Raw genomic sequence first — 115343 nt, forward strand, 5'->3', positions numbered from 1 at the left:
TCGACGTGATGCTGCCGGGCCGCAGCGGCTTCGAGATCTGCGAGGCGATCCGGGCGCGCGACCGCGAACAGGCGATCATCCTGCTCACCGCGAGAGCCGCCGACGACGACGCGATCCGCGGCCTCGCGCTCGGCGCCGACGACTACGTGACCAAGCCGTTCTCCGTCGCGCAGCTCGTGCTGCGCGTGCAGGCGGTGCTGCGCCGCAGCGGCGCGTTCGCGCGGCTCGACGACGCGATCCGCCTCGACGGCGGCGCGGTGATCGACACGCGCAACCTCAGCCTGCGTGACGGCGACGCCGAAGTGCGCTTCACGCGGCGGGAGGTCGACGTGCTGCAATACCTCGCCGGTCACGGCGAACGGCCGGTGTCGCGCGAGGAACTATTGCACAAGGTGTGGGGCTACGCGCGCGACAGCGGCATCGAAACCCGCACGGTCGACATCCACATCGCGCGGCTGCGCCGCAAGATCGAGGCCGATCCGAAACAGCCGCGGCGCCTCGTCACCGTGCGCGGCGGCGGCTATCGGCTCGTGACCGAATCTTCATGACCGGTCGCGCGGCGGACACGGGCTTCACGCGGACGCGCCTGCGCGCCGTCGTCGCCGCGTTGTTCTTCGCGCTCGCCGTGCCGGTCGTCGTGCTCGTGGCGCAGGCGCAGCGGCAGATGCGCTTCGAGGCGTTCGACACGTACCGCCGCATGGCCGACGAACTCGCGCGGCGCATCGACGCGTCGCTCGCCCGCGCGATCGACGAAGAGCAGTCGCGCGGCTACGACGACTACGGCTACGCGCTCGGCGGCTTGACGTCGAACGCGACGCGCCTGTCGCCGCTCGCGCGTTTTCCGGCCGCGTCGGCGCTGCCGGGCGTCGCGGGCTACTACCAGATCGACGCGGACGGCCGGTTCTCGACGCCGTGGCTGCCGGCCGGCGACGCGGCGGCGTGGGGGCTCGCGGCCGACGACGTGCGCGACCGCGTCGCCGCGCGCGACGGGCTCGTCGACGTGCTCGCCCGTCACGGCCTCGTCGACGTCGCGCGCACGCCGCTCGCGCAGGCCGCGTTCGACCAGCTCAACACGCCGGCGCAGCAGCAGGCGCTGTCGAACAAGCTCGGTCGCGTCGACGAGCTGCCGCTCGCGCAGAACTTCCCCGCGCCGGCGACGCCGCAGGCCGCGGTCAAACGCGCCGCGCGTCCGGCGTCGACGACCGGCGGCCTGTTCGACAGCGAAGTCGATCCGTTCGAGTTCGCGCTGCTCGACGACGACTACGGCGTGCTGTACCGCAAGGCGTGGCGCGACGGCCGCCGCACGATCCAGGGCGCGCTCGTGCGCCGCGCCGCGTTCGTCGACGCGGCGTTCGCGGCGCCGTTTCTCGACACGGCGCTGGCGCAGGCCGGCGACATGGCGGTCGCGTGGCACGGCGACGTCATCCGCGTCGTCGGCGCGAGCGGCGCGTCCGACGCCGCCACGCTCACCGGCGAGCTGCTGCTGCAGACGCGATTGTCCGCGCCGTTCGACGGATTTGGGCTCGTGTGGAACGTGCGCGAACTGCCGGCCGGGCCCGGCGCGCGCGTCGTCGCCGTCGCGAGCGCATCGACGCTCGCGGTGCTCGTCGTCGCGTGCCTGCTCTTGTATCGCGCGGGCCTGCGCCAGATCGCGCTGGTGCGGCAGCAGCGCGATTTCGTCGCGGCCGTCAGCCACGAGTTGAAGACGCCGCTGACGTCGGTGCGCATGTACGCCGAAATCCTGCGCGAAGGCTGGGCGAGCGACGAGAAGAAGCGCGAGTACTACGACTTCATCTGCGACGAAAGCGAACGCCTGTCGCGCCTCGTCGCGAACGTGCTGGCGCTCGCGCGGCTCGAACGCAGCGAGTTCGCGCTCGAACGCAAGCCGCATCGCGCCGAAACGCTGATCGACCTCGTACGCTCCAAGGTGCAGCGGCAGATCGACGAGGCCGGTTTCGCGGTGCGCTACGACGTCGATCCGGCGTGCGCCGCGCGCACGGTGAACGTCGACGCCGACGCGTTCGTGCAGATGTCGATCAACCTCGTCGACAACGCGCTGAAGTTCGCGCGGCACGCGGCGCGGCGCGAGATCGCGATCGGCGTCGCGCCGCACGGCGCCGCTTCGCTGCGGTTCTTCGTGCGCGACTACGGTCCCGGCGTGGCGCCGTCGCAGCGTCGGCGGATTTTCGAGCTGTTCGCGCGCGGCGACGACGCGCAGGCGCTGCCGGGCACCGGCATCGGCCTGGCGCTCGTGCAGCGTCTCGCGCGGGCGATGGACGGCGAGGTGGATGTGATCGCACGCGAACCCGGCGCGGAGTTCGGCGTCACGTTGCCGGCGGCCGACGTCTCATCGGGTGCGTGAGAGGTCGCGTAACGTCGCGACACTGACAATCGTCTGCCTCGCCGAACCGGAACTCGTCCACCCACGGGAGAACGCGCCATGCCGCTGCAGCCGCATCTCGAACGTTGCAGAAAATACCTCGACCGCTGTCGCTTTCATCCGGAGGAAAAACGCATCCTCGCGATCGGCGACTCGTGGCTGTCGCTGCCGGGCAACCTGTGGCCCGGCAAGAACGTCGTGGAGCTCCTCAAGGACCGCGAGTGGACCGCCTCGCACGGCGCGCGGCCGATGAACGTGCTGAGCTTTGCGCATCCCGGCAAGGAGCTCAAGCACATGGCGCGCGACATCGACCTGCACCAGGGCCTGGCGTTCCTGCAGGATCTCGGCGACCGCCGCCGCATCGAGTATCGCTTCGAGGCCGTCATCGTCACCGGCGGCGGCAACGACATCCTGCCGTTTCCCGATCGCTACATCGGCGGGCCTCACGGCACCGGGGCGATCCTCGAAGGTCCGCTGTCCGCGGCGATGGACGACATCACCGCGTCGTGGCGCGACCTGCTCAAGCTCGTCGCGCCGTGGGAATGTCCGGTCATCGCGCACGGCTACGGCCCGGTGACGCCGACGCGCAAGAGCGGCGACATCATCATTCCGTTCCTGGGCATCGGGCCGTGGGTCGGCAAGTACCTGCTCGACGAACTAGGGCTGACCGTCGCGCGCGGCAAGGAACTGATCGGCGCCGTGATCGATCGCCTGAACGCGACGATGGACGCGATCGACGGGCTGACGTGGTTCGACGCGCGCGCCGTCGTCGACGCGATCGCGCCGGCCGACTGGCACGACGAAATCCACTTTTTCGAGCCGGGCTGGAAAAAGCTGACCGAGCGCTGGCTCGAAGCGATCGACGCGGCGATCGGCCGTGCGCCGGTCTCGGCCGTCGCGACCGCGCGCCGCGCGGGACGCCGCAAGGCGGTCGACCTGACGCCGCAGTTCAAGGCGCTGAGGCCGTTCACGCGCGACGCGGTGAACGAGGCGCTCGCGCGCGACGAAGCCGCGCCGAAACGCGCGGGGAAGCGCGCCGTCGCGAAGAAGGCCGTCGCGAAGAAAGCCGCCGCGAAGAAGCCTGTCGCGAAGAAGGCCGCGACGAAGAAGGCGAAGCCGCGGCGCTAGCGGTTCCCGGCATCGACCGCGTCGCGTATTCTCGTCCGGGCGCCGCCCGGCGCGGATACGCAATGTGGAATAGGGAACAACGATGCCGCGCCAGTACAACGCAGGGGGAAGGGCGACGCCCGGCGGCGGTCCAGGCGAACGGCAGCCGCCCGGGCGTCAGAGCCTGCGCCAGCGCTTCGGCGCGCTGCGCAATCTGCCGCCGTTCCTGAAGCTCGTCTGGGCGACGAGCCCGACGCTCGCGTTCGCCACGTGCGCGCTGCGGCTCGTGCGCGCGCTGCTGCCGGTCGCGACGCTGTTCGTCGGCAAGCTGATCGTCGACGAGGTCGTGGCGCTCGCGCAGGCGCATCACGCCTACGCGGACGCGCGCGCGTGGCTCGCCAGCGGCGTGCTGACGAAGCTGTGGTGGCTGCTCGGCGCCGAACTCGGCCTCGCCGTGCTCGCCGACGTGCTCGGCCGTGTCGTGTCGCTGATCGATTCGCTGTTGTCCGAGCGCTACACGAACGCGATCAGCGTGCGCCTGATGCAGCACGCGGCGACGCTCGATCTGGAAGACTTCGAGGACAGCGAACTGCAGGACCGCCTCGAACGCGCGCGGCGCCAGACGATGGGCCGCACGACATTGCTGTCGCAGGTACTCGGGCAGGCGCAGGACGTCGTCACGGTCGCGAGCTTCGCGATCGGACTCGTCGCCTACGCGCCGTGGCTGATCGCGCTGCTCGTCGTCGCGCTCGTGCCCGCGTTCGTCGGCGAGGCGCATTTCAATGCGCAGAGCTACACGCTGAACTACACGTGGACGCCCGAGCGGCGCGAACTCGACTACGTACGCCAGACCGGCGCGAGCGTCGAGACCGCGAAAGAGGTCAAGATCTTCGGCCTCAACGATTTCTTGATCCGTCGCTACCGCGAACTCGCCGATGCGTTCTACCGCGCGAACCGGCGTCTTGCGATCAGGCGCGCGGGCTGGGGCGGCCTGCTCACGGCGATCGGTACGGTCGGCTACTACGTCGCGTACGCGTTTCTCGCGTGGCGCACCGTGCGCGGCGATTTCAGCATCGGCGACCTGACGTTTCTCGCCGGTTCGTTCCGCCGGCTGCGCAACCTGCTCGAGGCGCTGCTCGGCAGCTTCTCGCAGGTGGCGGGACAGGCGCTGTACCTCGACGATCTGTTTTCGTTCTTCCGGATCGAGCCGGAGATCCGCTCGCCGGCGAATCCGCGGCCGTTCCCGCAGCCGATCGTTGCCGGCCTCGTCTTCGAGAACGTCGGTTTTCGCTACGAGGGCGCCGAGCGCTGGGCCGTGCGGCATCTGGATCTTGCGCTCGCCGCCGGCGAGGTGATCGCGCTCGTCGGCGAGAACGGCGCCGGCAAGACGACGCTGGTGAAACTGCTCGCGCGATTGTACGACCCCGACGAAGGCCGCATCCTGCTCGACGGCCACGACCTGCGCGAATACGACCTCGCCGAACTGCGCGCGAACATCGGCGTGATCTTCCAGGACTTCGTGCGCTATCACCTGTCGGCGGCCGAGAACATCGCCGTCGGCCGCATCGACGCGCGCGACGATCGCGCCCGCATCGAAGCCGCCGCGCGGCGCAGCCTCGCCGACGAAGTGATCGGCCGCCTGCCGAAAGGCTACGACCAGCAGCTCGGCAAGCGTTTTCGCAGCGGCGTCGATCTTTCCGGCGGCGAATGGCAGAAGGTCGCGATCGCGCGCGCGTACATGCGCGACGCCCAGCTCCTGATCCTCGACGAACCCACCGCGGCGCTCGATGCGCGTTCCGAATACGACGTGTTCCAGCGCTTCAAGGAACTGTCGGAAGGCAAGACCGCCGTGCTGATCTCGCACCGCTTCTCGACCGTGCGCATGGCCGATCGCATCCTCGTGCTCGACGCGGGGCGCATCGTCGAATCCGGCACGCACGCGCAACTCGTCGCGGCCGGCGGCACCTACGCGGAGCTGTTCGAACTGCAGGCGGCGGGCTATCGCTGACGCGCCCGGTCGGGCGCGTCAGCGACGGTGGTCAGAACGTCACGCTCCAGCTGTCGATTTTGCCGACGTCCTGGTTCGCGTTGTCGTTCACGCGCAGTTTCCACGTGCCGTTGAGCGCCTCGCTCGAGAGGTTCAGCGTCACCGTCTTGTTGATGTTGTCGGTGCCGCCGCCGGTGCGGTTGTGGAGGTTGTACAGCGAGCCGTCGGGCGCGACGAGGTCGACTTTCAGGTCGCCGATATACGTGTGCACGATCGCGATCGACACCTGAGCGTTCGTCGGCGCGTTGCCGGTGCGGCCCGACACCGCGATCGGACTTTCGACCGTCGCGTTGTCGTTGATCGCGTAGTCGGCGGTATTCGTATACGTCTGTACGCCGCTCGCCGTCACGGTGACGCTGCGGCTCGTCGCGTTCGTCGCGCCGTCGTCGTCGGTGACGGTGAGCCCGACCGTGTACGTGCCGGCCGCGGCGTAGGTCTTCGCGGGATTCGTCGCGGTCGACGTCGTGCCGTCGCCGAACGTCCATGCGCGCGAAGCGATCGTGCCGTCGCTGTCGGTCGACGTGTCGGTGAACGTGGCCGTGAGCGCGTTCGTCGCGACCGAGAAGTTCGCGGTCGGCGGCAGGTTCGCCGGCGGCGTGCCCTTGTTGCAGGTGCCGCTGAACGTGTCGGTGAACGTGCCGCCGGCGCGCGGCACGAAGTCGCCGGTGTAGCCGGTCGCGGTCAGCGTGAGCTTGAGCACGCCCCAGGTATTGGCGTTGCTCTTTTCGAGCAGCGGATGCGTGCCGGAGAGGCCGTAGAACGCGCGACCGCCGGTGCCGACGAGCACCTGCCGGATGCCGTCGCTCGCGGCGGCCTGGCTCGGATTCATCTTGCCGTAGCGCTGGTAGTTGTGGTCGTGGCCGACGAGCACGAGATCGGCCTTCGCGGCGTACAGCGCATCCCAGAACGGCTTGACCTGGCTGTAGCCGGAGTAGTTGCCGCGGCTGACGAGCGGGTGGTGGAAATAGGCCGCCGTGCACGGCTTCGTGTTCGCCGCGAGATCGGCCTTGAGCCAGTTCACCTGCGTCGTGGCGACGGTGCCGCCGGACATCGTATTGAGCGCGATGAAATGCCAGTCGCCGACGTCCCAGCTGTAGTAGCCCTTGCTGCGGTCGCCGGCCGGGCCGGTCTGCACGCCCACGCCGTTGAAGTAGTCGAAGTAGCCGCTCGCGTTCGTCGTGTTGTAGTCGTGATTGCCGGGGCTCGGGCTCGTCAGCGCCTTGAACCGGCCCCACGTCGGCGCGTAGCGGTTGTTGTACTCGGCCAGCGTGCCGTTCGAGTATGCGTTGTCGCCGGCCGTGAACACGGCGGTAGGGTTGATGTTGACGATGAGATCCGACGTGCCCGCGCACGCGTTGCCGCTCGAATCGCAGATGTCGCCGGCGCCGGCGACGACGACCGTCGACTCGGCCAGCGGCAGCGTCCCCGCTTCGTAGCCGTCGATCGCATAGCGGCTGTCGCGGTCGCCGAAATACGGATAGATGTCGACGCAGTCGCCGCGCAGCGCGCGCATGTGGAACGCGCGGTCGTTCCATTGCCGGCCTTCGAACGTGTAGCTGTCGCCTTGCGAACTCGTGACGACGAGCGAATCGTAGCCGTCGAGCACGAGTTCCTTGAACCCGAGGCGTATCCACTGCGCGCCGGGTTCGCACACGCGCGTCGGCGGCGCGGCGCGCAGCGGCATGGCGGGCTCCTCGACGCGTTTGCGCACGGCGGTGTCTTCGGCGAGCTGCACCACGCGTTCCTTCGCCGCCGCGGCTCCGGCCGCGAGCGTCAGCACTGCAACTGCGATCGCGCGACGCACGCGCGAACCTTCCGAACGGACCGTCATCGTCATCTCCCTGGCTAGCGGTGGCTTGCGAAAGAAACTGCAGAACTGCAACGGGCTGCCGTACGCTCCCTCCCCGGAGCGAGTCGCTTGACGATCCGTCGGCAGCGGCGCGTATCATCGGGATGCCGCGCCGGACGAACCGTGGCCGCTGTCACAAGCCGGCGGTCCGCGTGCGGGCAAAGCGCGATTCTGTACTTCGATATATTGCCGTTTTTAGACAACGGCGCGCGCTCGGGGCGTGCGCCAATCGAAAGGATCGATCCAAACGATGATCAATCGTCAACGCCGTCGGGTACTCGCCGGCATGGCGACGGCTGCCGCTGCGCTGGCCGCCGCCATGGCGTGGCGCCGCCGCGCGCCCGCGGCGCCGGGCGCGGTCGACGCGTCGCCGGTGCCGCCGCCGCCCGAGCGTTTCGCGCGCGCGCTGCGCGTGCCCGGCCGCGACGGGCTCATGGCCGAGCTGGCGTTGAACGCACCGCTGACGGTGCATGCGCGCGACGCCGCGTTCGCGATGTTCGACGGCGCGCCGACGCGCGTGTGGCATTACGCCGCGTCGATCGGCGATCGCGCGCCGGCCAATCCGCTGCTGCGCGCGCGCCGCGGCGACACGCTCGACGTGCGCCTCGTCAACGACCTCGCCGAAGCGACGACGATCCATTGGCACGGTCTCGCCGTCGACGAGGCGAACGACGGCAGCGGCCTGCACCCGGTCGCACCGGGCGGCGAGGCGCGGTATCGCTACACGATCGACAATCGCGCGGCGCTGTACTGGTATCACGCGCATCCGCACGGCCGCACCGGCCGGCAGCTGCAGTTCGGCCTCGCCGGACCGCTGCTCGTCGAGGACGACGAGGAACGCGCGCTGCGTGATCGTCTGGGCCTCGCCTGGGGCGAGCGCGACCTGCCGCTGTTCATCGCCGACAAGCAGGTCGGCGACGACAACGCGATCGTCTACAAGGACGGCGCCGACGACTGGATCGGCAACCGCGTGCTGGTGAACTTCACGCCCGAGCCGCATCTGGACGTCGTACCCGGGCTGTACCGCCTGCGCATCGCGAACGCGTCGAACGCGCGCATGCTGCGCCTCGCGTTCGCGGCCGGGGACGGTCTGCTGCCGTTTCGTCTGATCGGCACCGACGGCGGCCTGCTCGCGCAGCCGTGGCTCGTCGACGACGTCTTCGTCGCGCCGGCGCAGCGCGTCGACGTGCTCGTCGACTTCGGCACGCGCGCCGCGGCGTCGGGCGCGGGCGAGCGCGTGCTGCTGCGCAGCCTCGCGTACGTTGCGATGGAGAACGAGGACGAATCCGGCGCGTTCGCGCGCGATCCGATGGGCGATCATCCGGGCGCCGCCGCGATGGGCGAGGCGATCGACCTGATGGAATTTCGTATCGGCGGCGCGCGTCCGCCGCGCGTCGACGTGCCCGCGCGGCTGTGCGCGTTGCCGCCGCCCCCGGCCGTCGACGGCTGGCCGGTGCGCGCGTTCCGTCTGCGCATGGACGCCGAAGGCCGCTGGTTCATCAACGACTGGAACTTCCACGACACCGGGCACGAGCCGGTGTTCGCGGTGAGGCGCGGCACGCGCGAGGTGTGGGAGATCCGCAACAGCATGACGAGCATGCCGCATCCGATCCATCTGCACGGTTTCGCGTTCCGCGTCGTGTCGCGCAGCATCAGCCCGCCGGACGTGCGCGCGCGCAGCGTCGATGCGAACGGGCTCGGGCCGCAGGATCTCGGCGTCGGCGACACCGTGGCGGTCTGGCCCGGCGAAATCGTGCGCATCGCGCTCGACTTCTCGCAGCCGTTCGCCGGCACGCAGCGCTACATGTTGCATTGTCACAATCTGGAGCACGAGGACATGGGAATGATGCTGACGTTCGCGGTGGTCGACGCATGAGTGCGCGCGGCCTGGTCGTCGCCGTCGCGGCGCTGCTCGCGGCGGGATGCGGTTCGCGGGACGGCAAGGCCGTGCCGGGCGCGCCGATCGCGCTCGACACCGATCGCGCGAAAGAGAGCTACGTGGTTGGGCTCGACATCGGCCGGTCGCTCGGCTCGGTCGGCGACGACGTCGACATCGAGGTGGTGATCGCGGCGGTGCGCACGGTGCACGCGCGCGGCAAGCCGCTGCTCGACGACGCGCAGGCCGACGCCGTGCGCACGGCGCTGACGCGCCGCCTGCGCGATCGGCGCGCGGCGGCGCAGACCGCGCTCGCGGCGAAGAACCGCGGCGAGAGCCAGGCGTTCTTCGCGCGCAACGCGAACGCGCCGGGCGTCGTCGCGACGGCGTCGGGCCTGCAGTACCAGGTGCTGCGGCAAGGGCAGGGCGCGTCGCCGAACGGCGACGACACGGTGCGCGTGAATTACGTCGGCGCGCGGCTCGACGGCGCCGAATTCGAAAGCACGTATGCGACGGATCATCCGGCCGAGTTCGCGCTCGGCAAGGTGATGCCGGGGCTGCGCGAAGCGCTGTCGCACATGGCGGTCGGCGGCAGGCACCGCGTCTGGATACCCGCGGCGCTCGCCTACGGCGACCGCGGCGTGCCGGGTCAGATCGAGCCGGACGCGGCGCTCGTGTACGACATCGAGCTGCTGGAGATCGCGCAGCCCTGAGTCGGCAGTCGCAGTGCACGCTCGGACTCGCGGCGGGGTGTCGTCCACGTGCGCGATATCGTGTGTATCTCGCATGAACGAGCGTTTGAAAACGCGGTGACCGATTGGCGCCGAAGGACTAGCATTCCGTTCAAGGGGGAGTCATGGACCGAAGGAGTGTTCCCCCGTGCCAAGCAACAAAGTAAAAACGTATCGTAGTATCGCCGCACGTACGCTCGCCGCCGCCGTCGTCGCCGCGCTTGCCGCCACGTCGCACGATGCCGCCGCGAGCGCGTTTCAGCTCAAGGAAAACAGCGTCAAGGGACTCGGTCGCGCGTTCGCCGGTTCCGGTGCCGCGCCCGACGACGCCGCCGTCGTCGTCAACAATCCCGCCGCGATGAGCGAAGTCGACCGCGCGCTGTTCCAGGCCGACGTCACCGCGATCCAGTTCAGCACCGAGTTCAGCGGCGGCGGCACCGACGCGGCCGGCCGCCCGCTCACCGGCGGCGACGGCGGCAACGGCGGCGTGACCAAGCCCGTGCCGGCGCTGTACTACATCACGCCGGTGGCCGACCGCTGGCGCCTCGGCCTCGCGATCACCGCGCCGTTCGGCTTCGAGACCGAATACGACGCGGGCTGGGTCGGCCGCTACAGCGCGTACAAGTCGATGTTCCAGACCGTCGACCTGACGCTGTCGGCCTCGTTCGCCGCGACCGACTCGCTGTCGATCGGCGCGAGCGTCGTCGCGCAGCATACGAAGGCCGAACTGACGCAGGCGATCGACTTCGGCGCGATTCTCGCGGGCGCCGGCGCGCCCGTGCTGCCGCAGTCGCTCGACGGCCGCGGTCGCGTCGAAGGCGACGACTGGGGCTACGGCTGGGGCGTCGGCATCCTGTGGAAGCCGACCGACGCCGACCGCTTCGGCCTCAACTTCCATTCGCAGGTGGTGCACAAGCTCTCCGGCACCGGTTCGTTCCAGGTGCCGGCCGCGGTCAGCGCGATCAATCCGGCGCTCGGCAGCACGGTGTTTTCGACGACGCCGGGCGTCGCGGGCTTCACCACGCCGGCGAACGCGACGGCGAGCTGGTGGCATACGCTCAACGATCGCGTGAGTTTCGGCGCCGACGTGGGCTATACGCGCTGGTCGACGTTCAAGAACCTCGTCGTCGACTACGCCAATCCGGCGCAGCCCAACACGGTCGAACATTTCGACTGGGAAGACACGTGGTTCGGTTCGATCGGCATGGAATACCGCCTCGACACCGCGTGGACGTTGCGCGGCGGCCTCGCGGTCGACGGTTCGCCGACGCAGCTCGAAACGCGCTCGCCGCGCGTGCCGGACGGCACGCGGCGCTGGGTGTCGGTCGGCGTCGGCTACACCGCGAGCGAAAACACGGCGATCGACTTCGGCTATGCGCACCTGTTCGTCAACGACGCGAACGTCGCGACGGCGACGGCGACCGGCAATCGCCTGGCCGGCACGTTCGACAACAGCGGCAACTTGCTCGGCGTGTCGGCGCAGTTCAAGTTCTGACGATGCTTGAAAACCCTCTCCCCCGACCGTGTCGGGGGAGAGGGTAGGGTGAGGGGGCGACGCCGGACTCTGCGTCGCGCTCGACGAAGTGCGACGCGTTTCCCCTCACCCCGGCCCTCCCCCCAAGCGAGCTAGGGGGAGAGGGAGTGCGGCGTCGCACGAACGGTTACTTTTCAACGCCCGACCTCACACAGGCATGCAACTCTCGCGCACCACAAGCTCGACCGCCGCGATCGTACGCTGCGGTTCCGGCGCCGTGCCCTCGACGCGCGCGAGCACGAGTTGCGCGGCCTGCCGGCCGCGTGCGCGCGGATCGGCTGCGATCGTCGTCAGCGGCGGCGCGGCGAGTATCGCCTCGGGAATGTCGTCGAAGCCGGTGACCGCGAAGTCGCGACCGGGATGCCGGCCGCGCCGCACGAGGCCGAGCATGAGGCCGAGCGCGACCGCGTCGTTGTAGCAGACCGCCGCGGTGGGCGCGGGTTCGCGCGCGAACAACAGGCCGGTGCGCGCGGCGGCGTCCATGCGTGTCGGCGCCGATTCGATCAGCCAGTCGTCGTCGACGGCGATGCCGACGTTGCGCAGCGCGTCGGCGTAGCCGGCGCGGCGTTCGCGGCACGAGCTCGAGTCGGCATGGCCGCCGAAGAACGCGATGCGCCGATGGCCGAGCGCGAGCAGGTGCTCGGTCGCCAGGTGCGCGCCGCGGCGATTGTCGAGGCCGAGAAAATCCCAGGGCGAGCCGGCGAGTTCGCGGTTGAACACGAGCACCGGCGTGCGCGGTCCGACGGCGCGCGCGAGCGCCGCGGCGTCGCTGCCTTCGGCCGGCGACAGGATGATCGCGGCCGGATCGTGCTCGATCAGCGAGCCGACCACCGCGAGCTGGCGCTCGGGCGATTCGCCCGTGCTGCCGAGCAGCGTCACGTAGCCGGCCGCGGCGAGCGCCTCGTCGACGCCGGCGGCGAACTCGGCGAAGAACGGGTTCGACAGGTCGTTGACGACGAGCGCGACGCTCGACGACACGCGCCGGCGCAGGTTCGCCGCCGCGCGGTTGTAGACGTAGCCGAGCCGCGCCATCTCCGCTTCGACGCGCGCGCGCGTGTCGACGTGCACGAGCGGACTGCCGCGCAGCACGAGCGAAACGGTCGCGCGCGAGACGCCGGCGGCGCGCGCGACGTCGTTGAGCGTCAGGCGGCCGGTGGAATTCTTGCGTAAGTTCAAAAGTAAAGTCCCGATGGCTGCGCGCCGCGCCCGATCGCGGCGGCGCACGATGTTAGCGCAATGCGAAGGAAAACCGATGGGGCTTGCGGCGTTCGCGCCGGCGATTTATAACGATCTAAATTCGTCGTAGCGAGTACGCACATGATCGCAGGCACTTTCCGCGCCGCGTCGCCGCGCGCGTTTTTCGGTTTCGTCGCCGGCTGCGCGCTGGCGTCGGTCGCCGGCGCGGTGGCGGCCGTCACGCCGGCGGAGCGCGGCGAGGCCGCGGTCGCGGCCGTCGATCCTTTCATCGGCACGGGCGGCGAGGGGCATACGTTTCCCGGCGCGGTCGTGCCGTTCGGCATGGTGCAGCTGTCGCCCGACACGCAGTTGAAAACCCGCAAGGAAGGCTACGGCTGGGCCGCCGGCTACCGTTACGACGATCGCACGATCTTCGGTTTTTCACATACGCATTTTTCCGGGACGGGGCACTCCGACCTCGGCGATTTCCTCGTCATGCCGACGACCGGCGACGTCAGGCTCGAACCGGGCGACGCGGCCGTGCCGGGCAGCGGCTATCACTCGCGCTTCGATCACGCTACCGAGCAGGCGCAGCCGGGCTACTACGCGGTGACGCTCGACGACTACGGCGTGCGCGCCGAACTCACGGCGAGCGCGCGCGTCGGCTGGCATCGCTACGCGTTTCCCGAGGGCAAGCCCGCGCACGTGACGCTCGATCTGCGGCCGAGCATGTACGACTATCCCGGCAAGGTGTCGTGGGCGCGACTGCGCGTGCGCGCGGACGGCACGATCACCGGCATGCGCGAAACGCGCGGCTGGGCGCCGGGCCGGCAGTTGTACTTCGCGCTGCGATTCTCGCAGCCGCTCGCCGGCCACGCGCTGCACAACACCGAGAAAGACGTGCCGTACAAGGGTTTCGCGCCGCCGGCCGCGAACGCGCCGGAACTGCGCGCGCAGATCGAAGGCCGCCAGCTCGTCGGCGTGTTCGACTTCGCGTCGAAGGGCGCGCCGCTCGTCGCGAAGCTCGCGATATCGCCGGTGGACGAGGATGGCGCGATCGCCAACCTCGACCGCGAGGCGCCGGGCTGGGATTTCGACGCGGTGCGCACGGCCGCGCGCGCGCAGTGGGCGCAGGCGCTCGGCGTGTTCGAAGTCGCGGCGCCCGACGCCACGCGCAAGGCGTTCTTCACCGCGCTGTACCACACGATGATGGGGCCGAGCCTGTTCATGGACGCCGACGGCCGCTACCGCGGCCCGGACAACGCCGTGCACGCGGCCGACGGTTTTACGAACTATTCCACGTTTTCACTGTGGGACACGTACCGCGCGCTGCACCCGCTCCTGACGCTGATCCAGCCGCCGCAGCGCACGAACGACTTCGTGCGCTCGCTGCTCGCGGCGCGCCGCCACAGCGCCTACGGCATCCTGCCGGTGTGGGCGTTCCACGGCCTGGAAACGTGGTGCATGATCGGCTACCACGCGGTGCCGGTGATCGCCGACGCGTACATGAAGGGCATCCGCGACTACCCGCTCGACGAGGCGCTGGCCGCGATGGTCGCGAGCGCGACGTACGCGCCGTACGGCGGTCTCGAAAGCTATATGAAGCTCGGCTACGTCGCGATCGACCGCGAAGGCGAGGCGGCGTCCAAGACGCTCGAATACGCGTTCGACGACTGGACGATCGCGCAGGTCGCCCGCGACATGGGCAAGCGCGACGTCGCCAGGCGGTTCGACGAGCGCGCCGGCAACTGGCGCCACGCGTTCGACGCGAAGACGGGCTTCATGCGCGCGCGCAAGTCCGACGGCAGGTTCCGCGAACCGTTCGACCCGACCGCGAGCGGCTACGGCACCGACTACACCGAGGGCAACGCGTGGCAATACTCGTGGTACGTGCCGCACGACGTGCATGGCCTGATCAAGGCGCTCGGCGGCGACGGCAAGCTCGTGGCGAAGCTCGACGCGGTGTTCGACGCGAAGGTCGACCCGAAACTGTTCGAACACATGGAAGACATCACCGGCCTCATCGGCTGGTACGCGCACGGCAACGAGCCGAGCCACCACGTGGCGTACCTGTACGACTACGCCGGCCAGCCGTGGCGCACGCAGGAGCGGCTCAAGCAGATCGTCGACAGCCAGTATCACGCGCGGCCCGACGGGCTCGCCGGCAACGACGATCTCGGCCAGATGTCGGCGTGGTACGCGTTCACGACGCTCGGCTTCTATCCGGTCGCGCCGGCGAGCAACGAATACGCGATCGGCCGGCCGTTCGTCGAGCGCGCGACCTTGCACCTGCCGAACGGCAAGACGTTCACGGTGCGCGCATCGCCGCTCGACGACGCGCATCCCTACGTCGGATCGGTGACGTTGAACGGCAAGCCGCTGGCGACCAGCGCGCTGCGCCACGAGGACATCGTCGCCGGCGGCGAACTCGCGTTCACGATGCAAGCGCAGCCGAACAAGGCGTGGGCGACGTCGCGCGACGCGCGGCCAGGGCGCCGGATCGGGCTGTGACCCTCGCGGCGGACTCTGCGCTGACGAACCGGAACGGGTCGTCGCCCGGCTTGATGCCTGACGCAAGTTATATTTTTCCATTTTAGTATCCGGCGCGCTGCCGCCTTGCGCGCCCGGTGTCGCGCGCGCGAAAAGATATAAATGGAATATGCATGAGATCGGCGGGCGCGGAGCGGCGCCGAAAAGAAAGCCGCCTGGGTAGGGCAGGCGGCTTGTAAGCCGGCCGACCGACGTTGGAGGACGGGGGCGGGCGGCGCGCAGATTACGCGGCGCGTGTTGCAGTTCGACGACGGCCGCGCGACAGGCGCGTGAGGCCGCGCGGCGTACGCGCCGCTGCGTCCGGCGGCGGACCGCAACAACGCCGCGCGATTTGTGGCGGTCGCATGACGGCCGATTTCGAGTCGTCGCAAAGGTCTCGGCGGGTACGCAAAGTGTCCGCGTCGTGCGGCGGTCGCCCGACTGCAATAATTCGGTAACCCCACGGCAATACGCTTCGCGCGATTTTTGTCTGCCCAAGGGGCCACGCAATGAAAACGCAGGTACGCAGCATCCTTGCTCTCGCCGTCGCGGCGGCCATCGCGCCGGCGGCGCACGCCGAGATCGCGATCGACGTCATCAACGGCAGCGAAATCAGCCTCGAAGGGCTGATGCAGGCTGACGGCAACTGGTATCACAACGACCGCGCCGACCTGAACGCCGCGAGCCCGCCGGGCCGCGACGGCGCCGACACCGAATTCGACATGCGCCGCTCGGAAGTGATCCTGAAGGGCAAGGGCGGCCGCTTCGACTGGACGCTCGGCTTCGACGGCAAGGCCAACAAGTGGCTCGACGCGAACATCAAGTGGAAGCTCGGCACGAACTACGTGATGGCCGGCCAGTACAAGCAGCCGAACAGCCTGGAAGAGCTGACCAGCACGCGCCACAACGATTTCATCTCCAAGGCGATGGTGACGAACCTGTTCGGCGTCGCGCGCCGCACCGGCGTCGCCTACGGCGACGACAAGACCAACTGGGGCTACAACATCAGCTACTTCGGCCGCGAGCTGACCCGCAATCTCGCGCAGGGTCCGGGTTTCGGCGGTCGCGTGTACTGGGCGCCGGTGCTGCAGCCGGGCAACGTGTTCCACCTCGGTCTTTCCGCGGTCGACTTCGACGCCGACCAGGTCGGCGCGCCGGACAGCTCGCGCCTGCGCGTGCGTCCCGACGCCGACCTCGCCACGACGCGCCTCATCGACACCGGCAACATCGCGAACGCCGACCGTCAGCGCACCTTCGGCGTCGAAGCGGCGTGGATCGGCGGACCGTTCAAGGTGCAGAGCGAATACATGCGCTCGCGCGTGAGCCGCACCACGAGCGCGCCGGACTTCACCGGCGACAGCTGGTACGTCTACGGCGTGTGGAACCTGACCGGCGAAACCTGGGGCTACAAGGCCGGCCTGCCGACGACGAACCTGCCGGACGAACCGTCGTCGGGCATGTGGCAGCTCGGCGTGCGCTACGACGCGACCGATCTCAACGACGGCGTGATCAAGGGCGGCGAAGAAAAGAACGTGACGCTCGGCGTGAACTGGTACTACCGCTCGAACTTCAAGTTCATGCTGAACTACGTGAAGATCAACAGCGACAAGTACCTCGCGAGCGCCGGCCGCGAAGTCAGCGACGATCCGAGCATCGTCGAGGCGCGCGCGCAGTTCTACTGGTAAGCGACGGACGCAGGGACTGCGACCAAAAGGCCGGGGCGACCCGGCCTTTTTCATGAGACCTGAAGCCGGGGCCGATCCCGATTTTTCCGGGGTCGCAGGAATCGGAGTGCCGTGCGAGCCCGCCCGCGCGATGCTGGCGCCGTCTTCAACGGAGCCGATCATGCATACCGATATCCGACACGCGCCCGGCGAATACGTCGACGTCAACGGCACGCGCCTGTGGGTCGAGCGCGAAGGCGCCGGCGATCCGCTGGTGCTGCTCGCCGGCGGCCCGGCGAATTCGCACGTGACGTTTCATCCGGTCTTCTCGCAACTCGCCGATGCCTGCGAGGTCGTCTACTACGACTATCGCGGTCGCGGACGCAGCGACAAGCCCGACGATCCGCGCGCGATCACGTTCGACGGCGACGTCGCCGATCTCGAAGGCCTGCGCCGCGCGCTCGGCTTCGAACGCATGCACCTGTACGGATTCTCGTACGGCGGGCTCGTCGCGCAGGCCTACGCGCTCGCGCATCCCGGGCGCGTGTCGCGGCTCGTGCTCGCCAATACGCTGTACAGCGCGTCGATGTGGCAGGCCAATCACGACAACATCAACGCCGAACTCCAACGCCAGTTTCCCGAAGTGTGGGAGCGCATTCTCGCGCTGCGGGCGCAGGGGCATCGCTCGTCGAGTCCCGACATGCAGGCGCTGTTCGCCGTGCACGGGCCGCTGACGCGCTGGTACGACGCGAGCCGCGCCGCGACGCTGCCGACCGAGCCCGGGTCGCCGGACAAGACGCTGTACTTCGCGTTCGTCGGCGACGACATCGATTTCGAACCCGGCGGCGAAGTGGCGAAACTGCCGGATTTCCGGCCGCGCCTGGCGGAGCTTGCGATGCCCGTGCTGATTCTCGCCGGCCGCTACGATCGCGCGCTGTATCCGAAGCTGCAGCTCGATTTCAAACGATACTGCCCGCAGGCGCGCTTCGTGATGCTCGAAAAGAGCGGCACGTTCGGCCACTTCGAGGAGCCCGAAACGGTGATGCCGCTGTTGCGCGAGTTTCTCGCGTAGCGGCGCTGCGACCGCGCGTCGCACGACGCCGGCGCCGCGTCGTGAGTAAAGTAGCGCCATGACCGACCTTTCTTCAGGCCTGTTGCGCACGCTCGCGGTGCTGCGCTGGTGGGCCGTCGCCGGCCAGGCGCTGACGGTGGCGCTCGTCGTGCACGCTTGGGGCCTGCCGCTCGCCGCCGCGCCCTTGTGGGGCGGCATCGCCGCGCTCGCGGCGTTCAATGCGTGGGCGTCGTACCGCGCGGCGACGAGCGTCGCGGCGAGCCATGGCGAAGTGCTCGCGCACGTCGCGGTCGACGTCGTCGTGCTCGCCTGGATGATCGGCTGGAGCGGCGGCGCGATGAATCCGTTCGCCTCGCTGTTTCTGCTGCCGATCGCGTTCGCCGCGGTCGCGCTGCCGCCGCGCCGGGTCGGCGCGACCGTCGCGCTGTGCGGGGCCGGCTACGCGCTGTCGGCCGCGTTCGGCGTGCCGCTGCCGCACGCGCACGGCCTGCTCGGCGATTCGCTCGACCTGCACCTGTGGGGCATGGCCGTGACGTTCGTGCTGTCGGCCGCGGTCGTGGTGTACTTTTTGACGCGCCTCGCCGCCGCGCTGCGGCAGCGCGAGCGCGAGCTGGCGCGCCTGCGCGAGCAGTTCGCGCGCAACGAGGGCATCGTCGCGCTCGCGACGCACGCGGCGTCGGTGGCGCACGAGCTGAACACGCCGCTCGGCAGCCTCACGCTGATGCTCGAGGACCAGCTCGCCGACGCGCCGCCCGGCAGCGCGCAGCGCGACGACGTGCTGCTGATGGCAACGCTCGTCAACGCGTGCCGCGACCGCGTGCGCGAGCTGGCGGCGCCGGCGGACCTCGCGACCGACGCGCGTCCGCTGGCCGAGCGGCTCGACACGATCGTCGAGCGCTGGCGGCTGCTGCGGCCGGCCGTGCGGCTCAATCGCAGCGGCGTCGTCGCCGACGGCGCGGTCGAACTCGACGCGGGTTTCGGCCACCTCCTGCAGGCGCTGCTCAACAACGCCGCGGACGCGAGCGCGAGCGCGGCGTCGATGCAGGTCGACCTGCACCTGGAAAGCGCCGGCTCGCAGCTCACCGGCGCGGTGCGCGACTACGGGCCGGGCTTCGAGACGGCCGAACCGCTCCTGCCCGGCACGCTGTTTCGCACGACCAAGCCCGACGGCCTCGGCGTCGGTCTAGCGCTGTCGCACGCGACGATCGAACGCCTGGGCGGCGAGCTGTCGATGGAGGCGGCCGACGGCGGCGGCGTCGTCGTGCGTTTTCGCCTGCCGCTGAAGGAAGACGCATGAACGGACTTTTGATCGACGACGACGAGGTCTACGCGCGCGTGCTCCAGCGATCGCTCGAGCGGCGCGGCCTCGCGCTGCGCGTGGCGCACAACGCGCACGACGCGCTCGACCTCGCGCAGGCGTCGCCGCCGGATTTCGCGTTGGTCGATCTGAAGCTCGGCGGCGAATCGGGCCTGAACCTGATCGCGCCGCTGCGCGCGCTGCGCGCCGACATGCGCATCATCCTCGTGACCGGCTACGCGAGCGTCGCGACCGCGGTCGAGGCGATCAAGCGCGGCGCCGACAACTACCTGCCGAAACCGGTCACCGCGGCGGCGCTGCTGCGCGCGCTGCATGACGAGGCCCCGCTCGAGGAAGCCGAGACGATGACGCCGCTCTCCCGCCTGGAATGGGAGCACATCCAGCAGGCGATGCAGGCGTGCGACGGCAACGTGTCGGCCGCCGCGCGCCTGCTCGGCATGCATCGCCGCTCGCTGCAGCGCAAGCTCGCCAAGCGCCCGGGGCCCGAGCGCCGGCTCGGCGAAGCCGACGCCTGACCCCGGCGGTTCTCAGCGATCCGCGAGCGGCGGCAGCGCGGTCGGTTTCGGATCGAACCAGCCCGTGAAATGCGCGACGAACGCGTCGAGGCACGCGGTGTCGTCGGCGTCGGATTTCAGGCACCGGATCTGCCCGCTGCGCGTGGCGGCGTCCCACGCCTCTTTGAACTGCGCCTGGCCGCGCGCCTCGGCGAGCAGCAGCGCGTCGAGCGCGGGCTTGGTCATCGAGATGCCGTAGTCGGTCGCGGCGACTTCGGATTCCGACAGCGCCGCGCCGCGCGGCGTTTCCTCGATGAACTCGGCGATGCCGTAGCGCACGTGCAGCACGTAGCCCTGCGCGCCGAAACCCTGATTGCCTTCGACCGGAAACCAGAAGCCGAACGTCTTGTCGATCGCCTGCTTCGCCGTGATCTCGGCGCGCAGCCGCATCGTCAGCGAGTTGACCCAGCTGCCGGCCGGCAGCGCGCCGATCACGCCCGGCGCGACGAGGCCGCCCTTGATGTCGCTCGGCAGCGGCAGTCCCTGCAGTTCGTGCGCGGCGGTAATGTAGAAATTGCGCCAATTGGGATTGAGTTCCGGTTCGGCGAGGCCGAGGAACGCGCGCGCCTTGAGTGCTTGCGCGGTCTTGAGCGCCGGCGACGACGGCGCCGCGTCGGGCGCCGACGGATCGGCGTACGCGCGCACGACGATCGTCGCGAGTTCGGCGGCCCATTCGTACTGCGCGACCGATTCGGCTTCCTTGCCGGCGGCCTTGAGCGCGTCGGCTTCGGCGAGCGCGTCGGCCGACGCGCGGTTGACCGCCGCGTCGCCGCAGATCATCGCGCCGTTCGCACCCTTGTCCGGCACGCACATCAGCGCGAGCGTCTTCTGTGCGAGCCGCTTCGGCGGCGTCGGCCGCAGCGCGACCGGATCGGCCTGGTACCAGCCGACCGAACCGACGTAGATCTCGCGCACCGCCTGCACGACCGAACCGTAGAACGGGCGCAGGTAGTCGCGCGGATTGACGCAGTCCTGCTTCGGCGGCACCGCCTGGTGCGGCGGCACGACCGGCGTCGCGCCTTCGGGACAGCGGTTCGCGCGCACCTTCGCGTTCTTGATCGGGCGCACCTCGTCGAGATTGCCCATGAGGTAGTCGTGCTGGCCGGCGGTGAGATAGATGTCTTCGACGAGCGGCGCCAGCTCGTTCATCGTGTAACCCTTGTTCATCCAGCGGATCGTCTGGTCGTGCGTGAACTGGATGGCGTCGCGGAAGTTCTTGAGCAGGCGCTGGATGTTCGCCGCCTCGCACAGCGGCGGGCCGTGGCTCGGCAGCATGCACCACGCGTCGAACTGCCGCAGCCGGTCGACGCTCCGGAACCAGTTCGTCGGATCGCGATACGCGGTACCGCGCAGGCTGTAGAGATTCGGAAACGACGGACCCTGGATCACCTCGGCCGACTGCAACAGGCCGGGACCGCTCCAGTCGTCGTCGGCCGGCGGATCGCCCTTGCGGTTGCGCCGGTCGGGCAGGAACACCGCGAGTTCGTCGTTCGTTTCGCTCGGCACGTAGACGAGCTGCATCTGCACGCCGGCCGCGATCACCTTGAGTTCGTCGCTGAAGGTGCGCGAGGGCATGCGGTAGCTGCCGTTGACGAGCACCTTCTTGCCGTCGACCTCGATCACCGCGCCTTTCTCGGCCGGTCCGATGCCGCTGTTGACGTGGTTGCGCGGAATGAAGCTGCCGTACATGTACGACGAACGCGCGTCGATGATCGTGCCGGTGACGAGCGCGGTCGTGCCGACGCCGTCGTTGATCTTCGCCTGGCCGATCACGGCGACGCAGTCGCGCGCGTCGGTCGCCGTGTCGAACAGCGTGTCGGCGCCGGCGACGTTCGGATCGGCGACGGGGCAGGGCGGCCGGTCGGCCGCGCCGAGCCAGCCCCAGACGCCGAACGTGTGGTCGATGTGGTTGTGCGTGTAGATCACCGCGCGCAGCGGCAATCGACATGCCGCGGGCACCGGCTGGCCGAATTCGTACGCGGGGCAGCGCGGCAGCACGCCCTGTTCGCGAAACGCGCGGACCGTGCGGTGCGTGACCTCGGGATTGCCGAGCGTGTCGATCACGATCAGCTCGCGATTGCCATTCGCGTCGCGGTTCGGGCCTTTGATCAGAATCGTGTTCGCAAGGTCGAATCCGACCGCGCTGTACACCTCGTAGCGCAGGTCGGCGGGGTAGCGCGGCAGCGGGTAGTGCTCTTTGGCCAGATCGTAGATTTTCGCCGGCGAGAACCAGTTGGAGTGCTGCGCCAGCAGCGTGTTGGCCGGCACGATGCCGACGTCGGGCGCGGGGCGCGGCTTGTCCGACGGTGCGGCGAACGCGGGCGGGCCGGCGGCAAAAACGCCGATGAGCAGGGCGGCAAGACGGAGTCGAAGGCGCATCGGAACCTCGGCGCGACAGGGCGGGAGCCCGCACGATAGGAGCGCTTCGGGTAAATGTCTACAAAGATCATTGGTCGCGAAAATAAAAAAACGGCGGCCGGAAAACACGATCGTTCCGGCCGCCGGTTTGCGCTTGCTTTCGATTCGGGGCTCGCGTCGCCGCCGGACCTTACGCCGTCTGCGTCGCCGCGACGCGACCCTTGAGGATGAATCCGCAGCGCCGCATGCCGGCCTTGAGGAGCGACGCGTATGAGGCCTTGTTGTGGATGTTGCAGCGCGCGGCCGGCACGCGGCCGGCGAGATAGCACTGCTTTTTGACTTCCTGCAGCAGATAGCTGCCGAGGCCGCCGCCGCGCGCGTCGGGATCGACCTCCGTGTGCAGGTCGGCGAACGGTTCGTTGTAGTGCGTGGCGAAGCCGCCGGTCGCGATGACCTTGCCCCGGCGTTCGAGCACGTAGTCGCCGACCGGTTCACCGTGGTGTTCGAACACGGCGTCGCCGTCGCGGCGCCGGCGGAACGCGACGCCGGGATGGGCGAGGTCGGTCGCCGCGTCGTCCTCGAACAGCATCACCTGCGCGTTGATGTCGTGCGCGAACTCGTACAGCATCGAGGCGAGCAGCGGTTCGTTGCTCTGGCATTCGACATGCGCGGGCTGCGCGGTTTCCAGAAGCTCGAGAAACAGCGGCGCCATCGCGCGGCGCCAGCCCGGCAGCACGTAGAACTCGAATACGGTGTCGCGCGCGGCTGCCTCGCCGCCGTTGATCGAGCCGTAGCCGACCTCGGCGCCGTCGCAGCGCAGCAACCAGGTGTCGCTGTGCCCTCGTTCGTGCCAGGCGTGATAACGGATCTGGCAATTGGTTTCTTGCAGAAACTGCCGGCGCAATGAAGCAATCGCCTCGATGCCGGCTTTGACGGCCGTGATTTTCATGCTTGAGCCTGGACGATTGGCGGACCCCTCCCCCCATCGCACTGCTGTGCGACAGCGCCAGTTACCGAAAGCGCCGCCGTAGCGACGCTCCGGATATCGCCGACTGTTCCGCGTTTGGTCGTCCGCGGCAAGCATAAAAGCTTTGTCAATTCGTGAACAATTGAAACTCCGTGCGCTTGTGCAGGGACAATGTGTTGACTATGTGAAATTCCCGGTGCAACCGACCGGTTGGCTCGTGCTCAGAACCGAATGCGCGCGATGGTCTTCGTCACCGTGACGCCGTCGATCGTGTAGCGCAGTTGCGCCCGGCCCGCGGCGCCGTCGGTGCGTTTGAACACGATTTGCGCGTCGCCGACGATATTGGCCGAGCCGCTACCGGTGTCATACGGCTGCGCCGACCACGGCGAACCGCTGCTCGCGACGACTTTGCCCTGCCACGTCGTCGCATCGACCCAGCCGCCGCCCTGCAGCGTGTACCAGCGCGGCTGCCGGCTCGCATCGAACACGTACAGGGCGCCGAACAGCGCGCCGCCGAACGCCGACTGCTGCAGCGACAGGCCCCAGCCGCTCTCCGCGGGCGTCCACCACAGGCCCGAATAGTCGGCAACCGGGTGCGGCGTCGGCGGGTACTGCATCGTATGAACCAGCGGCTGCACGTCGAACGTCACTCGCTCGCCCGGTGTCGTCTCGGGTTTGCGCACGACTTCGACCGTGTAGCTGCCGGCCGGAAACGCGCCGAGCTGGATCTCGTACGGCTCCTCCGGCGGGTTCGGCGCGCAGATTGCGGCGATCTGGCGGCCGATCTCGACGCGGATCGTGCCGCCGGACGCGGTCACGGTCGTCGTCAGCGGATCGAACTCGCACGCCGAAAACGCGGTGACGAGGTGCACGCGCTCGAACGGTGCCGGCGACGCCGGTTCGACGCTCGCGGCAAACGCGGGCGCGGCGGCCAGCGACGCGGCAATCGCGACGAGTGTGTTCCTGGATTTGGCGACAATGGACGAACGCGGCATGACGGCTTCCTCGTGACGTATGGATCGGTGCACCCTCGCATCCAGCGACGGTACGGCAAGCCGCGGCGTCGCAGCCGTTCGTCGGATCGCATTCGGCGCTTCCGGTTTTCGCAGAATTTGCGCGCTCGCCCGCCGCGAGCGCGCCGCACCGACCGGCTACACTCGCGGTTGGTTCGACGAAAGAGCGCGACATGAACGACGGAAAGATCGTCCGCATCGGCGGCGCATCGGGATTCTGGGGCGACAGCGCCGTGGCGGCGCCGCAGCTCGTGCGGTCGGGCCGGATCGACTATCTCGTGTTCGACTATCTCGCCGAAACGACGATGGCGATCCTCGCCGGCGCGCGCGCCAAGGCGCCCGAACTCGGCTACGCGACCGACTTCGTCGACGTGGCGATGCGCGCGGTGCTCGCCGACGTCGTCGCGCGGGGCATCAAGGTCGTCAGCAACGCCGGCGGCGTCCATCCGCGTGCGTGCGCGGCGGCGCTCGCGGCGCTCGCGCGCGAGCTGGGCGTCGAGGTGCGTGTCGCGGTGGTCGAAGGCGACGACGTGTCCGCGCAACTGCCGGCGCTGCGCGCGGCCGGCCGCCGCGACCTGTTCAGCGGCGAGGCGTTGCCCGAACGCGTGCTCAGCGCGAATGCGTATCTCGGCGCGCTGCCGATCGCGCGCGCGCTGTCGGCCGGCGCCGACGTGGTGATCACCGGCCGCTGCGTCGACAGCGCGGTGACGCTCGGCCCGCTGATCCACGAATTCGGCTGGAATCTCGACGACTACGACCGCCTCGCGGGCGGCAGTCTCGCCGGCCACATCATCGAATGCGGCTGCCAGGCGACGGGCGGGCTGTTCACCGACTGGGAAAGCGTGCCCGACTGGCCGGCGATCGGCTATCCGATCGTCGAATGCGCCGCCGACGGCAGCTTCGTCGTGACCAAGCCGCCGGGCACCGGCGGCCTGATCGCGCGCGCGGCGGTCGCCGAACAGCTCGTGTACGAGATCGGAGATCCCGGCGCCTACGTGCTGCCCGACGTCGTCTGCGATTTTCGCGACGTGCGCATCGACGCGATCGACGCCGACCGCGTGCGTGTGAGCGGCGCGCGCGGCTTGCCGCCGCCGCCGACGTACAAGGTGTCGGCCACCGCGCCGGACGGCTGGCGCTGCGCAGGCACGCTCGTCGTGATCGGCATCGACGCGGCCGCCAAGGCGCGCCGCACCGGCGAGGCGATCCTCGCGCGCGTCCGCGCGCTCTTCGCGCAGGCCGGCATCGACGATTTCCGCGCGACGCATATCGAAGTGCTCGGCGCGGAGGCGATGTACGGGGCGAACGCGCGCGGCGCGTCGCGCGAGGTGATGCTGCGCGTCGTCGCCGACCACGCGCGCCGCGACGCGCTCGAACGCTTCGCGCGTGAGATCGCTCCGGCCGTGACGTCGTGGGCGCCGGGCACGACGAGCCCGGCCGGCGGGCGGCCGTCGGTGACGCCCGTGATCCGGCAGTTCGCGTTCGCGCTGGAAAAGAACGCGGTCGTGCCGTCGTTCGAATTCGACGGCGAACGCAACGGCGTGGCGGTGCCGCCGGGCGGCGAGCGCGGCGTCGCGCGCCCGCTCGCGAGCGAGCCTCCGGCGTTCGACGACGCCGGCGAGGCGACGGTCGAGGTGCCGCTGGTCAGGCTCGCCTGGGCGCGCAGCGGCGACAAAGGGGATTTGTCCAATATCGGCGTGATCGCGCGCCGATCCGAATGGATGGGCCTGATCTGGCGCGAAGTGACGCCGGCGAAGGTCAAGGCGTATTTCGCGCACCTCGTGCGCGGCGACGTCGAGCGCTGGTATCTGCCGGGCATCGCCGCGATGAATCTCGTGCTGCACGGCGCGCTCGACGGCGGCGGCCCGGCGTCGCATCGCATGGACCCGCTCGGCAAGGCGATGGGGCAGATGCTGCTGGATATGCCGGTGGCGGTGCCGAGGTCGATCGCCGACGCTTTGTAGGCGGAGCAGGCCGCGCCATTGAAAATCGGACTCCCTCTCCTCCGCGCTTGCGCGGGGAGAGGGGCGGGGAGAGGGGGCGGCGCTTGGCTCTGCCTCGCTCTCGACGAAGTGCGACGCGTCGCCCCCTCACCCCAGCCCTCTCCCCCAAGCGAGCTTGGGGGAGAGGGAGCGACATCGCCGCGAGTGAAACAATGAGACGCGTTTCAACACTGCAACGCAACTCGCGACTGCGCTAAACGACACGGTCACAATCGCCGCCTACCGTGCGCGCCTTCCGACGTCCGTTCGAGACGTCGACAAGGACCGTACGCATGACCGCCACTTCCCGTCGCGACTTTCTGCGCGCGCTGGCCGCTACCGCCGGCGCCGCCGGCGTCGGCAGCATCCTGCCCGGCGTCATCCGCGACGCGCTCGCGGTGCCCGCCGCGCGCGTCACCGGCACGATCGCCGACGTCGAGCACGTCGTCATCCTGATGCAGGAAAACCGCTCGTTCGATCACTACTTCGGCACGCTGCGCGGCGTTCGCGGCTTCGACGATCCGCGTCCGATCGCGCTGCCGGGCGGTGCCAGCGTGTGGCAGCAGCCCAAAGCGTCGTCGGGCTACGTCATGCCGTTCCGGCTCGATACCGAATCGACCGGCGCGCAGTGCATGCACGACATCGACCACAGCTGGAAGGGCACGCACGACCGCTGGCGCGGCTTCGACCGCTGGGTGCGCGAGAAGGGCGCGATGTGCATGGGGCACTTCACGCGCCGCGACCTCGAGTTCTATTACGCGCTCGCCGACGCGTTCACCGTGTGCGACGCGTATTTCTGCTCCGTGCACGGGCCGACGAACCCGAACCGCATGCATTTGTTCACCGGCACGAGCGGCCTGGGCGTGTACCGTTCCGGCAACTTCTGCGTCAACAACGTCGACGACGGCAACTGGACCGGCGACGCGTCGCGCGACAACCCGGCGTTCGACGCGTTCGACTGGACGACCTACGCCGAGCGCCTGCAGAACGCCGGCGTGAACTGGCGCGTGTACCAGGAGTACGACAACTACGGCGACAACTCGCTCGCGTACTACCGCGCGTTCCGCGGCCTCGATCCGGCATCGCCGCTGTACCGGCGCGCGCGCGCGATCGTGCCGGGTTCGACGCAGGCGAACGCGTACACCGCGCGCGGCGAGCATCTCGTCGCCGAGTTCGCGCGCGACGTCGCGAACGGTACTTTGCCGCAGGTGTCGTGGATCGTGCCGTCGTACATCATGTCCGAGCACCCCGAAGCCGCGCCGTCGTACGGCGAGGCGCTGTCGGCGCAGCTGCTCGCCGCGCTCGCGGCGAATCCGGCGGTGTGGTCCAAGACGGTGTTCATCATCACCTACGACGAGAACGGCGGCTTCTTCGACCACATCCCGTCGCACGTGCCGCCGCTGACGTCGGCGCTCGGCCGCTCGACGGTCGCGACGAACACCGAGAACTACGGCGGCGTGCCGGTGGGTCTCGGCATCCGCGTGCCGACGCTCGTCGTGTCGCCGTGGAGCAAGGGCGGCTTCGTCAACTCGCAGGTGTTCGATCACACCTCGGTGCTGCGCTTCCTCGAAGCGCGTTTCGGCGTCGCCGAACCGAACATCGGCGCGTGGCGCCGCGCGGTGACGGGCGACCTGACGAGCTGCTTCGACTTCGCCGCGCCCGACGGCGCGTGGCCGATCCTGCCCGACACGAGCCAGTACATCGCGAACACCGATCTGTCGTGCCAGCTCGGCGCACCGACCGCGCCGGCCGAGCCCGCGCTGCCGACGCAGGAAGCCGGTCTGCGTCCGGCGCGGGCGCTGCCGTACGAGATCACCGTCAACGGCCGCGTGGACGCCGCGACCGGGCGCTACTGGCTCGATTTCGTCAACGACGGCGCGGCCGGCATCGGCCTCAACGTCTACGCGGCGAACCGCACCGACGGACCGTGGTACTACACGCTGGAAACCGCGACGGAGCTGTCGGACTACTGGAGCGCGCGCAGCGTCACGAGCGGCGTCTACGATCTGGCCGTGCACGGGCCGAACGGTTTTCTGCGCGAGTTCGGGGGCAGCGTCGAGGCGACCGCGAATCCCGAAGTCGTCGCGCTGTACGACACGATCGCGAACGCGCTCGTGCTGCGCCTGACGAACACCGGCAGCGCCGCGTGCGACGTGACGCTCGCCGCGAACCGCTATTCGAGCGCGCCGCCGCGGACGTTTGCGCTCGCCGCGGGCGGCAGCGCCGACGCGTTCGTCGACCTGTCGGCCTCGGGCCGCTGGTACGACCTCACGCTGACGTCGAACGCCGACGCGCAATGGCGCCGCCGGCTCGCGGGCCACATGGAAAACGGCGCGGCGAGCATCAGCGACCCGGCGATCGGCACGCGCAGCGACCGGTTGTTCGTCGACAGCTTCGAGGCCGCATGAGCTTTGTCAAGGATTGCACGATGAAACTTCTCTGCTTTTTCGCGGCGCTCGGCTGCGCCGCCGCCGCGAACGCCGGCACGCTGTCGCTCGACCGCGGCAGCTACGAGATCGGCGACACGATCACCGCGACTTACACGACCGACCAGCCGGGCGATCTGAACTGGCTCGGCGTCTACCGCCAGCCCGGCAACGGACCGGTGAACGGCGTCTACGTCGGACCGTCGATCGTCTGGACGTACGCGCCGACGGCGAGCGGCACGAAAACGCTCGCGACATCGACGCTGACGCCGGGCCGTCACGTCATGTATTTCCTGCTCAACGACGGCTACGTCTCGACCGCGACGCCGGTCGAGTTCGACGTGGTGCCGCGGCAGACCGATACGAGCCTCGCGTTTCTTGCCGGCGCGATCGCCGAACGCAACGCGCGCGTCGGCGACGCCTACGCCGGCAGCGTGCGCGGTGCGGCGCGCGCGCCGGCCGCGGCGACGCTGACGTACGCGAAAAACGGCGGACCCGCGTGGCTCGCGGTCGCCGCGAACGGCGACCTGTCGGGCACGCCGGGCGAGGCCGACATCGGCGACAACGCGTTCGCGCTGACGGTGTCCGACGGCACCGGCGCGAGCGCGTCGGCATCGCTCGCGATCCGGGTGCGCGCGGCCGGCGAGCCGGTCGTCGACACGTTGCGCGTCATGAGCTTCAACGCGTGGCAGGGCGGCAGCCGCGTCGACGCAGCGCGCGACAAGCAGCGCCGCATCGTGTTCGCGCAGAACGCCGACGTCGTCGGCATCCAGGAAGATGCGGGCACCGCGCAGGCGCTCGCGACCGCGCTCGGCTGGTCGCATCGCACGCTCGGCGGTCTCGCGATTCTCAGCCGCTATCCGATCGTCGGCGAGGCGCGCGCCGACTTCGGCGGCGGGCCGATCGCGCTCGGCGTGCGCGTGCGCGTCGCCGAGGCGCCGCCGCAGGAAATCGTCGTCTGGACGACGCAGCTCGCGTACAGCCCCTACGGCCCGTACGACGCGTGCTTCGGCGGCTACCAGGCGGCCGATCTCGTGCGGCGCGAAAACGAATCCGGCCGTGTCGCGGCGATCGACGCGACGCTCGCGGCGATGCAGCCGCAGATCGCCGACCGCGCGCTGACCGACGTCGTGCTGACCGGCGACTTCAACGCGCCGTCGCACCTCGACTGGACGGAAGCGACGAGCGCGCAGCACTGCAATGCCGGCGCGGTGGCGTGGCCGGCGACGCGCGCGGTCGAGAATGCGGGGCTCGCCGACACGTACCGCGCGGTGCATCCGGATGCGGCGGCGCAGGCGGGCAATACGTGGTCGCCGATCTATCCGCAGCACGGCGGCGCGAGCGGCAAGGACGAGCCGCAGGATCGCATCGACTATGTGTTCCACGCCGGCGACGACTGGCGCGCGGCGGCATCAGAAAGCGTCGTGATCGGCACGCCGGCGGCGTATCCGAACGTGGCGGCCAACGTGTGGCCGAGCGATCACGCGGCGGTGGTGACGACGTTCGACTATGTCGCGACGGGGGATGCGGTGTTCGTCGATGGATTCGAGGATGTGGCGCGGCTGGAAGAATAGCGGCTGCGGTCGGTTCGCTGCGTTCGTCGGCGGCGTTCGCGTGCACCGTATCATGCCGCCGTTCGTAGGGTTGTCGCTTCGGCGGAGGCTGGGGGCCAGTTTTTGATGTTGTTGTTGACGTTGACGGTCGCTTCGTCGTTGTTGTTTGGCTTTCGACAAAGCGTTTCGCCCGCCTGCCGGCGGGCGAGTCACTTTCTTCGACTGGCCGAAGAAAGTAACCAAAGAAGGCCACCCCAACTGCCGCGCCCCTCCGGGCATCCTGCCCTGCGGGGACCGCAAGCGCCCGGCGGGGTCCGCCGATGGTCCATCCTGGACCGCGGCGGACGACGCACATCCGTGTGCGTCCCCTGTCGGGCCTGATCACCGGGCACTTGCTCGCGGCAGATGGGGCCCCGGGGAAAGCGGGCGGCTTCCTGCCGCCAGAAGCAACGGCAACAGCAACAGCAACAGCAACGGCAACGGCAACGGCAACAAGAGCGGCGACGTTGGAGGCTGCGGCTTCGCTGTTTCTTCGCTTGTCATACCGGCGCAGGCCGGTATCCAGCTTCTAGGCTCGGTTTTCGCCGACACCGAAAAGCTGGATACCGGCCTTCGCCGGTATGACGGCGTTGTAGAAATGCCGCGCTTTGGCCGTTGCAGTTGCCGTTGCTTCTGGCGGCAGGAAGCCGCCCGCTCTACCCGGGGCCCCGTCGGTCGCGGCGAGATTGCGGAGGAAAAGCCCGCGCAGCGGGTGCGCGCAGGGATGCGCGCAGTTCGTTGACGGGCCATGGATGGCCCATCAACGAACCCCGGAGCGATCTCGCGGAGTTTGCGGGCATGGATGCCCGCAAACCGCGGCCGTCGGGGTGCCCTTGGAGGGTGCAGGGAGGGGTTGGGCAAGCAACCTCTCCTTGCTCGCTCGCGGCAGCGAGCGAAACGCTTTGTTCAACGCCAAGCAAAAGCTACAAAGCGACAAGAAAAAGCTGGACCCCAGCGTTCGCTGGGGTGACGAGCCAAGAGGGCGGGCGGCAGCGAGCGAAACGCTTTGTCCAAAGTCGGGCAAAAACTACAAAGAGACAGTCAAAAGCTGGACCCCAGCGTTCGCTGGGGTGACGAGCCAAGAGGGCGGGCGGCAGCGAGCGAAACGCTTTGTCCAAAGCCAGGCAAAAACTACAAAGCGACAGTCAAAAGCTGGACCCCAGCGTTCGCTGGGGTGACGAGCCAAGAGGGCGGGCGGCAGCGAGCGAAACGCTTTGTCCAAAGCCGGGCAAAAACTACAAAGCAACAGTCAAAAGCTGTACCCCGGCGTTCGCTGGGGTGACGAGCCAAGAGGGCGGGCGGCAGCGAGCGAAACGCTTTGTTCAAAGCCAAGCAAAAGCTACAAGGCGACAATCAAAGGCTGGATCCCAGCTTTCGCCGGGATGACCAGCCAAAAGACCGCGAGCCAGGAGCGCGAAGCGCCACCAGGAGAGTTACTGCATATTCCACCCATGACTGACGATCAACGACTGCCCCGTGAGCGCATTGCTCTGGAACCCCGCGAACAGCAGCGCGACTTCCGCGACGTCGGCCACGGTGGTGAACTCGCCGTCGACGGTTTCCTTGAGCATCACCTTCTTGATCACGTCGGCTTCCGACAGCCCCAGCGCCTGCGCCTGTTCCGGAATCTGCTTGTCGACGAGCGGCGTGCGCACGAAGCCCGGACAGATCACGTTCGCGCGGATGCCGTGCGGGCCGCCTTCCTTCGCCACCGTCTTGGCGAGGCCGATCAGCCCGTGCTTCGCCGTGACGTACGGCGCCTTGAGCACCGACGCTTCTTTCGAGTGCACCGATCCCATATAGATGATGCTGCCGCCGTTGCCGGCCTTCTTCATCTGTTTGATGCACGCGCGCGTCGTCAGGAATGCGCCGTCGAGATGGATCGCGAGCAGCTTCTTCCACTCGGCGTAGGTGAAGTCTTCCACCGGATGCACGATCTGGATGCCGGCGTTGGAGACGAGAATGTCGACCGTGCCGAACGCCTGCACGGTCGCGGCGACGGAGACGTCGACCTGCACTTCGTCCGTCACGTCGACCGCGACGCCGATCGCCTGGCCGCCGGCATGGCGGATTTCCGCGGCGGCGGCCTCGGCCGCGTCGATGTTGAGATCGGCGATCGCGATCTTCGCGCCCTCGCGCGCATAGCGCAGCGCGATGGCCTTGCCGATGCCGCTCGCGGCGCCGGTGACATAAGCGACTTTGTCTCGAAGTTGCATGGGGATCTTTCCTGTCTGGGAGGTGTCAGGGCTTGCGCGTCAGGTCGTACTGCGTGACGCCGTCGTCGAGTCCGCTCGACTTGAGCCACTCGGGGTGGTTGATCGTGTCGCACATGTCGCGCCTGCCGGCGTCCCAGTGCTCGCGCACCGACGTGCGCGAAAATTCGTAGTCCTTCGATTCGAGCTCGTAGGGCTTGTGCCGGTAGATCAGCTGCACGATGTCGACCGGCGCGCTCTTGAGCGCCGCGACCATCGCCTGTACGGCCGGCTGCTTGCGCGTGGCGGCCGGCAGGCCGGCGAGGATTTCGCGCAGCGCCTGGCGCTCGTTCGCGATCTGCGCCGCCTTGTCGCTGTTGTAGCGCGTGCGGCTCGAGTAAAGAATGTCCTTCTGCCGCTGCGCCACTTCGGCGAGATTGCGCGGCAAGAGGCCGCGCGCGGCGAAAAGATCGACCTGCAGCACGAGGAGGCTCCTGCCTTCGCGTGCGTCGAGCACGTACTGCAGCGGCGTGTTCGAGACGATGCCGCCGTCCCAGTACGCTTCGCCGTCGATCTCGACCGGGCCGAACGCCGGCGGCAACGCGCCCGACGCGAGGATGTGCTCGGGGCCGATGCGGCAGCGGTGATTGTCGAAGTATTCCGAGTTGCCGGTACGCACGTTCACCGCGCCGACCGACAGGCGCACGCGCTTGTCGTTGATGAGGTCGAAGTCGACCAGCGATTCGAGCGTGCGCTTGAGCGGGGCGTTGTCGTAGAACGACAGCGCGCGCGGATCGCCGTCGGGCCGCAGCCACGCCGGGGGCACGCGCGGTTCGTAGAAGCCCGGCACGCCGGCGAGGGCCGACCACATCGCGCTCAGCTGGTTGAACGCCAGGCGCGGCTTTTCCAGCGCCTCGCCGAGCCACCCGATCGCCGCGTGCAGCGACGGCGGCTGCAGATGCGAGGAGACGAGATCCCAGAACTCGCGCAGGCGCTCGACGCGCCGCTGCGGCGTGTTGCCGGCGATCAGCGCCGCGTTGATCGCGCCGATCGACACGCCGGCGACCCAGCCCGGCTGGTAGGCGGTCTTGTGCAGCTCCTCGTAGACGCCGGCCTGGTACGAGCCGAGCGCGCCGCCGCCCTGCAGGACGAGGGCGATGCCGTCGTAGTCGCGCGTGATGCTGGGGTGCTTCTTGGCGGTCATCGGGACGTTCTTCGGCGCTGACCGCGAGGGTAGTGACGCGGTGCAGCATTGTCGAGGGGCCGGCTGCCGGGCCGCCCTCGTACCAAAGGACGACTCGACAGCGGCCGGCGGTCGCCGGCGCGTATGGCCGAGTCCGCCGCGATGCCCGTACGAACCGCGCCCGAGCATCACCCTTTGCATACCGACTGGGCGGTACGTTGAAACGATCCATGTGCCTTTAAACCCGAATTTTCGGGGTCCACCGAATTTCACGGCACTTTCACAATGCCGGCAAGACTTTGCGGCATTGACGCAATTTCCACATTCGGAGAGTGCAGCATACAATTGGTTGAAGTATGTTCGTGTCGAGTTTGTTCGTCGTTTCACGTATCTATCGGGGGTTTTGTCCGAAAACCGGGGAGGAAGCTATGCGTTTTGCACGAGCAAGTGTTTTATTGGGGGCGATCGTCGCATCGGGGGCGGCGGTTGCGGGTACGCCGGGGTTCTGTAATTCGGCGGCGATCACGATCAACGATGCGGCCAATGCCAGTCCGTATCCGTCCGCCGTCACCGTGGTCGGTGCGCCGGGCAGCATCACGGGCGTCACGGTCAGTCTGAACGGCGTGACGCACGCGTTTCCCGACGACCTGAGCATCGTGCTCGTCGGGCCGACCGGCGCGGCGCTGCTGTTGCAGTCGGGCGCCGGCGACTCCGCATCGGCGCTGTCGGGCGTCAGCTACACGTTCGCCGATGCAGCGGCGGCGCAGCTGCCCGACCTCACCGGCTGGGCCCCCGGTTCGTACAAGCCGACCAGCTACTACGGCGGCGGCGACAATTTCCCGGCGCCGGGTCCGGGCGTGACGTACGGCAACCCGGGACCGGGCGGCGGCGGCACGGCGACGCTCGCCAGCGTCTACAACGGCACGAGCGCCAACGGCACCTGGAATCTCTACGCGGTCGACTTCGCGGCCGGCGACGCCGGACAGATCTCCGGCGGCTGGTGCATCGCGTTCACCGGCACGCCGGTGTCCCTGCAGCAGTTCACCGTCGAATGACCGGGAGAGACGACATGCGCACAATGATATTTTTCGCTGCGGTGACGTTCCTCGCCGCGTCGACGGCGCAAGCCGCCAAACCCGTGACCGAAGCCGACCCGGCGACGCCGTCCGTCGCCGCCTGGCGCACCTCGCAGCATCCCACGACGCCGCATCGCGCGGCGCCGGGTCCGCAGGGCGGGCCGGTGTCGTTCAGCAACGCCACCGCCATCACGATCACCGACTGTCCGAATCCGTGTCCCGCGTCGGGCCAGGCCGCGAGCCTGTATCCGTCGCCGATCGTGGTGTCGGGCGTCACCGGCGTCGTGCAGCGCGTTTCGGTCACGATCAACGGTTTCTCGCATGCGTTTCCGGCCGACACCGACTTCCTGCTCGTATCGCCGTCGGGCCGCAAATCGGTGCTGATGTCCGACTTCGGCGCCGGCAGCCCCGGCGTGTCGAACATCGACGTCACGATGGACGACTACGCCGCGCGGCCGATTCCGTCGACCGTCACCGGCAACACGGGCGTACCGTTCGTGACCGGCTCGTACCGGCCGGCCAACAGCGGTACGACCGACCTGTTTCCGGCACCCGCACCGGCGTCGCCGTATACCTACACGCTGTCGGCGTTCAACGGCGACGCGCCGAACGGCACGTGGAATCTCTACATCATCGACGACGCTAACCTCGACGGCGGCAGCATCAGCGGCGGCTGGACGATCACGTTCGACGACCGGCCGACGCCGCCGGCGGCGGGCGACATCCTGATCTCCGAGTTCCGCACGCGCGGCGCCGGCACCACGCCGCCGGGCTCGGACGGTTCGGCCGACGAGTTCATCGAGATCTACAACAATACCGATGCCTCGATCACGATCATCGACGCGATACCGGGCGCCGACCCGACCAGCCCGACGGGCGCCGGCTGGCGCTTCGCCGGTGCGCAGGGCGCGACCGAAACGACGTTCCTCGTGCTGCCGCAGACGCTGTCGACCGCGGGACCGATCGCGTTGCCGCCGCGCGGCTACTTCCTGGTCTCGACGCAGCCGACGACGCCGAGTCCGGCCGGCAATACGTACAGCCTCGCGACGTATCCGACCGGCACCGGCATCACGGCCAGCGGATCGGCGAACGTGTCGGTCAATCCGGCGTCGGCGACGGTCGGCTTCTTCCCGGACGACGTCGGCATCGCGGTGTTCTCGACCGCGGCGGCGGTAACGGCGAACCGGCTCGATTCGGTCGGCTACAGCTCGGTCACGAACGCCGACTACAAGGAAGGCACGGGCCTGTCGCCCGCGGCCGGCATCGTCACGGCGGGCCAGCATTCCTGGATCCGCAAGCCGTCGGGCAACCGTCTGCAGGATACCGGCGACAACGCGGCCGACTTCCAGCTCGTGTCGACGACCGGCGCGACGATCGACGGCGTGGCGTCGACGCTCGGCGCGCCGGGTCCGCAGCGCGGCCCGACGATGACGGCGTACACGACGACGAGCGCGCCGATCGTGCACACGGGCGACTTCGCGATGGCGATCATCGATCCGCTGCAACCGTCGACGAGCGCGCCGAACCAGGTGCGCGACCCGACGCCGGTGACGAACGGCAATCTCGGCACGCTGAAGATCCGCCGCATGTTCACCAACAACACCGGCCTGCCGGTGGTCGCGTTGCGCTACCGCGTGAGCAAGATTCCGACGCTGACCGGCGGCGCGGCGTCGCCGCAGGGCGACTACCGCGTGCTCAATTCGCCGACGCAGACGATCACGCTGACCGACACGACCTCGGTTACGGGACAGGCGCTCACGGTGCAGACGCCGGCCGCGCAGGCCGACGGCGGCGGTCTGAACACGTCGCTCGCCGAAGGCGTCGTCACGACGACGGCGCCGCTCGCCAACGGCGCGAGCACGGTCGTCGAGTTCAACCTCGGCGTGATGGTCGAAGGCTCGCCGCGCTTCCACGTCGCGGTCGAAGCGCTGACCGTTCCGCCGCAGTAACGGGTCGATCCCGGACCGGCGCCGCGGATTTCCCGCGGCGCCGTTTTTTTTGGATTTTTCAGTCGAGATACGCGGGAAACGCCGGCAGCGCCTTGAAGTCGGCCGGATCGTGCTGGATCACGACGCGCGCCTTCGTGCGCTTCGCGATCGCCTCGACGCGGTCCATCGACGCGAGCGTGTCGGCGCGGCTGTCGTTGAACGACGGCAGGCGGCGCTGCGCGCGGTTCTCGCGCGTGTGCCACAGGTCGCCCGCGAGGATCACCGTGCCGCTTTTCGCGAGCGTCAGCATCAGCACCTGATGGCCCGGCGTGTGACCCGGCGTCTTCAGGATCTTCACGCTGCCGTCGCCGAACACGTCGTAATCGCCGTCGACCGGTTTGGTCTTCGCGGTCTTGTAGGCGGCCAGCGTCGACGGATCGACGCCGAACGGCGGCGGCGTCTGCTCGGCCCAGTGCGTTTCCTTCGAATTCACGAGCCACGTCGCCGCGCCGAACAGGCCCGCGTTGCCCAGGTGATCGAAGTGAAAATGCGAGAAAGCGATAAAGTTCACATCGGCCGGAGAAATCTTGATTTCGGCGAGCTGGTCCGCCATCGTCTTCGAGATCGACAGGCGAATGCCGCTGGGGCTCTCGGCGGGCTTGTCCGCGAGCTTGTCGCCGAGGCCCGTATCCCAGACGAGTATGCCGTTCGGATGTTTCACGACGAAACAGGAAGCCGCGAGCGTCGCGGGCTTGCCGTCGTATTCGCCGGTGTCGGCGAAGATGCCGAAATCCTTGAACTGCACCGTGCCGCAGTCGAGCGCGTAAAGGCGCACGTCGGGTTTCGCAGCGGCGTGCGCGAGCGACGCGCCGGTGAAGAGCACAGCCGCGGCGACGGCGCCGCGCAGGGTGTTGGCGATCATGGTGTTCTCCGGTTGGGAAGCGCGATGCTACGCTGGCGGGGCGCGCGCAACGCTCGATCTCGAACGCGAAACGATCACGCGTCGGACGAACGCGCCTGGAACGATTGCGCGTCGAACATCTACGGCTGGCTGATGCGCGACGGCTCGATGCCGTAGCGATCGGCGAAGCGCCTGGCGAACGTCGACGCCGACGCGTAGCCCACGCGCCCCGCGACGCTTTTCACCGGCAACGGCGTCGTGATCAAGAGGTTCAGCGCGTGCGCGAGGCGCGCGTCGGCGACGATGTCGCGCAGCGACGCGCCTTCGTCGGCCAGCCGGCGGCGCAGCGTCGCGCCGCTGACGCCGAGGTCGGTCTCCAGCTGCGACGACGTCCAGTCGCGCGCCGGATGCGCATCGACCATCGCGCGGATGCGCTGCGCGAGCGTCGGCGCCGGCGGATGCAGTAGCGCCGAATGACCGCGCCGCGACAGCGCCAGCACGACGCCGACGAGCGCATAGCGCACGCCGAGCGGGTCGCCGCGCTCGACCGCGTCGCGCCATGCGAGGAGTTCGTCGGCATAGTCGCGCACCGCGAGCACGGCCGCCGCACGGCTCGGCGCGAGCGGCGGCTCGGGCAGCAGGCGCCGCGCCGCTTCCAGCACGTCGACCGGGAACAGCATCGCGACCGCCAGATACGGCCGTTCGGCATCGGGCGGCACGTTTTCGGTGTCGAAGCGGCAGCCGGTCGGCAGGAGCGCCATGTCGCCGGTGTGCACGAGCGTCCAGTCCGACTCGGCGCGCAGGCGCTTGTGGCCTTGCAGCGGCACGGCCAGCATCGGCTGGTCGACGGCGATCGACTTGACGAGATAGGCGTGCGTCGCGCGGATGTACAGCAGCGGTTGTTCGAGATCGGGACGCGCCAGTTCGGCGAGTTGCGCGATGAGCGGTGCGAGGTCTTTCGTCGGATCGAGCATGAGGGCAAGCATAGCGCGGCATCGCCGCGCCGCCGATGCGACTTCCGCCGCCTGTCGCTTCTCGCACGTCGCACCGCTGCGCTCGCGCAGGCACAATCGCCGGATTGTTTGTCGAAACGGAGCGTCACGCATGAGTCTCGTCAACGATATCGGCGCGGGCCTGGACGGTCTTGCGCAGCTGCGCGCGCTGATCGCGTCGGGCCGGCGGCCCGGCATCGCGGTGTCGCTCGATTTCAATCTCGTGGAGATCGACGCGGGCTTCGCGGTGTTCGAGGGCGTGCCCGGCGAGCACGCGTACAATCCGATCGGCACCGTGCACGGCGGCTACGCCGCGACGCTGCTCGATTCGGCCTGCGGCTGCGCGGTGCATTCGAAGCTCACGGCGACGCAGGCGTATACGACGCTGGAACTGAAGATCGCGTATCACAAGGCGATCCTCGCCGACACGGGCCTCTTGCGTGCGGAAGGCCGCATCGTCAGCATCGGCCGCCGCGCGGCGTTCGCCGAAGGGCGGATCGTCGACCGCGAGGGCAGGCTGTACGCGTCGGCGACGTCGACGCTGCTCGTGTTCGAACGCTAAGTACTATCGAGGGTTTTACTTGTGGACAATGCAAAACGTCGCGTCGTCGTCACCGGGCTCGGCACGGTCAGTCCCGTCGGCAACGACGTCGACACCGCGTGGCGCAACGTGCGCGACGCCGTCAGCGGCATCGGACCGATCACGCATTTCGACACCGCCGCCTACGCGACGAAGATCGCGGGGCAGGTGCGCGACTTCGACGCGACGCGCTACATGTCGGCGAAAGAAGTGCGTTTCACCGATCCTTTCATCCACTACGGCGTCGCGGCCGGACGCCAGGCGTTCGACGACGCCGGCCTCGCGGTCACGCCGGAAAACGCCGCGCGCATCGGCGTGGCGATCGGCTCGGGCATCGGCGGCATCGGCACGATGGAAACGACGTCGCTGCTGCTCGCCGAGCGCGGTCCGCGCCGCATCTCGCCGTTCTTCCTGCCGGGCAGCATGATCAACATGGCGTCGGGCTTCCTGTCGATCGGGCTCGGGCTCGAAGGCCCGAACCTGTGTACGACCACCGCGTGCAGCACCGCGACGCACAGCATCGGCCTCGCGCTGCGCACGATCCAGCACGGCGACGCCGACGTGATGATCGCCGGCGGATCGGAACACTCGACGACCGGCACCGCGATCGCCGGCTTCTGCTCGGCGCGCGCGATGTCCACGCGCAACGACGCGCCCGGCGAGGCGAGCCGGCCGTGGGACGCCGAACGCGACGGCTTCGTGCTGTCCGACGGCGCCGGCGCGCTGGTGCTCGAGGAGTACGAGCACGCGAAGGCGCGCGGCGCGAAGATCTACGCCGAACTCGCCGGCTTCGGCATGTCGAGCGACGCCTACCACGTGACCGCGCCCGAACCGAGCGGCGACGGCGCGCGCCGCAGCATGCGCAACGCGCTCGCCGACGCGGGCCTGAATCCCGCCGACGTCGGCTACGTCAACGCACACGCGACGTCGACGGAACTGGGCGACCGCGCCGAAGTGCAGGCGATCTACGCCGCGTTCGGCGAACACGCGCGGCGCCTCGCGGTGAGTTCGACGAAGTCGACGACCGGGCATCTGCTCGGCGCGGCCGGCGCGGTCGAGGCGATCTACAGCGTGCTGGCGCTGCATTACGGCGTGATACCGCCGACCGCGAACCTGCACGTGCCGGGCGAGGGCTGCGATCTCGACTTCGTGCCGCGGGTCGCGCGCGACGCGAAGCTCGTCGCGGCGATCTCGAACTCGTTCGGTTTCGGTGGCACGAACGGCACGCTCGCGTTCAAGAAGGTCTGAGCGCGGCGCCGTCCGCGCCGGCGCGTCGTCGCGCGTTCACGCCGCGCATTGCAAATCGCGGCGCGGTCGCGCTCGCCGCTCATGCAGGGCGCGGCGACGGCGTCGCCTCCCTGCCGAACTGTGCCGTTGCGCAACCGTTGCCGATGCGCGACGAACGGCGACGATGGCCGGCGTTGTCGCGCAGAGCCCGCTTCCCGGGCCGCTCGTTAAGAAAATGAACAATTGCTGTTGTCGTTTCGTTCGCTGGCATCGGCCTTGAACGACCCCTACCGACCGGGATCGGTGGGAGACGACGATGAAAGCCAGCGACGGTATGCAACGGGGAACGGTGCGGCGGATGCGCGATGCGGCGCTCTGCGCGTGTTTGATAGGCATGGCGGGCGCGGCGCTCGCCGAGTCCGCCGTGCGCCGCGTGTCGACGACGCCGCCCGTGCGCGGTGCGGCGCCCGCCGATGCGGAAGGGATGACCTGCGCGACGATACCGGACGACGGCTACGACGGCAGCCTCGGCTCGATGACGTGCGTCGACGTGCCCGGCGTGAACGCGACGGTCGAGCACGTCAAGCTGCACCTGGCGCTGCGGCATCGCTTCGCCGGCGACCTCGTGGTCAAGGTCGTCGACCCGGGCAATCGTGCGGTGACGGTGATGAGCCGGCCGGGCATGCCGGAAAGCGCCGACGACGGCTCGGGCTGCTGCGGCGCTCCGGCCGGATTGACGCAGACCTCGCCGGTCAGCTTCGCCGACGACGCGGCCGGACCGTCGGCCGAAGCGATGGGCGCGGGCTTGCGCGACGCCCAGGTCGTGTGTCGCGACGATCCGAACTGCGCGTTCGTACCGGCGGCGGGCGCGGCGGCGCCGGGCGGTCTGTCGACGTTCAACGGCGCGAACGGCGCGGGCACGTGGAAGGTGTGCGTCGGCGACGCCGAGAATCTCGAGACCGGCGGCCTGTGTTCGGCCGTGCTCGCGTTCAACCGTCTCGAAAGCGATCTGGCGCTGACCGCGACGTTTCCGAACGGCATGTCGGCCGACCAGCCGTACGTGCTCGCGTTCGACGCGGTCAACCGCGGGCCTAGCGCGCAGACGAACGTCTTCGTGAACGCGGTGCTGTCGTCGGGCCTGAGCTACGTGTCGGACGACTGCGGCGGCGTGCCGAGCGGCGAGGGCTGGCGCTGGAACGCCGGCGCGCTCGGCGTCGATGCGCACGCGCGCTGCAACGTCACGGTGCGCATGGCGCAGTCGGGCCAGTGCCGTTCGGTCAGCACGACCGCGGGCATCGCCGGCGACATCGCCGACCCGCAGCCGCAGAACAACGTCGCGGTCGCGCAGGAAGGCGATGCGAACCGCGTCGTCGATCCGGGCTACGAAGCGTCCGGACCGGCCGGCGGCGGCGCGTGGACGTCGACGTCGACGAACTTCGGCCACGTGTTCTGCGCGGTCGGTCGCTGCACCGACGTACCGACGCTCAACGCCTGGGACGGCGACTGGTGGGCGTGGTTCGGCGGCGTCGATCCGGTCATGCCGGGCGATGCGGCGTTGCCCGAAATCGGCACGGTCCGGCAGACGGTCGCGATTCCGGCCGGCGCGACGGCGCTCGCGTTCCGGCTGCGCGTGCCGAGCTGCAGCGGCAGCGCGTCGGACTTTCTCGCGCTCACCGTCGACGGCGTCGAGCGCTGGCGCGTCGACGCGAGCGACGCCACGCTGTGCGGCGGCACCGCGTACACACAGCAGACGGTCGACGTATCGGCGTTCGCCGACGACGCGAACCATGTCGTCGAGTTGCATGGCGAGCAGCGGGCGGCGGGCGGCGCGACGTCGTTCTTCGTCGACGACGTGCAACTCGTCGCGCCGGCGGTCTGCGGTCGCGGCGACAGCGTCTACCTCGACGGGTTCGAGGGCGCGACGCCGTAGCGATCGGGCGCGTCGGGCAGCGCGCCGCGGCGAGTCAGGCGACGGCCGCGGCGCAGCGGCGGGCGAGGTCGATGTCCTTGAACGCGGTCAGGCGCGGCAGCACGCTGCGCAAGAGCGCGCGGGCGGCGCGCTTTTCGCCGAGCCGCGCGCTGGCGATCACCAGGTGCGCGGCGATGAAGTCGCAGACCATCTGCGTCAGCGGCGTGTTGGATGCCGCGGCCTGGCCTTCGATCGCGCGCTCGAAACGATCCTTCGCGACGTCGTCGTGGCCGCGTTCGAGCGCGATCAGGCCCTCGGCGTAGTCGACGAACGTCTGCGCGAGCGCCGTGCGCGTGCGGCCGGCGATGCCGGCGAGCAGGCGCTGTGCCGCGTCCGCGTCGCGCCGGCGCCAGACGAGCGTGACCGCGTAGTCGATCGTTTCGGGCATGCCGCCGCCGGAGAGGCGCCACGCCTCTTCCTGGCAGCGCAGGGCGCCGGTCCAGTCGCGTGCGGCGAAGTGGATCGACGCGATGCGGCCGAGGTACACCTGCCGGGGTGCGACGGTCGCCTCGTAGTGCGCGACGCTCGCTAGCGCGGCGGCGAGATCGCCCTGCGCCGCCACCGCGGTCGCGTCGCGGATGTCGACGTCGAACCGCGGCGTCGGGGCCAGAAACCACCGCCGCCAGCGGCGAAAGAACGCGCATTGCCTGCGCACGTCGTCCCAGCGCGCCCACGCCGAAGCGTCGAGCAGCTTCTGGTACGCCAGCGACGGAACCGCCGCCCAGGCGGGAAACGCAAGGCCGATCGCCGCGAGCGCGAAGCTCGCCTGGTCGACGAGCGAATACGGCGCGCCGCCGGCGAGATTCCACAATGCCCACGCGAGCGGCGGCACCCAGGCGATCCAGTTGCCGATGTAGCAGGCGCGCACGAACGCGAAACCGTGCAGCGGATCGGTGAGCGCGGCGAGCTCTGCGTCGGCGCTGACCTCGGCCGGCGCCATGCCTTCGGCACGCAGCTGCGCAGGCAATATCTCGTCGGTGTGGAACACGATGTCGCGCAGCCCGCTTTGTTCGAGCCGGAACTTCGCGGCATCGAGACTCGCCGCGTCGATGCGGCCGGCGCGGCGCCCGCCGTCGTCGCCGGCGGCCGAGTAGAGGAACAGCGTCATCGCACTTCCCTGGCTGCGGATGCGCGGTTGTAGCACGGCTCGCCCGTGCATGGCACGCGGCGCTTGCCGTTCGCGGCCTTCATGTTTACAGTGTAAACATGAAGGCGCAGCCGACCACCGCGCAGGCGCTGCTCAAGGCCGCGCGCAAGCTGTTCGAAAAGCACGGCGCCGAGGCCGTGACGATGCGGCGCGTCGGAGATGCGGTCGGCGTCAGCGCGATGGCGATCTACCGGCACTATCCGAACCGGCAGGCGCTGCTCGACCGCATCGCGACCGAGGCGTTCGTCGATCTCGCCGCGCATCTCGCCGCCAAGGCGACGCAGACCGACCCGCTCGCGCGGCTGACGCAGCTCGCCGACCTGCATCTCGACTTCGCGCTCGCGCACCGCCGCCTGTACGACTACATGTTCTTCGCGCCGCGGCCGGGGGCGCGCAAATATCCGGACGATTTCCACGCGCGCGGTTCGCCGACCGCCAATCCGCTCGCCGATGCCGTCGCCGACGCGATGCGCGCGGGGCAGTTGCGCGACGACGACGTCTGGGCCGTGGCGTTCGCGCTGTCGACCCAGGCGCACGGCCTCGTCGCGCTGTATCTCGGCGGCCGTTTCGCGTTCACCCTGCCGCAATTTCGCGCGTTCTATCACGCCACGCTCGGGAGACTCATCGATGGACTCAAAGCCCGCTGACGCGCCGCTCGCGTTTGCGTTCGCCGCCTTCGCCGCGACCGCCGCCGGCGCGTACTTCGCCTATGCGCTGCAACCCGTGTGGTGGCTCGCCTGGCTCGCGCCGATCCCCGTATTCGCGTACGCGCTGCGCGCCGGCCGCGCGATGGCGTTTGCCGTCGCCGCGCTCGCGTTTCTCGCCGGCGCCGCGAGCTGGTGGCCGTTCCTGCACGGCCGCCTGCACGTTCCGGCGTTCGCGCTCGCCGCGGCGTTCGCGGTGCCGTCGCTGCTGTTCGGCGTCGCCGCGCTCGTGCTGCGCGCGTTCGCGCGGCGCGGATTCGTCGCCGCCGCGCCGTTCGCGGTCGCCTGCCTGTGGACCGCCGTGTCGTTCGTCGCCGCGTCGACGTCGGTCGACGGCACCGCCGGCAATCTCGCGTATTCGCAGATGGACTTCCTGCCGGCGATCCAGATCGCCGCGTTCGGCGGCATCCACGCGATCGGTTTTCTCGTGATGCTGTTCGCCGCGAGCATCGCCGTGGTCTTCGCACCGGTCGCGGCGAACGCGCGCCTGCGCGCATCGGCGATCGGCGTCGCCGTCGTCGCGCTGGCGCTCGCGGCCGGCGGCTGGCGGCTCGCCGACACGGTGGCGCCGACGTTGAAGGTCGCCGCGCTCGCGATCGACGACCCCGGCGCCGAGCTCGTGCCGAAGGCCGGTTCGCCGGCCGGGCAGGCGCTGGTTTCGCGCTACGTCGACGGCGTCGGTGCCGCGGCGAACGCCGGCGCGAAGCTCGTGCTGATTCCCGAGAACATCGCGACGGTCGACGACGCCGCGGCCCCGGCCTTCGAAACGGCGTTCCGCGACGCCGCGCGCGCGAACGCGGTCGACGTCGTCGTCGGCGCCGGCCGCGGCGCGACCGGCCCGGAACGCAACGTCGCCTACGTGTTCCGCGCCGGAGGCGACAAACCGGAAAGGTATACGAAGACGCATCTCGTGCCCGGCTTCGAAAAGCACTTCGCGCCGGGCGACGGCACGCCGCTCGTCGTCGACGATCCGGCCGCGCGCTGGGCCGTGTCGATCTGCAAGGATCTCGATTTTCCGCAGTACCAGCGCAAGTACGGCCTCGCGCGCGCGGGCCTTCTCGTCGTGCCGGCGTGGGATTTCGTCGACGACGCGTGGATGCACAATCGCATGGCCGTGCTGCGCGGCGTCGAGAACGGCTACGCGATGCTGCGCACGGCGCGCGACGGCCTGTTGACGGTCAGCGACGACCGCGGCCGCGTGCTCGCGAGCGTCGAGAGCGCATCGGCGCCGCTCGCGATGCTCGTCGCGACGGCGCCGGTCGCGCATCGTCCGACGTGGTACGCGCGGATCGGCGATGTATTCTCGTATGCCGCGATCGCCGTGTTCGTACTGCTGTGCGCGTTGCTCGCGCTCGACGCGCGCAAGCGCGCCGCCGGATCGATCTGACGTTTTGCGCCCGCTGCCGCTACCGACAGGAAAACATCGAAGTGGAAAACGCTGATATTGCCGCGGCGCTGGCGTCGCCGGATCTCGATACGCCGTGCCTCGTCCTCGACGTCGCGCGGCTCGACGCGAATCTCGCGCGCATGAACGCGATCGTCGCGCGCCTGGGCGTGGCGCTGCGCCCGCACGTGAAGACGGCCAAATGCACGCGCGTGGCGCGCCGGGCGTTCGGCGGCGGCACGGGGCCGATCACCGTGTCGACGTTGCGCGAAGCCGAGTATTTCTTCGCCGACGGTTTTCGCGATCTGCTGTACGCCGTGTCGATCGCGCCGGCGAAGCTTCCACGCGCCGCGAAGCTCGCGCGTGCCGGCGCGCGCATGGCGCTCGTCGTCGACGACGCCGGCAGCGCGCAGGCCGTCGCGAGCGCGGCCGTCGCCGAAGGCGCGGCGTTCGACGTGCTGATCGAGATCGACGCCGACGGCCACCGCGCGGGGCTCAAGCCCGGCGATCCGCGCATCGTCGAGATCGCGCGCGCGCTCGACGCGGCGCCGGGCGTGCGCTTCGCCGGCGTCATGACGCATGCCGGCGGTTCGTACGACCGCGTCGGCGCCGCCGCGCTGCGCGCGCATGCCGAGCGCGAACGCGATGCCGTCGTACAGGCGGCGGCGATGCTGCGCGACGCGGGGCTGCCGTGCGATACCGTCAGCGTCGGATCGACGCCGACGCTGACCTTCGCGCACGATCTCACCGGCGTGACCGAGGCGCGCGTCGGCGTGTACGTCTTCCACGATCTCGTGCAGAGCAACCTTGGCGTGTGCGGGCTCGACGCGATCGCGCTGTCGGTGCTCGCGACGGTGATCAGCCACAAGCGCGACACGGGCCGCGTGATCGTCGACGCCGGAGGGCTGGCGTTGTCGAAAGACCACGGCACCGCGAAGCACGCGATCGACTACGGCTACGGCCAGGTGTGCGCGCTCGACGGCACGCCGATCGCGGGTCTGCGCGTCGTCGAAGTGAACCAGGAGCACGGGCTGATCGCGGCGGCGGACGACGCGGGCGCGCAGGCGATGTTCGAACGCCTGCCGATCGGCGCGCGCGTGCGCGTGCTGCCGAACCATGCATGCATGACGGCAGCGGCCTACGACGCCTATCGGGTGATCGGAGAACGCGGCCTCGAGGTGTGGGAGCGCTGCAACGGCTGGTGACGCGAACGAGCCCGGGCGTGGCGTCGGCGTCCCGCGCTCGCCATGACGTTGTCGACCGTGTTGCCGGCGCCGTTCGTCAGCACCGCGTGGCGAGTGTCGGTGACGAACAGCAGCTTGCCGGCGTCGTCGCGCAAGCTCGCTGAAACGACGCAGGTGTGCCTCCGCGACAGCCGGCCGCCCGATGTTGACGATTCGCGCCGCCGTGATGCGACAGATGTCGTGAAGGTCGCGCGAAGATTCGCCGCGTCGCGTCACAGTACTGGCAGCGCCGATCCGCGCGGGAGGGCCGCATGAGCCGCGAGATACCGCCGATGTCGACCGATCAGGTCGCCGCGTTCGTCGCGCTGGTCGCGCACGGCAGCCTGCGCGCGGCGGCCGACGCGCTGCATCTGTCGGAGGAGGGGCTGCGCAACCGGCTGCTGACGCTCGAGGAGCGCCTGCGCGTGCCGCTGTACGAAAAATCGCGCGGCCGGCGCGGCGACGTGCGCCTGACGCCGCAGGGCCTGCGCTTTCACGCGAAGGCGCTGCGTTTTCTCGCGCATGCGCGCGAGCTGGCGGACCTGTTCGAACCGGCGCCGGCCACGGCCGAGATCCACGTCGCGGCGAGTCACTATCTCGCGTACTACCGTCTGATCGACATCGTCGCCGCGTTTCAGGCCGAGCACGCGCACGTCTCGGTGCGGCTGACCACGCGCAGCGAACGCGAGATTCCGCAGGCGTTCGGCCAGGACCCGCAACTCGCGTTCGGCATCTGCGCGCCGCAGGAATTTCCGGAAGGGTTGAAATACCGGCCGTGGTTTCGCACCGACTGGTACTGCGTCGCGCCACCCGGCCACGCGCTGCTGCGCGGCGACCGCGCGACGCTCGCCGAACTCGCGGGCGAACGCCTGATCCTGTTCGAACCCGGCTCGACCGGGCGCCAGCACGTGCTCGAAGCGTTCTACGCGCAAGGTCTCGCGCCGACGATCGCGCTCGAGGCGACGTCGACGACGGTGATCCTGCGCATGATCGAAGCGGGCCTCGGCGTCGGCATCGTGCCGCTGCTGCCTTCGGGCGCGGTGACCGCCGGACTCGCGGTCGCGGCGCTGCCGCTCGCCGACCCGATACGCCCGATCGAATCGGGCATCTTCAGCCGCGCCGAACCGCTCGACCCGACGGCACGGCGTTTCTGCGATTTCGTGCTCGCGCATTGACGCCGCGAGCCGTGACCCGGAATTTCGGGGACGTCGCGGCGCAAAACCTGCTACCGCGTGCGCATCGCGGCAACTAGTTTCCTTGACACCGCGCGTTCGCGCGGCACGACAAGGAGTCCGTCATGCTGCTTTTTCGGGGTTGTGCAAATCTTTGCGCGGCGCTCGCCGCGCTCGTCTTCGCCGACGTCGCGCACGCCGACGTGCGCGTCTGGCCGAGCTTCACCGGCATCGGCTGCACCGGCACGCTGCAGGCGTGCATCGACGCGTCGGCGGCCGGCGACACGGTCGTCATCGGTGCCGACGATCCGCTGTTTCCCGACGCGTACACCGCGATCGACGAATCGCTGACGATCGTTCGCGGCATCACGCTGCGCGCGGGCGACGGCATCGACGCGGCGTTCGCGCCGGGCCGCGGCATCCGCATCGTCTCGTCCGGCGCCGATCCGTTCGACGCGACGCTCGAACGCCTGCAGCTGCGGCGTGCGCGCATCTACGTCGATCACGGCAGCTCGTCCGCGGCGACGTACCTGCTCGATCGCGTGCGCATCCGCGACGCGGGCGACGGCGACGCGTGCGCGATCGATTTCAACGGCAGCGGCAGCGGCGATCCGCACTTCATCGCCGGCGACGGCGACCTCGGCTTCGAGCGGCCGCGCACGACGAGCAACGCGGCGATCTGCGCGTCGCACGCGAGCGGCAGCTGGCGCGTCGACGTGTTCCGCAACCGCATCGTCGCCGCGCGCGGCGCGCTGTTCGCCGGCATCTCGATCGGCGGGCCGGTCGGCGGCAACGTCGTGATCGACGCGAATCAGGTGCGCGGCATCGATCTCGTCCGCGGCATCACGGTCTCGCACGGCGCCGGCGCCGCGAGCACGATCCGCGTGCAGAACAATGCGATCGCCGGCCAGTCGATACCGGGCCTCGGCGCCGACGAATGGGCGATCCGCGCGGCCGTCGCCAACGCGGCCGTGTTCGTCGTGAACAACACGACGGCCTACAACGCGCGCGGCGTCGCCGTCGTCGCGGTCGGCGGCGGCAACTCAGGGCGCGTGGCGAACAATCTCGTCGCGTTCAACACCGCCAGCGGCCTGCTGATCGACGCCGCGGGCGTGACGAACGCGAACAATCTCGCGTTCGGCAACGGCGCCGACTTTTTCACGCCCGGGCCGGGCACCGTCGTCGCCGATCCGCTGCTGGGCGGTCGCGACGACCTGCGCACGCGCGCCGGTTCGCCCGCGCGCGGCGCCGGCAGCAACGCCGACGCGCCGGCGTTTCCGCTCGGACCCACGTTCGACGCCGACGGCGAACTGCGCATCGTCAACGGCACCGTCGACATCGGGGCGTTCGAGAAGAACGCCGACTACGCCGTCGTCGAACGCGCCGACGCGTCGAACACGAGCGGCAACGTCACGGCCATCACCTCGCTCGCGGGCCTGCTCGGCACGAACGAAGCGCTGCAGCTGACGCCGATCGCATCGCCCGGCGTCGCGAGCGCATCGCTGGCGGCGAACCTCGGCGTCTACCTGGAATCGACAGCGCCGGTCGCGTGGGCCGTGTTCGCCGAAAACCTCGGCGCGCTGCCGCTGACGCGCCGCTACGCCGTGCTCGCGGCGCTCGACGGCCGCGAGCGCTACGTGCACGCCACGACGCTCGCGAACGTCGTCAACACGTTCACGACGCTCGACCATCCCGATCTCAACGGGCGCCCGTTCGCGCTCGCGTTCGTCACGCACAACTGGAATCCCGACGGTGTCGGCGGCACGTATCACGACCATCGGCTCGGCCTCGCGTATGCCGGCGCGCGCTGGGCGATCGGCAACCAGGACCCGACCGACATGCCGGCCGGCCTCTCGTTCAACGTCGCGATCGCGCCGGCCGGTTCGCCGAACGCGTTCGTCGCCGGCGTCGGTGCGTCGTCGCGCGCGGCCGTGCCGGTGTCGCACCGCCTGCTCGACGGCAATCCGTGCGCGGCGCCCTCGGTCACGCGCAACAACGGCGCGAGCGGCGCGTCGAACGACGTCGCGTTCGCGCTGCGCTATCGCCGCGGCGGCCCGGGCGCGGCGGGCGGCTGGCAGATCGAAACGGTCGGCGTCGGCACGCCGGGCTTCACCGCCGGCACCGCGTTCAACGTGATGGTGCAGGGCGCGCAGGCGAACGCCTGCCGCGACGATCGTATCTTCGTCGACGGTTTCGACGGGGAGTAGGCGATTGTCGCGACGGCGGTACGACGGCGACGGCGCCGCGCGCGCTTCAAGGCTGACAGCCGCAGTCGCCGACGAGGCGCATCAGCCGGTTGCCGCGCGAGTTGCGATACTCGAACCGCATGCTCTTGATGTTGACGTCGCAGTTCGGCTCGTTGTCGGCGCAACGCGTATCGCGAACGATCGCGTTGGCGGTCAGCCGGTCGTTGTAGAACTCGTAGTAGTTCAGGTCGTCGGCGAACTCGGGCGGATTGAGTACCTCGGGCTTCTTCGTCGCCGTGCGCACGTCGAGCGTTCGCAATGCGCTGTTTTCATGAATGTATACCTTTTCTCTCGTGCGGTCCCACAGCAGCATCGGCGTGCCGAACTGCCGGGCTTCGACCTGCGGTTCGGTCCAGAAACGGCAAGGGCACACCGCGCCGGTGCGCTCGACTTCGGAGGCCGTCAGCGGTTCGAGCACCGGCCCGAAAAGTTCGGAAGGAAGGTCGCTGAAGATACCTGGCCTGTCCTCTTTTGCGTCTTTTCGCGCGTCGAGTCCCTGTGCCGGCGGTGGCGACGCGGCAGCGGTGGAGGCAGGGGAAGTCGTCGCGGCCGGCGTCGACGAAGGCGGGGGCGACGATCGCGTCGCCGCAGCTACGGCACTCCGGTCGGCGGATTCCGGCGCTTCGACCGGTGCCCGGACTGCCTGATCCGCCGGCGTCGTCGCGACATTGACCAGGGGGCCGTCGAGCCACAGGACGCCGATACCGGCGCCGACGATGGCGAGCGCCGCCGCCGCGGCGACGATCGTTCGCCGCCGCGGCGGGCGGCGGCCTTTGCGGATGGCTGCGAGGTCGCGTGCGACATGCGCGCCGCGCGCATAGCGCTCATGCGGTTGCCGCGCGAGCAGCCGATCCAGAACCGCCTGGAACGCGGCAAACGCCGGCGGCAATGCGGTCGGACCGCCGACGCAGCGTCGTACGGCGATTTCGTTCCACGATCCGCCGTGCGGCGGCGAGCCGACGAGCAGCTCGAACAGGATGAGGCCGAGTGCATACAGATCGCTGCGGCCGTCGACCGTTTCGCCGGCGATCTGCTCGGGACTCATGTACAGCGGCGTGCCGGCGAACGACGTGCCGGGCACCGTCGTTCGCTGCAATACCCGGGAGATGCCGAAGTCCGTCAACACCGGCGTCGTCGCGTCGCGCATCAGCACGTTCGCGGGTTTCAGATCGCGATGCACGATGCCGTTCTGATGCGCGATATCGAGCGCGAGCGCGATCCGCGAAATGCAGTCGATCGTGCGTGCCGGTTCGAAGGGACCATGGGACATCTGCGTTTCGAGCGTGCCGCCGGGCACGTACTCCATGACGATGTAGTGGCGCGAGTCGACCGGACCGTTGTCGTAGATCCGGACGATATCCGGTGTGTCGAAACCGGCGAGCACTTCGGCCTCGCGCACGAAGGCAGCGTACGGGTCGAAGGCGTCGCCTCGCGACTCGTTGAGGATCTTGATCGCGACGCGGCGCTTGTTCAGTCGATGCTCGGCGAGCCAGACCTCGGCGAACCGGCCTTTACCGAGCGGCTGCAACAGCGCGTACCGGGGAATGTCGATCGACATGCTGCGGCTCGTCTCAGTCGGGGTTGGACTGCAGCCATCCTTCGGCCAGCCATGAGCCGTTCCCGGCCGCGAGCTTCATCAGCCGTCTCCCTTCTCTTTCGTCCTTTTCCACGCCGTGTCCGAGGAGATAAGCCTGCGCCAGCATGTGTTGGGCGGAGCCGTAGTTGTTCGCGGCAGCCTTGCGGGCCCACAGGACCATCGTCGGAAAGTCGTCGCGATTGTTCGCATAGCGCGCGACGGCGTACTGCGCGTGCGTGTAGCCGGCTTCGGCGGCCTTCAGGTACCACTCGTACGCCTTGTCGAAGTTCTTTTCGACGCCGTGCCCCTTCTCGTATGCGACGGCGAGATTCGTCTGCGCCGGCGCGAACTTCTGCCGGGCGGCGCGCGTGAACAACTCGACAGCCTTGACGTCGTCGTGCGGCACCTCCAGGCCGTGGTAGTACAGGATGCCGAGATTGTTCTGGGCCTCGGCAATGCCGTCCGCCGCGGCGAGCCGCAGCACCGGCAGCGCGCTCTTGTATTTCTTCTGCTCCATGTCGCGGTATGCCTGCTTGAGCTGCGCCTGCGTAAATTTTTCCGCAGGCTTCGCGGCAGGCGCGGAGGCCTTGGCGGCGGCCCCCGCGGCTTTTTCCGGCGCCGGTTTTGCGGAAGTCGCCGCGGCGACGGGTCGCGGTGTCGCATCGACGGGCGCATCGGCGGGTTTCGCGTCGTCGGCGCGGGCCGGCGCTGCCGACGGCGTCACGAGCGTCGCCGGCGCCATTGGCGTCGGCACCGGCGTCTTGTCAGGCTGCAGCCACCACCAGACGCTCGTGCCGCCCGCACCGAAGATCGCCGCCGCCGCCAGCGCGAGGATCGGCCAGCGCCGCACGGCGGGCGCGTTCGCGGGGGCCGGCGAGCCTGCGTGAGGTGCGGACTCCGGGACGAACGGCGTCGCCGAGCGCGTCGACTGCGTCAGCGCGATCGTGCGGATCGCAGCCACAAGTTCGGTACCGTTCGCGAACCGCATATCGGGCGAGCGGGCGAGCATCCCGTCGACGATCGGTTGAAAGGCGCGCGTGCCGGCCGGCAGCCAAGGCGCCGACTTTTCGTCGATGCGAGTGCGCGCGATCTGCGTGTAGTCGCCCGCGTGCGCCGGCTCGCCGGCGATCAGCTCGAACAGGATCAGGCCGAGCGCGTAAAGGTCGCTGCGGCCGTCCAGCGGCTCGCCGAGCAATTGCTCGGGGCTCATGTACTCGCAGGTGCCGACGACGACGCCGGTCGCCGGTACGATAGTCGTGCGGTCGAGCACGCGAGCGATGCCGAAGTCGGTCAGTACGGGCGTCGTCGCGTCGCGCATCAGAATGTTGTCGGGCTTGAGGTCGCGATGGACGATGCCGCGCGCGTGCGCCAGGTCGAGCGCGGCGGCAATCTGCGAAACGATGTGCAGCGCCGCGTTCGCGTCGATCGCGCCGTGTTGCATGCGCGCCTTCAGCGTGCCGCCCTCGACGTACTCCATGACGATGTACGCGTGCGGCCCGGCGCGGCCGTTGTCGTAGATATGTACAATATTGCGCGAATCGAACTTCGCCATCAGCTCGGCTTCGCGGCGGAACGCAGCGTCGACATCGACCGCGCCGCCGCCGGCTTCGGGTTTGAGTATCTTGATCGCCGCCCGGCGCTTGTTCTGTGTGTGCTCGGCGAGCCAGACTTCCGCGAAGCTTCCCGTACCTAGACGTTTCGTCAGCACATAGTTCGGGACATCGATCGGCATCGAATTCTCCATCGACATGAATAGTGCGAACCTCGGAACCGCCCGGTCGCGGCGCCGTGCGCGCGTCATGCATCGGCAAGGCCCTTGGGTCCACTGCGACGACGGCGACGACCCTCCCACCGCGACGAGCGAGGCGCTTTCGTCGCGGCGGCGGCGGGGTTCGTCGGCGCAGGGCCGGGTTTCGTCGCAAAATCGCACGCGGCGCAGCGCGCGCACTACGCTGGCGGCGCATTCCCTCCGACGAGTCCGCCCCATGCATCTTCGCCTGCTCGCCATCGCCGTCATTTCCGCTTTGTCCACACATTCCACGTTCGCCACGACCGACGCCGAACTCCGATCGGTGCTCGAAAAGCGCTTCGCTGGCGACCGCAGCGGCGTCTGCGTTGCCGCGGCCGTCGTCGGCGACGGCGGCGGCGTCGCCCGGGCGTTCGTCTGCGCCGGCGGCGGCAAGCCGCGCGTCGACGCGACGAGCGCGTTCGAAATCGGCTCGATCACCAAGACGATGAACGGCACGCTGCTCGCGCAGTTCATCCTCGCGGGCAAGGTGTCGCTCGACACGCCGTTCGCCGACCTGCTGCCGAAAGACGCGAAGCTGCCCGTGTTCGACGGCAAGCCGATCCTCGTGCGCCACGTCGTGACGCATACGTCGGGTCTGCCGGGACTGCCGCCGGGTTTCGCGCCGACCGATCTGTCCGACCCGTACGCGTCGCTGACCGAAGCCGCGCTTTTCGCCTCGCTCGCCGGCGCGAAGCTCGAGCGCGCGCCGGGCGCGGCTTTCGAATACTCGAACTACGCGACGATGCTGCTGTCGGCGTCGCTCGCGCGCATGGCCGGCACCGACTACGAAACGCTGCTGCGCGAGCGCGTGTTCGCGCCGCTGGCGATGCGGCAGTCGTACATCGGCAAGCGCCCCGACGGCGTGCGTGCGACGGCCGGCCACATGAGCAACGGCGGCGAGACGCCGCCCTGGACGCTGCCCGGCAATCTCGCCGGCGTCGGCGGCGTGCGCGCGACGCTCGGCGACATGGTGAACTACGTGCAGGCGCAGCTCGCCGCGCGCGACTCGACGATCGCAGACGCGATCGCGCTGACGCACGTCGAAGTGAAGACCGGTGCGCAGCCGACAATGGGCATCAACTGGATACTCACGCCGCTCGCCGGCCGCACGGTGCTGATGCACGACGGCGGCACCGGCGGCTTCGCGTCGTTCGCGGGCTTCGATCCCGAACGCCGGCGCGGCGTGGTCGTGCTCGCCGATGCCGCGATCGACGGCGTCAACGAATTGGGGCTCCATCTGATCGACGCGTCGACGCCGCTCGGTACGCCGCGCACGGTGACGAAGCCCGACCCGAAGCTCGTCGACGCGCTCGTCGGCGACTACACGATGGCCGGCATGAAGGTGTCGCTGACGAAGCGCGGCGATGCGCTCGTCGTGCAGGCGCAGGGACAGCCCGCGTTCGTGCTGTCGCACGACAGCGCCGGCGATTTCTTCACGACCGAATTCGACGCGCGCCTCTCCCCGATCCGCAAGGCCGACGGCGGCTACGGCTTCGCCTGGCACCAGCTCGGCGGCACGCAGGTCGCGCAGCGCGTCGGTGCGGTTGCGGGCAAGCCCGCGGTCGTGCCGACTCCCGAACAACTGGCGGCCTATGCCGGCGAATATCCGCTCGTGCCGGGCTTCGCGCTGACCGTGTTCGAAAAGGACGGCAAGCTGTACGTGCAGGGCACCGGCCAGCCGCCGATCGAAGTCGCCGCGGCGGGCGACGACGTGTTCGTCGCCGACGCCGTCGGCGCGCAGTTGCGCTTCGAGCGCCGCGAAGGCAAGGTCGCGGCCGTCACTCTCGAACAGAACGGACAGAAGCTGCGTGGCGAACGACGATAACGTGGCGCTCGAGAGCGTCCTGCCGGCCGACGTCGTCGCGGCCGGCAACCACGCGTGGTCGCGCTACCGGCACTATCCGGCGTTCAGCGCGCCGTGGTTCGCGGGCCGCACGCGCGTGTTCGCGGTCGTCATCGGCTCGGTCGCGCTCGTGATCGGCTTCGGACGCGGCGTCATCGACGGCGACTATCCGCTCGGCACGCTCGGCGGCGTGTATCTGTTCGCGAGCTTCATGCTGATGGCGTCCACCGGCCCCGCGTTCGCGACGTGGGTGCGGCACCGCCGCTGGTCGGCGCGCACCGAGCGACGGGCGATCGTCGCGGCGGTGCTCGCCGGCATCCTCGCCAGCGGCGTCATCGACTGGTGGGCGTCGACGCAGCTCGACCGCATGTTCGAGCTGTCCGTGTCGTACGGACAGATACCCAAGCGCGCGCCGCCGGGATTCGCCGAACGCGCCGTCGCGCTCACGGTCAACCTCGCGGTGCTGTTCGTGCTGTACGGGCTCCTGGGCGGCGGCCTCGCGCTGCGCACGTATTTCGGCGAGGCGCGTCGCGTCGCGGCGAGCCGGCAGAAGCACGAACTCGACGCGCTGCGCCTGCGCGAGCGCGACGCCGAACAGCGGCTCGCGCTGCTGCAGGCGCAGATCGAGCCGCACTTCCTGTTCAACACGCTCGCGTCGATCCGCGCGCTCGTGTCGCAGTCGCCGCGGCGCGCCGAGGCCGCGCTCGACGCGCTCGTCGCGTACCTGCGCGCGACGATTCCGCAATTGCGAGAAGGCGACAACGGCGCATTGTCCACGCTCGGACGGCAGCTCGATCTCGCCGCGGCGTTTCTCGGACTGATGCAGGCGCGCATGGGCGAGCGGCTGTCGTTCGACGTCGCCGCGCCCGACGAACTGCGCGAGCGGCCGTTTCCGCCGCTCGTCGTCGTCGGGCTCGTCGAGAACGCGATCAAGCACGGCCTCGAACCGAAGGCGGGGCCGGGGCACGTCGAGGTGCGCACGCACGCCGACGGCGACGCGATCGTGCTGCGCGTCGCCGACGACGGCGTGGGTCTCGCGTCCGGCGCCGGCGGCGGTCTCGGGCTCGCCAACCTGCGCGAACAGCTCGCGCTGCGCTACGGCGGGCGCGCCGATTTTCGCCTGATCGGGCGGCGCGACCGCGGCGCGTTGGCGCAGGTGCGGGTGCCGCTGGAGGAACCGGCGTGACGCGGCTCGTCGCGCTCGTGGCCGAGGACGAGGCGCCGCAGCGCGAATCGCTGTGCGCGCAGTTGGCAGAACTGTGGCCCGACCTCGACCCGATCGTGCCGTGCGAGGACGGCCTCGCGGCGCTCGAAGCGATCGCCGAACACCGGCCGGCCGTCGCGTTCCTCGACATCCGCATGCCGGGCGTCGGCGGCCTCGACGTGGCGCGCGCGGCGATCGAACACGGCGCGCTCGTCGTGTTCACGACGGCGTACGACGCGCACGCGGTCGCCGCGTTCGACGCCGGCGCCATCGACTACGTGCTCAAGCCGATTCGCATCGAACGCCTCGCGCAGAGCCTCGTGCGCGTGCGCGAGCGGCTCGCGTCGCGCGCCCGACCCGACCTCGACGCGCTCTTCGGCGAACTCGCCGCGCGCTTCAAACCCGCGGGCGACAACGCGATCCGCTGGATCACCGCGGCGATCGGCGACGAGGTGCGCCTGATCGCGCTCGACGACGTCGTGTATTTCCAGGCCGACGACAAATACGTGCGCGTGGCCACCAAGGCCGAAGACGCGCTGATCCGCCTGCCGCTCAAGGAGCTCGTCGCCGGACTCGATCCCGACGCGTTCTGGCAGATCCATCGCGGCACCGTCGTGCGCGTCGCGGCGGTCGATCGCATGCGCAGGGACGAACTCGGCCGCTGCTGGCTGAGCGTGAAGGGCAGGGCCGAACGGTTACCGGTCAGCGCCGCGTTCCAGCGGCGCTTTCGCGGGATGTAGGCGCGACGCTCTCCCGGCCGATCATGTGTCGCGCGATCTTCGCCGCGAACTCGTCGAGGTCGGCCGACGTGGTGTTCGCGAGCAGCACGACCGTGATGTCCGGTTCGACGACGCGCAACAGCTGCGCCTGCGCGCCCATGATGCTGCCGGGACGCTTGACGACGTGCACGGTCCGGTCGCCGGCCTTCATGTCGAACGACCACACGCCGTAGCCGTAGTCGTCGAGTCCGGGCTTCGTCATCGCCGCGAGCGATTCGGGCTTGACGAGCTTGCCGCCGAACAGCGCGTCGGAGAACGCGAGCACGTCGGCCGGCGTCGCGTACATCGCGCCGGACGCGTACCAGTTTTCCGGATACACCGGCAACGCGTTGGCCATCGCTTTGAGATCGTCGCGGAAGAAATACGTGTTCGCGAGATCCGGGAGAATCTCGTACTGCCTGAGCACGCCGGTATCGGCGAGCTTGAGCGGCGCGAGGATGCGTTCGCGCAGCAGCGTCTCGTACGGCTTGCCCGAAACGCGTTCGAGGATGCGGCCGAGCAGCACGTAGTCGCCGTTGTTGTAGTCGAACGCCTTGCCGGGTTCGGCCACGAGCGCGCCGCTCACGAATTTCGCGACGAGCTGCTCGGGCGTGTACGGCGTCTGGTAGTTCGGCAGGCCGCTCCTGATCGCCGTTTCGGCGTCCTTCACCTGGTCGAAGTTCGGCAGGCCCGACGTGTGGTTGAGCAGCTGGTGGATCGTGACCTTGCGCGCGCCGTCGCCGGCATAGTCGGACAGGTAGTCGGCGATCTTGCCGTCGAGTGCGAGGCGGCCTTCGTCGACGAGCTGCAGTACAAGCACGGCCGTGAACGCCTTCGTGATCGATGCGATCCAGAACTTCGTACGCGGGCCGTTGGGCACGTGGAACGCGCGGTTCGCTTCGCCGTAGCTGCGCTCGACGAGAACCTTCCCGTCCTTCGCGACGAGCGCGGTGCCGCTGAAGTCGTGCGCTTTGGCGTACGTGTCGACGAATTCGACCGGCGTCTGCGCCGGTGCGGCCGAGGGAACGAGCAAGGCGAGGGCAAACGCGAACAGACGCGACATGGTGCACTCCGGGCGGTGGCGGTCGACGGCATCGATACGTCGACCGCGAACCCGGTTGCGGCGCGCGCTACGCGGGCTTCCTTCCGACGAAGCGGTAGTACGGCACGCGCGCGAGCGGCAGGTACGGCACCGATGCGCGACATTCGGCGAGCGTGTGTTCGGGCAGTTGCGCGCGCAGTTCGGCGAGCGGTTCGGCGCTGAGCTTGACGCCGTCGTGGCCGAACCAGGCCGGCCAGAACCGGCGCGTCAGCGGACCGTGACGCACGAGGCCCGGCGCGGGCCGCGCTTCGGAGACGTAGAAGTCGACGACGCCGAGCGTGCCGCCGGGCTTGAGCATCGCGACGGCGTTGCCGATCGCCGCGCGCCATTCCGGAATCATCGTCAGCGCGTACGACAGATACACGCAGTCGACCGGCCGCTCGGGCCGCCACGTCGTCGCGTCGGCGAGGCTGACGTGCACGCGTGTGTCGGCCGCGCTGCGTCGGCGCGCCTGCTCGACCAGCGCGGGACACAGGTCCACCACATCGACGCGCGCGATGCGCGCCATGCGTTCGCCGAAAAATTCCACGTTGCGGCCGGTGCCGCCGCCGAGTTCGACGACGTGCGCGCCGTCGGGCAGCGGCAGGCTTTCGACGAGTTCGCGCCGGCCCTGCAGCAGGCGCTCGCGAAACGCGTCGTAGTGCGCGGCCTGCGGCGCGTAGAACGCTTCGAGCCGCTGCGCGTGCGTCAGGTCGCGCGGCATGCCGCGCAGCATCTGCACGAGAATGCCGACGTCGGCGCGCAGCGCGTCAAGCCGGGGCATCGGCGATCACGAAGCCGGCGTAGGTGTGCACGCGGTCGCCGACGTGCAGCGAGCGCGCGAGTTCGTCGCGGAACGCGAGCACTTCGCGCAGCGGGCGGCGCTCGGGGCCGACGCGCAGCGTATCGAGAAACGCGGGATTCTCGTGCGCGCTGCGCAGGAGGATGCGCGCCTGCGGCGCCGCGCGCTCGAGGATCGCTTCCCATTCCTCGGCGAGCGCTTCGGGGTAGTAGCTCGACATCCAGTCCATGTGGTCGAGCAGCACGAAGCGCGAGATCGCGCCGTCGTGGCCGCGCAGGAACTCGGTCACGGTGGTGGTATGCGGCTCGATCGCGTCGACGCGACCGCTCTTCAGGAGTTCGAAATTGGCTTGTTTCAAATATTCCGGACAGCAGTCGCGGCGATAGCGGCCGGCGACGTAGACGTGCCAGAAATAGTTGTCGGCGACCGGCAGCTGGCGGAACACGTACTGCACCGATTCGCGGATGAAGCCCGACACGCCGCCGGCGTGCTGCGCCTCGACGAGCTTGCGCTGCGGATACGGCACGCCGAGAAGGCTCATCACGAACTGCTGCGACAGCACCCAGTTGACGGCGCGGTTCCACATCAGCGGCGCGACGCGATCGTCGTAGATCACGCGCTGCTCGTCGATGTCGCGCGACTGGAACAGCGCGGTCAGCGCGTGCTTGAGCTTCGGGCGCATTTTGAAGTACGCGCGGCAGCTGCGCGCGACGATGCCCGAGAGGCCGTGGAAATAGAAACTCGCGTTGGCGCTGGCGAACCAGGTCCAGTGCTTGTCCCACCAGGCGCGCGCGAATTCGTCGAGTTCGCCGCGCAGCGCGTCGTGGTAGATCTCGCGAAAGCGCGGGTGATAGCCCTCGCCGAACACCGCGAAGTAGTCGTCGAACGCGAGCTTGCGGATGCCGGCGATCTTGAGCTGCAGCAGCGCCGTCTGGCGCGGGTTGGCGTCGACCGCGTAGACGCGGCGCGGCCCCTGGATCGCGTAGTCGAGCGCGTTGCAGCCGGCGCTGGTGATGACGAGCACGGTGTCGTCGGCGCCGAGCGCGAGCGCCTGGCGGTCTACCGCGGGATCTTCCCAGCACGCGTTGTAGACGAGGTTGCGCGAATAGATCGCGTTGAACAGACGGTGATCCAGTTTGTCGCGCAGGTTCGGCTTGGACATCGTAGTCGGCGGCTTGGCATAGGCTCGTGGCAGCGTAGGCGCCGTTCATGACGCGCCGGTGACGGCCGCGCCGGCGGCGCCTGGAAACGCGTGCCGCATTGGCGTAGCCTCGAAAGGTTGCCGTCGGACCCCTGACCGGATCGGCCTGTGAAAAAAGTCAAACGGTGCAACACCCGGACCGCTCGGCGCCGCGCTGCAAGCCGTCGCAATGAGCGAGCTGGCGACGATCGACGCCGCGCTGTCGCGTAGCCGCGCACGGCATCGCGGCGTGCACGAGGCGCGCAAGGCGATACGCCGGCTGCGTGCGCTGCTCGCGCTCGGCGACGATGCGTTCGGCGATGCCGGCGAAGCCCTCGACGCGACGCTGTCGCGCATCGGCAAGAGTCTTTCGACGCTGCGCGACGCGCAGGTCGTCGTCGACACCGCGCGACGCATCGGCAGGCGGGCCGACCAGGCGAGCCGCCGCGACGTCTGGCTGCGCCTGCGTGCCGCGCTGAGCGAGCGGCGCGCGCAGATGCTCGCGCGTGCGGTCGCGGCCGATCCGCAGTTCGAACGGCGGCGGCGGCGCGTGCAGGCGCTGCGCACGGCGCTGGCGACGCTGCCGTGGCGCCGGCTCGACCGGCGGGCCGTGGCCGCGGCGCTGACGCGACAGGCGCGGCGCAGCGACAAGGCGCAGCGCCGCGCGCAGGCGCATCGCGGCGCGCACGAGCGGCACCGCTGGCGCCGGCGGTTGCGGCGGCTGCGCATGCAGATGGACCTGCTGAAATCGCTCGCGCAACGCGAGCCGTCGCTGCCGCCCGCCGTCGACGCCTACAAGGCCGCGCGGCGCGACATCGCGCCGCCGAAGCGGCTCGGAAAGCAGGCCGACGCGCTCGGGCGAGGGCAGGACGAGGAAATCCTGCGCCGCGCGGTGCGCGCGCTCGCGCCGGGCGCGTTGCGCGACGAGGGGCTCAAGGCGTTGCGCAAGGTAGCGTAGGGTGCTCGATAGGCGAATCGCAGTGCGCTGACGAAGTCGCCGTTCGCATCGCAGGCATGCAGAAACAGGAACGCTTCGATATCGCGCAGCGGGCGGCTCGGCGGCATGCGCATCGTCGGCGTGGCGCGCGCCAGCGTCACGCGCCAGTCGTGGTACAGAGGCCGAGCCGCGTCACCGGGAATCGCGTCGTGCAAAGTCATTGAGTGCCTCCCTGGCGCAATCCGGTTGCGTGGTTTTCAAGATGTCGCCACTGCGACACTCGGTCGCATGCGCGGCGGCAAAACGAACTTCTACCCTTCGCGCATCTTTGCAGGATGCGCCCCTCATGAACCGTCGTTCGACCGCCACGTTCGCCCTCGTCACGCTGCTGCCGGTCGCGGCGACGGCCGCCGACGCCGACACCGCCACGCGCCTGGACACCGTCGACGTGCGCGGCCTGCAGCCCACGTCGCTGCCGACGCAGATTCCGACGACGACCGAAGGCATCACCGCCGTCGAGATCGACGAGCGCATCAACGCGACCGACAGCGAAGACGCCCTGAAATACTTCCCGAGCCTGCTCGTGCGCAAGCGCTACATCGGCGACTACGATCACGCCGTGCTCGCCACGCGCGCTTCGGGCACCGGCAACAGCGCGCGGTCGCTCGTGTTCGCCGACGGCATACAGATCTCGAACCTGCTCGGCAACGGCGCGACGTTCACGCCGCGCTGGGGGCTCGTGACGCCCGAGGAAATCGAACGCGTCGACGTATTGTACGGTCCGTTCTCGGCCGCGTACGCCGGCAATTCGGTCGGCGCGGTCGTCGACTACGTCACGCGCATGCCGCAGGCGTTCGAAGCGCACGTCAAGGCCGGCTGGTATTCGCAGAATTATTCGCTGTACCGCACCGACGACACGTTCGACGCGTGGCACACGAGCGCGTCGATCGGGGACAGGCAAGGCCGCTTCGCGTGGTGGCTCAATCTCAGCCGCCTCGACAGCGAAAGCCAGCCGATCGGATTCGCCAATCGGCTCGTCAGCGCCGGCACGCCCGTAACCGGAGCACCCGGTGCCGCGGGCACGCCGGTCGACGGCGCCGTGGCCGGCCGCAATCCGCGCGAGCAGCCGTGGTGGCTGTTCGGCGCGACGAGCCAGACGAACACGGTGCAAGACCACGCCAAGATCAAGCTGGCCTACGACGTCGCCGACGACCTGCGCGCGAGCGTCGTCGCGGCGCAGTGGGAAAACGACGTGTTCCGCGATTCGCAGAGCTTCATCGAAGACGCCGCCGGCAATCCGGTCTACGCCGGCAACGTCGTCGTCGGCGCCGATCGCTACACGCTAGCGCCGACCGACATCTCGCTGCAGCGCGCCGACCTTCGGCATCGCATGATCGGCGCGACGCTCAAGCGCGCGAGCGGCGGCACGTTCGACTACACGCTGAGCGCGAGCCGGTACGACTACGCGCGCGATCTCGTGCGTTCGCCGACGGTCGCGCGACCGCTCGCCGACGCCGGCGGCGCCGGCCGCATCGCGAACGGCGACGGCACGGGCTGGGACGCCGTGTGGTTCGCCGCGACGTGGCGGCCAAACGCCGCGCACGTCGTCGACGCCGGCGTGCAGCGCGACGCGTACGCGCTGCGCACGGCGGTGTCGACCACGAGCGACTGGATACGCGGTCGCGCCGAGGCGCCGTTCTCGGCGTTTCGCGGCGACACCGATCTCACGAGTTTCTACGCGCAGGACACGTGGCGCATGGACGCGCGCTGGACCGCGACGCTCGGCGTGCGCTACGAGGATTGGTCGGCGCACGACGGGGCACTCGCCGACGCGTCGCGCACGCTGCGCTTCGCGCGTCGCGACGAAACCGACGCGTCGCCGAAGGCGGCGCTGGCCTGGGCGGTCGCCGACGACTGGACGGTGAAGGCGTCGCTCGGCCGCTCGGTGCGCTATCCGACAGTCAGCGAGCTGTTTCAGGGCTCGATCTCCGCCGACGCGATCGTCAACAACGATCCGAACCTCAAACCCGAGCGCGCGTGGACGGCCGAGCTGTCGAGCGTGCACGAACTCGAACGCGGCAGCCTGCGCGCGACGGTGTTCGCCGAGCGCACGCGCGATGCGCTGTACTCGCAGACGAACGTCACGGTCACGCCGACGGTGACGAACATCCAGAACGTCGATCGCATCGAGACGCGCGGCCTCGAACTCGCGTACGCCGCGCAGGGCGTCGGCGTCGAGGGGCTGGATCTGCTCGGCAGCGTCACGTTCGCCGATTCGATCATCCGCGAGAACGCGAACTTTCCGGCGAGCGTCGGGAAGTGGCAGCCGCGCGTGCCGCGCTGGCGCGCCAACCTCGTCGGCACGTATCGGGCGGGCGCGCACTGGACGTATACGCTCGCGGCGCGCTACAGCGGCAAGCAGTTCAACACGCTCGACAACGCCGATCCGAACGGCGCGTCGTACACCGGCGTCAGCGATTTCTTCGTCGTCGACGCACGTGCGCGCTTCGCGCTCGACGAGCGCTGGAGCGGGTCGGTCGGCGTCGATAATCTGAACAATCGCGAATACTGGAATTTTCATCCGTATCCGCAGCGCACGTGGAGCGTCGAGGTGCGGTACGACTATCGCTGAGCCGGTTTTGTCGTCTAAGCTCGTCGCTTTGCCAATCGCTTCCGAAACGCCCGTGTTCGACCTCGACGCTCTCGCGCACCATCGCCGCGCCCACGTGCTGCTCGAAGCCGTGGCGGGCAGCCGCGCGTACGGCACGGCGAACGCCGACAGCGATGAGGACGTGCGCGGCGTGTTCGCGGTGCCGGCGCACGCGTACCTCGCGCTCGCCGCGCCGCCGAACCAGGTCGCGGACGAACGCAACAACGTCGTCTACTACAGCCTGCGCCGCACGATCGAACTCCTGGCCGCGGCGAACCCGAATATTCTGGAACTGGTGTATCTGCCCGACGACTGCGTGCGCGTCTGCACGCCGCAGATGCATGCGCTGATCGCGGCGCGCGCGTCGTTCGTCACGCGCGAGTGCGCAGCGAGCCACGTCGGCTACGCGTTTTCGCAGATCAAGAAGGCGCGCGGGCAGAACAAGTGGATCAACCAGCCGCAGCCGCGGCAGGCGCCGGCGAAGGAAGCGTTCTGCCATGTGATTCCGGCGCGCGCCGACGGCGCGCCGATGCGTCCGCGCGCGCTCGCCGATCTGGGCTGGAACCTCGCCGAGTTTCACGCCGCGCGGCTCGAACACGCGCGCGAGATGTTCCGGCTGTACCACTATGGGGATGCCGCGCGCGGCGTGTTCCGCAACGAGACGCTCGCCCTCGAATCGATACCCGAGGCCGACGAGACGGCGCGTTACGCGGGCCTCCTGATCTTTCGAGAACAGGCGTGGCGGCAGGCGTGCGACGATCACCGCAACTATTGGACCTGGCGCGCCGAGCGCAACGAAGCGCGCTGGCGGCAGCAGGAGTGCGGCGAGATCGACTACGACGCCAAGAACCTGATGCACACGGTGCGTCTGCTGCTGTCCGGACGTTCGATCCTCGAACGCGGCGAACCGATCGTGCGCTTCGCCGGCGACGCGCTGGAGACGCTGCTCGACATCCGCGCGGGCCGCTACGCGTACAAAGACGTCATGGAACTCGCGCAGGGGATCGCGGCCGACTGCGAAACGCTCAAGGCGACCGCCGATCTGCCGGAGCGCTGCGACGTCGCGCGGGCCGACCGCCTGCTGCTCGACCTCACCAATGCCTGGGAAACGCGATGCGCGTAGAAGCACCGATCGAAGAGGCCATCGGCGAGGCGCTCGCCGATGTCGAAGCGCGCCACGGCGTGCGCGTGCTGTTCGCCGCCGAGTCGGGCAGCCGCGCGTGGGGCTTCGCTTCGCCGGACAGCGACTACGACGTGCGCTTCGTGTATGCGCATGCGCTGGAAAAGTATCTGGCGATCGACGATCCGCCCGGCGTCATCGAAGCGATGCTGCCGCGCGACATCGACCTTGCGGGCTGGGAGCTGCGCAAGACGCTGCGTCTGATGGCGGGCGGCAACGCGACGCCGTTCGAATGGCTCGATTCGCCGATCGTGTATCGGCAGGATGCCGCGTTCGTCGCGCGTCTGCGCGCGCTCGCACCGGCGCTGTTCCGGCCGGCCAAGGCGCTGTTCCACTATCTCGGCACCGCGCGTTCGACCTGGCGCGACCATCTGTGCGCGCCCGAGGTTCGCCTGAAGAAAGTGTTCTACGCGCTGCGGCCGCTGCTGGCCTGCCGCTGGATCGAACAGACGCGCATGGCCCCGCCGACGCCGTTCGCGCGGCTCGTCGAAGCGCCGTGGGTGAGCGAAGCGGAGCGCACGATGATCGCCGCGCTGCACGCGGCCAAGACGGCGGCGAACGAGGCCGACCGCGCGCCGCTGCCGCCCGACGTTGCCGAGTGGCTGGCTGAGCAGCTGGCGCATTACGAACGCATCGGACCGACGCTCGCGACGCGCGGCGACACGGATGCCGCACCGCTCGATCGTCTGCTGAGCGAAACGATTCAGCGGTCGTCGTCGGCCTCGGCAACGGCATAGCGCCGCGCCGGGTCGCGCTTGGCGCGATACATCGCATCGTCCGCGGCGTGCAGCAGGCTGTCGTAGTCGTCGCCGTGATCGGGGTACAGCGCGACGCCGAAGCTCGCGCTGATCTTCACTTCGACGGTCTCTTCGCGCAGCACCAGCGCGTAGGGCGCGGCCAGCGTCATCGCGAGCGACTCGACGCGACGCGACGCGGCCTCGATATCGGGCGCGCGCTCGAGGATCACGACGAATTCGTCGCCGCCGACGCGCGCGACGGTGTCGCCGGTGCGCATCGCCTGCCGCAGCCGCTGCGCGACGCCGACGAGCAGCACGTCGCCGGCCAGGTGGCCGTAGCGGTCGTTGACCGGCTTGAAATGGTCGATGTCGATGTATATCAGTGCAAAACGGGACGAGTCGCGGCGACAGCGCTCGATCGCTACTTCGATGCGGTCTTCGAACAGCAGGCGGTTCGGCAGGCCGGTGAGGCTGTCGTGGATCGCCTGGTGCCGCACGAGTTCTTCGGCGCGCCGGCGCTCGGCGATCTCGGCTTCGAGCATGCGGTTGCGCTCGCGCAGCGTTTCGGCCGCGACGCGCAGCGCGTTGCGGTGGCGATACAGCTCGAGAAACACCTGCACCTTCGACAGGAGTATCGATTCGTTGACCGGCTTGGTGATGTAGTCGACCGCGCCGAAGCCATAGCCGCGCAGGCGGTTGAGGTCGTCGGCGTGCGTCGCGGTGACGAAGATGATCGGCAGGTAGCGCGTCGCCTCTTCCTGCGCGAGCAGTTTCGCCGCCTCGAAGCCGTCCATCTCGGGCATGTGCACGTCGAGCAGCAAGAGCGCGAAATCGTGATCGAGCGTGGCGCTGAGCGCTTCGCTGCCGGTGCGCGCTTCCACGATGTCGATCTCGAAGCGGCCGAGCAGGCGGCGCATCGCGATGAGATTGTGTTCGTTGTCGTCGGCGACGAGCACCTTCGGACGTAGCGTCGATTCGATCATGGTGCGCGTCCCTGTCGCCGGCGTTCTTGGACGAGCCGCGCTTCGGGCTTGCAACCTCGCAAGCACCGCGGCGCAGTCGTGCGGCCTTCCCCCATACGCCCTCCGAGGCGCCGTGCGGCGCGACGCTATCTTACTCGGCGCGAAATCGAACGTACGAAAATGCACGGTAAACAACTGTAAGGTCGTGAATTTATGCTGCGAAATACAAAGTTCAGTTTGGCGGCATCAGCGTGCGTATGCGTGCGGCGACATCGCGACGCGGGCGACGAACCTCGGTAGGGAGCGTTTGACAGCGGTGTCTTTTTTCAACGCGAAGCGCCGTTCATTCGACGAACAGCCGGTTGAGCAGCGGTGCGATCTGCGCGAGCGGCAGGCAGTGGTCGGCGCCGGCGGCGGCGAGCGCGGCGGCCGGCATGACGTCGACCTCGGCGTCGGACGGCTCCTGCACGATCGCGATGCCGCCGCGTTCGCGGATGCGCGCGAGACCGTCGGCGCCGTCGCTGTTCGCGCCGGTCAGCACGATGCCGGCGACGCGGCCGCCGCACGCCGCCGATGCCGATTCGAACCACACGTCGATCGACGGGCGCGCGAAGCCGACGCGCGCCTCGGCCGACAGCGCGAAGCGGCCGTCGCGGCCGAGCAGGAGGTGATAGCCCGACGGCGCGACGTAGATGCGCCCGGGCAGCGGCGACGTGCGTTCGGTCGCTTCGTCGACCGGCAGCGTCGCCGAGCGCGCGAGCAGTTCGCACAGGAGGCTCACATCGTCCGAACCGGTGTGGCAGACCGCGACGAGCGGCAGCGGAAAGCGGCGGTCGAGCCCGGCGAACAGCGTGTGCAGCGCACGCAACCCGCCCGCCGAGCAGCCGATCGCGACGAGGTCGATGCGGCGTTTCATCGCTGTGCGAGCTGAAAGATCCGCAGACGCGGGTCGATCGCGCGGAAGTTCTGCGCGGCGCGCGCGAACGCGATGTTCTCGCGCGTGCCGAGGCACAGAAAGCCGCTGCGCACGAGGCTGTCGCGAAACAGTTCGAGCACGTGGTTCTGCAGCGAGTCGGTGAAATAGATCAGCACGTTCCGGCAGAGAATCAGGTGCGCTTCGCAGAAGACGCCGTCGCAGACGAGATTGTGGTTCGCGAACGTGACGTTGCGCTTCAACGCCGCGTCGATCGTGATGAGATCGTAGCGCGCGTGGTAGTAGTCGGCGAGCGAGTGCGCCCCGCCTGCCGCGAGGTAGTTTTCCGAGTACAGGCGCGCCTCGCGCGCCGGGAAGATGCCTTCCTGCGCGCGCGCGATCGCCGCGTCGGAGAAGTCGGTCGCGTAGATCTGCGTGCGGTCGTACAGCCCGGCTTCTTCGAGCAGTATCGCGAGCGAATACACTTCCTGGCCGAACGCGCAGCCGGCCTGCCAGATGTTGATGTGCGGGTACGACGCGAGCAGCGGCAGCACCTCGTCGCGCAGTTTGCGGAACACGGCGGGGTCGCGGAACATTTCCGACACCGGCACCGACAGGCCCGCGATCACCTTCGGCAGCAGCGCGTCGTCGCGCAGCACGCGTGCGGTCAGCTCGCCGATCGTTTCGCAGCCGATGCCCTGCAGCAGCGCGTTGACGCGGCGCCGGAACGACGCGCGCGCGTATTCGCCGAAGTCGTAGCCGTGGCGCAGCTTGAGCGCGCGCACGAACAGTTCGAGCTCGACCTCCTCGACGTCGGGCCGCGCCATCAGGCGTGCAGCCACACGCGCATCATCGACAGCAGCTTGTCGATGTCGAGCGGCTTGGAGAGATAGTCGTTCGCGCCGGCTTCGATGCAGCGGTCGCGGTCGCCGCGCATCGCCTTGGCGGTGATCGCGATGACGGGCAGTTTCGCGAGCTGGGGGCGCTTGCGGATTTCGCGGATCGCCTCGTAGCCGTCCATGCCGGGCATCATGATGTCCATCAGCACGAGTTCGATCTTGCGGTTGTCGTCGAGCTGGCGCAGCGCCTTGACGCCGTCCTGCGCCATGAGCACGTTGAGTCCCTTGGTGCGCAGCGTTTTGGACAATGCAAAAATATTGCGCATGTCGTCGTCGACGACGAGCACGGTACGGCCGGACAGGCCGGTTTCCACATCGCGCGGGACGTACGATTCGGCCTGCCGGCGCACGCTGTGCAGAAACAGGCGCACCTCGTCGAGCAGGCGCTGCGGCGAGCGCGCGCCCTTGACCACGATGCTGTCGGTGAACTGGCGCAGGCGCAGGCTTTCGTCGGTGGACAGGTCGCGCGCGGAGTGAATGACCACCGGCGGCGTGCCGTCGAGCTTGGCGTACTCGTCGAGGAACTGGAATCCGGACATGTCGGGCAGCGTCAGGTCGAGCACGAGGCAGTCGAACTGGCGCTCGCGCAACGCGTCGAGTCCTTCGCGGCCGGTGTGCGCGTTTTCCACGCGCACGTTCGGCGACGCGATCATGGTCTCGACGATCGCGTAGGCGTCGGGATCGTCGTCGATCACGAGCACGCTGCGCTGGCGGCCGTGCTCGTTCGCGAGCAGGCGGTCGAACGCGCCGAGCAGCGCCTCGCGCGGCGCCGGCTTGGTGAGAAAGCCGACGGCGCCGAGTTCGCGGCCGCGGGCCGATTCGTCGACGCCGGAAACGAAGTGCACCGGAATGTCCCGCGTCGCGGGGCTCGCGCGCAGGCGGCGCATGACCGCCCAGCCGTCCATGCCGGGCAGCAGCACGTCGAGCAGGATGCCGGTCGGCCGGTAGTGCGCGGCGAGCGCGTGACCGGATTCGCCGTCGCCGGCGGCGAGCGCGCGGAAGCCTTTCGCGCGGATCAGGTCGACCAGCACCTTGGCGAAGATCGGGTCGTCCTCGATCGTGAGGATCACGGTGTCGCCGGCCTGGATCGCGGCGCGGTCGTCGTCGATCCACGGCGCATCGACGCGCGGTGCCTGGCCGTTCGCGCGCTCCGGCGGCGGCATCGGCGCGAGCGGCGTCGGCACCGGCGCGGCGGTCTGGGACGTGGCCGGCGTGCGCGTCTGCGCGACGAGGGGCAGCACGACGGTGAAGCGGCTGCCGCGGCCTTCGGTGCTTTCGGCGACGATGTCGCCGCCGAGGAGCTGCGCGAGGCGGCGCGCGATCGACAGGCCGAGGCCGCTGCCGCCGAACTGTCGGCTGGTGCTGGCGTCGACCTGTTCGAACACGCCGAAGATCGCGTCGAGCTTGTGCTGCGGAATGCCGATGCCGGTGTCGGCGACGACGACCGCGAACGCCTCCCGCGGCGGCAGGCGCACGCTCGCGGCGAGCGCGTCGGGGCAGGGCAGGATCGTCACCGACACCTCGCCGTCGCGCGTGAACTTGATCGCGTTGCCGACGAGATTGCCGACGATCTGGTCGAGCTTGCCCGCGTCGCTGTCGATCTGCGCCGGCATCGCCGGGTCGACCGCGACCTCGAAGCGCAGTTCCTTCTCGCGCGCGAGCGGTCGGAACGTGCGTGTCAGACTCTGCACGAACATGGAGACGGCGCAGGGCTCGACCAGCACGTCCATCTTGCCGGCTTCGATCTTCGAAAGGTCCAGGATGTCGTTGATCAGGCGCAGCAAGTTGCTGCCTGCGTCGTGGATCACGCGCGCCGACTCGACCTGGTCCGGCGCGAGGCGGCCGTCGTCGTTGTCGGCGAGGTTGCGCGACAGGATCAGCATGCTGTTGAGCGGCGTGCGCAGCTCGTGCGACATGTTGGCGAGGAAATCGGATTTGTACTGGCTCGCCCGCGCGAGTTCCTCGGCCTTCTGCACGGTGTCGCGCTGCAGCGCTTCGAGCACCTGCTTCTGCTCGTTCAGCGTCTCGGTCTTCTGGCGCAGTTCCTCGTTCGAGGCCTGCAGCTCTTCGGCCTGCACGCGCAGTTCTTCTTCCGAGGCCTGCAGGCGCTGCTGCTGCTCTTCGAGTTCGACCGTCTTGCCCTGCAATTCGTCGTTGGTCGAGCGCAGTTCTTCCTGCTGCACGCGCAGCGCTTCTTCGGAGACGACGAGTTCCTGCGCCTGTGCCTGCGTGCGCTCGAGCAGTTCGCGCGTGCGGACCGCGCGGTTGAGGTTGTCGAACGACAGCGCGACCAGCGGCAGCAGTTCGTCGAGCAGTTGCTGCTGCTCGCGGGTGAACGCGGCGAACGTGCCGATCTCGATCACGCCGAGCAGGCGGTCGGTCGCGACGAGCGGCAGCGCGATCATCGCGCGCGGCGAGGCTTCGCCGATCGCCGAGTGGATGCGCACGTAGTCGTCGGGCACCGGTTCGAGCACGATCGTCTTGCGCTCGCGGCCGCATTGGCCGGTCAGGCCCTCGCCGAGCGCGTACGACGTTTCCAGGTGGCGGCGCTGCTTGTGGCCGTAGCTGCCGGCGAGATCGAGCCGCCGGCGCTCGTCGTCGTAGGCGAAGAAGATCGCGACGCCGGCCTTGAGCCGCTGCGCGAGTTCGGCGCACAGCGTGTCGGCGAACGATTGCGCGTCGACGCAGCGCTGCAGCGCCGCGGCGAGCTCGTTGACGTTCGTCTTGGTCCAGTTGCGCCACCACGTGCCGATCGCGGTTTCCTTGAACACCTCGAGTGCGCGCGCGATCGCGCCGACTTCGTCGCGGCGGCCGCGCTGCGGCACGACGATGTCGTGGTCGTGCTCGGACAGGCGCGTCATCAGGCCGGTGAGGTGGCGGATCGGTCTGACGATCAGGCGGCCCGACAGCCACAGCGCCACGACGCTGACGAGAATGCCGAGCGCGAGCATCGCCAGCACGGTGATTTCGGTCGTCGTGACCGCGCGCGTCAGCTCGGCGGTTCGCGCGTCGAGTTCTTCGCGCGCGGCCGTCTGGTTGCCGTGCAGCAGGTCGGACAGCAGTATTCCGTTGGCCCGGTCGACCGTGCCGAATCGGCGCGACAGCTCGAGTTCGCGCGCGTCCCGGTCCGTGCCGGCCGGCGAGCGGGCGGCTTCGTCGAGGATCGGCTCGACCGCGACCGCGAGCCAGTCGCGCGCGCGCTGTTCTGCCTGCAGCGCGCGCGTGCGAAATGCCGCGTCGTCCTTGCTGCGCGCAACCAGCGTCGCCAGTGCAGCGTCCAGATTCTTGCGCGCCGCCGCAACGCGGTCGGTGTCGGCGGCGGCGGTGGCGGAGTCGGCCAGTCGCGCATACACCGCAAGCTCGGTTTCGCGCACGCCGAGCGCGACGTTCTGCAGCGCGTCGATGACGCCGAACGTGCGCTCCAGCGACTCGCGCGCCGCCAACTGCTGATTGAGGGCGGCGACGATGCCGACGCAGGCGGCGACGAAAGCCAGAAGGACGCCCCCGAACGCCAGTGCGAGCTTGACCTGGATCGGCCGGTCGCCGAGCCACGAGGTTTCCTTGTCGTCTTGCGCCATGGGTTTTTCGCTGGTTGTCCCGAACTCGTCGCCTGTGCGGATATGGAACCACGTCCGCGCGTCTTGCCGGCGTGAACCGGCATGTGCGTCATGGTAGCGGCGCGGTGCCGGGGCGGCGAGCGTTCGCGGGTTTTCGGGGGGAGTCTTTGCAAAAAGTATGGATGTGCGGGTGCATTGAAGGCCTGGTGTTCGGTTCAACCGGTCTCGTCGGTGTGACGCGGCCTTGGCATCCGGCGATATAGACGAATCGAAAAAATTGGATGTATCATCTAAAAATGACGCGACGTTCCGATTCGCCCGCCGACCGCCACGCATCGACCGCCGCGGCGATCGGCGCACTGTTGTACCCGCACGCCGAGGTCGTGCTGCACGACCTGGCGAGCGGCACCGTCGCGGGCATCTGGAACGCCTGGTCCGGTCGCAAGATCGGCAGTCCGTCGCTGCTCGACGACGACACGAGTGCGTTCGATCGCGGCGAGGCGGTGCTGGGTCCGTACGAGAAAACCGGCGAGGACGGCCGCCGCATCAAGTCGGTGACGGCCGTGCTGCCCGGGCCGCGCGGGCGCGCGGCGGGGCTGCTGTGCATCAACCTCGACGTATCCCGGCTCGACGAGGCGATGCGCGTGCTGGCCGCGTTCGTCGCGCCGCGCACCGAGCGACCGGCGACGCTGTTCGCGCAGGACTGGCGCGAGCGGATCAATCTCGCGCTGCACGCATGGCTGCGCGAACGCGGTATCGCGCTCGCGGCGCTGACGCGTGCCGACCGCGTCGCGCTGGTCGCCGCGCTCGATGCGCAGGGCGTGTTCGCGACGCGGCATGCCGCACAGCACCTGGCCGGCCTGATCGGCGCTTCGCGCGCGTCGATCTACAACTATCTCGCCGACGCCCGGCGCCCGACGACTTCCGCCCCATGACGACGTTGCCCGATTTTCGCCTCGAAACGCATTTTTCCCGTTGGGAATTCAACGCAAAATACAATATGGCCGCGAGCGACGCGCAAAGCCTGCCGCTGGCCGAACTGCTCGCGCTCGCCGACGAACCCGAACGCGCGGCGTGGGACGCGCTCGGCCTCGGCTACACCGAAACCTGGGGTTCGCCCGCGCTGCGCCGCGCGATCGCGCGCACGTACGAGACGATCGCGCCCGAACACGTGCTGTGTTTCGCAGGCGCGGAAGAGGGTCTGTACTGCGCGATGCTCGCGCTGCTCGGGCCGGAAGACCACGCGATCGTGACGGTGCCGAACTACCAGTCGATGGAGACGCTGCCGGCGTCGATCTGCGGCGCCGTTTCCGGCTGGCGCCTGCGCGCCGAGAACGGCTGGCAACCCGATCCCGACGAACTGCGCGCGCTGATCCGGCCGAACACGAAGCTCGTCGCGGTGAACTTCCCGAACAATCCGACCGGCGCGATCGCCGACGCGGCGACGTTCCGGGCGCTGGCGCAGCTGTGCGACGAGCGCGGCATTCACCTCTTCAGCGACGAGGTGTACCGCGGCCTCGAGCGCGACGCGGCGCACCGGCTGCCGCAGGCGGCGGATATCGCCGCGCGCGGCGTGTCGCTCAACGTCATGTCGAAGGCGTACGGCCTGCCGGGCCTGCGCATCGGCTGGATCGCGACGCGCGACGCCGCCTTGCTGACGCGCATGGAGCGCATGAAGCATTACCTGTCGATCTGCAACGCGGCAACGAGCGAAGTGCTCGCATGCATCGCGCTCGGCGCGAGCGACACGCTGCTGTCGCGCAATCTGGAACTGTGCAGAAATAATCTCGGCGCGGTCGGCGCCTTCTTCGCCGAGCGGCCGGATCTGTACGAATGGGAGACGCCGCGCGGCGGCTGCGTCGGGTTCGCGCGTTACCTCGGCGCCGACGGCGTCGAAGCGCACTGCCGGCGGCTGGTGGAGGAGGCGGGCGTGCTGCTGCTGCCCGCGAGCGTGTTCGAATCGCCGTTGGCGCAGGTGCCGACGGATCGGTTTCGGGTGGGGTACGGGCGGGCGGAAATCGCGGCGGGGTTGGATGCCTGGCGGGAGTTTCTGCGTTCGGCTTAGCCGGTCCTTCGCTTCGGCTCGTCGTTCCTCCGCACGCCGGAATCCAGACTTCGCTGTCGCGACAGCCCGACCGCAACGCGATCCTTCGCGCCGCCCCTCGCCCCGGCCCTCTCCCCCAAGCGCGCTTGAAGGAGAGGGAGTGCCGCACCGTCGTTGCGTGGCGTCGTTCGCCGCCGTCGATCAAAACGCCCGCGAAAACCCCACGAACACGCCGACCGTCCCGTTCTTGCCCGGTTCGATGAGCGGACTTTTCTTGATCTCATCCGGCAGACGGCTGTACTTCACGTCCGCCATCATCGACCACTTCTCGCCGAGCGGCCGGAAGTACGACACGCCGACGTGCCCGATCGTCACCGCGCCCGGTTTGTAGTCGATCACGCCGCGCGCGACTTCTTTGGGCAGCGTGCCGTAGTAGTAGTTGGCCATGTCTTTGGACTGCCACGTCAAGCCGACCTGCGGCGTCAGCGTTCCCTGGCCGAGTTCGAAAGGGTAGCCGTACTGGATCTGGAATTCCTGGCCGCCGCTCTTGTCGGTCGCGTCGGTGAGGATCTCCGCTTCGATCTCGCCGGCGCTGCCGCGCCACTGCATCGCGACGCCCACGTCCACGGCCTCGGCGCGGTCGTCGAGCTTGCGGTAGTCGATGCCGTTGCGCGCCAGTTCCCGGCGGCCCAGATCCTTCACGTCGAAGCCGTCGAAGCGCAGCTTCGCGACGGCCGCGAGTTCGATCCCGCCGAGGTCGAGCACGGTCCAGCCGGCCGAGATGCCGCGGAACCAGAAGCGCTCGCCCTCGTACGACACGAGCGGAATCGGCATCACGCGCGAGCCTTCGCCCGCATACGGGCTCGCGAAGACCGCCGCCGCCACGCCCAGCTGCCAGCCTTGCGGCGGTCCGCCCGGCGAGTCTTCGTCGGCGTCGGGAGACTGCGCGGCGGCGCCGAACGACAGGCCGGACAGCAGTACGGGCCACAGGAATTTCATCATGGGAAGCCTGACCTCGTGCAAGAGTGGAATACGCGTCTGCCGCACCGCGTGTGCGGCCGCAAACGTCCACTGCAGCATGAGGCGGCGATGTCGCCGAAATGTCGTGTGCGGCGCGGCTTCGCTGAACGCGGCTTAAGGGACGAACACGCTCGCGCTCACGTCGAGCGTCGCGCGCGTGCCGCCGGCCGCCGCCGGTTCGATCGCGAGCTTCCAGCCGAAGCGATCGCAGATGCGGCCGATCAGGAACAGCCCGAGTCCCTGGCCGCGCACCGGCGCCGACGATCGCAGGCTGTCGCGATAGCGGCGCGCCGCTTCGACCGGATCGAAGCCGCTGCCCGAGTCGGCGACGCAGACGACGCCGCCGGCGAGCGTCAGCTCGACATGCCCCGCGGCCGTGTTCTCTATCGCGTTGCGAATGAGATTGCTCACCGCGATGCGCACCATCGCTTCGGGCGCGGCGACGAACGTCGGTTCGACGTCGCCGACGCGCAGCCGCGCCGGTTTGTCGCGCACGAGATGTTCGTGGTCGCGCGCCAGCCGCGGCAGGAGTTCGTGCAGCACCGTGACGTCGACCGGCTCTCCGTCCGGGCTCGCTTCGCGCGCGAGGTAGAGCAGGGCCACCATCGTTTCCGACAGGTCTTCGACCGCGTGCTCGATGCGCCCGAGCGCGGGTTTCGACGCGTCGGGCAGCGCGATCTGCTTGAGCACGTCGACGGCGCCGGCGATCACCGCGATCGGCGTGCGGAATTCGTGGCTCGCCTGGTCGAGCAGGCTGCGCTCGCGCTCGATGAATCGCTCGACGCGTTCGAGGTGCGCATTGCTCGCCTGCGCGATCACGGCGATTTCTTCGCGGCCGTAGGTCGTCGGCAGCCGCGCGCCGGGCGTGCCGGGATCGATATTGCGCATGCGCTCGGCGAGGTCGCGCACCGGCCGCACGAAGTTGACGTGCAGCCAGGCGATGACGCCGGCGATCAGCGCGATCAGCAGCAGCGCCCAGATGCCGCTCAGCAGCGAGTCGAGGTTCTGCTGGTCTTCGAGTTCGCCGATGTCGACGATGGTGACCAGCCGGCCCGGCGGCAGGTCGACGACGAGCGCGTGAAAGCTGTCGTCGGTCTCGACGATGTCGCCCCATCCTTCCGACGAGTAGTGGCCCAGCGGCAGCGCGGCGAAATAGTCCGGTGCGTTTGAAGGGTTGCGACCGTTTTCGACGTACCACGACCGGACGATGCCGACGGCGGGAAGCGACGCGGCTTCGCCGCGCCGCACGCGCGCGGCGTGGTCGGCTGATACGGATTCGAGCAGTTCCGTCCAGTATCCGTGTTCCAGCAGTCGCTGGCTGCTGAACGCCTGCAGCGTCAGCGACGCGACCATCACGACGCCGAACACGATCAGCGCGGCGCTGATCCACCGCTGCACGCTGCGGCGTCCGCCGATGACGGGCGTGCGGCTATTCAACGGCGTGCAACCGGTAGCCGGCGCCCGGCACGGTATGCAGCAGCGGCGGCTCGGCGTCGTGTTCGATCGCCCGGCGCAGCACGTACATGTGCGAGCGCAGAAGGTCGGTGCCGGGCTGGCTGTCGCCCCACGCCTCGCGCTCGAGGCGTGCGCGCGTGACGACGTGCGGGCTCTCGCGCATGAGGAGTTCCAGCAGGCGGCGACCGATGCGCGTCAGCACGATGCGCCGGTCGTTGCGACGGATTTCCATCGTTTTGAGATCGAACCGCAGGTCGCCGACGGCGAGCACGTCGTCGGGCGCCGCGGCCTGCTTGCGGCGCGCGACCAGGGCGCGCAGGCGCACCTCGATCTCGGGCAGCGCCACGGGTTTCACGAGGTAGTCGTCGAGGCCCGCTTCGAATCCGTCGATCTTGTCGGCGAGCTGGTCGCGGGCCGTGAGCATGATCACCGGCACCTTCTTCTTCGCCTCGCCGCGCAATCGCCTCAGCACCGTCAGGCCGTCGAGCCGCGGCAGGTTCCAGTCGAGCACGATCGCGTCGTAGTCGCGCGACGACGCCAGATGCAGCCCCGACACGCCGTCGGGCGCCGCGTCGAGACTGTGGCCGCAGCCTTCCAGATAGTCGTAGAGGTTCGCCGCGAGCTGCGCGTTGTCTTCGATGATGAGGATGGCGAGCGATTGCCGGATCACGATGCGTTTGCCTGCATGAGTGTGGTTGAACACTAAGCTTCGATCTGCGAGCCGTCCAATGCCGTCACGGCCGGCCGGTGGAACCACAGCCTGACGGCTTCGACCGCGTCGTCCACGAGGCTGTAGATCACCGGTACCACGACGAGGCACAGCACGGTCGACGTGACGAGTCCGCCGATCACGACGATCGCCATCGGCGCGCGAAAACTCGGGTCGGCGCCGACGCCGAGCGCGATCGGCAGCATGCCGGCGCCCATCGCGATCGTCGTCATGACGATAGGCCGCGCGCGCTTGCGGCACGCATCGACGATCGCACGCCGGCGATGGAATCGGCGATCGCGGCGCGCGATGACGATGTAGTCGACGAGCAGGATCGCGTTCTTCGTCGTGACGCCCATCAGCATGACGAGGCCGATCATCGACGGCATCGACAACGTCGAGCCGGTGACGAGGAGCGCGGCGAACGCGCCCGGAATCGACAGCGCGAGCGCCGCGAGCACGGTCAGCGGCTGTGCGAAATCCCTGAGCAGCAGCACGAGCACGACGTAGACGCACAGCACGCCGGCGCCCATCGCGACCGCGAAGCCGGCGACGAGTTCGTCCATGACTTCGGCGTCGCCGGCCGACGCCTGCACGACGCCGCGCGGCAGGTTGCGCAGGCTCGGCAATGCCGCCGCCGCGTCCTCGACGTCGCCGAGCGGCCGGCCGCCGAGTTCCACGGTGAAGCGCACGTTGCGCAGGCGGTCGTAGCGCGCGAGCTCCGACGGGCCGTCGGCGATGTCGAGGTCGGCGACGCCGTGCAGCGGCACCGGGCCGCGCGCGCCGGGCACCGGCAATCGCCGCAGCGTGTCGAGGTCGTTGCGACCGCGGTCGGCGAGCCGCACCACGACGGGCACCTGGCGCTCGCTGAGATTGAGCTTCGCGAGCGCCTCGGTGTAGTCGCCCGACGTGGCGATGCGCAGGGTTTCGGCGATCGCGGCCGACGTGACGCCGAGATCGGCCGCGCGCGCGAAGTCGGGCCGCACGACGAGTTCGGGCCGCAAGAGGCTCGCCGACGACGTGACCGCACCGATGCCGGGCAGCGTGCGCAGCTCGCGCTCGACGAGGCTCGCATGCCGGGCCAGCAGCGCGCCGTCTTCGGCGGCGAGCACGAGCTCGTAGCCTTCGTCGTCCTGCCCGACGCGGATGCGCGCGCCGGGTATCGCGGCGAGCGCCGCGCGCAGATCGTTTTCGATCGCCTGCCGCGTGACGCCGCCGCGATCCTTGCGCGGCGCGAGGTTGACGGTCAGCACCGCGCTGGTCACGTTCGACGCGGCGCGCGGCCCTTCGTCCGGCTCGCCGGCGCTGCCCGCGGCGCCGATCGCGGTGTAGACGGATCGGACATGTGGAATATTCGAGATCGCCAGGCGCGCCCGCTCGGCGCTCGCCTGCGTGTCGCGCAGCGTGCTTCCGGGCGGCAGCGACAGCGCGATCCGCGACGTGTCGCCGTCGTCCGGCGGCATGAACTCGTCCGGCAGGTTCGCACCGATCGCAAGGCCGCCGGCGACGAGCAGCGCGGCGATGCCGAGCGTCAGGCCGCGCTGCCGCAGGCACGCGCGCATGCCGCGCAGGTAGCGCGCGATCCAGCGCGGCGTTCTGCGCCTCGCCGCTGGCGCCTTCAGGAAATACGCCGCCAGCGTCGGCGTCAGCAGGCGCGCGACGACGAGCGAGAAGAACACGGCGACCGACGCCGTCCAGCCGAACTGCACGAAATACCTGCCGACCGTGCCGCCCATCAGCGACGTCGGCAGGAACACGGCGACGAGCGTGAACGTCGTGGCGATCACGGCGAGTCCGATTTCCGTCGCGGCGTCGGCGGCGGCGCGCAACGGCGACTTGCCCATGCGCCGGTGCCGCTCGATGTTCTCGATCTCGACGATCGCATCGTCGACGAGCACGCCGGTGACGAGCGACAGCGACAGCAGCGTGACCGTGTTGAGCGTGAAGCCCGCCAGATGCATCACCGCGAACGTCGGCACGGCCGACAGCGGCAGCGCGACGGCGGCGATCGCGGTCGCACGCCAGTCGCGCAGGAACAGCAGCACGACGAGCACCGCGAGCGCGGCGCCTTCGTACAGCAACAGCATCGAGCCGTCGTAGTTTTCGACGATGGGACCGACGAAGTTCACGGCCTCGGTGAAGACGAGATCGGGATGCACATCCCGCAGTTGCGCGATCGCCGCGCGTGCCGCGTCGGCGACGTCGATTTCGCCGGCGCCGCGCGCGCGAAGAATCTCGAACGCCACGACGGGCGTGCCGTCGATCGACGCCGCCGAGCGCGGCGGCGCCGTCGTGTCCGACACGGCGGCAACGTCGTCGAGGCGGATCCGGCGCCCGTCGCTCAGCGCGACGTCGAGTTCCGCGATCTCCTGCGCCGAGGCCACGGTGGCGACCGCGCGCACCGATTGTTCGGCGCCGCCGATGTCGACGCGACCGCCCGACGCCTCCTGCTGCAGTTCGCGCAGGCGACGCGAGATGTCGGCGGCCGTCGCGTTCAGCGCGAGCAGGCGGTCGGGATCGAGTTCGACGCGCACCTCGCGATCGACGCCGCCGACGCGCGCGACCGCGCCGACGCCGGGTAGGGCCAGCAGGCGCTTCGTCACGTCGTGATCGACGAACCACGACAGCGCTTCGTCGTCGCGTCGCGACGACGACACCGCGTAGGTCACGACCGGCGTCGCGGCGAGTTCGATCTTGCGGACGACCGGATCGCGCAGGTCGGCGGGCAGGGTCGCGCGCGTGCTCGCGATCGCGCCGCGCACGTCGTCGAGCGCGTCACGCGCCGGCTTGTCGACGTCGAACTCGGCCGTGATCGCGGCGACGCCGTCGGTCAGCGTGCTCGTGATGTGGCGGATGCCTTGCAGGTTCGCGAGCGCGTCTTCGATCTTGCGCGCGACGTCGCTCTCGAGCTGCGGCGGCGACGCGCCCGGCAGTTCGGCGGTGACGGTGACGATCGGAAAATCGATGTCCGGAAAGTTCTGCACCTTCATCGCCGCGAAGCCCGCGACGCCCGCGAGCGTCAGCAGGACGAACAGCAGCGTCGCGGGAACCGGATTGTCGATCGACCAGGTCGAGAGGTTGCGGCTCACGAGTCGCTCCCGGCAGGCGTGGCGCTCGCGTCGACGATCCGGACCGTGTCGCCGTCGGCGAGAAAGCCGAGGCCCGAGACGATCACGGCGTCGGACGCGGAGAGTCCTTCGGTGATCTCGAGACGGTCGCCGGCGCGGCGGCCGACGGACACCTTCTGCATCACGACGGTCGATGCAGGCCCCACGCGCATGACGTAGCGAAACCCGTCGCGCAGCAGCACGGCGCTTTGCGGCACGGTCAGCGCCGGCGCATCGCCGAGTTCGACGTGGCCGCGCGCAAAGGCGCCGGTGCGGATCGCGGGATCGTCCGGCAGGTCGACATAGACGAGGCCGGTGCGCGTCTGCGTGTCGATCGCCGGCGCGATCGTGCGCAGCCGGCCGCGAACGGCGTGCCCTTCGATGTCGAGCGTCGCGACCTGTCCCGGCGCGAGCCGGCCGATGTCGGCGGCGGCGACCGCGGCGCGCCATTCCAGGCGGCCGTCGCGGATCACGCGAAACAGTTCCTGGCCCGCGGGAACGACGGCGCCGACCGTCGCGGTACGCGACGTGACGATGCCGTCGTCGGGCGCGACGACGCGCGTCTGCGTCACGCGCAGGCGCTGACGCCGCTCGGCCGCGCGTGTCGCCTCGAGCCGCGCGCGCCCGGTCGCCGCGGCGACGACGTACTGGTCGATCTGCTGGGTCGACAGCGCACCGGTGTGCGTGAGGCTGCGTGCACGCGCGGCGTTGGACTGTGCTTCGTCCACTTGCGCCGCGGCCTGCGCGACCGCGGCGCTCGCTTCGGCGAGTTCGGCCCGTACGATGTCGGCGCTGAATCGCGCGAGCACCTGGCCGCGCCTTACCGTGTCGCCGACGTCGACGTCGACGGCGACGAGCCGCAGTCCGTCGGCCTCGGCGCCGATGCTCGCTTCCTGCCATGCGGCGATGTTGCCGGTCGCCGGCACGCGAACCGGCAGCGCCGCGATCCGCGCGTGTGTGACGGCGACCGACAGGACGGGCGGCGGCGCGGACTGCGCCGGGTCTTCGCGGTTGCCGTCGCATGCCGCGACGAGCACCGCCGGCAGTAGGAAAAACGCCGCACCGATCCGTGCGATTCGACGCTGCTGCATGGGTAGACAAATCCTCGAAACGCTACGGGGCGTCTTCGATGATCGATTCCCGATGTCGCGGAAATGTCGCGCCGCGTTCTTCAGCCGTGCGCGAGCGCCGCCGCGATCGCCATGCGCCACTCGTCCATGAACGCCGCGTAGCGCGGCGGCGACAGGAACTCGCGCACCGTCGATTCGGCATCGTCGGCGAGCGCGGTCAGCGTATAGCGCACGGTGACGTCGGTCGCGTCGTCGCCGGCCGGCGCGCACGCGACGTCGACGAGGCCCATGCTGACGCCTTGCGCGATGCGCGCGTAGCCGGCCGCGTGCAGCGCCGGTTCGTAGCGCGTGACGATCCATACCGATTCGACGCCGCCGGCGCCGATCGTGCGGAACACGGTGCCGCGCTCGGTCTCGCCGCTGAGCATATGCGGGTTCCAGCCCTTCGCCCAGGCGCGCTCGCCGAGCGGGGTGAACATGGGAAACACGCGCGCGATCGGCGCGTCGAGACGGAAGGTGCCTTGCTGCGACTGCGGGCTTGCGGCCATGAGCTTGCCTTGTTTGGTAGGTATGTACCAAGATAACATGGTATGAAATCCGGAGAAAACCATGGCGGCGCGCAGAAACGAGACGAAGACCGGCAATCCGACCCCTCCCGCGGTCGAACGCATCCAGACGGGCGTGCGGCTGGAAAAGCGGCTGCTCAAGGTGCTCAAGGGGCTCGCGGAATACCTCGACCTGTCGCTCGGCGACCTGCTCGAAGGCGTGGCGCTGCACGCGCTGGAGAACAAGGCGCCGTTCTCGGCGGCGACGCTCAAGAAGATCGCGGATCTGAAGCGGGTGTACGGGCTGGCGCTAGGGGCGGGGGACAGTCACCGGTTGAAGGAGGGGTGAAGCTTTCGCCGCGCATGTGCCGCGCAAACGTGTTCACTCGACGAGGTCCTTCGCGGCGCCCCCATCCCATCCTTCTCCCCCAACGCGGTTGGGGGAGAAGGAGCCGAGGGTTTCGGCGTTGCGACGCTTGAGCCCTCTCCTCCAAGCTTGCTTGGGGGAGAGGGTTGGCCGCTCGTGCGCATCCGGCGCCCGCGGCATTAGTACATCCATGTACGTCAGGCGAGGGGGCGACGCCCAGGTCTTCGTTGTAGCTGGATCGATAGCGCAACGAAAAAACTTATGAACTGATTATCTGGCGCCTGCGACATCCTCGCGCAAGATCCGCAGCACCTCCGCCACCGCCTCGCGACTCTCGTACACGTCGTGCCCCCACTCGACGACGAGCGTCGATGCCGCGCCCGGCAGCAGCGCGCTGTCGAGCGGCACGAAGCCGTCGGTCGGCGGATCGCGGCCCGGCAGGCTGCCGGCGATCGTGTGGTACGGAATCGACGGCAGCAGCGCCTGTGCCGCCTTGCGCACCGGCTGCGCCGTCTGCAGCGTCGTGATGCTGTTGAGCAGGCCGCGCTGGTACAGCATGCGCAGGTCTTCCTTGACGTAGCCCGCGTTCGCGCGGGCCAGGCGCCGCAGCGCGTCGATCTCCGGCGCGCGCTGGCCGACGATGCTGCGCGCCAGCCGGCCGAGGAATCCGTCGGCCGTCGGGCTGCCCTTGTGCGGCGACGCGATGAAGATCGCGCGCGTCACGCCGGGATAGCGGCCGAAGTGAAACACCTGGTCGGCCAGGCGCAGATCGTCCTCGTCGCCGGCGAAATCGCCGATCGGCGCGTTGAACGCGGCCGACCACAGTGCCTCGCCGCTGTCGACGCTGAGCAGTCGCGACAGCACGCCGCCGAGGCTGTGGCCGACCAGTACGATGCCGCGCCGCGCCGCGTCGTCGCCTTCGGGATCGACCGCCTGCCACGTCGCGTCGAGATAGCCGCGCAGGCGGTGCCGCAGCACGAGCGTCGGCGCGTTCGTCTGGTACACCATGTGCCACACTTGAAATTGTGAACGCAGCAGCGCGTCGCCCCAGATCGCGTTCGACAGCCGCGCCCACGCGAGCGGATTGCTGCCCAGGCCGTGGATCATCACGACCGGGCGCTTGTTCGGATCGTAGTCCTCGAGCAGGTACAGGCCCGCGCGCCGGCCGATTTCATTGCCGCGCAGCAGGCCCCAGACACCGAGCCGGCGCAGCGTCGACGTGCTCGCGCCGTGCGCGTAGAACGCGGACGTGTCGGCCGCGAGCGGATAGCGCCGCGCGCCGACCTGCACGTCGCCGAGCGCGACGGGATCGCCGATCACGAGCCGCGGCATCGGCGCGCCGGGCGCGTTTTCGATCCACGCGGTCGCCCAGCGGAACACGCCTTCGGGCGGCAGGTGCGTGCACAGCGGCCGGTCGTCGCAACGCGGCGCGAGCAAGGTCAGCGGCACGCCGAAGCCCGGCGTCGTGTGGCGCTCGCCGTCGAACAGGTCGGCCGGCACGTCGGCCGCGAGCGCGAGCTGCGCGGGCTTGGAGAAGTAATGACTGATGCGGCGAAAGTCGACGTCGACGGCGACGCCCGCGATGCGCGTCGGCCCCGGCCTCCAGCCCGGCGACGAGCGGCGCAGCACCGTTTCGAGCAGGCCCTCGGTGCAGCGGTTCGCGAGCGTCGCGGCGGCGCTGGCGACGTCGGCGCGCGGCGACGCCATCGGCGCGTACGCCGTCGCGGCGCAGCGCAGCCAGTATTCGGCGCGCGCGCGTTCGTTGCGGGCGTGCGCGGCGGAGTAGGCGAGGCTGCGCGCGGCTTCGAGTTCGGTCGATACGTCGGCGACGACGGGGGGCTGCGACGGCGGCGCGTGCGCGCACGCGGCGAGCAGCGCGCACAGCGCTGTCCCGAGACATCGAACACCGGCCGACGAGCTTCGCATGCATCCCCCTTCGCGCCGCGCAACGTTAGCGCATCTGCGCCGCGTTCGAACGGCGTGGCATCATCGCGTGGATGATCTACCGCTTCGGCGACTTTCGACTCGACCCGGCTGCGCGCGAACTGCGGCGCGCGGATGCCGCCGTTGCCGCGCCGCGCCGCGTGTTCGACCTGCTCGTGTACCTCGTCGAGCAGCGCGACCGCGCGGTCGGCCGCGACGAACTCGTGTCCGCCGTGTGGGGGCGCGTCGACGTCGCCGACGTGCAGGTGAGCCAGCTGATCGCGCGCGCGCGCCGCGTGCTCGGCGACGACGCGCAGGCGCAGACCGCGATACGCACGGTGCCCGGCTTCGGCTATCGCTGGGCGATGGCGGTGACGGTCGACGAGGCGCCGCCGCCCGACGTCGTCACGCCGTCGAATGCCGCGCCGTCGATCGACGCGCCGCCGTCGAAGCGCCGCATCGCGCTCGGGCTCGCGCTCATCGCCGCGCTCGTCGCCGCGCTGCTGTTCGCCACGCGCGACGGCGAACGCCGCGAAGCGCCGCGCGCGGCGGCTGCCGCGTCGATCGCGGTGCTGCCGGTCGACGTCGACGGGCCCGCCGATGCGAGCTGGGTGCCGCTCGGCGTCATGGATCTCGTCGCCGCGCGCCTGCGCGACGCGGGCCTCGCGGTGCCGCCGAGCGACAGCGTGATGGCCGCGCTGCATGCGGCGCGCACGCGCGACGCGACGCGGCCGGTCGCCGACGTGCGCGCGATCCTCGGCACCGCGCGGCTGGTGCGCGGCTCGGCGCGCAAGGCCGCGAACGGATGGATCGTCGCGCTCGAAACCGACGACGACGACGGCCAGCGCCATCGCGTGGAAGCCGAACGCACGGACGTGATCGATGCGGCGAGCCGCGCCGCCGACCTGCTGCTCGCCGCGCTCGGTCGCACCGACGCATCGCCGCGCGAGGGCGGCGACGCGCTCGACGAGATCGCGCAGCGCATCCAGGCCGCGACGCTCGCCGGGCGCTACGACGCGGCCGGCGAAATCCTCGAATCGGCGCCGCCCGACGTGCGCGCCAATCCGCGCCTGCGCCTGCAGGCCGCGCAGCTCGACTACTACCGCGGCCGCGTCGACGCGGCGCGGCAGCAGGTCGACGCGCTGCTCGCGACCGAACTCGACGCGCCGCTGCGCGCCCGCGCGCTGACGTCGCGCGGCCTGTTGCACGTGCGCGCGGGCGAATGCGCCGAAGCCGAGCGCGCGTTCGACGCGGCACTCGCGGCCTGGCCGAAGACCGAACCGACCGCGCTCGCCGGCCGCGGCCTTGCGCGCACGTGCCTGGAAAAGCACGCGGCGGCGGCCGACGATCTCGGCCTAGCGCGCGTGCGGCTCGAAGCGGCCGGCGACCGGCTCGGCGTCGCGCGCGCCGACAACTATCTCGGCATCCTCGATGCGAACCGCAACCGGCTCGATGCCGCCCGTGCGCGCTTCGACGCGGCGCGCGAAACGTTCGAGGCGTTCGGCGTGATCGACGCGCAGCGCGCGGCGCTGTCGGCGCTGATCGACACCGATGTGCACCTGTTGCGCTGGAACGACGCGCTGCGCGACGCCGAGCGCCTCGCGGCGCTGCGGCCGAAGATCACCGACGCGGCGCAGCGGCAGATTCTCGACAGCGACCGCGCGCGCGCCTACATCGGCGTCGGCCGCTGGCGCGACGCGGCGATGCTGCTCGCGCCGACGCCCGGCGAAGTGACGAGCGGCGCCGCGCAGCGCTATCTCGACGCGGTGCGCGCCGATCTCGCGTGGCGCGAAGGCCGCCGCGACGATGCGCGCGACGCCGCGCGGCGCGCGCTGGCCGACTGGCCCGACCGCGCGTCGGACGATCGCCGCGCGGCGGCCGTGCTCGTGCTCGCGCGCGCGTCGCCGGATTCGCCGGTGCCGGTGCCGCCGGCCGAGTCGGGCGACGACGTGCCGGCCGGTCTGCCGCTGCTGCGCATCGCGGCGGCCGAGCGCGCGGCGGCGAGCGGCGACGTCGCCGCCGCGTCGCACGCGTTCGTGCAGGCGCAAGCGGCGGCCGACGCGGCGGCCGTACCGTCGGTGCTCGTCGCGACGACGGCGAGCCACGCGCAATGGCTGATCGGGCAGGGGCGCGTCGAGGAAGCCGCGTCGCTCGCCGGCCGCATCGCGCCGTGGACCGCCGACGACTTCGACGGCGCGCTGCTGCGCGTCGCGCTGTTTCGCGCGCGCGGCGAGCACGAGGCGTGGCGCGCGAGCCTCGATGCGGCGCGGCGTCTGGCCGGCGAGCGCGCGATTCCGCCGGCGTTGCTCGAGGCGCCGCTGCCCGGGAATGTGCGCAACGTCATGAAATAGCGGTTTGATACCGGTTTGCTATCGCCCGGATAGCGGGCCGGCAAGGCGCGCGGCGGTCGCGGAACGACAGTCGGCAGACCGACCGTCACCACCGCGTCATGCGGCTGTGTTCGCGGTCATCACCCCCCGCGCCGAGGTCCATGACGATGTTGCTACGCCCGAATCGACTCGCTCTTGCACTGCTTGCCCTGCTCGCGTCCCCCGCTTACGCGAAACCCGTGACCGTCGCGCCGGCCGGCGGCGAAACCTGCTCCGCCGACGGCCTGTGCCTGACGCTGACCGTCGGCCGCGCCGATCCGGCGAACCCGCAGGCCTGTGCGGCCGAGGGCCCGCTGACGGTCGACGTCGGCGACCCGGTCAGCTGGTGCTACACGCTGCGCAACGCCGGCACGCGCACGCTCGGCTTCCACAACGTGACCGACAGCGTGCACGGCGCGGTGCTGTCGCAGCTCGCGCGCATCCTCGCGCCGGGCGAGTCGTACAGCCACGTGCGCGTCGAGCGTGCCGGCACGGCGACGACCGGCGCCGTGAACGCGCGCTGGACCGCGAGCGAGACGCAGTCGAGCTACACGACCGACGATGCGATCGCGTTCGACTACATCGACGCGACCGACGGCGACCAGCTCGCGATGACGGGCGGCTTCGCCAGCGCGCGCAGCACGGCCGTGACGCTGCCGTTTCCGATCGACTTCTTCGGCACGGTCACCGACCGGCTCTGCGTGGGGCACGGCGGCGTCATCGTCGTCGATACGTTCGTGTGCGCGCCGCCGAGCACGTTCGGCTTTCCGTCGTTCTACGTCGACAAGGCGATCGCGCCGATGTGGTCGAGCTTCGACAAGGACGTCGGTGCGACGTACATCAAGACGCTCGGCGAAGCCGGCCAGCGCCGCACCGTGATCGAGTGGAAGGACTACGCGCTCGACTTCCCGGAAATGCCGGGCTTCACGTTCGAGGTCGTGTTCGAGGAGGCCACCGGCGCGATCGTGTTCAACTATGCGTCGACCGGCTCGGGCGACGGCGCGTTCGGCGACGCCGGCGAAATGGCGGCGGTGGGACTGCAGTCGAGCGCCTCGACCGGCGTCGTCTACTCGTTGTTCGACCCGAATCTCGCGCCCGGCGACGCCGTGCGCTTCACGCCGGCACCGACGCAGACGTGGTCGGTCGATGCGAGCGTAGCGGTCGACATCGGCGCCGCGCGGCTCATGCTGCCGGTGCCGTCGCTGACCGCGAACGCGGGCGTCGGCATGACGATCCAGCAGCCGATGGTGGTGGTCAACACCGGCAACCGCGCGCTGACGTGGAGCGCCGGCGAATATCCGGCGGCGCCGCTCGCCGCGCTCGCGCCGCTGAAACTCGCGCCGCGCGTCGCCGAAAACGCGAGCCTGACGCGCGCCGGGCGCGATCCCCATCCGCGCGTGCTGCGCGCCGCGCCGCGCGCCGCCGCGCCGCTCGGCGGCTGGGACGTGCCGGCCTACGGCATGCAGTCGGTGCCGGGCGAAGGGCTCAACTACGTCACGCTCGACCTGCGCAACGACGCGGCGCTGCAGACGATCGTCCCGGCGATCGACCAGCGCGGCTTCGCCGGCATCACCGGCGGCGACTTCGTCGGCGAGGACTTCACGCAGCAGCTGATGATCGACAGCGACTACGACCGCCTGTACCGCTTCGACACGCTCACGGGCGCATCGACGCTCGTCGGCTGGCCGACCGGCAACATGACCAACGGCTTCGAGTACTGGAGCGGCGTGACGTGGGACGCGTCGACCGACACGCTGTACGGCGTCACGTCGCGCTACAACGCGCAGCGCGAGTGCTTCTGGACCGGCCTGTACACGATCGACGCGACGACGGCCGCGGCGAGCTACGTCGGCCCGATCGACACCGGCGCCGACAACTGCCTGATCGACATCGCGGTCGACGGCAACGGCGCGATGTTCGGCCTCGACATCAAGACCGACACGTTGATCGCGATCGACAAGGCCACCGGCAAGGCGACGACGGTCGGTTCGCTCGGCGTCGACGCGAACTATCTGCAAAGCATCAAGTTCGACCGCTCGACCGGCACGCTGTACTGGGCCGGCTACGCGCAGGGCATCGGTTTCGTCGCGACGATCGACCCGGTCACCGGCCAGCCGACGATGGTCGGCCCGACGCCGGGCAACCGCGAGATGGCGGCGGTCGCGATCGCCAAGGCCGGCGGCGACTGCAGCCAGCCGCTCGACACGCCGTGGCTGACGATCAACACGACGGGCGGCACGCTCGAGCCGGGTGCGCCGGCCGGCGTGTATCCGCTGACGTTCGACGCGTCGCAACTCGCCGCCGGCGAGTACCGCGCGTCGATCTGCGTGTTCAGCAACGATCCGGCGTATCGCGCGCATCCGGCGATCGTGCCGGTGAGCTTCACCGTGCACGCGCCCGACGCGATCTTCGCGAACGGATTCGAACAGGCGCGGTAACGCACCGGGAAAAAGCGGCGGCGCAAGAACGCGCCGCCGCAAGGGGTGTTGCGGGAGGGGGCGACGCCGATCAGCTCTTCACGAACGCCAGCATGTCGGCGTTGAGCTTTTCCTTGTGCGTGTCGGTGATGCCGTGCGGCGCGCCGGCGTAGACCACGAGCTTGGCGTGCGGCACGAGCTTCGCCGACGCGCGCGCCGCCGCGTCGATCGGCACGATCTGGTCGTCGTCGCCGTGCAGGATCAGCGTCGGCTTGTCGAATTTCTTCAGGTCCTCGGTGAAGTCGGTTTCCGAGAACGCCTTGATGCAGTCGTACGTGTTCTTGTGGCCGCCGAGCATGCCCTGCATCCAGAACGCGTCGATGACGCCCTGCGAGGGCTTGGCGCCCGGGCGGTTGTAGCCGAAGAACGGGCCGCTCGCGATGTTCTTGTACAGCTGCGAGCGGTCGGCGATCGAACCTGCGCGGATCTCGTCGAACACGCTGACCGGCAGGCCGCCGGGGTTCTTGTCGGTCTTGACCATCAGCGGCGGCACCGCCGAGATCAGGCCGAGCTTCGCGATGCGCTTCGTGCCGTGACGGCCGACGTAGCGTGCCACTTCGCCGCCGCCGGTCGAAAAGCCGAACAATGCGGCATCTTTTACATCGAGCGTGTCGAGGAGGTGCGCCAGGTCGTCGGCGTAGGTGTTCATCTCGTTGCCGTGCCAGGGCTGGCTCGAACGGCCGTGGCCGCGGCGGTCGTGCGCGATCACGCGGAAGCCGTTGGACGCGAGATGGAACATCTGCGCTTCCCAGCTGTCGGCGGTCAGCGGCCAGCCGTGGCTGAGCACGACGGTCGGGCCGGTGCCCCAGTCCTTGTAGTAGATCTGCGTGCCGTCTTTCGTGGTGACGTAGCTCATCGGTGTGCTCCGGGCGGTTGAAGGTGGGGCGGAAGCGGCGGACTTGCCGCCGGCGGCGAACGCCGGCAGCGGCAGCGCTGCGGTGGCGGCGAGCGCGGCGGCGGCGACGACGAGCGCGCGGCGTTCCGCGTCGATCGACGTGGGATCGGTTTCGTGCATGGCAACCCTCTCGGCGAGGCGCGCGGCACGGGCCGCGCGGGCCGGAAGATCATGCGCGCCGCGCCGAAACCGCGCAGTCCCCGAACGGGTATGGCGCCTTGCCCTGTTCGGGGAGCCCGGCCGTGCGCGGAGGCTGCGAACAATGATAGTTTTGCGCAGGTTTTCCCGAATGCATCGAACGTGCGGCGCTCGCCGCGCGACGACAACGGCTTGCGCACCAAGGGGGAGCGATGCTGATCGTGAAGGACGGCCTCGGCCGCGCGTTCGATCTCGACGCGAACACGCCGCTCAGCGACACGCTGCGCGCGCTGTCGCAAAGCCGCGGCGTCGGCATCGGCGACGCGCTCGTCGCGCTGTACAACTATCTGCACGGCGCGCTCGCGCAGAACTCGGCGCTCGCCAAGGCCGCGGCCGCCGCGCTGACCAAGGCCGAAACCGACGATGCGACGCTGACCGCGATCCTCGACGGCGCGCTCGGCAAGTTCCTGCTCGACCGCGAAGGCGGCAATCCGCTGCCGGTGCCGCGCACGCTCGCGTCGGCCGGCGCGCCGCTCGCCTACGCGCTGGACGCGAAGAAGACGATCGCCGCGAAAACCGGCGACGTGACCTTGTCGTTCGCGCCGACGGCCGGCGCGACGGCGCAGATCGCGGTGCTGCGCGGGCCGTCGCCGTCGGTCGATCCGCCGCTGGCGCTGCCGGCCGGCGACGCGCTGCTGCGCTTTTCGCTGTCGGGCGAGGTCGACGTCGAAGGTTCGTTCAAGGTGCCGTTCAACGGCGGCAGCGGCGCGGGCTCGGCCGGCGCCGGCGCGAGCGTCGAGATCGACGCGCTGTTCCAGTGGCCCGCGACGACGACCGTCGCCGGCGCGCTCGTCGAAAGCGTGGGCGGGCTCGCGTCGCCGTGGGATCTCGACGTCGTCGCGGCCGATCTCGCGCCGGTCGATGCGGGCGGCGAATGCCGCGGACTGCGCCGTCTCGCGTTCGACCTGACCGGCGATCTGCACCTGACCGGCACCGTGGGCCTCGGCCGCAGCTGGCGCTACGTCGACAAGAATTTCGCGCAAGGCGTCGATCTCAACGCGACGCTCGGCGTGCAGGCCGACCTGTCGCTCGGCTGGTCGCGCAACGGCGCGTTCCGGCTGACCGTCGAGCGCGCGTCGGACGGCTCCGTCGCGATCGGCGTGCATCGCACCGACGGCACGCAGGGCACGTTCGGCGCCGATCTCACGGCGGGGCTCGTCGTCACCGGGCTCGGACAGGCCGCGCAGCCGATCGTCGACGATCTGTTTCCCGATGCGACGGGTCTCATGCAGAAGCTGCGCGCGTGGAGCGCGCCGGGGACGATGCTCGTCGACCGGCTGCTCGCGCAGATCGGCAGCGACGATCCCGCGGTCGCGGCGCTCGCGCAGCTGCTGCTCGGCCGCACGACGAGCGGTGAGGCGCAGACGCAGATTCGCGACCTGATCCTCGCCGAGATCAAGGAGCAGGTGAACACGTATGTGCCGTTCTGGAAACAGCTGTCGCAGCCGACCGCGCTCGCCGCGCAGCTGTCGGCCGCGCTCGCGCGCCGCTTCGGCGCCGAGGGCGACGCGGCGGCGCTGATCGCGCAGCAGCTGCAGAAGTGGCTCGCGCCGGCGCTGACGAAGGCGTACCAGGATTTTTCCGCGGCGATGACGACGCTCGCGACCGACGCGTCGAACACGCTCGCGCCGCTGCTGGCCGCGTTCGGCAAGATCGGCGAAGACGTCGCCGCGCTGACGAAGGCGATCGACGCCGACGCGTCGGCCGTCGTCACGCCGGCGCTGCGCCTGATGCAGCGCTACGAGGCGATTCGCGCGCAGGTGCTCGATGCGGTGACGGCCGCATCGAAACTCAAGCTCGGCCTGGGCCTGAAGCTTGCGTATTCGCGCACGACGAACGACACGGCCGAAGTGTCGTTCCGCGTCGCGCAGGTGACCGACCGCACGCGGCTCGTCTACCGCAGCCTCGTGACCGGGCGCCTGGACGCCGCGTGGGGCGTGCTGCAGGCCGCGATCGACGCCGGCGAGATCGTCGCGCTCGACGGCGCGTTCACGAGCGCGATCGCGCGGTCGCGCAGCCTCGATCTGTCGCTGTCGTTCGGCGACGCGTCGATCGCGTGGGACGCGTCGTCCGCGTCGAGCGCGACGATCACGGTCGAGGCGAACGGCATGCTCAGCGTCGGGCAGGGCCGGTTCACGAGTTCCAATGTGGCCAAGGCGTTCGGCCGGTCGAGCGGCGCGAGCTTCGGCGGCACGCTCGACGTCGCCGCGGCGCTCGCGCATCCGGCCGCCGCGCTGCCGGTCGCGTTCGGGTTCGCGCTGAACTATCAGGACAAGCGCATGCAGCCGTCGGAACTGGCGACGTACCTGCGGTCGCTGCAGCGCGTCGGCGGCGGCGCGGCGCTGTTCGGCGACGACGCGGTGCGCGCCGCGCTCGCGCAGTACGGCGCGGCGCCGGCCGACGCGCGCGTCGACACCGTCGTGAACCTCGACGCGGCGACGCTGCAGCGCGTGTTCGATCTGACGACGACGAGCAACGGCCGCGCGCGCATCCTCGCGACCGCGCGCGCTGCGCTGTTCGCGGCCGGCGCGGCGCGCGACACGGGCGTCGCCGTGCTCACCGCGCTCGCGGGCGGCACGAATCCCGCGGCGATCGCGCAGGTACTCGCCGATCTCGCCGATCTCGACGCGTTCGCGATCGGCCAGCGCTACGGCGCCAAGACCGGGCAGACGCTGCCGACGACCAGCGGCGCCGACCAGCGCGTGTACCAGGACGTGCGCAACATCAACGGCCTCGCCGCCGGCCTCGTCGACGCGCTGACCGCGCTCGCCGGCGCGCCGGCGCTGTTCGTCGCGGCGCAGGCGCAGACCGGCGATCCGGCCGCGCAGGCGACGCGCTACGCGCGCGCGCTCGACGGCGTCAACACGCGCGTCAACGCGGGCATCGGCGCGTGGTTCGAACAGTTCGGACAGACCGACCAGGCGCCGTCGTTCGCGGTGGCGCTGCTCGCGTCGCTCGCGCAGCTGGCCGACCTGCCGGCGCCGCTGCTCGTGCCCGTCGCGCAGGTGCGCAGCGCGGCCGGCACGCTGCGCGTCCTTGCATTCTGAAGACGGAGATATCCATGTTCGGTTCGGAAATCCTGGACGTCGCGATCGGTCTGTCGCTGATCTATCTGTTGCTGGCGTCGATCTGCAGCCTGCTGCGCGAACGCGCCGAGGCGCTGCTGAAAACGCGCGCGATCGATCTCGAACGGGGCATCCGCTCGCTGCTCGACGATCCGGACGGCGTGATGGCCGCGAAGATCTACAACCATCCGCTCGTCAGCGGCCTGTTCGTCGGCACGTACGACCCGAACGCGCTCAAGGGCGCCGGCGACGACAAGCGCATGCCGCGCGGCACGACGCTGCCGTCGTACATCCCGGCGAAGAACTTCGTCGGCGCGCTGCTCGATACCGTCGGCGGCACCTCGGCGGCCGACCTGCGCACCGCCGCGGCGACGATTCCCGACGACGCCGTGCGCAAGGTGATGCTGCATGCGCTCGACGACGCGGCCGGCGACGTCGCGCGCCTGCGCACGAATCTCGAAACGTGGTTCAACAACGGCATGGACAGCGTATCGAGCTGGTACCGGCGGCGCAGCCAGAACGTGATCATGCTGCTGGCGCTGGTCGCGACGGTCGTGGTCAACGCCAACACGCTGACGATCGTCGAACGCCTGTCGATCGACGATTCGCTGCGCGCGACGCTCGTGGCGCAAGCCGGCGACCGCGGCGGGCAGGGCGTCGCCGTCGCCGATCCGTACGCGCAGCTCGGCAAGCTCGGCCTGCCGCTGGGCTGGCAGGGCGGCTGGCCCGGCGCGCGCGGCAATCCGCTGGTCGCCGCGCCCGCCGCCGTCGGCTGGGCGTGGTGGTGGGAGCAGGTGCTGCAGCCGCTGATCGGGCTGCTCCTGACCGCGTTCGCGGTATCGCTCGGCGCGCCCGTATGGTTCGACGTGATGAACCGGCTGGTGTCGCTGCGCGCGTCGCTCAAGCCGCCCGAGACGCCGGTGCCGGCCGCGCCGCCGAACGTGACGGTACAGATGGTGATGCCGGCGGCGGCGGGCGACTTGTCCAACAATGGAATTTCGCCGGCAGGCGCGGAACCGAACGTCGCGAACGTTGTCGCAAAGTGAACAATCGCCGCACGTTCGCTCCGACGACTGGCTTTCGTCCGCCGACTTGTTCATGATCGCCGTCGTCGGCGCCCGGTTTACCAGTCGCGAGAGGCATCCCCGATGGAAGGAATGTCGGACGGTGAGAGACCCCCATCGGAACCTGCCGCGCCGGCCGTCTCCGAGTCCGACGTCCTGCGCTGCCTGCCCGGCGTGCGCGCGATGATTCTGCGCATGACGCGCGACATCCACCTCGCCAACGACCTCGCCCAGGACGTCATGATCGCGATGGTTGTGGCCATTCGCGAGGGCCGCGTGAAGCAGCCCGAGGCGCTCGCCGGCTACGTCCATGAAACCGCGCGGCACATCGTCTACGCCGCTAACCGCAAGATGCGGCCGATCTCCGTCGAGACGCTGCCCGAACACGAGTCGGCCTGGCTCGACGCGCCGCGCACGCCGCTCGACTACGTCGAGGAAGACGAGCTGCGGCGCTTCGCGCTCGAAGTGCTCGACGAACTGCCGGCGCAGCGCGACCGCGACCTCATCGTCGGCTTCTACGTCGACGGCCTCTCCAAGGCCGAACTGATGCAGCGGCTGTCGCTCGGCGCCGACCAGTTCGACAAGGTGATTTTTCGCGCGCGCACGCGGATGCGCGACCGGCTGCGCGAAAAAATGCAGGAAAAACGCGAGCAGGTGCGAGATACGGCGCCGCCGCGCGACCCTGATAGCGGCAAGTCGAGGCACGCATGATCGAACCGCTCGACCATTATCTTCTGCGCGCCTATCTCGACGGCGAGATGGACGAGGCGACCGCGCAGGCGTTCGAAATACGCCTGATCGAGCGGCCCGACCTCGCCGAGCTCGTCGACGCCGACTTCGCGCTCGGCGCGGGCCTCAGGGCGGCCGGCGTCGGCGATGCCAAGCCTGCGCCCGTCGCGAACGGCGTCGTGGCGCTGCCGGCGCGGCGCGCGGCACGACCGCTCGCCCAGGCCGGACCGTGGCTCGCGGCAGCCGGCGTCGCGCTGGCGATAGGCCTCGGTGCCGGGCGCATGCTGCGACCCGAGCTGCCGCAGCCGCCGGCGCTCGTCGCGGCGACGCTCGTGCAGGTCGACAAGAATCGCAGCGCGCCGGGCGGTGCGATCGAGGCGCGCATTCCGGCGAGCGGCAGCGTCGTGCTGCTCGTGCCGGTCGCCGCCGTCGACGCCTGTCCGGTGCGCGTGGAAATCCGCCAGGGCGCCGGCACGCTCGCCGCCGATGCGACGACCGACAGCTTCGGCTACGCGAATCTCGTCGTCGACGCGGCGCGTCTGATGCCCGGTCCCGCCGAGATCGAAGTCGGCTGCGTGGGCGGCAAGCCGGCGAAATACGCGATGACGTTCGTGCGCTGACCGATGGGCCGCGTATGATGTCGGCTTCCTTCGGCGTGCATCGCGCATGGACACGTTGCTGCATCTCGTCACCGAATACGGCCTCGTCGTCGTCTTCCTGAGCGTGCTGCTCGACCAGGGCGGCATCCCGGTGCCGGCCTATCCGCCGATCATCGTCACGAGCGCGCTCGCGGTCGACGCGGGCGACAGCGTGCTGGCGATACTCGTCGTGGCGACGCTGGCCGCGGTGATCGCCGACTCCCTGTGGTTTTCGGCCGGCCGGCGCATCGGTGCGCGCATGGTGCGACTGATGTGCCGCCTGTCGCTGTCGCCCGATTCGTGCGTGCGCACGACGCGCGGCATCTACGCGCGCTGGGGGCCGGCGTCGCTGACGGTCGCGAAATTCGTGCCGGGCTTCGCCGCGGTCGCCACGACGCTCGCCGGCGAAACCGGCACGAGCGTGCGGCGCTTCGTACTGTACGACGGCATCGGCGCGCTCTTTTGGAGCGCCGTCGCCGTCGCGCTCGGCGTCGTCTTCCACGGCGCGGTCGAAAGCCTGCTCAATCGCCTGGACGAACTCGGCCGCTACGGCCTCATGCTCGTCGTCGCGGGCCTCGCCGCGTTCGTCGCGTGGAAATGGCTCAACCGGCAGCGCGTGCTGCGCCAGTTGCGCATGGCGCGCATCTCGCCGATGGAGCTGTACGACCTGATGGAAAAGGGCGCCGCGCCGCTGATCCTCGACGTGCGCACCGAACAGCAGCGCGCGAGTACCGGCTGGATTCCCGGCGCGGTATTCGTGTCGACGCCCGACGCGACCGGCGTCGCGCCGCACGACGAGGTGGTGATCTATTGCGACTGCCCGAACGAAGTGTCGGCCGCCGTGCTCGCGCGGGAACTTAAAAAACAGGGCTTCAAGCGCGTGCGGCCGCTGGCCGGCGGCTTCGAGGCGTGGCGCGCGTCGGGCCATCGCTACGACGGCCCGGCCGGCGGCGCGGAAGCGGCGGCATGAGCGTCTACGTCGTGCTGCTGCGCGCGGTCAACGTCGGCGGCACCGGCAAGCTGCCGATGAGCGAGTTGAAGACGTTGTGCGAGGCGGCCGGCCTGAAAAACGTGCAGACGTACATCGCGAGCGGCAACGTCGTGTGCGAAAGCGGCGCGACGGCGGCGACGGTGAAGAAGAAGCTCGAAGCGGCGCTCGCGGACTACGCCGGCAAACCGGTCGGCGTGCTCGTGCGCGATCCCGAAGAAATGGCGCGGGTGCTCGCCGACAATCCGTTTCCGAAGTCCGCGCCGAACCGCACCGTCGCGATCTTTCTCGATGCGGCGCCGCCCGCCGACGCGATCGCGCAGGCGAAGCACCGCGAGGGAGAAGAAATCGCCCTGGGCCGGCGCGAGATCTACGTGCACTACGGCGACGGCATGGCGTCGTCCAAGCTCGTGCTGCCCGCGGCGAAGGCCGGAACCGCGCGCAATCTCAACACCGTCGCGAAGCTCGCGCAGATGGCGGCGGCGCGGCGCTGAGACGACGGTTCAGCCGGCCGGCCGCATCGGTTCGCCGATCGACCAGCGATGGCCGAACGGGTCGGCGATCTGGCCGTAGCGCTGGCCCCAGAACTGCATTTCGAGCGGGATGACGACGCTGGCGCCGGCCGCGAGCGCGCGCTGCCACAGCGCATCGGCGTCGGCGACTTCGACGTGCACGACGACGGCCGCCGGCTTTTCGACCGGTTGGCCGTACTCGGGAAAAAAGTCCCAAAGGAACAAATCCGCATCGTTCACGCGCAGGTGCGCTTACATCACGCGCGCGCCGTCCTCGGCGAGCGACACGCGTATTTCCTCGGCGCCGAACGCGGCCTTGTAGAACGCGATCGCCTTCCGTCCGCCGTCGACGGCGAGACAGGGCACCAGTCCGCTCGTCTTGTGCATGGCAGGCTCCGCGGCGTCGCAAAGGGCAGGCGCCGCGATCGTATCACCGCGCGATGCCCAGATCGCGGTAGAAAGCCTCGGCGTTCGGCTTGCGGCCGAGAAACCGCTCGACGAGCACTTCGGGATTTTCGGTGCCGCCGGGTTCGAGTACGGCGCGCCGGTAGCGCGCGCCGACGGCCGGGTCGTCGATGCGCGGCGCGAACGCGGTGTAGAGGTCCTGCGCGTAGACGAGCGACCACAGGTAGCCATAGTACGCCGCGTCGTAGCCGCCCATCAGCGGCAGGAAGCTCGCCTGCGGCGTCACGCCGCGCACCGGCGCGAGCGCGGTATATTTTTTCGCAAACTGCCGCCAGCGGCGCGTGGTGTCGCCGCCGGCGTCCGGGCCGTGCAGCGACAGGTCGTACGCGGCGAACATCGCCTGGCGCGTCCACGTCGCGCCGGCCGACGCGTAGCGCGCGGCGACGAGTCGTGCCGCGAGATCGGCCGGCAGCGGCGCGCCGTCGCCGACGCGGCCCGACACGCGCGCGAGCACGTCGGGATGCCACGCCCAGTTCTCGAAGATCTGCGACGGCGCTTCGGTGAAGTCCATGCGCGTGTTCGCGCCGTACAGCGTCGCGTAGCGCGCCGTCGACAGCGTCGTGTGCATGACGTGGCCGAACTCGTGGAAGAAGTCGGCGAGTTCGCGGTGCGAGAACAGCGCGGGTTCGCCGGGCGCCGCGGCCGGGCCGTTGCCGATGATCGACGAGACCGGTCGCGTGTACGTGCCGTCGGGTCGCAGACGCCCGGAACGCAGCGCGAAGTTCGCCGGCCGCAGAAATTTGCCGGCGCGCGGCGCGAGATCGAGATAGAACTCGCCGATCGTCGCGTCGCCGTCGACGATCGCATAGCGCTCGACCCCGTCGGCCCACGCCCGCGCCGGTTCGATATTCACGAAGCGCAGCGAAAACAGCCGCTCGTATTCGCGCAGCACGGCCGGCACGACGCGCTCGACCGGGAAATAGCGCCTCAGCGCTTCGCTGTCGATCGCGAAGCGCGCGCGTTCGTCGCGCGTCTGATAGTACGCATAGTCCCATTGTGCAAAAGCGCCCAGATCGCCGTCGGCGCGCTTGATCGACGCCAGGTGCGCGATCTCCTCGCGGGCGCGCGGCAGGAGCGTCGCGTCGACGTCGTCGACGAGCGCGAGCGCGCGTTCGGGCGTCGCGGCCATGCGCGTGGCGAGCTGGCAGGTCGCCCAGTCGCGGCAGCCGGCGAGGCGCGCGATGTCGCGGCGCAGCGCGAGCGCGGCTTCGAGCCGGCGCACGTTCGCCCGGCCGCCGATCGCGAAGTACGCGCGCCAGTAACGCTCGCGCGCCGCTGCCGGCGCGTGGCGCATGACGAGTTCGTAGCGATGGTTGTCGACCGGCACGGCGTAGCCGTCGCCGGCGCGCGCGAGCGACGCGCGCGCCGATTCCGGCAGCGCGGCGATTTCCGCGGCCGAGAAGACGACCGTGCGGCGGTCGGCGCCGAGCGCCGCGATATAGCCGCTTTCGAGTTTCTGCAGACGTTCGAGCAGCGTGCGCAGGCGCGCGCGCCGTTGCGGCGGCAACGCCGCGCCGCTTCGCCGGCCGGCCTCGGCATAGTGCGCGGCGAGCGCGCGGTCGATGGCATCGGGCGCGTCGCGCGCGGCGGCGGCAGCGGCGGCGTAGAGCACGGGATCGCCGGCGAGTTCGATGCGCAACGCGGCGACGGCGCCGGCACAGTCGGAAGCCGCCGCGCGGACGGCGTCGTCGGCGGAGATATCGGCCAGAAGGCGCTGCGCGACCAGCGCCTCGTCGAGCGCGGCGACGGCGTTTTCGGTCGCGAGCACGACCGCGAACGGCGGTTGCGCGGGTCGCGCCGCGAGCTGCGCGCGCGTCGCGGCGAGCGCGTCGGCGCAGGTCGCCGCGATCTGCGCGGGCGGCGCGTGCCAGTCGAATGGCGCGTCGGTCGCGTGCGCGGCGGGACCGCCGATGAGGACACCCCAGATCAGGACACCCCGGACCTGGACCCCCGGGACCTGGACACCCAAGGTACGGACGCTCCGGACGGGGACGTCCGTCGACCCGCAAATCCGGACCTGGACACCCAGGATTCGCCGGACCTGGACACCCAGGATTCGAACCTGGACACCCAGGATTCGGACGAGAACGCCCGTCAACCCGCAAAAAAGGACACCCGTCAACCGGCCGACGATCGTCATCGCTTCCCCCGAACCCAGCGTACGCAGTCTCGCGAGGATTCGAACCTGGACACCCAGGATTCGGACGAAAACACCCGTCAACCCGCAAAAAAGGACACCTGCCAACCGGCCGACGATCGTCATCGCTTCCCCCGAACCCAGCGTACGCAGTCTCGCGAGTGTAGGGCCGGAACGGGCTAGCGGCCCGTGCAGTTTGCATAACGCACGACGCGCGTCAGGCGAATTGCAGCGGTGGCGGATGGACGATTTGGCGTCATTGCAGGGTTTGCGCGCAGGAATGGAATTTGCGGTAGCTGGTATGCCGCGCTCGACCCGGACCGCGGACGATTGCCGACGGAGAGACTCAATGAACGTTTACGATCAGAACGCCCACGCCCTGCACACCCTTTCCGAAACGACGGAATATGCCGCCGCTCCGGCGCCCAAGCGCACGAGCCGCCGCGGCTTCGCGTCGATGGATCGCAGCCGCCAGCGCGAGATCGCGAGCGCCGGCGGCCGCGCCGCGCACGAACGCGGCACTGCGCACACCTTCACCTCGGAAGAAGCGCGCGACGCCGGCCGCAAGGGCGGCGTGTCGATCAGCCGCGACCGCGAGCACATGGCCGCGATCGGCCGCAAGGGCGGCGAGGCGCGCGGCGCTTCGGCGAAGCGCACGGCCGACCAGCCGGCGCCGCCGCCGCAGCAGCAGCCGTAAATCGCAAAGCGTTGTTCGCCGGACGGACTCTGCCCCCTTCAGAGTTCGTCCGGCACGACGCGTGCTCCCGCGAACAGCGCCCGCAGCCGCGCGTCGCGCAGCGCAAGACCCGTCCAGGCCGCGGCGCCGAGGTATGCGCCGAACAGCTGATGGGTGACGAGCGGCGAGCCGAGCGCGTAGTGCGTGACGACGGCACCGCCGCAAACCGCGGTCAGGAGCACCGCGCCGACGAGCGCGGTGCGCGGCAGGGCGTACAGGGCCGCGCAGCCGAGGATCAGAGCGCCGAGGAGGCGCGTCAGACCGATGTCGTCGCTGTAGCCGAGCGGCGGGAGCGCGCCGGGCGGAGGCACGATCGGCACGAGCTTGGCCACGGCGTCGAACACGAGCAGCAGTATCACGAGGTCGCTCAACACGCGCCCGAGCCGGCGCGCGCCGCGCGACGGCAGGGAAGCTTCGATCGCTGACATTTCAACTCCTTGCGTCGCATCGTTGAGACGCCGGCGACGTTGCGCGCGGCCGGCTTTCGTCTCTGCGACGAACGGTGAGGCGCCAAATCGACAGCGCCGCGCGACGAATTCGAACGTCGTTACCGCTTGAGCCAGTCGCCGAGCTTTTCGACGGTCCTCGCCTGCACGAAATAGTTGCAGTGGTGCACCTGGTCGCTCGTGGCGAATTCCAGCAGATCGCCCTTGGGAATGTCGGTGCGGGCGATGCGCGTCATGCAGTCGTTGTCGACGACGAGGTCGTTGGCACGGTCGAACAGCAGGTCGGCGCCCTTGTTCGCCAGGCGCAGCGTCGGGTTCGCCCAGCGCTTCCAGAATTTCCAGATCGGGGCATCGGGCGTGGCCGGCTCGAAGTTCGACAGGATCGCGAACGGCTTGAAACCGCCGGGCAGGTCGGCCGCATGCAGGCGCAGCAGTTCCTGGTTGTTCTCGACGCGCGACTGCGCGTGCAGGCCCGGCAGCAGCACGACCCCGGCGTCGACGAACGACGAATGCGACGCGGTCTGCAGCACGCCGCCGAAAATGCCCATGAGACCGGCCGCGGCGCCGAGAAACGGCGTGAGCGGCGTGACGATCGTGCCGGCCGCCTTGGCGACGCCGCCGATCGCGCCGGCGAAGTTCGCGAGGTAGTCGAGCGTCGCCTGGATGCGCGAGGGCGCGGCGAGGCTCGTGCCCTGCAGCGGCGCGCCGACGAAGACGACGTGGCGCACCTTGATCTGCGTCAGCCGCAGCCACCACGCCGCGACGAGCCCGCCGCGGCTGTGGCAGACGATGTCGAGCTCGCCCGCGTAGCCCGCCGCCGCGAGCGCGTGCTGCAGGTCCAGCGCGTTGAGCACCGGGCTGACCGAAACGGTCGGGTGATCGAAGGTCAGCAGCTGCCGCTGGCCGGCCGCGAGGCTTTCGAGCAGTTTGCGGCCGGCCGGATCTTCGCCGAGCGTGTCGAAGAACATCTGGCTTTTGGAAAAAGTACCGTGGATCAGCAGAACGGCCGGCAGCTTCGGATCGACTGCGTCCAGGGTCCATTTGTCGCCGGCCTTCGCGGGCGGGCGGCGGCGCCACAGGCCGTTGTCGGGGTTGAGCCAGACGTCGAGCTTCTGCAGACGCTCGATGATCCGGTTCGGCGGAATTTCCTGGAAGCGGAACTCGTGCACCGTCGCGGCGCCCGCGCGACGCACCTCGCGCTGCGCCGCGCGGCGGGGACCGAGCTTGCGCGGCGGCCGGCGGTAGCTCCAGCGCAGCACGCCGTCGCTGCGTTCGAGCGTCACCGACGCGAGGTTGCCGCCGACGTCGAGCGACGCGCGGCGCATGCGCTTTTCGGCCGCAGTGCGCGGCGTCTCGACCGGTTCGGTCTGCGCGAACACGTCGAGTTTCGGAACGATGTCGTCGAGCGCGTGCCTGAGCGTGCTGTCGTCGACCGCGGGCGCGTTCATGCGTTGTCTCCCAGTATCGGCAGCGGCCGGACGAGCGCCGCGCGCGCGCTCGCGATGTCGATCATCAGTTCGAACGCGTTCGCGTCGTCGAGGTTGCGCTGCCCGACGTCGACGGCCTGCCAGAACCCCGAAGCGCTCGTCAGCGCCGTCGCTTCGAGCAGTACGAGATCGTTGGCCTCGACGCTGCTGACGATCTCGTAGTACGCCGGCGGTCCCGACACCCAGCTTTCGGACTGCACCGTCACGGCCGTCGACTGCTGGAACTGGTCGCGCTCCATGTCGGCCGCGGCCTGCGTGCGCGCGTCGACGAAGCGGTCGTGCGCTTCGGGGCTGCGCCAGTAGCCGGCGAACGCGTGCCCCCGGATCAGGAACACGACGGGGTAGATGTCCACATATTCCAGGCACGCGGCGAGCAGCAGCGCAAGGTCGATGCAGGTGCCGGCGCGCTGGCGCAGCATCGTGCTCGGCGTGCGCAGGCGCTGCACCGGCGTTTTTCCGCCGTACGACGGCGGGGGATTGATGTAGCCGAGCCGCCAGTCGTAGACGATCGCCGACCAGATCGCCAGCACCTGCAGGTCGACGTCCTCGCAGGGGTTGTCGCGCGCGCCGTCGATCGACTGGTAGCCGTCGAAACCGGCGGCGGGATCGTCGCGCAGCACGCGCACGTAGTTGAACGCGGTGGCGATCAGCGCGGCGATCGCGGGATCGCGCGGCAGCACGAAGCTCGGCAGCCACCAGCGGTCGATGTCGGTGTCGTGCCACAGGTCGGCCGGCGGCAGCGCGACGGTGAAGCTGTCGCGCTTGAGCACGCGCTCGCCCCAGGTGATTTCGACGAACACGAGCGTGTTGACCGCTTCGCGCGTCGTGCGCAGCACCGTGTCGATCAGCGACGCCGCGATGTCGCCGGAGAGGTCCACGTTGTCGGCGTCGACGACGACCGTGCGGCGCCACGGGAACGAACCCTGGCCGCAGCACAGCTCGACGTGCACGTTGATGCCGGCATAGCGGCCGGGCTGCACGCGCACGAGCTTGAACTTGCGAAACAGCGGCCGGCCGTTGTGCATCAGCGCGTAGTTGAGCTCCCTGAGCGGCTCGATGTCGATCTGCAGATAGTCGTTGATCTTGTCCTGCGGCACGTCGGCCGGATCGATCGCCTTGAGCTTGTCCGGCGCGTCGTCGACGCAGACGTCGACGGCGGCGCGTCGCTGCGGCCCCGCGTCGACGATCAGCGGCGCGGCCGTCCACAGCACGGCGCCGGTGCCGGTCGCGGCGGCCGGTCCGCGCGAACGCAGCTTCAGCACGGCGTCGCAGAACGCGTCGCGAAGATTCCACTTCAACGCGCGGTAGCTGCGGTAGAAATCGGTGAAGAACTGCTCGGTGAGATCGTCGCGGAACCAGTCCTGGAAGCCGATCACGGCGCCGACGCCCTTGCCGATCAGCGCCGGCGCGATTTCCGACGACGAGTTCCAGAAACTCAGGCTCACGAGCGCGGGGCGCGCGCCGCCGGCGGTCAGCGCGTCGGCGAGCGACTGCGCGGTGAGGTTTTCGATCGGTTCGGAGCGGTCGGTCGAGACGACGAGATAGCCGTCGTCGATCTTGCGCGCGGACTGCCGGTCGGTCAGATCGCTGTCGACGAGCCGATAGCCCTGGTGCGCGTCGAAGCCGGCCAGATGCACGATCTGCGGCTGGTACTGGCGAATCTTGGCCGCGAGTTCGGCGCGGGTCGGCTGCTTGAGTTCGCGCCACACGAGACCGGCCGCTTTCGCCGCCGCCTTGCCGCACAGCATCGCCTGCGTGAGCGCGCGTTCGGTGGTGAAGCTGTAGGCGTCGCGCAGCCCGCCGGGCTGGCTCTCGACGTACAGCACGGTTCCGCCCGGCGCCGGCGGCGGGCCGTGCGGTTCGGCGTATTCGAGCTGGCGGCAGACGATCAGCGGGCGGTTGTTGCGCAGCGTGCGCGTCGCGCTCGTGAGCAGGAATTCCCACGGCATGATGCGGCTTTCCCAGCCGTCGTCGGTGCCGTGGTACGGCACGACGACCTGCGCGAACTCCGACTGCGCGAGCTGCGCGAGTCCGTCGTCGCCGAGCATCGACGCCACGAGCCGCTCCGCGTCGGACGCGAGCGACCTGACGCGTTCGAGCGAGTTCGACCAGCGGCGGCGGTTGCGCACGCTCAGCGCCCATTGCATGGCTTCCGAGCGCAGCGCGCGCACCGAGTCGAACGCGCCGAGCACGGCCTCGTCGTAGTCCGGCGGTTCGGGAACCAGGCGATGTTCGGCCTGCGGCAGACGCAGCCGCGGCAGGCCGTTGTGCGCCGGATCGTCGGCCGGCGCGGCCGGCTGCGGCTTCTTCTTCGGCGCCCTGGGGCGAGGCGTCGGCTTTTTCGCGGCGACGGCCTTCGGGCTCTCGGACTTCACGACCATGGCATCCCCCGGCGGACCGTGGCGATCGATATCGATGTTAACTGTACCCATGGCGACAAATCTCCCACGCCGCCGTCGCAGGGATTGAGAGGTTCGGGCCTGAAGCGACACGAAAGGTATGACCCGGATCGTTCTCCCGATGTATACGTTGGGACGGCGCGGGCGGCAGGAACCGAAGGGGTCGGTACCAGGGAGGAAGGAACCATGCAGTCGCCGTTGCTGGTGCGATATGCCGTGGCCGCGCTGACGGCCGTCGTTCTGATGCTCGCGATGCCCGCGCACGCCGAAGTGTGCTGGGACTACACCGACTTCGAGCCGGCCAAGGTGCCGCTCAAGTGCGTGCGCATGGGCAATCCCGCGCTCGCCTGTTCGTGGAATCCGACGTGCAACGTCGACAACGATCCGTCCGACTGCTGCATGGCCGTGCCCGATCCCGGCGCGTCGCAGACGATCGGCGCGATGCACGTCGCGTGGCACGACTGCCTCGGCAACGTCGGTACGAACGCCAATCCGCCGCCGCCGAACCGCGGGCTGCGCTGGTTCGCGTTCCACCGCCAGTTCGAGAGCGACTTCAACGTCTATCGCGAAACGCTCGGCCTCGACAAGATCGATTCGCTCGAATGGTGCCCCGGCATGAACATGCCCTACGGCCATTTCGGCGCGGGCCTGTTGCCCGGCGCGCATCCGCTCGGCTGCGGCACGGGCATCAACCGGCCGAACAATCGTTCCTGCGACGGCTGCGAGGCGTTTCGCCGCTGCCTGTATCTCAACGGCGCCGGACCCGCCGCGTGTCCCGCGCCCGCCGCGCCGGTGTGTTCCGTCGGCGGCGTGACGTTTCCGTACACGTCGCTCGATCAGTTCAAGAACGCCGACGAAATCGGCACGCTGCTCGATGCGTACTTTCACGGCGCGATGCACGGCGCCGTGTCCGACGCCGACGGCGGCGGCTACAACGCCGACTGCGCCGACCCGAGCTGCTCGCCGCGCGACCCGATGTTCTGGCGGCTGCACAAGGCGCTCGACGACGTGATGCGCGCGTGGCAGAACGTCAAGGCGACCGACGTCGTGCTCGTGATCGACCGCTCCGGCAGCATGTCGGCGCCGTCGGGCACCGGCACCGGTTCGCGCCTGGACAACGCGAAAGAGGCCGCCGACCTCTTCGCCGACCTGCTCGAAGACGGGCGCTCCGACGGCGCGGTCAACCGGATTGGATTTGCCTCCTATTCCAACAATGCGTCGAATGCCGCATTCAACCTGCCGCTGCAGGATGTGACCCCGACGCTGCGCGATCCCGCCGGCGCGTTCGCGACGAAGCTCGCGTCGCTCGCGGCCGGCGGCGCGACGTCGATCGGCAGCGGCGTCGTGGCGGCCGTCGGCGAACTGTGCCCGGGGGGCTCGTGCGCGACGCACGTGCCGGCGCCGGGCGAGAACGAGCGCAAGGCGATGCTGCTCCTGACCGACGGTCTCGAAAACGTCGCGCCGTGCCTGGAAGCCGGCTGCCAGGGCGGCGCCGGCGCCGCGATCGACTACACGACGCTCGACGTCGCGCAGGCGTGCGCCGTGGGCCTCGGCAACGCAGCGTCGGTCAACGGCGATCTGCTCACGATCTTCACCGAGCGCCAGGGCGGCATCTACCTCAACAACACCGACGCGACCGGCACCGACCTCAAGGATTTCTTCGCCAAGTGCTTCGCGCAGCTGACCGACGAATTCATCGGTCTCGACCCGAACGGCAGCTTCGGCGCGAACGAAGCGGCCGGGCCGATCGTTCCGTATCAGTCGTGCGACGACAACCGCATCACGTTCGAAGCGGGCTGGAACCGAAGCGACCTGCCGGGCGACCGTCTGAATCTTCTCGTCACGTCGCCCGACGGCGACGCGTGGGTGCCGTCGGCCGGCGCCGGCGAAATGTCGGCCGAGCGCAGCTGGGCGTTCAAGCGCAGCGCGCTGCCGTATCGCGGCCAGTCGCAGGGCACGTGGAAAATGCAGCTGCTGCGCCCGCAGGACGCGTTCGTCAACGGCTTTGCGACCGACGCGTTCGCCGGCCCGCGCCAGGGCGAGGCGATCGTGCGGCGGCAGCTGCAGCGCCTGTGTCCGGCGGGCAAGGGCGGCAAGACGTCGTGCGGCCGCGTGCTGTATTTCGAAGACGGCGCGCGCGGACGTTCGGCGTACGAGGCGGCGCTGAAGGCCGAGGGCGGCGTCACCGTCGGCGCGATCGAAGCGACGAACGACGCGGCGAAATTCGCCGACCTCCTGCGCGAGCGCTGGGATCTGGTCGTCTACGCGCGCCAGGTCGGACCCGATCGCAAGGAGGCGTACGACGCGCCGCTCGCTCGCGCGATCTGCGGCGGCACGCGCGCGATCGTCACCGACACGCGCGGCGTGCCCGAAGCGGCGTCGATACTGCGCTGCGCCGGCGCCGCACGCGATCCGCGCGTGGTCAACCGCGATCTCGTGCAGGGCGCCGAGCGCTTTCTCGACGTCGCCGCGAAACTCGTCGACCCGGGCCGGCCCGTGTACGCGTACGGCGTCGCGCCGATCGGCGGCGGCGCCGGCGCGATCGACGCGCTGTTCGGCGCGCAGGGCGAACGGCCCGGTGCGATCGTCGGCAAGTCTCGCGCGGGCGGCACGATCCACTGGCACAAGAACGTGCTCGTCACCGGCCTGTCGCAGCTCACCGCGTTCCCGCCGCGCACGCGCGTGCGCACCGGCGAACCGCTCAAGGCGGCCGTGCGCATCCTGCCGCCGTTCCAGCGGCTCGGCGGCTATCCGGGATCGAAGATGACCGTCGAAGTCGAACGGCCGACCGCGGGCCTCGGCGGCCTCGTCAAGCGCACGACGCGCTCGGCGACGGTCAAGGCCGATCCGGTCGGCTCGCTCGAGCGGCAGCTCGGCGCGATGAAAATTGCCACAAGAAAAGACGTATACGAACTCAACGACTTCGGCAAGGACGGCGACGAGCACGCGCTCAACGGCACGTTCAGCGCCGACCTGCCGATCAGCGCCGCGGTCGACGGCATGTACACGTACCACTTCCGTTTCGACTACCCCGTGGCCGGCTGCATGGCGCATCGCGAACTCAAGCAGTCGCTGTTCGTCGACGTGAAGGTGAACCCCGAGCGTTCGAAGGTGACGGTCGGCGATCCCAAGGCCAGCGGTCGCGATCGCGTGTATCCCGTCGCCGTCGCGCCGCAGGACGCGCTCGGCAACGTGATCGGACCCGGCCGCGCGCCGAAGCTCGCCTGCGCCAAGCCGTGCGCGTGCGATGCGAAGGCCGTGGTCGATCGCGGCGACGGCACGTACGTGATCGGGCTGCGCGTGCCCGACTCGGCCGAACTCGCCGCGTGCAGTTTCGAGGCGTTCGGCGCGCGCTTCGCGTTCGGCAAGCGTCCGGCGTTTCCGAGCCGGGATTCGCCGCCGTGAAACGCTTCGTTGCGGCGCTCGCCATCGTCGCGGCGGGTGCCGCGCACGCCGCGACACACGGCGCCGCGACCGGCGGCGGCAGCTACTACGTCGAGTGGACGAGCGAGCCCGACCCGCTGCCCCTGAACGCGCTGTTCGCGCTGCGCGTGCGCGTGCTGCGCGGCGACGACCGCGCGACACCGGTCGCCGGCGCGCAGGTGACTGCGAGCGCGTGGATGCCCGAGCACAACCATGGCACGACGCTGCAGCCGGACGTCGCACCGCAGGCCGACGGCAGCGCGACCGTCACCGGCTTGCTGCTGCACATGCCGGGGCATTGGGAACTGCGCATCGGCGTCGCCGCGAACGGGCAGATGGAGCGCGTCGTGTTTCCGGTCGATCTCGAACCGTGAGTCGGTTCGCCGTCGCGTGCGTGCTGGCGTTCGCGGCGGCGGGCGCGGGCGCCGACGACGCGGTGACGTTCGACGCGCGCGAGTTGCGTGCCATCGTGCGACTGTCGCCGCTGCCGCCGCCGCCGCGCGATCCGAGCAACGCGGTCGCCGACGATCCGCGCGCGGCGAAGCTCGGCGAACGCCTGTTCTTCGACGCGCGGTTGTCGGCGAACGGCGCGACGGCATGCGCGACCTGCCACGATCCGGCCCGCGCGTGGACCGACGGCAAGCGCAGCGCCGACGGCGGCGCGCGTTTCGCGCGCAATACGCCGAGCATTCGCGACACCGCGCACAACCGCTGGTTCTACTGGGACGGCCGCGCCGACTCGGCCTGGGCGCAGGCGCTGGGGCCGCTCGAGAACGCGCGCGAGATGGGCGGCAACCGGCTGGCGCAGATCCGTCTCGTCGCGAGCGACGCGCGGCTCGCGGCCGACTACGCGGCGGTGTTCGGCGCGCTGCCCGACGGCATCGCCGATCCGCGGCGCTTTCCGCCGGCCGCGCGTCCGCTCGTCGACGCGCCGGACGATCCGCTCGACGTCGCGTGGCGCGCGATGCGCGACGACGACCGTCGCGCGGCGAACCGCATGTTCGCCGAGATCGGCAAGGCGATCGCGGCGTTCGAGCGCGGCATCACGGTCGGCGAGACGCCGTTCGACCGCTACGTCGCGCGACTCCGGCAAGGCGACGGCGCGCCGACCCGCGAGTTTACGGTCGCGGCGCAGCGCGGCCTGAAACTGTTCGTCGGGCGAGGGCAGTGCACGCTGTGCCACAGCGGCGCGGGCCTGAGCGACGGCGAATTCCACGATGTGGGCATCGCGCTCGGTGAAAATCATCGCGTCGATCCGGGCCGGCACCGCGGCGTGCTGACGCTGCTCGCGAGCGGGTTCACGCGCGCGGGCGAGTATGCGGACGCGATCGCGGCCGATGCGCCGATCCGCTATCTCGCCTTGCAGAGCGACCAGCTCGGGCAGTTCAAGACGCCGACGCTGCGCGGCGTGGCCGGCACCGCGCCGTACATGCACGACGGGCGGTTCGATACGCTCGAGCAAGTGGTGCGTTTCTACTCGACGCGTGTAGGGGCGAGCCCGCTCGGGCATCCGACGACGCTGCTCAAGCCGTTGGGGTTGAATGAAGGGGAGGTTGGCGATCTGGCCACGTTCTTGCGCGCGCTGGGGGGCGAGCGGTAGACAAGCGGTGCCGAAATTCTCAACGAACTCGCGCAAGCCGTCGTCCGGCCTCTGTCGTCGTCAAAAAAACTCTCTCCGAGCGGAATCCGCACGTCGATCGCAACCGCATCGCGGGCGGCGGCGTTTCGTCCGGCATCGACGAGGCGCTCGCGATCATCGCGTTGCTGGCCGGCGAAGACGTTGCAAAAGGCGTGCAGATGCAGACGCAGTACTTCCCGAAATCGCCGTTCACGCAGACGATCGTGCCGGCGACGCACGGTCCGTTGCCCTGAACGCCGGCGCGGACGCGTCCGGCATGACGGCGGCAGGGCCGGACCCGTTTCGTGTATCGATGTAGAATGATTGCATTCTTCAACGGAAGAGCTTGCCGGCTCGCATCCGCGTATCGCCCCCCTGGACGAAGGAGAACCGAAGTGGTCAGCAAGAATACGATCTGCCTGTGGTACGACGATGCCGCGCTGGACGCGGCGAAGTTCTACGCCGCGACGTTTCCGGACAGCGAAGTCAAATCCCTCTATTACGCGCCCGGCGACTATCCCTCGGGCGAGGAGGGCGATCTCCTGACGGTCGAGTTCACGGTGCTCGGCATTCCGTGCGTGGGCATCAACGGCGGACCGGCCTTCAAGCAGACCGAGGCGTTCTCGTTCCAGGTGGCGACCGACGACCAGGCCGAAACCGACCGCCTGTGGAACGCGATCGTCGGCAACGGCGGTCAGGAAAACGCGTGCGGCTGGTGCAAGGATCGATGGGGACTGTCGTGGCAGATCACGCCGCGCGCGCTGCTGGAGGCGATCGCCGACCCCGACCGCGCGGCGGCCAAGCGCGCTTTCGACGCCATGATGGAGATGACGAAGATCGACATCGCGAAGATCGAAGCGGCGCGGCGCGGGTGATGCCGCGATAGCCGTCCGAGGTGCGAACGCCGCACGCGCGTGTCCTGCGTCAGGCCGGTTTTTCGCCCCTCGCTGTGCCCTTGATCGCCATCCCGGCGAGTGCGGGATCCAGCCGATGTCGCTGCGCTTCTCGCTGGAACAACGAACGGTTGCGCGGCGCGTCGACAGAGCCGTCATATTCGATAGAAACGCACCCTCGACTCCCCCGCTCGTCATCCCAGCGCAAGCTGGGATCCAGTCGTTGCTTTTGCTTCCAACGCCTGAAAAGCTGGGTTCCAGCTTGCGCTGGAATGACGATCAAAAGAGAGAAGCAAAGGCTCGCGGCTTTTGCGCGCAATACACATTGCTCGCTAAGGTCGTCTCAGCGTAGCACCGTGCTCAGCCCGTCAAGGACTGCGCAAGTTCGCTGCGCGAATCCTTGACGGGCTTCCGCTCGGTGCTGAGAAAGGTCGCCCGCAGCGACCAATAGCTCAAGGGCAGAGCGCGAACGGCGCGGCTGTCACCACGCCGTTCGCTAACCACAACCCACTTTACGGGTGGATCATGGCCAAGCCCAAGCATAAATCTTCAGCATCCTCCACAAAGCGCGTTCGTATAGGTGCGTCACTTTATTCCACGAACGGCGGTTTCACCGAACGCCTCGTCCCGTACATCCGTCTGCGCGGCAACTGGCTGTCGAACGCCGGTTTCGAACCGAACGACGCCGTCGTCATCCACATCGCCCGAGGCCGTCTCGTCATGACTCGCGCGTGATGTTTCAACGGCGGAAGCCTTGTGCGTCGAGGCTTCCGCCCGTTCGGTCTCGGTTCTTCACGTGTCGTGTCTTCACGTGTCGTGCGACGCAGGCACCGCCGGACACGCCCGTCAGCGCTGCGCCCGAAACGGATTCCGGTCCAGCGCGGCCAGCGCCGCCCACGCGGTGGCGCCGAGATGCGGCCGGCGATAGTAGTAGGCGTCGGCCGACGTGCTGCCGGGGCCGATCGCGAGCCCCGTCGTGATCCTCGGCTCGCGCGTCGCGAACAGATAGCCGCCGGCGCTGAACTGCGCGGCGGCTTCGGCGAGGCAGCGCCGCGCCGCGTCCGTTTCCCCGGCGATGCGATAGGCGAGCGCGGCCTGGGCCGTGCCTTCCAGCCATTCGCCGTCGCGGTCGTCGTTGAAGTCGAATCCGGCGCCGACCGCGTGCACGCGTTCGGCGTAGCGCATCGCGCGGCGCCAGTTTTTCGGCGCGTCGGGCAGCATCTGCGACCACCACTGCACGTCGAGTGCGGAGGTCACGCGATTCGGCGTCCGTCCGTCGGGCAGCGTTCCGATCCCGAAATGGCCGCCGGCCTCGTCCCACTGGCTGTCGAGAAAGCGACGCGCATGCGCGGCCTGCTCGCGCCAGTCTCCCGCCGCCTTGGCATCGGCCAGCCGTCCGAACACGGCAACGAGGTCGATGGCGTGTTCGCTGGATTTCCAGCCGAGCTTCGCCGGTGCCGCATCGAAGCCGTCGACGCCGCCGCTGAATCCGCCGTCGGCGCCCGCGGCGCGCGTATTGGCAACGACCCAGGCGGCGAGCTTTGCGGCGGCATCCCGCCAGCGCGCTTCGCCGGTCGTCTCGTGCAGCGCGAGCAGCGCGAGCGCGGTCCAGGCGACGTTGCCGGTGGCCGTGCCGGACTGGTAGCCGTCTTCGACCCAGCGGTTCTGCGCCGCGTCCCACCAGCCGTTGGCCAGCACCTTGTCGCCTGCCGCTCCCGCGCGATAGGTGTTGCGCAGTCGCGTATCGCGCAGCGCCGCGCGCTCGAGCGCGGCGCCGATACGCAGCGCCTGGGCGCGATGCCCGCATGCCTGCAGCGCGATGACCGCGAGCGCGTTGTCGTACGTGAACGCCGCCGTGCGCAGCGCGGGCATGTCGATCTCGCTCGCGCCTTCCGCCGGGTCGTAGCTGCGCAGCAGCAAGGGCGCATCGCCGGGAACGGCGTCGACGCGGTTCTTCATCGCCGTGCATGCCTGCGACGCCACCTTGCGCGCGATCGCGTCGAGCGGCGCGACAGGCTTGCCGGGCGCCGCGGCAGGCGACGGCGGCGCGACGGCGAGGCCCATCAATGCCGCGAGCGCGACGAGCCCCGCGCGAATCCGACCAGGGCGGCGCCGGGAACGGGCCGATTCGGCGAGTCGTTCCCGCGCGGCATCCGTCCGGGCGTCCTCCTGCGCGATCCGGACAGCCGGCTTGTCGTCCATGTTCGCTCCTTGAAGTCAGACGGACATCACACCGCACCCGGTGTCGAAGTACAAGCGGCCGCCGCACCGCGAGCGGCCGGATCGGCGCGGCGTGCCGAAGCCGTTGCGCGATCGGGTAACCTTCCCCGATCCCCCGCAGGACTGCCCGCACGTGCCAGCGAAACCCGCCATCGCGCGCCTGGGTCTCGATCTCGGCACCGGCTACGCGAACATCGCGCTCGCCGCGTTCGTCACGCTCGCGATCGTGCCGTTGTACGCGGCGCGGCTCGGGCCGGCGTCGTGGGGCGTCGCGGCGCTGTGTCTGACCGTGCTCGGCGTGCTTTCGGCGCTCGACATCGCGCTGTCGCCGCTGGCGCTGCGCGACGTCGCGCAGGCCGCGCAGCGCGGACGTGCGTATGCGGCGTACCGGCACTATCGGCGCGTCTACGCCGGCAGCGCGCTCGCGCTCGCCGCCGTCGCGGCGCTCGTCGTCGCGGTGCTCGCGCTCGGCGGCACCATCGCGCTCGCGCTCGTCGCGCCGCTGGCGCTCGTACTCGCGCAGTTCGTTTTCCAGTTTTCCAATAATGCGGCCGTCGCGTGGTGGAACGGCCGCGGCGAGCAGCGCGTGGCGAACGTGCGCACGCTCGCGTTTCTCGCCGTGCGGCACGTGCTCGCGCTGGCGGCCGTCTTCTGGCGTCCCGGCGACGCGTTTGCCTGGCTCGCGCCGTTCGCGGCGGTCGCCGCCGTCGAATTCGCCGCGAACGCCGCGCGCATCCGTCGCGACGCGGCGGACGAGCCGGGCATCGACGCCGATGCCGCATACGATCGCTGGAACGCCGTCGCCGGCTTCGGTGCCGCGGCGGCGCTCGGCGTCGCGACGACGCAGATCGACCGCGTCGCGCTGTCGCTCGCGCTGCCGCTGCCGGACTACGGCGCGTACTTTCTCGTCGCGACGCTGATGCTCGCGCTGCTGCAGCTGCAGGTGCCGATCCACCGCGCGTACATGCCGCGCATCGCGACGTCGAACGCGCCGCGCGCAGAAGCGGTCGCGATGTGGAAAACGTCGTTCGCACTGATCGGCCTGCCGTGCCTCGTGCTCGCCGCGGTGCCCGAACTCGTGCTGCGCCTGTGGCTGCGCGACGCCGCGCTCGCGACCGCCGGCGCGCAGACGCTGCGCTGGATGCTCGTCGCGGTCGCGCTGATCGCCGCGTACGCGCCGATCAATACGCTGCTCGTCAGCCGGCGGCGCTATCGCACGCTCGCGGCGGTCAACGGTTGCGTGCTCGCGGTGCAGGCAGTCGTGCTCGCGTCGCTGTTGCCGTCGCTCGGCATGCTCGCCGGCGCCCTGGCGTGGCTCGCCTGCGGCGTCGTGCAGATCGCGTTCGCCGCGCGCCTGTGGTTCGCGCGCGAGGAAAGATCTCGCGAGGAACGCGGATGAACGCACCGCTCGTCGCGATCAGCGTCGTCGACTGGAACACGCGCGAGGCGACGCTGCGCTGTCTCGATGCTCTGCGTGCGTCGACCTATGAAAACCGGCGCATCGTGCTCGTCGACAACGCGTCGCGCGACGACCGCGCGGTGCCGGCGCAAGCGATTCATCCGGATATCGCGATCGTGCGCAGCGCGACGAACCTCGGCTTCGGCGGCGGCCACGCGCTCGGCCTCGCCGTTGCGCGCGCGTGGGGCGCGCAGGCGATCTGGCTCGTCAACAGCGATGCGATCGCGGAACCCGACGCGCTCGCGCGTCTCGTCGACGCCTGGCGCGCGCACGGCGACGCGCTGTACGGCGCCGCGCCGATCGCCGAGGCGGCCGACGGCACGACGCTGCTGAACTTCCCGGAAAAATACCTCGATCCGCACGGCGTGCCGCGCGCCTTCAGGCGCGACCGTCCCGTCGTCTACGACGCGGCGTGGCGCGAGCGCGCGCCGTTCGTCGTCGGCGCGGTCGCCGGCAGCGCGTTCTTCGTGCCGCTGCGCGTCGTCGATGCGCACGGCTGGTTCGATCCGGCGTGGTTCATGTATTGTGAAGAAGTGGACTATTGCTACCGATTGCGCGCGGCCGGCATCGTTTCGCGACTCGTGCCCGGCGCGCGCGTGCGACACGCGGGCGGCGGCAGCCATCGCGGCCGGCCGCGCGTCGACGACGTCGTCGCGTACTACCGCGCGCGCAACGAGATCGTGCTCGCGCAGCGGCATGCCGGCCGCGTCGTCGGTGCGGT

At 69.8% G+C, this 115343-nt stretch carries 86 protein-coding genes (2 of these 86 cut by a window edge); 52 read left to right on the forward strand and 34 right to left on the reverse strand.

The window, feature by feature from the left end; all coding sequences use genetic code 11:
• The 4 genes from OD750_RS18445 to OD750_RS18460 all read left to right on the forward strand — a co-directional run.
• On the forward strand, positions 1–548 hold the 3' portion of the coding sequence (locus tag OD750_RS18445; RefSeq protein ID WP_263542254.1) for a response regulator transcription factor. It extends 160 nt beyond the left edge of the window; the window shows 548 of its 708 coding nt (coding positions 161–708); its start codon lies off the left edge, out of view; the stop codon is at positions 546–548.
• Positions 545–2362, forward strand: coding sequence for a sensor histidine kinase (locus tag OD750_RS18450; RefSeq protein WP_263542253.1), 1818 nt, complete (start codon positions 545–547; stop codon positions 2360–2362). Before OD750_RS18445 ends, OD750_RS18450 begins: the two co-directional genes overlap by 4 nt.
• A gap of 78 nt (positions 2363–2440) precedes the next feature.
• Entirely contained in the window at positions 2441–3508 is a 1068-nt protein-coding gene (locus tag OD750_RS18455) for a hypothetical protein (RefSeq protein ID WP_263542252.1), read from the forward strand.
• A gap of 82 nt (positions 3509–3590) precedes the next feature.
• Positions 3591–5495, forward strand: a complete 1905-nt coding sequence (locus OD750_RS18460; protein WP_263542251.1) for an ABC transporter ATP-binding protein — start codon at positions 3591–3593, stop codon at positions 5493–5495.
• Between the two features lie 31 nt (positions 5496–5526).
• On the opposite strand, the gene OD750_RS18465 is transcribed toward OD750_RS18460, so the two are convergent.
• Positions 5527–7365, reverse strand: a complete 1839-nt coding sequence (locus tag OD750_RS18465) for a proprotein convertase P-domain-containing protein (RefSeq protein WP_263542250.1) — start codon at positions 7363–7365, stop codon at positions 5527–5529.
• A gap of 268 nt (positions 7366–7633) precedes the next feature.
• On the opposite strand from OD750_RS18465, the gene OD750_RS18470 reads away from it, so the two are divergent.
• The 3 genes from OD750_RS18470 (at position 7634) to OD750_RS18480 (ending at position 11485) form a co-directional block, all read left to right on the forward strand.
• Entirely contained in the window at positions 7634–9259 is a 1626-nt protein-coding gene (locus OD750_RS18470) for a multicopper oxidase family protein (protein WP_263542249.1), read from the forward strand.
• Positions 9256–9972: an FKBP-type peptidyl-prolyl cis-trans isomerase gene (locus OD750_RS18475; RefSeq protein WP_263542248.1), complete on the forward strand. Its 717-nt coding sequence runs from the start codon at positions 9256–9258 to the stop codon at positions 9970–9972. The genes OD750_RS18470 and OD750_RS18475 overlap by 4 nt, the downstream gene beginning before the upstream one ends.
• 166 nt (positions 9973–10138) lie before the next feature.
• Complete coding sequence (locus OD750_RS18480; protein ID WP_263542247.1) at positions 10139–11485, forward strand: OmpP1/FadL family transporter; 1347 nt, start codon at positions 10139–10141, stop codon at positions 11483–11485.
• Between the two features lie 186 nt (positions 11486–11671).
• Here the strand turns inward: OD750_RS18480 and OD750_RS18485 are convergent, their stop codons facing one another.
• Positions 11672–12700, reverse strand: a complete 1029-nt coding sequence (locus OD750_RS18485) for a LacI family DNA-binding transcriptional regulator (RefSeq protein ID WP_263542246.1) — start codon at positions 12698–12700, stop codon at positions 11672–11674.
• A gap of 141 nt (positions 12701–12841) precedes the next feature.
• Here OD750_RS18485 and OD750_RS18490 point away from each other — a divergent pair, with 141 nt between their 5' ends.
• The 5 genes from OD750_RS18490 to OD750_RS18510 all read left to right on the forward strand — a co-directional run bounded on the left by OD750_RS18490 (position 12842) and on the right by OD750_RS18510 (position 19798).
• Positions 12842–15211: a GH92 family glycosyl hydrolase gene (locus tag OD750_RS18490; RefSeq protein ID WP_263542245.1), complete on the forward strand. Its 2370-nt coding sequence runs from the start codon at positions 12842–12844 to the stop codon at positions 15209–15211.
• A 527-nt stretch (positions 15212–15738) separates the two neighbouring features.
• Positions 15739–16914 carry an OprO/OprP family phosphate-selective porin gene (locus tag OD750_RS18495; RefSeq protein WP_263542244.1) on the forward strand — a complete coding sequence of 392 codons (1176 nt, stop codon included), beginning with the start codon at positions 15739–15741 and terminating at the stop codon, positions 16912–16914.
• Positions 16915–17074: 160 nt separating this feature from the next.
• Complete coding sequence (locus OD750_RS18500) at positions 17075–17965, forward strand: alpha/beta fold hydrolase (RefSeq protein WP_263542243.1); 891 nt, start codon at positions 17075–17077, stop codon at positions 17963–17965.
• A 58-nt stretch (positions 17966–18023) separates the two neighbouring features.
• The gene (locus tag OD750_RS18505; protein ID WP_263542242.1) at positions 18024–19262 is read left to right on the forward strand and encodes an ATP-binding protein; all 1239 of its coding nucleotides are present in this window, start codon (positions 18024–18026) and stop codon (positions 19260–19262) included.
• The gene (locus OD750_RS18510) at positions 19259–19798 is read left to right on the forward strand and encodes a response regulator transcription factor (protein WP_263542241.1); all 540 of its coding nucleotides are present in this window, start codon (positions 19259–19261) and stop codon (positions 19796–19798) included. The genes OD750_RS18505 and OD750_RS18510 overlap by 4 nt, the downstream gene beginning before the upstream one ends.
• A 12-nt stretch (positions 19799–19810) precedes the next feature.
• Here OD750_RS18510 and OD750_RS18515 read toward each other — a convergent pair whose 3' ends face one another.
• The 3 genes from OD750_RS18515 to OD750_RS18525 form a co-directional block, all read right to left on the reverse strand.
• Entirely contained in the window at positions 19811–22216 is a 2406-nt protein-coding gene (locus OD750_RS18515; RefSeq protein ID WP_263542240.1) for an alkyl sulfatase dimerization domain-containing protein, read from the reverse strand.
• Positions 22217–22385: 169 nt separating this feature from the next.
• Positions 22386–23144 carry a GNAT family N-acetyltransferase gene (locus OD750_RS18520; protein ID WP_263542239.1) on the reverse strand — a complete coding sequence of 253 codons (759 nt, stop codon included), beginning with the start codon at positions 23142–23144 and terminating at the stop codon, positions 22386–22388.
• Positions 23145–23383: 239 nt separating this feature from the next.
• Positions 23384–24157 carry a hypothetical protein gene (locus tag OD750_RS18525; RefSeq protein WP_263542238.1) on the reverse strand — a complete coding sequence of 258 codons (774 nt, stop codon included), beginning with the start codon at positions 24155–24157 and terminating at the stop codon, positions 23384–23386.
• 191 nt (positions 24158–24348) lie between these two features.
• On the opposite strand from OD750_RS18525, the gene OD750_RS18530 reads away from it, so the two are divergent.
• The 3 genes from OD750_RS18530 (at position 24349) to OD750_RS18540 (ending at position 30154) form a co-directional block, all read left to right on the forward strand.
• Entirely contained in the window at positions 24349–26136 is a 1788-nt protein-coding gene (locus tag OD750_RS18530; protein ID WP_263542237.1) for an acyclic terpene utilization AtuA family protein, read from the forward strand.
• Positions 26137–26447: 311 nt separating this feature from the next.
• Positions 26448–28562 carry a phosphocholine-specific phospholipase C gene (locus OD750_RS18535; protein ID WP_263542236.1) on the forward strand — a complete coding sequence of 705 codons (2115 nt, stop codon included), beginning with the start codon at positions 26448–26450 and terminating at the stop codon, positions 28560–28562.
• A gap of 20 nt (positions 28563–28582) precedes the next feature.
• Positions 28583–30154 (forward strand): endonuclease/exonuclease/phosphatase family protein, encoded by a 1572-nt coding sequence (locus tag OD750_RS18540; protein ID WP_263542235.1) that lies wholly within the window; start codon positions 28583–28585, stop codon positions 30152–30154.
• A 1451-nt stretch (positions 30155–31605) separates the two neighbouring features.
• Here OD750_RS18540 and OD750_RS18545 read toward each other — a convergent pair.
• Positions 31606–32388 (reverse strand): 3-hydroxybutyrate dehydrogenase, encoded by a 783-nt coding sequence (locus OD750_RS18545; RefSeq protein ID WP_263542234.1) that lies wholly within the window; start codon positions 32386–32388, stop codon positions 31606–31608.
• A gap of 25 nt (positions 32389–32413) precedes the next feature.
• Complete coding sequence (locus tag OD750_RS18550) at positions 32414–33568, reverse strand: patatin-like phospholipase family protein (RefSeq protein WP_263542233.1); 1155 nt, start codon at positions 33566–33568, stop codon at positions 32414–32416.
• A gap of 407 nt (positions 33569–33975) precedes the next feature.
• On the opposite strand from OD750_RS18550, the gene OD750_RS18555 reads away from it, so the two are divergent.
• Both OD750_RS18555 and OD750_RS18560 read left to right on the forward strand, forming a co-directional pair.
• Positions 33976–34602 carry a hypothetical protein gene (locus OD750_RS18555; RefSeq protein ID WP_263542232.1) on the forward strand — a complete coding sequence of 209 codons (627 nt, stop codon included), beginning with the start codon at positions 33976–33978 and terminating at the stop codon, positions 34600–34602.
• 14 nt (positions 34603–34616) lie between these two features.
• Positions 34617–36572, forward strand: a complete 1956-nt coding sequence (locus OD750_RS18560) for a lamin tail domain-containing protein (RefSeq protein ID WP_263542231.1) — start codon at positions 34617–34619, stop codon at positions 36570–36572.
• A gap of 58 nt (positions 36573–36630) precedes the next feature.
• Here OD750_RS18560 and OD750_RS18565 read toward each other — a convergent pair whose 3' ends face one another.
• Positions 36631–37473 (reverse strand): N-acyl homoserine lactonase family protein, encoded by an 843-nt coding sequence (locus OD750_RS18565; RefSeq protein ID WP_263542230.1) that lies wholly within the window; start codon positions 37471–37473, stop codon positions 36631–36633.
• Between the two features lie 119 nt (positions 37474–37592).
• Positions 37593–38438, reverse strand: coding sequence for a helix-turn-helix transcriptional regulator (locus OD750_RS18570; RefSeq protein ID WP_263542229.1), 846 nt, complete (start codon positions 38436–38438; stop codon positions 37593–37595).
• 118 nt (positions 38439–38556) lie between these two features.
• Here OD750_RS18570 and OD750_RS18575 point away from each other — a divergent pair, with 118 nt between their 5' ends.
• The 3 genes from OD750_RS18575 to OD750_RS18585 all read left to right on the forward strand — a co-directional run bounded on the left by OD750_RS18575 (position 38557) and on the right by OD750_RS18585 (position 42181).
• Entirely contained in the window at positions 38557–39006 is a 450-nt protein-coding gene (locus tag OD750_RS18575) for a PaaI family thioesterase (protein WP_263542228.1), read from the forward strand.
• 21 nt (positions 39007–39027) lie between these two features.
• Entirely contained in the window at positions 39028–40272 is a 1245-nt protein-coding gene (gene fabF, locus OD750_RS18580) for a beta-ketoacyl-ACP synthase II (protein ID WP_263542227.1), read from the forward strand.
• 295 nt (positions 40273–40567) lie between these two features.
• Entirely contained in the window at positions 40568–42181 is a 1614-nt protein-coding gene (locus tag OD750_RS18585) for a DUF11 domain-containing protein (RefSeq protein ID WP_263542226.1), read from the forward strand.
• Between the two features lie 34 nt (positions 42182–42215).
• Here the strand turns inward: OD750_RS18585 and OD750_RS18590 are convergent, their stop codons facing one another.
• On the reverse strand, positions 42216–43328 hold the full coding sequence (locus OD750_RS18590) for a hypothetical protein (protein WP_263542225.1): 1113 nt from the start codon (positions 43326–43328) through the stop codon (positions 42216–42218).
• 98 nt (positions 43329–43426) lie between these two features.
• Here OD750_RS18590 and OD750_RS18595 point away from each other — a divergent pair, with 98 nt between their 5' ends.
• The 6 genes from OD750_RS18595 to OD750_RS18620 all read left to right on the forward strand — a co-directional run bounded on the left by OD750_RS18595 (position 43427) and on the right by OD750_RS18620 (position 50057).
• Entirely contained in the window at positions 43427–44014 is a 588-nt protein-coding gene (locus tag OD750_RS18595) for a TetR/AcrR family transcriptional regulator (protein ID WP_263542224.1), read from the forward strand.
• Positions 43995–45458, forward strand: a complete 1464-nt coding sequence (locus OD750_RS18600; protein ID WP_263542223.1) for a nitrilase-related carbon-nitrogen hydrolase — start codon at positions 43995–43997, stop codon at positions 45456–45458. The genes OD750_RS18595 and OD750_RS18600 overlap by 20 nt, the downstream gene beginning before the upstream one ends.
• A gap of 41 nt (positions 45459–45499) precedes the next feature.
• Positions 45500–46660 carry an alanine racemase gene (locus OD750_RS18605; RefSeq protein ID WP_263542222.1) on the forward strand — a complete coding sequence of 387 codons (1161 nt, stop codon included), beginning with the start codon at positions 45500–45502 and terminating at the stop codon, positions 46658–46660.
• A gap of 42 nt (positions 46661–46702) precedes the next feature.
• Positions 46703–46954: a hypothetical protein gene (locus OD750_RS18610; RefSeq protein ID WP_263542221.1), complete on the forward strand. Its 252-nt coding sequence runs from the start codon at positions 46703–46705 to the stop codon at positions 46952–46954.
• Entirely contained in the window at positions 46951–47853 is a 903-nt protein-coding gene (locus OD750_RS18615; protein WP_263542220.1) for a LysR family transcriptional regulator, read from the forward strand. The genes OD750_RS18610 and OD750_RS18615 overlap by 4 nt, the downstream gene beginning before the upstream one ends.
• Positions 47854–47975: 122 nt before the next feature.
• Positions 47976–50057 (forward strand): DUF7452 domain-containing protein, encoded by a 2082-nt coding sequence (locus OD750_RS18620; RefSeq protein WP_263542219.1) that lies wholly within the window; start codon positions 47976–47978, stop codon positions 50055–50057.
• Between the two features lie 46 nt (positions 50058–50103).
• On the opposite strand, the gene OD750_RS18625 is transcribed toward OD750_RS18620, so the two are convergent.
• Positions 50104–51654 (reverse strand): serine/threonine-protein kinase, encoded by a 1551-nt coding sequence (locus tag OD750_RS18625; protein ID WP_263542218.1) that lies wholly within the window; start codon positions 51652–51654, stop codon positions 50104–50106.
• A gap of 13 nt (positions 51655–51667) precedes the next feature.
• Positions 51668–53404 carry a serine/threonine-protein kinase gene (locus OD750_RS18630; protein ID WP_263542217.1) on the reverse strand — a complete coding sequence of 579 codons (1737 nt, stop codon included), beginning with the start codon at positions 53402–53404 and terminating at the stop codon, positions 51668–51670.
• A 253-nt stretch (positions 53405–53657) separates the two neighbouring features.
• On the opposite strand from OD750_RS18630, the gene OD750_RS18635 reads away from it, so the two are divergent.
• The 3 genes from OD750_RS18635 to OD750_RS18645 are packed head-to-tail and all read left to right on the forward strand — an operon-like array spanning position 53658 to position 57248.
• Entirely contained in the window at positions 53658–55286 is a 1629-nt protein-coding gene (locus tag OD750_RS18635) for a serine hydrolase (protein ID WP_263542216.1), read from the forward strand.
• The gene (locus OD750_RS18640; protein ID WP_263542215.1) at positions 55270–56490 is read left to right on the forward strand and encodes a sensor histidine kinase; all 1221 of its coding nucleotides are present in this window, start codon (positions 55270–55272) and stop codon (positions 56488–56490) included. The genes OD750_RS18635 and OD750_RS18640 overlap by 17 nt, the downstream gene beginning before the upstream one ends.
• Complete coding sequence (locus OD750_RS18645; RefSeq protein WP_263542214.1) at positions 56487–57248, forward strand: LytR/AlgR family response regulator transcription factor; 762 nt, start codon at positions 56487–56489, stop codon at positions 57246–57248. The genes OD750_RS18640 and OD750_RS18645 overlap by 4 nt, the downstream gene beginning before the upstream one ends.
• On the opposite strand, the gene OD750_RS18650 is transcribed toward OD750_RS18645, so the two are convergent.
• The 3 genes from OD750_RS18650 to OD750_RS18660 all read right to left on the reverse strand — a co-directional run bounded on the left by OD750_RS18650 (position 57211) and on the right by OD750_RS18660 (position 60311).
• The gene (locus OD750_RS18650; protein ID WP_263542213.1) at positions 57211–58329 is read right to left on the reverse strand and encodes a serine hydrolase domain-containing protein; all 1119 of its coding nucleotides are present in this window, start codon (positions 58327–58329) and stop codon (positions 57211–57213) included. The two genes, OD750_RS18645 and OD750_RS18650, sit on opposite strands and share 38 nt — an antisense overlap.
• Positions 58330–58396: 67 nt before the next feature.
• Positions 58397–59131 (reverse strand): class I SAM-dependent methyltransferase, encoded by a 735-nt coding sequence (locus OD750_RS18655; RefSeq protein WP_263542212.1) that lies wholly within the window; start codon positions 59129–59131, stop codon positions 58397–58399.
• Entirely contained in the window at positions 59118–60311 is a 1194-nt protein-coding gene (locus tag OD750_RS18660; protein WP_263542211.1) for a BtaA family protein, read from the reverse strand. The genes OD750_RS18655 and OD750_RS18660 overlap by 14 nt, the downstream gene beginning before the upstream one ends.
• 208 nt (positions 60312–60519) lie before the next feature.
• Between OD750_RS18660 and OD750_RS18665 the strand changes: the two genes are divergently transcribed.
• The 4 genes from OD750_RS18665 (at position 60520) to OD750_RS18680 (ending at position 65833) form a co-directional block, all read left to right on the forward strand.
• Positions 60520–61287 (forward strand): CHAD domain-containing protein, encoded by a 768-nt coding sequence (locus tag OD750_RS18665; RefSeq protein WP_263542210.1) that lies wholly within the window; start codon positions 60520–60522, stop codon positions 61285–61287.
• Between the two features lie 325 nt (positions 61288–61612).
• Positions 61613–63898, forward strand: a complete 2286-nt coding sequence (locus tag OD750_RS18670; RefSeq protein ID WP_263542209.1) for a TonB-dependent receptor — start codon at positions 61613–61615, stop codon at positions 63896–63898.
• 52 nt (positions 63899–63950) lie between these two features.
• On the forward strand, positions 63951–65039 hold the full coding sequence (locus OD750_RS18675; RefSeq protein ID WP_263542208.1) for a DNA polymerase beta superfamily protein: 1089 nt from the start codon (positions 63951–63953) through the stop codon (positions 65037–65039).
• A complete protein-coding gene (locus tag OD750_RS18680; protein WP_263542207.1) occupies positions 65030–65833 on the forward strand; it encodes a nucleotidyltransferase domain-containing protein in 804 nt (267 codons plus the stop codon). The genes OD750_RS18675 and OD750_RS18680 overlap by 10 nt, the downstream gene beginning before the upstream one ends.
• Here the strand turns inward: OD750_RS18680 and OD750_RS18685 are convergent.
• The 4 genes from OD750_RS18685 to OD750_RS18700 all read right to left on the reverse strand — a co-directional run bounded on the left by OD750_RS18685 (position 65800) and on the right by OD750_RS18700 (position 72185).
• Entirely contained in the window at positions 65800–66816 is a 1017-nt protein-coding gene (locus OD750_RS18685) for a diguanylate cyclase (protein WP_263542206.1), read from the reverse strand. The genes OD750_RS18680 and OD750_RS18685 overlap by 34 nt on opposite strands.
• Before the next feature lie 322 nt (positions 66817–67138).
• A complete protein-coding gene (locus OD750_RS18690; protein ID WP_263542205.1) occupies positions 67139–67711 on the reverse strand; it encodes a chemotaxis protein CheB in 573 nt (190 codons plus the stop codon).
• Positions 67708–68550 (reverse strand): CheR family methyltransferase, encoded by an 843-nt coding sequence (locus OD750_RS18695; protein ID WP_263542204.1) that lies wholly within the window; start codon positions 68548–68550, stop codon positions 67708–67710. The genes OD750_RS18690 and OD750_RS18695 overlap by 4 nt, the downstream gene beginning before the upstream one ends.
• On the reverse strand, positions 68535–72185 hold the full coding sequence (locus tag OD750_RS18700; RefSeq protein WP_263542203.1) for a response regulator: 3651 nt from the start codon (positions 72183–72185) through the stop codon (positions 68535–68537). Before OD750_RS18700 ends, OD750_RS18695 begins: the two co-directional genes overlap by 16 nt.
• Before the next feature lie 275 nt (positions 72186–72460).
• Here OD750_RS18700 and OD750_RS18705 point away from each other — a divergent pair, with 275 nt between their 5' ends.
• Entirely contained in the window at positions 72461–73099 is a 639-nt protein-coding gene (locus OD750_RS18705; protein ID WP_263542202.1) for a helix-turn-helix transcriptional regulator, read from the forward strand.
• A complete protein-coding gene (locus tag OD750_RS18710; RefSeq protein WP_263542201.1) occupies positions 73096–74229 on the forward strand; it encodes an aminotransferase class I/II-fold pyridoxal phosphate-dependent enzyme in 1134 nt (377 codons plus the stop codon). Before OD750_RS18705 ends, OD750_RS18710 begins: the two co-directional genes overlap by 4 nt.
• Before the next feature lie 180 nt (positions 74230–74409).
• Here the strand turns inward: OD750_RS18710 and OD750_RS18715 are convergent, their stop codons facing one another.
• From OD750_RS18715 to OD750_RS18740, 6 genes are all read right to left on the reverse strand, one after another.
• Complete coding sequence (locus OD750_RS18715) at positions 74410–75207, reverse strand: MipA/OmpV family protein (protein ID WP_263542200.1); 798 nt, start codon at positions 75205–75207, stop codon at positions 74410–74412.
• Positions 75208–75342: 135 nt separating this feature from the next.
• Positions 75343–76665 (reverse strand): sensor histidine kinase, encoded by a 1323-nt coding sequence (locus tag OD750_RS18720; protein WP_263542199.1) that lies wholly within the window; start codon positions 76663–76665, stop codon positions 75343–75345.
• Positions 76658–77353, reverse strand: coding sequence for a response regulator transcription factor (locus tag OD750_RS18725; protein ID WP_272842039.1), 696 nt, complete (start codon positions 77351–77353; stop codon positions 76658–76660). The genes OD750_RS18720 and OD750_RS18725 overlap by 8 nt, the downstream gene beginning before the upstream one ends.
• 32 nt (positions 77354–77385) lie before the next feature.
• Positions 77386–80481, reverse strand: coding sequence for an efflux RND transporter permease subunit (locus OD750_RS18730; RefSeq protein WP_263542198.1), 3096 nt, complete (start codon positions 80479–80481; stop codon positions 77386–77388).
• Positions 80478–81590, reverse strand: coding sequence for an efflux RND transporter periplasmic adaptor subunit (locus tag OD750_RS18735; protein WP_263542197.1), 1113 nt, complete (start codon positions 81588–81590; stop codon positions 80478–80480). The genes OD750_RS18730 and OD750_RS18735 overlap by 4 nt, the downstream gene beginning before the upstream one ends.
• 80 nt (positions 81591–81670) lie before the next feature.
• Positions 81671–82117 carry an SRPBCC family protein gene (locus OD750_RS18740; RefSeq protein ID WP_263542196.1) on the reverse strand — a complete coding sequence of 149 codons (447 nt, stop codon included), beginning with the start codon at positions 82115–82117 and terminating at the stop codon, positions 81671–81673.
• Between the two features lie 61 nt (positions 82118–82178).
• Here OD750_RS18740 and OD750_RS18745 point away from each other — a divergent pair, with 61 nt between their 5' ends.
• Entirely contained in the window at positions 82179–82463 is a 285-nt protein-coding gene (locus OD750_RS18745; protein WP_263542195.1) for a hypothetical protein, read from the forward strand.
• Between the two features lie 288 nt (positions 82464–82751).
• Here the strand turns inward: OD750_RS18745 and OD750_RS18750 are convergent, their stop codons facing one another.
• Positions 82752–84407, reverse strand: coding sequence for an esterase/lipase family protein (locus OD750_RS18750; protein WP_263542194.1), 1656 nt, complete (start codon positions 84405–84407; stop codon positions 82752–82754).
• Positions 84408–84478: 71 nt separating this feature from the next.
• Between OD750_RS18750 and OD750_RS18755 the strand changes: the two genes are divergently transcribed.
• Both OD750_RS18755 and OD750_RS18760 read left to right on the forward strand, forming a co-directional pair.
• Positions 84479–86755, forward strand: coding sequence for a winged helix-turn-helix domain-containing protein (locus OD750_RS18755; RefSeq protein WP_263542193.1), 2277 nt, complete (start codon positions 84479–84481; stop codon positions 86753–86755).
• A 218-nt stretch (positions 86756–86973) separates the two neighbouring features.
• On the forward strand, positions 86974–89211 hold the full coding sequence (locus OD750_RS18760; RefSeq protein ID WP_263542192.1) for an NHL repeat-containing protein: 2238 nt from the start codon (positions 86974–86976) through the stop codon (positions 89209–89211).
• Between the two features lie 70 nt (positions 89212–89281).
• Here the strand turns inward: OD750_RS18760 and OD750_RS18765 are convergent, their stop codons facing one another.
• On the reverse strand, positions 89282–90106 hold the full coding sequence (locus tag OD750_RS18765; RefSeq protein WP_263542280.1) for an alpha/beta fold hydrolase: 825 nt from the start codon (positions 90104–90106) through the stop codon (positions 89282–89284).
• Between the two features lie 389 nt (positions 90107–90495).
• Between OD750_RS18765 and OD750_RS18770 the strand changes: the two genes are divergently transcribed.
• The 6 genes from OD750_RS18770 (at position 90496) to OD750_RS18795 (ending at position 97321) form a co-directional block, all read left to right on the forward strand.
• Complete coding sequence (locus OD750_RS18770; RefSeq protein ID WP_263542191.1) at positions 90496–93390, forward strand: hypothetical protein; 2895 nt, start codon at positions 90496–90498, stop codon at positions 93388–93390.
• Positions 93391–93404: 14 nt separating this feature from the next.
• On the forward strand, positions 93405–94454 hold the full coding sequence (locus tag OD750_RS18775) for a hypothetical protein (RefSeq protein WP_263542190.1): 1050 nt from the start codon (positions 93405–93407) through the stop codon (positions 94452–94454).
• A gap of 102 nt (positions 94455–94556) precedes the next feature.
• Complete coding sequence (locus OD750_RS18780; protein WP_263542189.1) at positions 94557–95183, forward strand: RNA polymerase sigma factor; 627 nt, start codon at positions 94557–94559, stop codon at positions 95181–95183.
• Positions 95180–95821: an anti-sigma factor family protein gene (locus OD750_RS18785; RefSeq protein WP_263542188.1), complete on the forward strand. Its 642-nt coding sequence runs from the start codon at positions 95180–95182 to the stop codon at positions 95819–95821. Before OD750_RS18780 ends, OD750_RS18785 begins: the two co-directional genes overlap by 4 nt.
• 46 nt (positions 95822–95867) lie before the next feature.
• On the forward strand, positions 95868–96809 hold the full coding sequence (locus OD750_RS18790) for a rhodanese-like domain-containing protein (RefSeq protein WP_263542187.1): 942 nt from the start codon (positions 95868–95870) through the stop codon (positions 96807–96809).
• The gene (locus OD750_RS18795; protein ID WP_263542186.1) at positions 96806–97321 is read left to right on the forward strand and encodes a DUF1697 domain-containing protein; all 516 of its coding nucleotides are present in this window, start codon (positions 96806–96808) and stop codon (positions 97319–97321) included. Before OD750_RS18790 ends, OD750_RS18795 begins: the two co-directional genes overlap by 4 nt.
• A gap of 9 nt (positions 97322–97330) precedes the next feature.
• On the opposite strand, the gene OD750_RS18800 is transcribed toward OD750_RS18795, so the two are convergent.
• The 3 genes from OD750_RS18800 to OD750_RS18810 are packed head-to-tail and all read right to left on the reverse strand — an operon-like array spanning position 97331 to position 99773.
• A complete protein-coding gene (locus OD750_RS18800; RefSeq protein ID WP_263542185.1) occupies positions 97331–97564 on the reverse strand; it encodes a VOC family protein in 234 nt (77 codons plus the stop codon).
• Positions 97565–97591: 27 nt separating this feature from the next.
• Positions 97592–97726, reverse strand: a complete 135-nt coding sequence (locus OD750_RS18805; RefSeq protein WP_263542184.1) for a VOC family protein — start codon at positions 97724–97726, stop codon at positions 97592–97594.
• 43 nt (positions 97727–97769) lie between these two features.
• Entirely contained in the window at positions 97770–99773 is a 2004-nt protein-coding gene (locus tag OD750_RS18810) for a M3 family metallopeptidase (RefSeq protein WP_263542183.1), read from the reverse strand.
• Between the two features lie 517 nt (positions 99774–100290).
• Here OD750_RS18810 and OD750_RS18815 point away from each other — a divergent pair.
• Positions 100291–100638 carry a KGG domain-containing protein gene (locus OD750_RS18815; protein WP_263542182.1) on the forward strand — a complete coding sequence of 116 codons (348 nt, stop codon included), beginning with the start codon at positions 100291–100293 and terminating at the stop codon, positions 100636–100638.
• Between the two features lie 38 nt (positions 100639–100676).
• On the opposite strand, the gene OD750_RS18820 is transcribed toward OD750_RS18815, so the two are convergent.
• The 3 genes from OD750_RS18820 to OD750_RS18830 form a co-directional block, all read right to left on the reverse strand.
• Positions 100677–101105 (reverse strand): DoxX family protein, encoded by a 429-nt coding sequence (locus OD750_RS18820; protein WP_263542181.1) that lies wholly within the window; start codon positions 101103–101105, stop codon positions 100677–100679.
• A 119-nt stretch (positions 101106–101224) separates the two neighbouring features.
• Positions 101225–102571 (reverse strand): esterase/lipase family protein, encoded by a 1347-nt coding sequence (locus OD750_RS18825; RefSeq protein ID WP_263542180.1) that lies wholly within the window; start codon positions 102569–102571, stop codon positions 101225–101227.
• Positions 102568–105042 (reverse strand): CHAT domain-containing protein, encoded by a 2475-nt coding sequence (locus OD750_RS18830; RefSeq protein WP_263542179.1) that lies wholly within the window; start codon positions 105040–105042, stop codon positions 102568–102570. Before OD750_RS18830 ends, OD750_RS18825 begins: the two co-directional genes overlap by 4 nt.
• Positions 105043–105195: 153 nt before the next feature.
• On the opposite strand from OD750_RS18830, the gene OD750_RS18835 reads away from it, so the two are divergent.
• The 5 genes from OD750_RS18835 (at position 105196) to OD750_RS18855 (ending at position 111678) form a co-directional block, all read left to right on the forward strand.
• Positions 105196–108414: a vWA domain-containing protein gene (locus OD750_RS18835; protein WP_263542178.1), complete on the forward strand. Its 3219-nt coding sequence runs from the start codon at positions 105196–105198 to the stop codon at positions 108412–108414.
• Positions 108411–108806 carry a FixH family protein gene (locus OD750_RS18840; RefSeq protein ID WP_263542177.1) on the forward strand — a complete coding sequence of 132 codons (396 nt, stop codon included), beginning with the start codon at positions 108411–108413 and terminating at the stop codon, positions 108804–108806. The genes OD750_RS18835 and OD750_RS18840 overlap by 4 nt, the downstream gene beginning before the upstream one ends.
• A complete protein-coding gene (locus OD750_RS18845; protein ID WP_263542176.1) occupies positions 108803–110032 on the forward strand; it encodes a cytochrome-c peroxidase in 1230 nt (409 codons plus the stop codon). The genes OD750_RS18840 and OD750_RS18845 overlap by 4 nt, the downstream gene beginning before the upstream one ends.
• Positions 110033–110445: 413 nt before the next feature.
• A complete protein-coding gene (locus tag OD750_RS18850; protein ID WP_263542175.1) occupies positions 110446–110925 on the forward strand; it encodes a VOC family protein in 480 nt (159 codons plus the stop codon).
• Between the two features lie 543 nt (positions 110926–111468).
• The gene (locus OD750_RS18855) at positions 111469–111678 is read left to right on the forward strand and encodes a type I toxin-antitoxin system SymE family toxin (RefSeq protein WP_263542174.1); all 210 of its coding nucleotides are present in this window, start codon (positions 111469–111471) and stop codon (positions 111676–111678) included.
• Positions 111679–111789: 111 nt separating this feature from the next.
• On the opposite strand, the gene OD750_RS18860 is transcribed toward OD750_RS18855, so the two are convergent.
• Entirely contained in the window at positions 111790–113145 is a 1356-nt protein-coding gene (locus OD750_RS18860) for a hypothetical protein (protein ID WP_272842042.1), read from the reverse strand.
• 151 nt (positions 113146–113296) lie between these two features.
• Between OD750_RS18860 and OD750_RS18865 the strand changes: the two genes are divergently transcribed.
• Both OD750_RS18865 and OD750_RS18870 read left to right on the forward strand, forming a co-directional pair.
• A complete protein-coding gene (locus tag OD750_RS18865) occupies positions 113297–114562 on the forward strand; it encodes a lipopolysaccharide biosynthesis protein (protein WP_272842043.1) in 1266 nt (421 codons plus the stop codon).
• A protein-coding gene (locus OD750_RS18870) for a glycosyltransferase family 2 protein (protein WP_272842044.1) crosses the window boundary here: on the forward strand, positions 114559–115343 show its 5' portion. The gene runs 154 nt beyond the window's last position; 785 of the gene's 939 nt are visible here — the first part of the coding sequence; its start codon is at positions 114559–114561; its stop codon lies beyond the right edge, outside the window. Before OD750_RS18865 ends, OD750_RS18870 begins: the two co-directional genes overlap by 4 nt.

The organism is Tahibacter soli, assembly GCF_025717065.2.
Taxonomy (GTDB): domain Bacteria; phylum Pseudomonadota; class Gammaproteobacteria; order Xanthomonadales; family Rhodanobacteraceae; genus Tahibacter; species Tahibacter soli.

What these genes read in the sequence shown, in the direction of transcription:
- OD750_RS18450 (WP_263542253.1), top strand. Translation starts at nt 545, where the DNA reads ATGACCGGTCGCGCGGCGGACACGGGCTTCACGCGGACGCGCCTGCGC.
- OD750_RS18455 (WP_263542252.1), top strand. Translation starts at nt 2,441, where the DNA reads ATGCCGCTGCAGCCGCATCTCGAACGTTGCAGAAAATACCTCGACCGC.
- OD750_RS18460 (WP_263542251.1), top strand. Translation starts at nt 3,591, where the DNA reads ATGCCGCGCCAGTACAACGCAGGGGGAAGGGCGACGCCCGGCGGCGGT.
- OD750_RS18465 (WP_263542250.1), bottom strand. Translation starts at nt 7,365, where the DNA reads ATGACGGTCCGTTCGGAAGGTTCGCGCGTGCGTCGCGCGATCGCAGTT.
- OD750_RS18470 (WP_263542249.1), top strand. Translation starts at nt 7,634, where the DNA reads ATGATCAATCGTCAACGCCGTCGGGTACTCGCCGGCATGGCGACGGCT.
- OD750_RS18475 (WP_263542248.1), top strand. Translation starts at nt 9,256, where the DNA reads ATGAGTGCGCGCGGCCTGGTCGTCGCCGTCGCGGCGCTGCTCGCGGCG.
- OD750_RS18490 (WP_263542245.1), top strand. Translation starts at nt 12,842, where the DNA reads ATGATCGCAGGCACTTTCCGCGCCGCGTCGCCGCGCGCGTTTTTCGGT.
- OD750_RS18495 (WP_263542244.1), top strand. Translation starts at nt 15,739, where the DNA reads ATGAAAACGCAGGTACGCAGCATCCTTGCTCTCGCCGTCGCGGCGGCC.
- OD750_RS18500 (WP_263542243.1), top strand. Translation starts at nt 17,075, where the DNA reads ATGCATACCGATATCCGACACGCGCCCGGCGAATACGTCGACGTCAAC.
- OD750_RS18505 (WP_263542242.1), top strand. Translation starts at nt 18,024, where the DNA reads ATGACCGACCTTTCTTCAGGCCTGTTGCGCACGCTCGCGGTGCTGCGC.
- OD750_RS18510 (WP_263542241.1), top strand. Translation starts at nt 19,259, where the DNA reads ATGAACGGACTTTTGATCGACGACGACGAGGTCTACGCGCGCGTGCTC.
- OD750_RS18515 (WP_263542240.1), bottom strand. Translation starts at nt 22,216, where the DNA reads ATGCGCCTTCGACTCCGTCTTGCCGCCCTGCTCATCGGCGTTTTTGCC.
- OD750_RS18520 (WP_263542239.1), bottom strand. Translation starts at nt 23,144, where the DNA reads ATGAAAATCACGGCCGTCAAAGCCGGCATCGAGGCGATTGCTTCATTG.
- OD750_RS18525 (WP_263542238.1), bottom strand. Translation starts at nt 24,157, where the DNA reads ATGCCGCGTTCGTCCATTGTCGCCAAATCCAGGAACACACTCGTCGCG.
- OD750_RS18530 (WP_263542237.1), top strand. Translation starts at nt 24,349, where the DNA reads ATGAACGACGGAAAGATCGTCCGCATCGGCGGCGCATCGGGATTCTGG.
- OD750_RS18535 (WP_263542236.1), top strand. Translation starts at nt 26,448, where the DNA reads ATGACCGCCACTTCCCGTCGCGACTTTCTGCGCGCGCTGGCCGCTACC.
- OD750_RS18540 (WP_263542235.1), top strand. Translation starts at nt 28,583, where the DNA reads ATGAAACTTCTCTGCTTTTTCGCGGCGCTCGGCTGCGCCGCCGCCGCG.
- OD750_RS18545 (WP_263542234.1), bottom strand. Translation starts at nt 32,388, where the DNA reads ATGCAACTTCGAGACAAAGTCGCTTATGTCACCGGCGCCGCGAGCGGC.
- OD750_RS18550 (WP_263542233.1), bottom strand. Translation starts at nt 33,568, where the DNA reads ATGACCGCCAAGAAGCACCCCAGCATCACGCGCGACTACGACGGCATC.
- OD750_RS18555 (WP_263542232.1), top strand. Translation starts at nt 33,976, where the DNA reads ATGCGTTTTGCACGAGCAAGTGTTTTATTGGGGGCGATCGTCGCATCG.
- OD750_RS18560 (WP_263542231.1), top strand. Translation starts at nt 34,617, where the DNA reads ATGCGCACAATGATATTTTTCGCTGCGGTGACGTTCCTCGCCGCGTCG.
- OD750_RS18565 (WP_263542230.1), bottom strand. Translation starts at nt 37,473, where the DNA reads ATGATCGCCAACACCCTGCGCGGCGCCGTCGCCGCGGCTGTGCTCTTC.
- OD750_RS18570 (WP_263542229.1), bottom strand. Translation starts at nt 38,438, where the DNA reads ATGCTTGCCCTCATGCTCGATCCGACGAAAGACCTCGCACCGCTCATC.
- OD750_RS18575 (WP_263542228.1), top strand. Translation starts at nt 38,557, where the DNA reads ATGAGTCTCGTCAACGATATCGGCGCGGGCCTGGACGGTCTTGCGCAG.
- OD750_RS18585 (WP_263542226.1), top strand. Translation starts at nt 40,568, where the DNA reads ATGAAAGCCAGCGACGGTATGCAACGGGGAACGGTGCGGCGGATGCGC.
- OD750_RS18590 (WP_263542225.1), bottom strand. Translation starts at nt 43,328, where the DNA reads ATGACGCTGTTCCTCTACTCGGCCGCCGGCGACGACGGCGGGCGCCGC.
- OD750_RS18595 (WP_263542224.1), top strand. Translation starts at nt 43,427, where the DNA reads ATGAAGGCGCAGCCGACCACCGCGCAGGCGCTGCTCAAGGCCGCGCGC.
- OD750_RS18600 (WP_263542223.1), top strand. Translation starts at nt 43,995, where the DNA reads ATGGACTCAAAGCCCGCTGACGCGCCGCTCGCGTTTGCGTTCGCCGCC.
- OD750_RS18610 (WP_263542221.1), top strand. Translation starts at nt 46,703, where the DNA reads ATGACGTTGTCGACCGTGTTGCCGGCGCCGTTCGTCAGCACCGCGTGG.
- OD750_RS18615 (WP_263542220.1), top strand. Translation starts at nt 46,951, where the DNA reads ATGAGCCGCGAGATACCGCCGATGTCGACCGATCAGGTCGCCGCGTTC.
- OD750_RS18620 (WP_263542219.1), top strand. Translation starts at nt 47,976, where the DNA reads ATGCTGCTTTTTCGGGGTTGTGCAAATCTTTGCGCGGCGCTCGCCGCG.
- OD750_RS18625 (WP_263542218.1), bottom strand. Translation starts at nt 51,654, where the DNA reads ATGTCGATCGACATTCCCCGGTACGCGCTGTTGCAGCCGCTCGGTAAA.
- OD750_RS18630 (WP_263542217.1), bottom strand. Translation starts at nt 53,404, where the DNA reads ATGCCGATCGATGTCCCGAACTATGTGCTGACGAAACGTCTAGGTACG.
- OD750_RS18635 (WP_263542216.1), top strand. Translation starts at nt 53,658, where the DNA reads ATGCATCTTCGCCTGCTCGCCATCGCCGTCATTTCCGCTTTGTCCACA.
- OD750_RS18650 (WP_263542213.1), bottom strand. Translation starts at nt 58,329, where the DNA reads ATGTCGCGTCTGTTCGCGTTTGCCCTCGCCTTGCTCGTTCCCTCGGCC.
- OD750_RS18655 (WP_263542212.1), bottom strand. Translation starts at nt 59,131, where the DNA reads ATGCCCCGGCTTGACGCGCTGCGCGCCGACGTCGGCATTCTCGTGCAG.
- OD750_RS18660 (WP_263542211.1), bottom strand. Translation starts at nt 60,311, where the DNA reads ATGTCCAAGCCGAACCTGCGCGACAAACTGGATCACCGTCTGTTCAAC.
- OD750_RS18665 (WP_263542210.1), top strand. Translation starts at nt 60,520, where the DNA reads ATGAGCGAGCTGGCGACGATCGACGCCGCGCTGTCGCGTAGCCGCGCA.
- OD750_RS18670 (WP_263542209.1), top strand. Translation starts at nt 61,613, where the DNA reads ATGAACCGTCGTTCGACCGCCACGTTCGCCCTCGTCACGCTGCTGCCG.
- OD750_RS18680 (WP_263542207.1), top strand. Translation starts at nt 65,030, where the DNA reads ATGCGCGTAGAAGCACCGATCGAAGAGGCCATCGGCGAGGCGCTCGCC.
- OD750_RS18685 (WP_263542206.1), bottom strand. Translation starts at nt 66,816, where the DNA reads ATGATCGAATCGACGCTACGTCCGAAGGTGCTCGTCGCCGACGACAAC.
- OD750_RS18690 (WP_263542205.1), bottom strand. Translation starts at nt 67,711, where the DNA reads ATGAAACGCCGCATCGACCTCGTCGCGATCGGCTGCTCGGCGGGCGGG.
- OD750_RS18700 (WP_263542203.1), bottom strand. Translation starts at nt 72,185, where the DNA reads ATGGCGCAAGACGACAAGGAAACCTCGTGGCTCGGCGACCGGCCGATC.
- OD750_RS18705 (WP_263542202.1), top strand. Translation starts at nt 72,461, where the DNA reads ATGACGCGACGTTCCGATTCGCCCGCCGACCGCCACGCATCGACCGCC.
- OD750_RS18710 (WP_263542201.1), top strand. Translation starts at nt 73,096, where the DNA reads ATGACGACGTTGCCCGATTTTCGCCTCGAAACGCATTTTTCCCGTTGG.
- OD750_RS18715 (WP_263542200.1), bottom strand. Translation starts at nt 75,207, where the DNA reads ATGAAATTCCTGTGGCCCGTACTGCTGTCCGGCCTGTCGTTCGGCGCC.
- OD750_RS18735 (WP_263542197.1), bottom strand. Translation starts at nt 81,590, where the DNA reads ATGCAGCAGCGTCGAATCGCACGGATCGGTGCGGCGTTTTTCCTACTG.
- OD750_RS18740 (WP_263542196.1), bottom strand. Translation starts at nt 82,117, where the DNA reads ATGGCCGCAAGCCCGCAGTCGCAGCAAGGCACCTTCCGTCTCGACGCG.
- OD750_RS18745 (WP_263542195.1), top strand. Translation starts at nt 82,179, where the DNA reads ATGGCGGCGCGCAGAAACGAGACGAAGACCGGCAATCCGACCCCTCCC.
- OD750_RS18750 (WP_263542194.1), bottom strand. Translation starts at nt 84,407, where the DNA reads ATGCGAAGCTCGTCGGCCGGTGTTCGATGTCTCGGGACAGCGCTGTGC.
- OD750_RS18755 (WP_263542193.1), top strand. Translation starts at nt 84,479, where the DNA reads ATGATCTACCGCTTCGGCGACTTTCGACTCGACCCGGCTGCGCGCGAA.
- OD750_RS18765 (WP_263542280.1), bottom strand. Translation starts at nt 90,106, where the DNA reads ATGAGCTACGTCACCACGAAAGACGGCACGCAGATCTACTACAAGGAC.
- OD750_RS18770 (WP_263542191.1), top strand. Translation starts at nt 90,496, where the DNA reads ATGCTGATCGTGAAGGACGGCCTCGGCCGCGCGTTCGATCTCGACGCG.
- OD750_RS18775 (WP_263542190.1), top strand. Translation starts at nt 93,405, where the DNA reads ATGTTCGGTTCGGAAATCCTGGACGTCGCGATCGGTCTGTCGCTGATC.
- OD750_RS18780 (WP_263542189.1), top strand. Translation starts at nt 94,557, where the DNA reads ATGGAAGGAATGTCGGACGGTGAGAGACCCCCATCGGAACCTGCCGCG.
- OD750_RS18785 (WP_263542188.1), top strand. Translation starts at nt 95,180, where the DNA reads ATGATCGAACCGCTCGACCATTATCTTCTGCGCGCCTATCTCGACGGC.
- OD750_RS18790 (WP_263542187.1), top strand. Translation starts at nt 95,868, where the DNA reads ATGGACACGTTGCTGCATCTCGTCACCGAATACGGCCTCGTCGTCGTC.
- OD750_RS18795 (WP_263542186.1), top strand. Translation starts at nt 96,806, where the DNA reads ATGAGCGTCTACGTCGTGCTGCTGCGCGCGGTCAACGTCGGCGGCACC.
- OD750_RS18805 (WP_263542184.1), bottom strand. Translation starts at nt 97,726, where the DNA reads ATGCACAAGACGAGCGGACTGGTGCCCTGTCTCGCCGTCGACGGCGGA.
- OD750_RS18815 (WP_263542182.1), top strand. Translation starts at nt 100,291, where the DNA reads ATGAACGTTTACGATCAGAACGCCCACGCCCTGCACACCCTTTCCGAA.
- OD750_RS18820 (WP_263542181.1), bottom strand. Translation starts at nt 101,105, where the DNA reads ATGTCAGCGATCGAAGCTTCCCTGCCGTCGCGCGGCGCGCGCCGGCTC.
- OD750_RS18825 (WP_263542180.1), bottom strand. Translation starts at nt 102,571, where the DNA reads ATGAACGCGCCCGCGGTCGACGACAGCACGCTCAGGCACGCGCTCGAC.
- OD750_RS18830 (WP_263542179.1), bottom strand. Translation starts at nt 105,042, where the DNA reads ATGGGTACAGTTAACATCGATATCGATCGCCACGGTCCGCCGGGGGAT.
- OD750_RS18835 (WP_263542178.1), top strand. Translation starts at nt 105,196, where the DNA reads ATGCAGTCGCCGTTGCTGGTGCGATATGCCGTGGCCGCGCTGACGGCC.
- OD750_RS18855 (WP_263542174.1), top strand. Translation starts at nt 111,469, where the DNA reads ATGGCCAAGCCCAAGCATAAATCTTCAGCATCCTCCACAAAGCGCGTT.
- OD750_RS18860 (WP_272842042.1), bottom strand. Translation starts at nt 113,145, where the DNA reads ATGGACGACAAGCCGGCTGTCCGGATCGCGCAGGAGGACGCCCGGACG.